General features: G+C 72.9%; 91 protein-coding genes and 9 pseudogenes (1 of these 100 only partly in view). 51 read left to right on the forward strand and 49 right to left on the reverse strand.

Going from position 1 to position 113,532, the window contains the following annotated elements:
- Window positions 1–286: 286 nt before the first annotated feature.
- The 3 genes from ACFY4A_RS16255 to glgX all read right to left on the reverse strand — a co-directional run bounded on the left by ACFY4A_RS16255 (window position 287) and on the right by glgX (window position 6,191).
- Complete coding sequence (locus ACFY4A_RS16255; RefSeq protein WP_390830085.1) at window positions 287–1,537, reverse strand: M14 family zinc carboxypeptidase; 1,251 nt, start codon at window positions 1,535–1,537, stop codon at window positions 287–289.
- A gap of 57 nt (window positions 1,538–1,594) precedes the next feature.
- On the reverse strand, window positions 1,595–3,949 hold the full coding sequence (treY, locus tag ACFY4A_RS16260) for a malto-oligosyltrehalose synthase (protein ID WP_390830086.1): 2,355 nt from the start codon (window positions 3,947–3,949) through the stop codon (window positions 1,595–1,597).
- 124 nt (window positions 3,950–4,073) lie between these two features.
- Window positions 4,074–6,191 carry a glycogen debranching protein GlgX gene (glgX, locus tag ACFY4A_RS16265; RefSeq protein WP_390830087.1) on the reverse strand — a complete coding sequence of 706 codons (2,118 nt, stop codon included), beginning with the start codon at window positions 6,189–6,191 and terminating at the stop codon, window positions 4,074–4,076.
- 452 nt (window positions 6,192–6,643) lie between these two features.
- Here glgX and ACFY4A_RS16270 point away from each other — a divergent pair, with 452 nt between their 5' ends.
- Window positions 6,644–7,882, forward strand: a complete 1,239-nt coding sequence (locus ACFY4A_RS16270) for an SAV2148 family HEPN domain-containing protein (protein WP_390830088.1) — start codon at window positions 6,644–6,646, stop codon at window positions 7,880–7,882.
- Between the two features lie 109 nt (window positions 7,883–7,991).
- Window positions 7,992–8,714, forward strand: coding sequence for a 3'-5' exonuclease (locus ACFY4A_RS16275; protein WP_390830089.1), 723 nt, complete (start codon window positions 7,992–7,994; stop codon window positions 8,712–8,714).
- A 193-nt stretch (window positions 8,715–8,907) separates the two neighbouring features.
- Here ACFY4A_RS16275 and ACFY4A_RS16280 read toward each other — a convergent pair whose 3' ends face one another.
- Window positions 8,908–9,771 carry a phosphotransferase enzyme family protein gene (locus tag ACFY4A_RS16280; protein WP_390830090.1) on the reverse strand — a complete coding sequence of 288 codons (864 nt, stop codon included), beginning with the start codon at window positions 9,769–9,771 and terminating at the stop codon, window positions 8,908–8,910.
- 142 nt (window positions 9,772–9,913) lie between these two features.
- On the opposite strand from ACFY4A_RS16280, the pseudogene mgt reads away from it, so the two are divergent.
- Window positions 9,914–11,153 (forward strand): annotated as a pseudogene (gene mgt / locus ACFY4A_RS16285) (macrolide-inactivating glycosyltransferase).
- Between the two features lie 21 nt (window positions 11,154–11,174).
- Here the strand turns inward: mgt and ACFY4A_RS16290 are convergent.
- Window positions 11,175–13,418, reverse strand: coding sequence for an MMPL family transporter (locus tag ACFY4A_RS16290; protein WP_390830091.1), 2,244 nt, complete (start codon window positions 13,416–13,418; stop codon window positions 11,175–11,177).
- A gap of 406 nt (window positions 13,419–13,824) precedes the next feature.
- Between ACFY4A_RS16290 and ACFY4A_RS16295 the strand changes: the two genes are divergently transcribed.
- On the forward strand, window positions 13,825–14,373 hold the full coding sequence (locus tag ACFY4A_RS16295; RefSeq protein WP_390830092.1) for a DUF1697 domain-containing protein: 549 nt from the start codon (window positions 13,825–13,827) through the stop codon (window positions 14,371–14,373).
- 45 nt (window positions 14,374–14,418) lie between these two features.
- Here ACFY4A_RS16295 and ACFY4A_RS16300 read toward each other — a convergent pair whose 3' ends face one another.
- Window positions 14,419–15,246, reverse strand: coding sequence for an aldo/keto reductase (locus ACFY4A_RS16300; protein ID WP_390830194.1), 828 nt, complete (start codon window positions 15,244–15,246; stop codon window positions 14,419–14,421).
- 218 nt (window positions 15,247–15,464) lie between these two features.
- Here ACFY4A_RS16300 and ACFY4A_RS16305 point away from each other — a divergent pair.
- Both ACFY4A_RS16305 and ACFY4A_RS16310 read left to right on the forward strand, forming a co-directional pair.
- A pseudogene (locus ACFY4A_RS16305) lies at window positions 15,465–15,899 on the forward strand (ketopantoate reductase C-terminal domain-containing protein); the annotation flags it as partial.
- 191 nt (window positions 15,900–16,090) lie between these two features.
- A complete protein-coding gene (locus tag ACFY4A_RS16310) occupies window positions 16,091–16,708 on the forward strand; it encodes a DsbA family protein (protein ID WP_390830093.1) in 618 nt (205 codons plus the stop codon).
- A 225-nt stretch (window positions 16,709–16,933) separates the two neighbouring features.
- Here the strand turns inward: ACFY4A_RS16310 and ACFY4A_RS16315 are convergent, their stop codons facing one another.
- The 14 genes from ACFY4A_RS16315 to ACFY4A_RS16380 all read right to left on the reverse strand — a co-directional run bounded on the left by ACFY4A_RS16315 (window position 16,934) and on the right by ACFY4A_RS16380 (window position 32,262).
- Window positions 16,934–17,680, reverse strand: coding sequence for a sirohydrochlorin chelatase (locus tag ACFY4A_RS16315; RefSeq protein WP_390830094.1), 747 nt, complete (start codon window positions 17,678–17,680; stop codon window positions 16,934–16,936).
- A gap of 6 nt (window positions 17,681–17,686) precedes the next feature.
- On the reverse strand, window positions 17,687–18,577 hold the full coding sequence (locus ACFY4A_RS16320) for an ABC transporter permease (protein ID WP_390830095.1): 891 nt from the start codon (window positions 18,575–18,577) through the stop codon (window positions 17,687–17,689).
- Window positions 18,564–19,343, reverse strand: a complete 780-nt coding sequence (locus ACFY4A_RS16325; RefSeq protein ID WP_390830096.1) for an ABC transporter ATP-binding protein — start codon at window positions 19,341–19,343, stop codon at window positions 18,564–18,566. The genes ACFY4A_RS16320 and ACFY4A_RS16325 overlap by 14 nt, the downstream gene beginning before the upstream one ends.
- A 36-nt stretch (window positions 19,344–19,379) precedes the next feature.
- Complete coding sequence (locus tag ACFY4A_RS16330; RefSeq protein ID WP_390830097.1) at window positions 19,380–20,528, reverse strand: aliphatic sulfonate ABC transporter substrate-binding protein; 1,149 nt, start codon at window positions 20,526–20,528, stop codon at window positions 19,380–19,382.
- A gap of 225 nt (window positions 20,529–20,753) precedes the next feature.
- Window positions 20,754–22,082: a sulfate adenylyltransferase subunit 1 gene (locus ACFY4A_RS16335; protein ID WP_390830098.1), complete on the reverse strand. Its 1,329-nt coding sequence runs from the start codon at window positions 22,080–22,082 to the stop codon at window positions 20,754–20,756.
- A gap of 169 nt (window positions 22,083–22,251) precedes the next feature.
- Window positions 22,252–23,196, reverse strand: a complete 945-nt coding sequence (gene cysD / locus ACFY4A_RS16340; RefSeq protein WP_390830099.1) for a sulfate adenylyltransferase subunit CysD — start codon at window positions 23,194–23,196, stop codon at window positions 22,252–22,254.
- The gene (gene cysC / locus ACFY4A_RS16345; RefSeq protein WP_390830100.1) at window positions 23,193–23,774 is read right to left on the reverse strand and encodes an adenylyl-sulfate kinase; all 582 of its coding nucleotides are present in this window, start codon (window positions 23,772–23,774) and stop codon (window positions 23,193–23,195) included. The genes cysD and cysC overlap by 4 nt, the downstream gene beginning before the upstream one ends.
- A gap of 2 nt (window positions 23,775–23,776) precedes the next feature.
- Window positions 23,777–24,487, reverse strand: a complete 711-nt coding sequence (locus ACFY4A_RS16350; protein ID WP_390830101.1) for a phosphoadenylyl-sulfate reductase — start codon at window positions 24,485–24,487, stop codon at window positions 23,777–23,779.
- Complete coding sequence (locus tag ACFY4A_RS16355) at window positions 24,484–24,705, reverse strand: hypothetical protein (RefSeq protein WP_390830102.1); 222 nt, start codon at window positions 24,703–24,705, stop codon at window positions 24,484–24,486. The genes ACFY4A_RS16350 and ACFY4A_RS16355 overlap by 4 nt, the downstream gene beginning before the upstream one ends.
- The gene (locus ACFY4A_RS16360; RefSeq protein ID WP_390830103.1) at window positions 24,702–26,393 is read right to left on the reverse strand and encodes a nitrite/sulfite reductase; all 1,692 of its coding nucleotides are present in this window, start codon (window positions 26,391–26,393) and stop codon (window positions 24,702–24,704) included. Before ACFY4A_RS16360 ends, ACFY4A_RS16355 begins: the two co-directional genes overlap by 4 nt.
- A 379-nt stretch (window positions 26,394–26,772) precedes the next feature.
- Window positions 26,773–27,345 (reverse strand): GNAT family N-acetyltransferase, encoded by a 573-nt coding sequence (locus tag ACFY4A_RS16365; protein WP_390830104.1) that lies wholly within the window; start codon window positions 27,343–27,345, stop codon window positions 26,773–26,775.
- Between the two features lie 100 nt (window positions 27,346–27,445).
- Complete coding sequence (locus ACFY4A_RS16370) at window positions 27,446–28,783, reverse strand: hypothetical protein (RefSeq protein WP_390830105.1); 1,338 nt, start codon at window positions 28,781–28,783, stop codon at window positions 27,446–27,448.
- A 215-nt stretch (window positions 28,784–28,998) separates the two neighbouring features.
- The gene (locus ACFY4A_RS16375; RefSeq protein WP_390830106.1) at window positions 28,999–30,318 is read right to left on the reverse strand and encodes a GAF domain-containing protein; all 1,320 of its coding nucleotides are present in this window, start codon (window positions 30,316–30,318) and stop codon (window positions 28,999–29,001) included.
- A 279-nt stretch (window positions 30,319–30,597) separates the two neighbouring features.
- Window positions 30,598–32,262 (reverse strand): acyl-CoA dehydrogenase family protein, encoded by a 1,665-nt coding sequence (locus ACFY4A_RS16380; protein ID WP_390830107.1) that lies wholly within the window; start codon window positions 32,260–32,262, stop codon window positions 30,598–30,600.
- Between the two features lie 142 nt (window positions 32,263–32,404).
- Here ACFY4A_RS16380 and ACFY4A_RS16385 point away from each other — a divergent pair, with 142 nt between their 5' ends.
- From ACFY4A_RS16385 to ACFY4A_RS16395, 3 genes and pseudogenes are all read left to right on the forward strand, one after another.
- The gene (locus tag ACFY4A_RS16385) at window positions 32,405–33,574 is read left to right on the forward strand and encodes a YihY/virulence factor BrkB family protein (protein WP_390830108.1); all 1,170 of its coding nucleotides are present in this window, start codon (window positions 32,405–32,407) and stop codon (window positions 33,572–33,574) included.
- Window positions 33,575–33,666: 92 nt separating this feature from the next.
- Window positions 33,667–34,058 (forward strand): annotated as a pseudogene (locus ACFY4A_RS16390) (ThuA domain-containing protein); the annotation flags it as partial.
- A 268-nt stretch (window positions 34,059–34,326) separates the two neighbouring features.
- Window positions 34,327–35,889 (forward strand): carboxylesterase/lipase family protein, encoded by a 1,563-nt coding sequence (locus ACFY4A_RS16395; protein ID WP_390830109.1) that lies wholly within the window; start codon window positions 34,327–34,329, stop codon window positions 35,887–35,889.
- 369 nt (window positions 35,890–36,258) lie between these two features.
- Here the strand turns inward: ACFY4A_RS16395 and mmuM are convergent, their stop codons facing one another.
- Complete coding sequence (gene mmuM, locus ACFY4A_RS16400) at window positions 36,259–37,197, reverse strand: homocysteine S-methyltransferase (protein WP_390830110.1); 939 nt, start codon at window positions 37,195–37,197, stop codon at window positions 36,259–36,261.
- A 72-nt stretch (window positions 37,198–37,269) separates the two neighbouring features.
- Between mmuM and ACFY4A_RS16405 the strand changes: the two genes are divergently transcribed.
- The 3 genes and pseudogenes from ACFY4A_RS16405 to ACFY4A_RS16415 all read left to right on the forward strand — a co-directional run.
- On the forward strand, window positions 37,270–37,638 hold the full coding sequence (locus ACFY4A_RS16405; protein WP_390830111.1) for a VOC family protein: 369 nt from the start codon (window positions 37,270–37,272) through the stop codon (window positions 37,636–37,638).
- Between the two features lie 50 nt (window positions 37,639–37,688).
- Window positions 37,689–38,147: a hypothetical protein gene (locus ACFY4A_RS16410; protein WP_390830112.1), complete on the forward strand. Its 459-nt coding sequence runs from the start codon at window positions 37,689–37,691 to the stop codon at window positions 38,145–38,147.
- Window positions 38,144–38,752: pseudogene (locus tag ACFY4A_RS16415) on the forward strand (isocitrate lyase/phosphoenolpyruvate mutase family protein); the annotation flags it as partial. The gene ACFY4A_RS16410 and the pseudogene ACFY4A_RS16415, both read left to right, overlap by 4 nt.
- A 147-nt stretch (window positions 38,753–38,899) precedes the next feature.
- On the opposite strand, the gene ACFY4A_RS16420 reads toward ACFY4A_RS16415, so the two are convergent.
- Window positions 38,900–40,147 (reverse strand): FAD-binding protein, encoded by a 1,248-nt coding sequence (locus ACFY4A_RS16420; protein WP_390830113.1) that lies wholly within the window; start codon window positions 40,145–40,147, stop codon window positions 38,900–38,902.
- Between the two features lie 169 nt (window positions 40,148–40,316).
- On the opposite strand from ACFY4A_RS16420, the gene ACFY4A_RS16425 reads away from it, so the two are divergent.
- The 4 genes from ACFY4A_RS16425 (at window position 40,317) to ACFY4A_RS16440 (ending at window position 46,824) form a co-directional block, all read left to right on the forward strand.
- A complete protein-coding gene (locus ACFY4A_RS16425; RefSeq protein WP_390830114.1) occupies window positions 40,317–41,669 on the forward strand; it encodes a radical SAM protein in 1,353 nt (450 codons plus the stop codon).
- Window positions 41,670–41,887: 218 nt separating this feature from the next.
- Window positions 41,888–43,426, forward strand: a complete 1,539-nt coding sequence (locus ACFY4A_RS16430; protein WP_390830115.1) for a cellulose binding domain-containing protein — start codon at window positions 41,888–41,890, stop codon at window positions 43,424–43,426.
- A 181-nt stretch (window positions 43,427–43,607) separates the two neighbouring features.
- On the forward strand, window positions 43,608–45,992 hold the full coding sequence (locus tag ACFY4A_RS16435; protein WP_390830116.1) for a phosphoketolase: 2,385 nt from the start codon (window positions 43,608–43,610) through the stop codon (window positions 45,990–45,992).
- Window positions 45,993–46,131: 139 nt separating this feature from the next.
- Window positions 46,132–46,824 (forward strand): response regulator, encoded by a 693-nt coding sequence (locus ACFY4A_RS16440; protein WP_390830117.1) that lies wholly within the window; start codon window positions 46,132–46,134, stop codon window positions 46,822–46,824.
- 479 nt (window positions 46,825–47,303) lie between these two features.
- On the opposite strand, the pseudogene ACFY4A_RS16445 reads toward ACFY4A_RS16440, so the two are convergent.
- Window positions 47,304–47,900, reverse strand: a pseudogene (locus ACFY4A_RS16445) (CBS domain-containing protein); the annotation flags it as partial.
- Between ACFY4A_RS16445 and ACFY4A_RS16450 the strand changes: the two are divergent.
- Window positions 47,899–48,786, forward strand: a complete 888-nt coding sequence (locus ACFY4A_RS16450) for a pyridoxamine 5'-phosphate oxidase family protein (protein ID WP_390830118.1) — start codon at window positions 47,899–47,901, stop codon at window positions 48,784–48,786. The pseudogene ACFY4A_RS16445 and the gene ACFY4A_RS16450 sit on opposite strands and share 2 nt — an antisense overlap.
- Window positions 48,787–49,180: 394 nt before the next feature.
- Window positions 49,181–50,182, forward strand: a complete 1,002-nt coding sequence (locus ACFY4A_RS16455; RefSeq protein WP_390830119.1) for an Acg family FMN-binding oxidoreductase — start codon at window positions 49,181–49,183, stop codon at window positions 50,180–50,182.
- Window positions 50,183–50,283: 101 nt separating this feature from the next.
- Here the strand turns inward: ACFY4A_RS16455 and ACFY4A_RS16460 are convergent, their stop codons facing one another.
- Complete coding sequence (locus ACFY4A_RS16460) at window positions 50,284–50,706, reverse strand: pyridoxamine 5'-phosphate oxidase family protein (RefSeq protein WP_390830120.1); 423 nt, start codon at window positions 50,704–50,706, stop codon at window positions 50,284–50,286.
- Window positions 50,707–50,945: 239 nt separating this feature from the next.
- On the opposite strand from ACFY4A_RS16460, the pseudogene ACFY4A_RS16465 reads away from it, so the two are divergent.
- From ACFY4A_RS16465 to ACFY4A_RS16485, 5 genes and pseudogenes are all read left to right on the forward strand, one after another.
- A pseudogene (locus tag ACFY4A_RS16465) lies at window positions 50,946–51,239 on the forward strand (hypothetical protein); the annotation flags it as partial.
- Window positions 51,239–51,580 carry a respiratory nitrate reductase subunit gamma gene (locus ACFY4A_RS16470; RefSeq protein ID WP_390830121.1) on the forward strand — a complete coding sequence of 114 codons (342 nt, stop codon included), beginning with the start codon at window positions 51,239–51,241 and terminating at the stop codon, window positions 51,578–51,580. The pseudogene ACFY4A_RS16465 and the gene ACFY4A_RS16470, both read left to right, overlap by 1 nt.
- A gap of 122 nt (window positions 51,581–51,702) precedes the next feature.
- On the forward strand, window positions 51,703–52,815 hold the full coding sequence (gene rsgA, locus ACFY4A_RS16475; RefSeq protein WP_390830122.1) for a ribosome small subunit-dependent GTPase A: 1,113 nt from the start codon (window positions 51,703–51,705) through the stop codon (window positions 52,813–52,815).
- Between the two features lie 87 nt (window positions 52,816–52,902).
- Window positions 52,903–54,303, forward strand: coding sequence for a DNA-3-methyladenine glycosylase 2 family protein (locus ACFY4A_RS16480; protein ID WP_390830195.1), 1,401 nt, complete (start codon window positions 52,903–52,905; stop codon window positions 54,301–54,303).
- Entirely contained in the window at window positions 54,300–54,857 is a 558-nt protein-coding gene (locus ACFY4A_RS16485) for a methylated-DNA--[protein]-cysteine S-methyltransferase (RefSeq protein WP_390830123.1), read from the forward strand. The genes ACFY4A_RS16480 and ACFY4A_RS16485 overlap by 4 nt, the downstream gene beginning before the upstream one ends.
- On the opposite strand, the gene ACFY4A_RS16490 is transcribed toward ACFY4A_RS16485, so the two are convergent.
- Window positions 54,818–55,807, reverse strand: coding sequence for a helix-turn-helix transcriptional regulator (locus tag ACFY4A_RS16490; protein ID WP_390830124.1), 990 nt, complete (start codon window positions 55,805–55,807; stop codon window positions 54,818–54,820). The genes ACFY4A_RS16485 and ACFY4A_RS16490 overlap by 40 nt on opposite strands.
- Before the next feature lie 1,118 nt (window positions 55,808–56,925).
- Here ACFY4A_RS16490 and ACFY4A_RS16495 point away from each other — a divergent pair.
- The 4 genes from ACFY4A_RS16495 to ACFY4A_RS16510 all read left to right on the forward strand — a co-directional run bounded on the left by ACFY4A_RS16495 (window position 56,926) and on the right by ACFY4A_RS16510 (window position 60,724).
- The gene (locus ACFY4A_RS16495) at window positions 56,926–57,180 is read left to right on the forward strand and encodes a hypothetical protein (protein ID WP_390830125.1); all 255 of its coding nucleotides are present in this window, start codon (window positions 56,926–56,928) and stop codon (window positions 57,178–57,180) included.
- Window positions 57,181–57,217: 37 nt separating this feature from the next.
- Entirely contained in the window at window positions 57,218–58,276 is a 1,059-nt protein-coding gene (locus tag ACFY4A_RS16500) for a protein phosphatase 2C domain-containing protein (protein WP_390830126.1), read from the forward strand.
- Window positions 58,277–58,340: 64 nt separating this feature from the next.
- On the forward strand, window positions 58,341–60,083 hold the full coding sequence (locus ACFY4A_RS16505) for a pyruvate dehydrogenase (RefSeq protein WP_390830127.1): 1,743 nt from the start codon (window positions 58,341–58,343) through the stop codon (window positions 60,081–60,083).
- A 134-nt stretch (window positions 60,084–60,217) separates the two neighbouring features.
- Window positions 60,218–60,724: an ATP-binding protein gene (locus ACFY4A_RS16510; RefSeq protein ID WP_390830128.1), complete on the forward strand. Its 507-nt coding sequence runs from the start codon at window positions 60,218–60,220 to the stop codon at window positions 60,722–60,724.
- Window positions 60,725–60,789: 65 nt separating this feature from the next.
- On the opposite strand, the gene ACFY4A_RS16515 is transcribed toward ACFY4A_RS16510, so the two are convergent.
- A complete protein-coding gene (locus ACFY4A_RS16515; RefSeq protein WP_390830129.1) occupies window positions 60,790–61,827 on the reverse strand; it encodes a DUF2637 domain-containing protein in 1,038 nt (345 codons plus the stop codon).
- A gap of 327 nt (window positions 61,828–62,154) precedes the next feature.
- On the reverse strand, window positions 62,155–62,988 hold the full coding sequence (locus tag ACFY4A_RS16520) for a (2Fe-2S)-binding protein (RefSeq protein WP_390830130.1): 834 nt from the start codon (window positions 62,986–62,988) through the stop codon (window positions 62,155–62,157).
- A 164-nt stretch (window positions 62,989–63,152) separates the two neighbouring features.
- Between ACFY4A_RS16520 and ACFY4A_RS16525 the strand changes: the two genes are divergently transcribed.
- Window positions 63,153–64,001, forward strand: a complete 849-nt coding sequence (locus tag ACFY4A_RS16525) for a GntR family transcriptional regulator (RefSeq protein ID WP_390830131.1) — start codon at window positions 63,153–63,155, stop codon at window positions 63,999–64,001.
- Window positions 64,002–64,071: 70 nt separating this feature from the next.
- On the opposite strand, the gene ACFY4A_RS16530 is transcribed toward ACFY4A_RS16525, so the two are convergent.
- The 3 genes from ACFY4A_RS16530 to ACFY4A_RS16540 all read right to left on the reverse strand — a co-directional run bounded on the left by ACFY4A_RS16530 (window position 64,072) and on the right by ACFY4A_RS16540 (window position 67,315).
- On the reverse strand, window positions 64,072–64,572 hold the full coding sequence (locus ACFY4A_RS16530; RefSeq protein ID WP_390830132.1) for a DUF2231 domain-containing protein: 501 nt from the start codon (window positions 64,570–64,572) through the stop codon (window positions 64,072–64,074).
- 128 nt (window positions 64,573–64,700) lie between these two features.
- A complete protein-coding gene (locus ACFY4A_RS16535; RefSeq protein ID WP_390830133.1) occupies window positions 64,701–65,474 on the reverse strand; it encodes a hypothetical protein in 774 nt (257 codons plus the stop codon).
- 167 nt (window positions 65,475–65,641) lie between these two features.
- Complete coding sequence (locus ACFY4A_RS16540; RefSeq protein WP_390830134.1) at window positions 65,642–67,315, reverse strand: PucR family transcriptional regulator; 1,674 nt, start codon at window positions 67,313–67,315, stop codon at window positions 65,642–65,644.
- A 345-nt stretch (window positions 67,316–67,660) separates the two neighbouring features.
- On the opposite strand from ACFY4A_RS16540, the gene ACFY4A_RS16545 reads away from it, so the two are divergent.
- The 5 genes from ACFY4A_RS16545 to ACFY4A_RS16565 all read left to right on the forward strand — a co-directional run bounded on the left by ACFY4A_RS16545 (window position 67,661) and on the right by ACFY4A_RS16565 (window position 74,368).
- Complete coding sequence (locus tag ACFY4A_RS16545) at window positions 67,661–68,551, forward strand: FAD binding domain-containing protein (RefSeq protein ID WP_390830135.1); 891 nt, start codon at window positions 67,661–67,663, stop codon at window positions 68,549–68,551.
- A complete protein-coding gene (locus tag ACFY4A_RS16550) occupies window positions 68,551–69,123 on the forward strand; it encodes a (2Fe-2S)-binding protein (RefSeq protein ID WP_390830136.1) in 573 nt (190 codons plus the stop codon). Before ACFY4A_RS16545 ends, ACFY4A_RS16550 begins: the two co-directional genes overlap by 1 nt.
- A 2-nt stretch (window positions 69,124–69,125) precedes the next feature.
- Window positions 69,126–71,546 (forward strand): xanthine dehydrogenase family protein molybdopterin-binding subunit, encoded by a 2,421-nt coding sequence (locus tag ACFY4A_RS16555; RefSeq protein WP_390830137.1) that lies wholly within the window; start codon window positions 69,126–69,128, stop codon window positions 71,544–71,546.
- Window positions 71,547–71,698: 152 nt separating this feature from the next.
- Window positions 71,699–73,156 carry an NCS2 family permease gene (locus ACFY4A_RS16560; RefSeq protein WP_390830138.1) on the forward strand — a complete coding sequence of 486 codons (1,458 nt, stop codon included), beginning with the start codon at window positions 71,699–71,701 and terminating at the stop codon, window positions 73,154–73,156.
- A 60-nt stretch (window positions 73,157–73,216) separates the two neighbouring features.
- Entirely contained in the window at window positions 73,217–74,368 is a 1,152-nt protein-coding gene (locus ACFY4A_RS16565) for an XdhC family protein (RefSeq protein ID WP_390830139.1), read from the forward strand.
- Window positions 74,369–74,384: 16 nt separating this feature from the next.
- Here the strand turns inward: ACFY4A_RS16565 and ACFY4A_RS16570 are convergent, their stop codons facing one another.
- Complete coding sequence (locus ACFY4A_RS16570) at window positions 74,385–74,825, reverse strand: SRPBCC family protein (protein ID WP_390830140.1); 441 nt, start codon at window positions 74,823–74,825, stop codon at window positions 74,385–74,387.
- A 97-nt stretch (window positions 74,826–74,922) separates the two neighbouring features.
- Here ACFY4A_RS16570 and ACFY4A_RS16575 point away from each other — a divergent pair, with 97 nt between their 5' ends.
- Window positions 74,923–75,423 carry a GNAT family N-acetyltransferase gene (locus ACFY4A_RS16575; RefSeq protein ID WP_390830141.1) on the forward strand — a complete coding sequence of 167 codons (501 nt, stop codon included), beginning with the start codon at window positions 74,923–74,925 and terminating at the stop codon, window positions 75,421–75,423.
- A gap of 9 nt (window positions 75,424–75,432) precedes the next feature.
- Here ACFY4A_RS16575 and ACFY4A_RS16580 read toward each other — a convergent pair.
- Window positions 75,433–75,534, reverse strand: a pseudogene (locus ACFY4A_RS16580) (polysaccharide deacetylase family protein); the annotation flags it as partial.
- Window positions 75,535–75,820: 286 nt separating this feature from the next.
- Window positions 75,821–76,123 carry a DUF3040 domain-containing protein gene (locus ACFY4A_RS16585; protein ID WP_390830142.1) on the reverse strand — a complete coding sequence of 101 codons (303 nt, stop codon included), beginning with the start codon at window positions 76,121–76,123 and terminating at the stop codon, window positions 75,821–75,823.
- Window positions 76,124–76,274: 151 nt separating this feature from the next.
- Between ACFY4A_RS16585 and ACFY4A_RS16590 the strand changes: the two genes are divergently transcribed.
- Both ACFY4A_RS16590 and ACFY4A_RS16595 read left to right on the forward strand, forming a co-directional pair.
- On the forward strand, window positions 76,275–76,916 hold the full coding sequence (locus ACFY4A_RS16590; RefSeq protein ID WP_390830143.1) for a phosphoribosyltransferase: 642 nt from the start codon (window positions 76,275–76,277) through the stop codon (window positions 76,914–76,916).
- A 14-nt stretch (window positions 76,917–76,930) separates the two neighbouring features.
- Window positions 76,931–77,431 carry a TIGR03668 family PPOX class F420-dependent oxidoreductase gene (locus ACFY4A_RS16595; protein ID WP_390830144.1) on the forward strand — a complete coding sequence of 167 codons (501 nt, stop codon included), beginning with the start codon at window positions 76,931–76,933 and terminating at the stop codon, window positions 77,429–77,431.
- Between the two features lie 130 nt (window positions 77,432–77,561).
- Here the strand turns inward: ACFY4A_RS16595 and ACFY4A_RS16600 are convergent, their stop codons facing one another.
- The 3 genes from ACFY4A_RS16600 to ACFY4A_RS16610 form a co-directional block, all read right to left on the reverse strand.
- The gene (locus ACFY4A_RS16600; RefSeq protein ID WP_390830145.1) at window positions 77,562–78,347 is read right to left on the reverse strand and encodes a S1 family peptidase; all 786 of its coding nucleotides are present in this window, start codon (window positions 78,345–78,347) and stop codon (window positions 77,562–77,564) included.
- Between the two features lie 284 nt (window positions 78,348–78,631).
- Window positions 78,632–81,469: an AAA family ATPase gene (locus ACFY4A_RS16605; protein ID WP_390830146.1), complete on the reverse strand. Its 2,838-nt coding sequence runs from the start codon at window positions 81,467–81,469 to the stop codon at window positions 78,632–78,634.
- Between the two features lie 776 nt (window positions 81,470–82,245).
- The gene (locus ACFY4A_RS16610; RefSeq protein ID WP_390830147.1) at window positions 82,246–83,085 is read right to left on the reverse strand and encodes a response regulator transcription factor; all 840 of its coding nucleotides are present in this window, start codon (window positions 83,083–83,085) and stop codon (window positions 82,246–82,248) included.
- A gap of 132 nt (window positions 83,086–83,217) precedes the next feature.
- Between ACFY4A_RS16610 and ACFY4A_RS16615 the strand changes: the two genes are divergently transcribed.
- From ACFY4A_RS16615 to gcl, 3 genes are all read left to right on the forward strand, one after another.
- Window positions 83,218–84,891 (forward strand): AMP-binding protein, encoded by a 1,674-nt coding sequence (locus ACFY4A_RS16615; RefSeq protein ID WP_390830148.1) that lies wholly within the window; start codon window positions 83,218–83,220, stop codon window positions 84,889–84,891.
- Entirely contained in the window at window positions 84,888–86,510 is a 1,623-nt protein-coding gene (locus tag ACFY4A_RS16620; protein WP_390830149.1) for an AMP-binding protein, read from the forward strand. Before ACFY4A_RS16615 ends, ACFY4A_RS16620 begins: the two co-directional genes overlap by 4 nt.
- A gap of 886 nt (window positions 86,511–87,396) precedes the next feature.
- Window positions 87,397–89,181, forward strand: coding sequence for a glyoxylate carboligase (gcl, locus tag ACFY4A_RS16625; RefSeq protein WP_390830150.1), 1,785 nt, complete (start codon window positions 87,397–87,399; stop codon window positions 89,179–89,181).
- An 85-nt stretch (window positions 89,182–89,266) separates the two neighbouring features.
- Here the strand turns inward: gcl and ACFY4A_RS16630 are convergent, their stop codons facing one another.
- From ACFY4A_RS16630 to ACFY4A_RS16650, 5 genes are all read right to left on the reverse strand, one after another.
- Window positions 89,267–89,851, reverse strand: coding sequence for a TIGR04222 domain-containing membrane protein (locus tag ACFY4A_RS16630; protein WP_390830151.1), 585 nt, complete (start codon window positions 89,849–89,851; stop codon window positions 89,267–89,269).
- 252 nt (window positions 89,852–90,103) lie between these two features.
- Entirely contained in the window at window positions 90,104–90,340 is a 237-nt protein-coding gene (locus tag ACFY4A_RS16635; protein ID WP_390830152.1) for a hypothetical protein, read from the reverse strand.
- Between the two features lie 456 nt (window positions 90,341–90,796).
- A complete protein-coding gene (locus ACFY4A_RS16640) occupies window positions 90,797–92,260 on the reverse strand; it encodes a catalase (protein ID WP_390830153.1) in 1,464 nt (487 codons plus the stop codon).
- A gap of 195 nt (window positions 92,261–92,455) precedes the next feature.
- Window positions 92,456–93,349, reverse strand: coding sequence for a 2-hydroxy-3-oxopropionate reductase (locus ACFY4A_RS16645; protein ID WP_390830154.1), 894 nt, complete (start codon window positions 93,347–93,349; stop codon window positions 92,456–92,458).
- A gap of 69 nt (window positions 93,350–93,418) precedes the next feature.
- Window positions 93,419–94,258 (reverse strand): TIM barrel protein, encoded by an 840-nt coding sequence (locus ACFY4A_RS16650; RefSeq protein WP_390830155.1) that lies wholly within the window; start codon window positions 94,256–94,258, stop codon window positions 93,419–93,421.
- Between the two features lie 171 nt (window positions 94,259–94,429).
- Here ACFY4A_RS16650 and ACFY4A_RS16655 point away from each other — a divergent pair, with 171 nt between their 5' ends.
- The 8 genes from ACFY4A_RS16655 (at window position 94,430) to ACFY4A_RS16690 (ending at window position 101,618) form a co-directional block, all read left to right on the forward strand.
- On the forward strand, window positions 94,430–94,681 hold the full coding sequence (locus ACFY4A_RS16655; RefSeq protein WP_390830156.1) for a hypothetical protein: 252 nt from the start codon (window positions 94,430–94,432) through the stop codon (window positions 94,679–94,681).
- Window positions 94,678–95,040, forward strand: coding sequence for a helix-turn-helix domain-containing protein (locus ACFY4A_RS16660; protein WP_390830157.1), 363 nt, complete (start codon window positions 94,678–94,680; stop codon window positions 95,038–95,040). Before ACFY4A_RS16655 ends, ACFY4A_RS16660 begins: the two co-directional genes overlap by 4 nt.
- Window positions 95,041–95,160: 120 nt before the next feature.
- Complete coding sequence (gene uraD, locus ACFY4A_RS16665; RefSeq protein ID WP_390830158.1) at window positions 95,161–95,670, forward strand: 2-oxo-4-hydroxy-4-carboxy-5-ureidoimidazoline decarboxylase; 510 nt, start codon at window positions 95,161–95,163, stop codon at window positions 95,668–95,670.
- A 22-nt stretch (window positions 95,671–95,692) separates the two neighbouring features.
- Window positions 95,693–96,094, forward strand: a complete 402-nt coding sequence (uraH, locus tag ACFY4A_RS16670) for a hydroxyisourate hydrolase (RefSeq protein WP_390830159.1) — start codon at window positions 95,693–95,695, stop codon at window positions 96,092–96,094.
- Window positions 96,095–96,102: 8 nt separating this feature from the next.
- A complete protein-coding gene (gene pucL / locus ACFY4A_RS16675) occupies window positions 96,103–97,038 on the forward strand; it encodes a factor-independent urate hydroxylase (RefSeq protein ID WP_390830160.1) in 936 nt (311 codons plus the stop codon).
- Between the two features lie 62 nt (window positions 97,039–97,100).
- Entirely contained in the window at window positions 97,101–98,510 is a 1,410-nt protein-coding gene (locus tag ACFY4A_RS16680; RefSeq protein WP_390830161.1) for a nucleobase:cation symporter-2 family protein, read from the forward strand.
- A 67-nt stretch (window positions 98,511–98,577) separates the two neighbouring features.
- Window positions 98,578–99,963 carry an 8-oxoguanine deaminase gene (locus ACFY4A_RS16685; RefSeq protein ID WP_390830162.1) on the forward strand — a complete coding sequence of 462 codons (1,386 nt, stop codon included), beginning with the start codon at window positions 98,578–98,580 and terminating at the stop codon, window positions 99,961–99,963.
- 323 nt (window positions 99,964–100,286) lie between these two features.
- Window positions 100,287–101,618 (forward strand): nucleobase:cation symporter-2 family protein, encoded by a 1,332-nt coding sequence (locus ACFY4A_RS16690; RefSeq protein ID WP_390830196.1) that lies wholly within the window; start codon window positions 100,287–100,289, stop codon window positions 101,616–101,618.
- A 107-nt stretch (window positions 101,619–101,725) separates the two neighbouring features.
- Here the strand turns inward: ACFY4A_RS16690 and ACFY4A_RS16695 are convergent.
- Window positions 101,726–102,095, reverse strand: a pseudogene (locus ACFY4A_RS16695) (acyl-CoA thioesterase).
- Between the two features lie 11 nt (window positions 102,096–102,106).
- Here ACFY4A_RS16695 and ACFY4A_RS16700 point away from each other — a divergent pair.
- Window positions 102,107–102,259 (forward strand): annotated as a pseudogene (locus ACFY4A_RS16700) (RNA-guided endonuclease TnpB family protein); the annotation flags it as partial.
- A 35-nt stretch (window positions 102,260–102,294) separates the two neighbouring features.
- Here ACFY4A_RS16700 and ACFY4A_RS16705 read toward each other — a convergent pair.
- The 3 genes from ACFY4A_RS16705 to ACFY4A_RS16715 form a co-directional block, all read right to left on the reverse strand.
- Window positions 102,295–102,921: a hypothetical protein gene (locus tag ACFY4A_RS16705; RefSeq protein WP_390830163.1), complete on the reverse strand. Its 627-nt coding sequence runs from the start codon at window positions 102,919–102,921 to the stop codon at window positions 102,295–102,297.
- Window positions 102,922–103,006: 85 nt separating this feature from the next.
- Entirely contained in the window at window positions 103,007–103,612 is a 606-nt protein-coding gene (locus tag ACFY4A_RS16710) for a histidine phosphatase family protein (RefSeq protein WP_390830164.1), read from the reverse strand.
- A gap of 378 nt (window positions 103,613–103,990) precedes the next feature.
- Window positions 103,991–105,199, reverse strand: coding sequence for a pyridoxal phosphate-dependent aminotransferase (locus ACFY4A_RS16715; RefSeq protein ID WP_390830165.1), 1,209 nt, complete (start codon window positions 105,197–105,199; stop codon window positions 103,991–103,993).
- A gap of 87 nt (window positions 105,200–105,286) precedes the next feature.
- Between ACFY4A_RS16715 and ACFY4A_RS16720 the strand changes: the two genes are divergently transcribed.
- On the forward strand, window positions 105,287–105,949 hold the full coding sequence (locus ACFY4A_RS16720) for a winged helix-turn-helix transcriptional regulator (protein ID WP_390830166.1): 663 nt from the start codon (window positions 105,287–105,289) through the stop codon (window positions 105,947–105,949).
- A gap of 59 nt (window positions 105,950–106,008) precedes the next feature.
- On the opposite strand, the gene ACFY4A_RS16725 is transcribed toward ACFY4A_RS16720, so the two are convergent.
- From ACFY4A_RS16725 to ACFY4A_RS16735, 3 genes are read right to left on the reverse strand one after another with little or no spacing between them, the layout of a single operon-like run.
- Window positions 106,009–106,830, reverse strand: a complete 822-nt coding sequence (locus tag ACFY4A_RS16725; protein WP_390830167.1) for a hypothetical protein — start codon at window positions 106,828–106,830, stop codon at window positions 106,009–106,011.
- Window positions 106,830–108,095, reverse strand: coding sequence for a VWA domain-containing protein (locus tag ACFY4A_RS16730; protein ID WP_390830168.1), 1,266 nt, complete (start codon window positions 108,093–108,095; stop codon window positions 106,830–106,832). The genes ACFY4A_RS16725 and ACFY4A_RS16730 overlap by 1 nt, the downstream gene beginning before the upstream one ends.
- A 9-nt stretch (window positions 108,096–108,104) precedes the next feature.
- Window positions 108,105–109,637 carry an IucA/IucC family protein gene (locus tag ACFY4A_RS16735; RefSeq protein ID WP_390830169.1) on the reverse strand — a complete coding sequence of 511 codons (1,533 nt, stop codon included), beginning with the start codon at window positions 109,635–109,637 and terminating at the stop codon, window positions 108,105–108,107.
- A gap of 111 nt (window positions 109,638–109,748) precedes the next feature.
- Between ACFY4A_RS16735 and ACFY4A_RS16740 the strand changes: the two genes are divergently transcribed.
- Window positions 109,749–111,242, forward strand: coding sequence for an IucA/IucC family protein (locus ACFY4A_RS16740; RefSeq protein WP_390830170.1), 1,494 nt, complete (start codon window positions 109,749–109,751; stop codon window positions 111,240–111,242).
- A 42-nt stretch (window positions 111,243–111,284) separates the two neighbouring features.
- Window positions 111,285–112,199: a HipA family kinase gene (locus ACFY4A_RS16745; RefSeq protein ID WP_390830171.1), complete on the forward strand. Its 915-nt coding sequence runs from the start codon at window positions 111,285–111,287 to the stop codon at window positions 112,197–112,199.
- A 61-nt stretch (window positions 112,200–112,260) separates the two neighbouring features.
- On the opposite strand, the gene aceB is transcribed toward ACFY4A_RS16745, so the two are convergent.
- On the reverse strand, window positions 112,261–113,532 hold the 3' portion of the coding sequence (gene aceB / locus ACFY4A_RS16750) for a malate synthase A (protein ID WP_390830172.1). The gene runs 354 nt beyond the window's last position; only the last 1,272 of its 1,626 coding nucleotides appear in the window; its start codon lies beyond the right edge, outside the window — the gene reads right to left on this strand; it ends in the stop codon at window positions 112,261–112,263.

The raw sequence follows: 113,532 nt of genomic DNA on the forward strand, positions 1-113,532 counted from the left end.
ACAGGGGCCGGCCGCTGTCGAGCGTGAGGCGCGGTGGCGGGCGTGCCCGCTGGGACGCGCGGACGGGCCGATGCCTTCGCCGTGGGCGGCTGCGGGCCCGCGGGTGGGGACACGGCCGCGGTGGCGGCCGGAACGTCCGGACGGGCGGACGTCCTGGCCGTGAGCGGCGGAGCGCCCAGCGGGCGGGGACACGGCGTGCGGCGGGGCTGGGGTACCCGGCGTGCGTCCGGCACGCGCGCGTGGCCGTCGCGTGGCGGCATCGCACCGCGCGGGCCGCGCCCGCCGTTCAGGCGGGGAGGGTGCGGGCCTGGCGGGCCGTGGCCACCACCGTGCTGCTCTGGTGCTCGATCTGGTGTTCCAGGGGGACCCAGCGGGCGTGGAAGCGGTGTGCGAAGGCCTCGCTCCAGGCGCTCACGAGGTGTTCCAGGCCCGGGGCGGCGCGGTCGTCGGTCTCGCGCAGCGTCCGCAGGAGCATCGCCGCGGCCCGCAGCGGCAGTCGGCGGCCGAACGCGTCCACGCTGCCGACATACGCCATCGTCGTGTCGGCGGGCGGGGTGTGCATCCAGTCCGCGGCCAGTCCCGGCACCAGGCTCAGCCCCCACTTCGCCGCCCGCAGCAGCGGCCCGTCGGCCCCGTGCAGGCGCGGCAGCGCGTCGGTGAGCACCAGCTCCACCTCCCGCGCGTCCCGCAGCAGCCGGTGCGCCAGGCACCGTATCGCCGCCGCCGGGGCGGGATGCGGCGCGGGGTCGTCCACCAGGTCGCTCGCCCACATCGGCACCTCCACGACCGCGGTCATGCCGCCGTACCGGTGCGGGTGGTACCAGGTGCTGTGCCGGGCGTCGTCCGGCATGCTCGGATACGCGGGGCCCGTGCCGGGCCCCGGCATCACCCGCACCCCGGGCCCGGAGACCGGCCAGCCCGCCGCGTCCGAGGCGCCGGTCTCCACCGGGATGTGCAGCCGTGCCGCCGACTTGGCGAACGGTTCGGCGAGCCCGGGCACGTCCCGGGTCAACTGGACCCAGCTGCCGCCCAGTTCGGTGCCGTGCAGCGTCACCTGGAGGTAGGGCCGCAGCTCGTCGATGACCCCGGTCAGCGCACGCGTCTCCGGCGGCAGCCGGTCGGGCGGCAGCACGGAGGGCGACCACTCCGGCTGCTCGGGTCCGGCGGGGCGGAAGAAGCCGAGGTGGTAGTCGAGCAGGCTGCGCGGGGCCGGGGTGACGTGCAGACTCGCCCCGTCCGGGTCCGCGCACAGCAGGAAGTGCCAGGAGGTGTCCGCCCGCAACCGCTCCTCGCGCAGCACGCGGTGCGCGACGGCGAGGAGGGTGGGGCCGCCGGTGGGCTCGTTGGCGTGGGCGCCGGCGACCACCAGCACCGCCCGCCGGGCCTGCCCGACGGACAGCAGGTGCAGCGGTCTTCCCGCGCGCGAGTGGCCGACCTGCCTCAGCACGCACCGATCCGGCCGGTACTCGGCCAACGCCCGGGCGGAGGCGACCAGTTCGGGAACACTGGGGTAGCGCAGCTCCGGCAGGAGACTCACCCCCGACCTGTCCGCCCGGCTTCGCATTCCGCAGTACCCCACGGACGCCGGGTCCTGTCAAGCGCGCTCCAGCAGTGCCACCGGCAGCCGCTCGAAGAGCTCCGTCACGAGCACCTGCCCCTCGAACTCCCGCCCGGGGGTCAGCGTGTCGGACCACCGGCCCGGCGGCAGGGGCAGCCGGGTGTCCCGCCAGCCCCCCGCCTCCGCCAGGCGCAGCGACAGCCGGGTCACGGCCGTGACCACCTCCCCCGAGCGCTCGAACGCCGCACAGTGGGCCGCCGCCGGCCCCTCGGCGGGCAGTGGGGCGTACATCGCCGCCGGGCCGAAGGCCTCCGGCCGACGGGCGCGCAGCCGCAGCGCCGCCACCGTCACCGCGCCCTTGTCGCCGGCGTCGGCGGGCGGGAACCGCGCCGGGAGCCGGTTGTCCGGATCGACCAGAGCCCGGTACTCGGCCTCCGTGCCCTGGTACACGTCGGGCACGCCCGGCATCGTCAGGTGCACCAGGGCCGTGCCCAGGACGTTCGCCCGGATGTGCGGTTCGAGCGCGGTGCGCAGGGCCGCCACCGGCCCGGCCGGCGCCCCGCACGGCCCCTCGGCGACGAAACGCGCCACCGCCTCCTCGTAGGCGGGATCCTGCTCGGTCCAGCTGGTGTGGAGGCCCGCCTCGCGCACATGCTTCAGCAGGGCCTGCCGCACCCGTTCCCCGTCCGCCGGGCCGAGGCCGAACACCGTCTGCCAGGCCGCCCACGCCAGTTGCGCGTCCGGCACGCCCTCCCCGCCGCCGGTCACCACGTCCAGCAGGTCAGCCCAGACCCGCGGGCACTCGGTGAGCACGGCCAGCGCCGCCCGTACGTCGGCGCTGCGCTTGGTGTCGTGCGTGGAGACCACGGTCCCGGTGACCGGCCAGTCGCGCTGCACCCGGGCACAGTACGCGTGGAAGTCCTCCGGGGACACCGCCGGGTGACCGGGGTCGCCGCCCACCTCGTTGGCCGACAGCAGCGGCACGTACCGGTAGTAGGCGGTGTCCTCCACGGACTTGGCGCGCAGCGCGGAGGCGGCCTGCGCGAACCGGGTGCGGAACTCCACGGCGCCGGGTCCGGATCCGGCCCGCCCGACGACCAGGTCGCGTACCACGTCGACGGCCTCGCCCTCCTCCGGCACCGTGAAGGCGAGCCGGGCCTCCTCGGCGGCCTCCTCGGTGACCACGGACGCCGGGTCCACGGAGGCGTAGGGCCGGTAGACCCGGAGGCGGACCAGCAGCTCCCGCAGCGCGGTGCGCAGGGCCCAGGGAGCGCGGTCGCGCAGCGCCGGGTCCGGCGAGGTGGCGCACAGCCGGCTCGCCACCCGGGTCAGCCGCTCCGTCTCGGCGGCCAGCTCGTGCGTGATCACCGTGTACGCCGCCCGCCGTACCGTCGCCTCCCAGTCCCCGCCGCCGTCGTCGCGCGGGGCGGCGAACCGCCGGTACCGGTCGACCAGCTCGCCCGCTCCGGCCGGGTCGGTGAACAGGCCGTCGACGTGCCGCAGGGCGTCGTAGCCGGTGGTGCCCGCGACCGGCCAGGAGGCCGGCAGGTGCTCTCCGTCGGAGAGGATCTTCTCGACGACCGTCCAGCGCCCGCCGGTCGCCTCGTGCAGCCGCCGGAGGTAGGCGTCGGGGTCGGCGAGCCCGTCCGGGTGGTCGACGCGCAGCCCGTCGACCACCCCCTCCTCCAGCAGCTGGAGGATCTTGGCGTGGGTCGCCCGGAACACCTCCGGGTCCTCCACCCGCACCCCGATCAGCTCCGAGATGCTGAAGAAGCGCCGGTAGTTCAGCTCCGTACGGGCCAGCCGCCACCACACCGGCCGGTACCACTGCGCGTCCAGCAGTTCGGGCAGCGGCAGCCTCCCGGTGCCCTCGCGCAGTGGGAAGGCGTGGTCGTGGTAGCGCAGGACGTCGCCGTCCGCCTTCAGCTCGCCGGTCTCCCGGCCGACCGGGTGGCCGAGCACGGGCAGCAGCACCTTGCCGCCCTCGGCCTCCCAGTCGATGTCGAACCAGCGCGCGTACGGCGAGTCGGGGCCCTCCCGCAGCACCTCCCACAGGGCGTGGTTGTACCGCGGGGCCATGGCCATGTGGTTCGGCACGATGTCCACGACCAGGCCCAGCCCGTGCTCCCGCGCGGTGCGCGCCAGCGCCCGCAGGCCCTCCTCGCCGCCGAGCTCGTCGCGCACCCGCGTGGGGTCCACGACGTCGTAGCCGTGCGCGGAGCCCGGCACGGCCTGGAGGACGGGCGACAGGTGCAGGTGCGAGACGCCGAGCGAGGCCAGGTACGGCACGGCCCGCGCCGCGGCCGCGAACGGGAACTCGGGCTGGAGCTGGAGCCGGTAGGTGGCCGTGGGCACGACGGGTTCGCGGCGCTCGGATGTCTCGGACGTCATGGAGAGCTACGTACCCGCCCGGCCGCCTTTGGTGTCACCCGGCCGCCATGTGCCCGGGGCCCCACCCGGGCGGGTGCCCGTCCTCGCCCGGGTGGGCGCCCGTCCTCGCCCGGGTGGCTGAGCGCTACGCCGGCCGCCGCAGCACGGTCAGGCTGCGGTCCCTCAGGGTGATCCGTTCCCCGGCCCGCACCTTGGGGCCGGTGCCCGGCGGGACCGGGTCCGTGCGGGCGGTGTCCACCACCACCTGCCACTGGCGTCCGTGATCGATCGGCACGGCGAAGTCGAGCGGCTTCGGCGCGGCGTTGAACATCAGCAGGAAGGAGTCGTCGGTGATCCGCTCCCCGCGCGTGCCGGGCTCCGAGATCGCGTTGCCGTTGAGGAACACGGTCAGCGCGGAGGCCCGCGCCGAGTCCCAGTCCTGCTGGGTCATCTCCCGGCCCTCGGGGGTGAACCAGGCGATGTCGGACAGATCGTCGTGCGTGCCTTCCACAGGCCGTCCGTGGAAGAAGCGGCGCCGCCGGAAGACCGGGTGGTCCCTGCGCAGCCCCGCCATCGCCCGGACGAACTCCAGCAGCTCGCCGTCGTGCTCGCCGGGCTCCGGCCAGCGCACCCAGGACAGCTCGTTGTCCTGGCAGTAGGCGTTGTTGTTGCCCCGCTGGGTGCGCGCGAACTCGTCACCGTGGCTGATCATGGGCACGCCCTGGGACAGCATCAGCGTCGCGACGAAGTTCCGCATCTGCCGCGCCCGCAGCTCGAGCACATCGGGGTCGTCGCTCGCACCCTCAGTGCCGCAGTTCCAGGACCGGTTGTGGCTCTCGCCGTCCCGGTTGTCCTCTCCGTTGGCCTCGTTGTGTTTGTCGTTGTACGACACCAGGTCGCGCAGGGTGAAGCCGTCGTGGCAGGTGACGAAGTTGATCGAGGCCAGCGGGCGGCGGCCGTCGTCCTGGTAGAGGTCGGAGGAGCCGGTCAGCCGGGAGGCGAACTCGGCGAGCGCCCGCGGTTCGCCGCGCCACAGGTCCCGCACGGTGTCGCGGTACTTGCCGTTCCACTCGGTCCACAGCGGCGGGAAGTTCCCCACCTGGTAGCCGCCCTCGCCGACGTCCCAGGGCTCGGCGATCAGCTTCACCTGGGAGACCACCGGGTCCTGCTGCACCAGGTCGAAGAACGACGACAGCCGGTCCACCTCGTGGAACTGCCGCGCCAGGGTCGCCGCCAGGTCGAAGCGGAAGCCGTCGACGTGCATCTCGGTGACCCAGTAGCGCAGCGAGTCCATGATCAGCTGGAGCACGTGCGGCGACCGCATGAGCAGGGAGTTCCCGGTGCCCGTGGTGTCCATGTAGTAGCGCGGGTCGTCGGTGAGCCGGTAGTAGCGCGGGTTGTCGATGCCCTTGAAGGACAGCGTGGGACCCAGGTGGTTGCCCTCGGCGGTGTGGTTGTAGACCACGTCGAGGATGACCTCGATCCCGGCCTCGTGCAGCGCCCGGACCGCCGACTTGAACTCCAGGACCTGCTGGCCGCGGTCGCCCCAGGAGGCATATGCGTTGTGCGGGGCGAAGAAGCCGATCGTGTTGTAGCCCCAGTAGTTGTTGAGGCCCAGATCGACCAGGCGGTGATCGTTCACGAACTGGTGCACGGGCATCAGTTCCAGTGCGGTGACGCCGAGTTCGGTCAGATGGTCGATGACCGCCGGGTGGGCGAGCCCCGCGTAGGTGCCGCGCAACTCCTCGGGCAGCCCCGGGTGCCGCATGGTGAGGCCCTTGACATGGGCCTCGTAGATCACCGTCTCGTGGTAGCCGCGGCGCGGCAGCCGGTCGTCGCCCCAGTCGAAGTACGGGTTGACCACGACGGACGTCATGGTGTGCGGCGCCGAGTCCAGGTCGTTGCGCCGGCCGGGGTCGTCGAAGTGGTAGCCGTAGACCTCCTCCCTCCACCGGATCGAGCCGCTGATCGCACGCGCGTACGGGTCGAGCAGCAGCTTCGCCGAGTTGCAGAGCAGTCCGCGCTCCGGGACGTACGGGCCGTGCACCCGGAACCCGTACCGCTGTCCCGGCATGACGCCGGGCACGTACGCGTGCCGGACGAACGCGTCGCTCTCCCGCAGTTCCACCGCCGTCTCCGAGCCGTCGTCGTGCAGCAGACACAGCTCTACTCGGTCCGCGGCCTCCGTGAAGACCGCGAAGTTGGTGCCGGCGCCGTCGTACGTGGCGCCGAGTGGGTACGCCTCTCCAGGCCAGACCTGCATGGACAAGACTCTTTCAGGTGCGCGGCGCCGCGGGTGGCGCCTTGGCTCCGAGTCTCCACGAAAGTCGGGGAAGCACCTATGACACACGTCCGTGTGCCGAACCGGTGGGGTCAACGGTGCCTGCGTGACGAGGAGGACCCAGGTGTGCGGGTGAGTCGATTGGGCCATGGGGCCGGGTGTGCCCGCACGTCAACGGGCGGGGCCGGCACTCACCCGGTGGGGTGGCGGACACGGGGTTCCACGGCGGCGCCCGGGACCCGGACGGCGGCCGGTGCCGGTCACCGGCTATGAATCAGCTCACTCGGCCGGCCCCGGCCCGCCGGAACGGGCAAGTGGCGTGCGGAAGTTGAGAAAGGAGCTGTGCATCCGGCTGCGTCGCGCGCCGCTCCCGGAGTACCCTTCCTTGATCGTTGGGACGGGGAGTGCCCGGGGGAGCGGAAGGCGGTGCACGGGTGGGCTCGGGAGGCCTGGAGCTGCCCCCTGGTGACGAGGGTCACGAGGGGAACTCCGCAGACGTCCCGTCCGGCGCGGTGTCCCTGGCCCGGCCGATGGACGCCGGTGCCATCGGGCCGGAGCTGGACTGGGACGCCGGCGCCTGGCGCGAGGTGCGCACGCGCGCCCAGCGGGCCGGCCGCGCCTACATCTGGCTGAACCTCGTCGAACAGCGGCTGCGCGCCGTCGTGGCCGCCGTGCTGCGCCCCGTCTACGAGCCCGTCCACGGCGACGACTGGGTGGTGGCCGCCGCCGGGCCGGCCGGCCAGGAGTGGGTGCAGCGGGCCGTCGCGGTACGCGAAGTCAGCCGCCGAAAGGGCTACTTGCTCGACCCGGCCGACGACAACGTGATCAGCTTCCTCACCCTGCCGCAGTTGCGCGAGCTGGTGGTGCAGCACTGGCCGTGCTTCGCGCCGTACATAGACGAGCGCCGGGACGTCGAACTCGCCCTGGACGAGCTGGAGGTGGCCCGCAACGTCGTCTCGCGCAACCGGGCCCTTTCCGAGGCGGTGCTGAGCCAGGCCGAGCGGGCCTCCGCGCGGCTGCTCGACATCCTCGGCACCGGTGGCGACGTGCCCTCCGCCCGGCGGCTGCCGGTCGACGCGGTCGAGGACCTGGTCGGCGACCGGTACGCGGACGTGGTCGCGGTGCACCCCGACCGGGTGCGGCTGCTGCGCCAGTTCCCGGCCGAGGACATCTTCGGCGGCGCCCGCCGTCTGGACGCCATCGGCATCGGCCTGAACCTGCTCGTGCAGAACTTCTCCGGCCGCCGCCTGGTGCGGCTCGCCGAGTCCGGCTGCCGGGTGCGGCTGCTGTTCCTGAACCCGGCCTCCAGCGCGGTGAAGCGGCGCGAGCGTGAACTGGGGCTCAAGCGGGGAGAGTTGAGCCGCTCGGTGGAGATGGGCATCCTGCACATGCGCCGGGTGCGCGGCCGGCTGCGCGACCCGGGCGCCTTCGAGATCCAGGTCTACGACGAGACCCCTCGTGTCACTGCCTACCTGGTCGACGGCGACGGCTCGGACGGCATCGCGGTCGTGCAGTCCCATCTGCGGCGCAGCCGGGGCATGGAGGCCCCCGTCTTCGTCCTGCGGAACGGGAACAAGGTGGTCAAACCCGGCGAGATCGACGAAGGTGGGCTCTTCTCCGCCTATCGCGAGGAGTTCGAGATGATGTGGGCGGATTCGCGACCGGTGTCCTGAAACGCCCTCAGTCCCCGGGCCAAAAGCGGAACGTGGTCCTCGGATTGTCAGTGGCGCGTGCGATCGTGGAGGCCACTGGGGGAAAGCACCACGGAGAAGGGGGGCCGCCATGGGCTGGCACCGGGAGCTGCTGATCGGCTTCGACCTGGAGACGACCGGGACGGATCCGCGCGAGGCGCGCATCGTCACCGGCGCCGTGATCGAGGTCAGGGGAGGGGAGCCGGGAGGACGCCGGGAGTGGCTGGCGGACCCCGGCGTGGAGATCCCGGCCGACGCGGTGGCAGTGCACGGGATCAGCAACGAACGCGCGGCCGCCGAGGGCGAACCGGCCGACCGGGTCGCGGACGCCATCGCGGACGTCCTGACCGGCTACTGGAAGACGGGCGTGCCGGTCGTGGCGTACAACGCGGCCTTCGACCTGACCCTGCTCTCCGCCGAACTGCACCGGTACGGACTGCCGGCCCTGAGCGACCGCCTGGGCGGAGCGGAGCCGGGCCCGGTCGTCGACCCGTACACCATCGACCGCTGGGCCGACCGTTACCGTCGGGGCAAGCGCACCCTGGAGGCGGTCTGCGCGGAGTACGGCGTCGTCCTGGACGCCGCCCACGACGCCTCGGCCGACGCCCTCGCGGCCGCCCGGCTGGCCACCGCGATAGCCGGCCGCCACTCCAAGGTCGCGGCCCTCGGCCCGGCGGAGCTGCACCGCCGCCAGATCGAGTGGCACGCGGCCTGGGCGGCGGACTTCCAGGACTTCCTGCGCCGCAAGGGCGACCCGGACGCGGTGGTCGACGGCGCGTGGCCGCTGCGGCAGCCGGCGGGCGAGACGGTCTGAGCCCCGGGCACCGGGCACGCGGTCCGGGCGGCCGGCTCGCCGGTCCGGTCACGCTCGTCGTACCCTCGGACCGGCTCCCGCTCGCCGTGCCCTCGGACCGGCTCCCGCTCGTCCCGTGTCGGCGGTTGCTGCCGCTTCGGCGACCGGTCCCGGGCCGGGAACGGCCGGAGCGGGAAGCGCCGGAACGGAAGGGTCAGAACGGATACCAGCGCACGGTGGTGTCCCCGTCCCGCAGGGACGCCACCCGGCGCTCGAACTCGGCCAGCGCCCTGGGGTTGCTGGAGGCGTGCTGGGCGACCCAGGCGCAGCTTGCCGTCTCGCGGGCGCCGCGCAGCACCGGGCAGCCCTCCCACTCCCGTACGTCCCAGCCGTACGTCCTGGTGAAGGAGTCGTACGCCTCGGCGGGCAGGCCGTAGCGGTCCCGGGACAGGGCCAAGACCACCAGGTCGTGCTCGCGCAGGTCGAAGGAGAAGGTCTCCAGGTCGACCAGGACCGGCCCGTCCGGGCCGACGTGCACATTGCGCGGCAGCGCGTCGCCGTGGATCGGGCCCGGCGGCAGCTGCGGGGTGAGCGCGGCGGCGGCCGCCGCGAAGCCGTCGCGGCGCTCCCGCAGGTATGCCGCGTCGGCCGGGTCGATCGTGTCGCCCGCGAGACGCAGCCAGCGTTCCACGCCGCCGAGCAGCTCGCGGGGCGGCAGCTCGAAGCCGGGGGCGGGCAGGACGTGGACCAGGCGCAGCAGTTCGGCCAGGTCGGCCGGCTCGGCGGGCCGCACCGGATCGGGCATCCGGTGCCACACGGTCACCGGATGCCCCTCGACGAGGATCGCCTCCGCGGCGGCGGCCCGCACCGCGGGGACACCGGCCTCGGCCAGCCACAGCGCGATCCGCAGCTCGCGCCGCGCCCGGTCCCACAGCTCCGCGTCCCGGCCCACCTTGACGACGAGGTCCCCGGCGGTGAACACCGCGTTCTCGCCCAGGGCGAGCAGCCGCGCGTCGCGCGCCGGACCGGACAGCACCCCCGTCCCGTCCAGTACCTCCCGAGCCCGCGCCTCGTCCATCGTCCGCCTCCGTGTCCTTGTCCGGGCCCGGCAACCGCGCCGAAGCCCCGCCCTTTCGCCGGGTCAGTGTCGCATCCGCACAGGTCGGGGCTGGTGTCCGGTGTCCGGCCGAGGTGATCCGTCCGTCGGCACCGAAACCGCGTTGCACGAGACGTATCGTCTCGCCTAGGGTCCGGGGCATGCCCACTCGCGCCCACATCGCCATGTTCTCCATCGCCGCCCACGGACACGTGAACCCCAGCCTCGAGGTGATCCGGGAGCTCGTCGCACGCGGACACCGGGTGACGTACGCCATCCCGCCCGTGTTCGCGGACAAGATCGCCGAGACCGGCGCGGAGGTGAGGCCCTGGCACTCCACACTGCCCTCGCCCGACGACGACCCTTCCGCCTGGGGAGCCACGCTGCTCGACAACGTCGAGCCGTTCCTGAACGACGCGATCCAGGCCCTGCCGCAGCTGATCGAGGCCTACCGGGACGACGAGCCGGACCTCGTCCTGCACGACATCGCCTCCTACCCGGCCCGCGTCCTCGGCCACCGCTGGGGCGTGCCGGCGATCTCCCTCTCACCGAACCTCGTGGCCTGGGAGGGCTACGAGGAGGAGGTCGCCGAACCGATGTGGGCCGAGCCCCGGAAGACGGAGCGGGGCCGGGCCTACTACGCCCGGTTCGAGGCATGGCTCGCGGAGAACGGGATCACCCTGCACCCGGACCCGTTCGCCGGCCGCCCCGACCGCTCGATCGTCCTGATCCCCCGCGCGCTGCAACCGCACGCCGACCGGGTCGACGAGAGGGTCTACAGCTTCGTCGGCGCCTGCCAGGGCGACCGCTCGGCGCAGGGCGACTGGGAGCGGCCTGCCGGGGCCGAGAAGGTGGTGCTCGTCTCGCTCGGCTCCTCCTTCACCAAACAGCCCGCCTTCTACCGGCAGTGCGTCAAGGCCTTCGGTGAACTGCCGGGCTGGCACACGGTGCTCCAGGTCGGCAAGCACGTGCGCCCGGACGAACTCGGTGACGTCCCCGCGAACGTCGAAGTACGCTCCTGGGTGCCGCAGTTGGCGATCCTGCGCAAGGCCGACCTGTTCGTCACGCACGCCGGGGCCGGGGGCAGCCAGGAGGGCCTGGCCACCGGGACGCCGATGATCGCCGTACCGCAGGCCGTCGACCAGTTCGGCAACGCGGACATGCTCCAGGGCCTCGGCGTGGCCCGCCGCCTCCCCACGGAGGAGGCGACCGCCGAGACCCTGCGTGCCACCGCCCTCGCCCTCGTCGACGACCCCGAGGTCGCCCGGCGCCTGAAGGACGTCCAGGCCGCCATGGCCCAGGAAGGCGGCACCCGGCGGGCGGCCGACCTCATCGAGGCCGAACTGCCCGCCGGGCGAAGGTGAGAAGCGCTGCTCGCTGAGGGCTCACACCCCCAGTGGCTGGCCCTTGCTCGCAGCGGGCGGGGCCGCCACCGCCTCCGGGGTCTCGTCGTGGGTGAGGTCCGGCAGGCGGTGCAGCCACTTGGGCAGGTACCAGTTGCGTTCGCCCAGCAGGGACATCACCGAGGGCAGCAGCACACCGCGGATGACCGTGGCGTCGATGAGCACCGCGGCCGCCAGGCCCACGCCCATCTGCTTCATCGACTGCATGGACAGCGTCCCGAAGATCGCGAACACGGCGACCATGATGACCGCGGCGCTGGTGACGACCCCCGCCGTGGTGACCACGCCGTGCTGGACGGCGTCCTTCGTGCCGCGGCCGCGCAGCCGCGCCTCGCGGATCCGGGAGACCACGAAGACGTGGTAGTCCATCGACAGGCCGAACAGGATCACGAACAGGAACAGCGGCAGCCAGGTGACGATCGCGCCGACGCCGTGGGCTCCCACCAGGGACGCGCCCCAGCCGTGCTGGAAGACCGCGACGAGGATGCCGTAGGCGGCGCCCACGGACAGCAGGTTCAGCACGATCGAGGTGAGCGCGACGGTCAGCGAGCGGAACGACAGCAGCATCAGCAGGAAGGCGAAGACCACGACGAAGACGAAGACGGGCACGACGGAGCCGACGAGTTGGGCGTTGAAGTCGTGCGAGCCGGCGACCTGGCCGGTGATCGGCGCCTGGAGGCCGTCGACCTTGCCCAGCGTGGCGGGCCGCACCTCGTCGCGCAGCTTCTCCAGGCTCTTGCCGGCCTTGTCGAGGTCAGAGCCGCCGACCAGCGGGACGGAGACGAGGGCGACGTTCCGGTCCTCGTGCAGCCGGATGTCGACCGGGCCGCGCGAGGCGCCCGAGGCGATGGCCCGCTCCTTGAACGCGGCCAGCGCCTGCCGCACGTCCGGGGCGTTGATGTCGCCGGCCCTCACGACCACCTGGGCCGGTTGGGAACCCCCGGGGAAGGCCTCGTTGAGCCGCTTGTACGTCTGCACGATGGGCAGCGAGTCGCCGAACTCCTGGTCCAGCGTGAGCTGTGAGGTCTTCATGCCCAGTGCCGGGGCCGCGACGGCGAGCAGCGCGCCCACGGCCACCACGGCCGACACCACGGGCCGGGCCAGCACACGCCGCAGCACGGCCGTCCAGAACCTGCTCTCCCCGTTGCCGCGGCGGCTCCGCCGCAGGAACGGGACGCGGCCCTTCTCTACCCGATCGCCCAGCAGCGACAGCAGCGCCGGCAGCACGGTCACGGAGCCCACCATGGCGACGGCCACCACCATCAGCGAGGCCAGGCCCATCGCCTCGAACTCGGCGACCCCGGTGAACAGCATGCCCGCCATCGCCACGCACACCGTGACGCCGGAGACGATGATCGCGCGCCCGCTGGTCGCGGCGGCGATGCGCAGCGCGGTCCCCGCGTCCCGCCCGGCCGCCCGCTCCTCACGCTCGCGGCGCAGGTAGAACAGGCAGTAGTCGACGCCGACCGCCATGCCGACCAGCAGCATCACGGAGTTGGCGGTGTCGCTCATCGGCTGCAGGTGGCTGACGATGCCCATCAGGCCCATCGTCGCCATGATCGCGGTGATCGCCAGCGCCACCGGCAGCAGCGCGGCCACCAGCGCGCCGAAGGCGATCAGCAGAATGCCGAGGGCCACCGGCACGGCGGAGAACTCGGCCTGCTGGAAGTCGTCCCCGAAGGCGTCGGAGTACTGCTTCTGCATGCTGGCGCCGCCGATCTCCTCGATCCGCAGCGAGGAGTGGTCCTTCTGCACGTCGGCCACGGCTTTCAGCACGGGCTCCACCCGCTCGCCCGCGGTGTCCGCCTCCCCGCGCAGCGAGAACTGCACCAGCGCGCTGCGCCCGTCCCCGGAGATGGTCTTCGTGTCGTACGGCGAGGTCACGTCCGTGACCAGGCCGGTCCCCTCGACGGCCGTGATGACGTCGCCGACGGCCGCCCGGAAGCCGGCGTCCGTGGCCTTGCCGGAGCCGTCCTTCGCCTGGATCAGGACGGTCTCGCTCGCCGGTTCCTTGATCCCCGCGTCCTCGATGATCTTCGCCGCGCTGTGTGTCTCGCCCTTGAGCTGGTCGCTCTCCTTGACGTCCAGCCGGCCGGCCGCCGAACCGAGCCCCAGCGCCAGGACGACGAACAGCACCCAGACACCGACGGCAGCCCATCGATGCCGGGCACTCCAGCCGCCGGCCCGCGCGGCGAGGCCCCGCACCCGTGTCTCTCCGTTCACCATGACGGGCTTGCCCCTCCTTGAAAGGCCCTGCGGACCTCGTGCGCGGCGACGGCCCCCTGCCGTCGCCTTCCGCATCGAAGGTAGGGGCGGGGTGCTGCCCGTCTCGTCGTGCTGACCGGTGAAGTGCCCCCGCCGGGGCTCCTCCTGCCGGACCCCGTTTCCTCCGCACCGGGGAGTACGCCGACCCCTTACACCTATCCGGGCTTCTCGGGGGCGCGGATCAGGGTGTCCGGTCCGCCGGAAGGGGTCGGCTTTGTGATGACGAAGCCTTGTTGAACAAGTCACAGCTGCGTGCAGCGGTTGATCCGCACGCAGCGATCCGCCATTGTTTCGTCCGACCCCACCCACGGCCGGCGGCCGTCGTGCCCGCCCCCACGGGGCACGACGGCCGCTCTATCGTGAGCGGATGACGACGTACGCCGCGCTGCTGCGCGGAATCAATGTTGGCGGCAAGAAGGTCCCGATGGCCGAGCTGCGCACCCTGGTGGCGGAGCTCGGCCACACCCGTGTGCGCACGCATCTGCAGAGCGGCCAGGCGGTGTTCGCCGCCGGTCACGGCGACGAGGAGTCGCTGGCCGCGGAGTTCACGGCGGCGCTGGAGAAACGGTTCGGCTTCCCGGTGGACGTGATCGTGCGCGACCACGCCTATCTGCGGGCGGTCGCCGAGGCCTGCCCGTTCCCGGCCGCCGAGCTGGAGGGCCGGCAGCTGCACGTGACCTACTTCTCCGTCCCCGTCGCAGTGGAGCGCTACGCGGAGATCGACCGGGACGCCTACCTGCCCGAGGAGTTCCGCCTCGGCGACCGGGCCCTGTACTTGTACACGCCGGACGGGCTCGGCCGCTCCAAGCTCGCCGAGCACCTGTCCAGAAAGCGGCTGAACAAGGACCTGATCGCCACCAGCCGGAACTGGAACACGGTGCTCAAACTCGTCGAGCTGACGGCCCCGGACGCCTGACCCGGGCGGACGCGACCCGGGGGACCGCGACCCGGGCGGCCGCTCTCACCAGAGAGCGGCCAGCCGGGACAGCTCGGCGGCGGGGAGGGACACACCGGCCGCGTCCAGGTTCTCCTCCAGGTGGGCGAGCGTGCCCGTGCCCGGCGTCGGGCAGAGGACGGGGGAGCGGTGCAGCAGCCACGCCAGGGCCACCTGCCCCGGTGTGGCGCGGTGGGCGGCGGCGATCCGGGCGCACTCCGGATGCCCGGTCAACGCGCCGTTGCCCAGCGGGAACCACGGCAGGAACGCGATCCCGCGCTCCTCGCACAGCTCCAGCAGCCGCTCGGACGCGCGGTCGAGGAGGTTGTAGCGGTTCTGGACGGAGGCGATGGAAGTCAACTCCAGTGCCGCGGCGAGCTGTTCGGCGGAGACGGTGTCCAGGCCGATGTGGCGGATCTTGCCCTCCTTCCGCAACTCGTCGAGCACGCCGAGCTGTTCGGCCATCGGCACGGCGGGGTCGAGCCGGTGCAGCTGGTACAGGTCGATCCTCTCCAGCCGCAGCCGGCGCAGGCTCGCCTCGCACATCGCCCGCAGCGCTTCCGGCCGCCCGTCGATGTGCCAGGCGCTGTCGCTGGTGCGGAGCACCCCGCCCTTGGTGGCGATCACCAGGTCCTCGGGGTAAGGGTGCAGGGCCTCGGCCACCAGTTCCTCGGCGAGGGACGGCCCGTAGTTGTCCGCTGTGTCGATCAGGGTCACCCCGCGCTCGACCGCCCGCCGCAGCACGGCCACCGCGTCCCGGGCGTCGCCGCGCGGACCCCAGTAGCCGGGGCCGGTGAGCTGCGCGGTGCCGTAGCCGAGGCGCCGTACGGGCAGGTCGCCGCCGAGCGTGAACATCTCCGGGGTCACACGGTCTCCTCGATCGTCCGGTGGAGCGTAAGCATCGCTGCGGGAGGCTCGTCCCGCGTTACATCATCGGGGCAGGGACGGTCGGCGGTGCCATCGGGGGCGGCTGGCGCAGAGCGGGCGCGAGGTCGTGCTGGTCGCGCGCGGAGCGCACCTCGCGGAGCTGCGGGAGGACGGGCTGCGGCTGACGGTGCCGGAGGGCGATGGCGGCGCGGGCGCCGTACGCCAGGGTGCGCGCCGAGGGCGAGGCGGTGCTCTCCGCCGCCGGCATCCCCTGGGCGGGCGCCGAGGAGCAGAAGGAGGCCCGCGGCGACAAGATCAACCTGGTGCCGCTGCCCGGCGCCCCGCGCGGCGGCGGCTTCTCCTGGCAGTCCCTTGCCCGCGGCACCGGCTCCATCGAGGCCGACCACCGCAACGGGGAGATCGTGCTCCTGGGCCGGCTGCACGGCGTACCGGCACCACTGAACGAACTGCTCCAGCACCTGGCCGACACCTTCGCGCGAGAGCGCCGGACGGCCGGCTCGCTGCCGGTGTCGGAACTGGTGCGGCCGGCGGACGCGGTGGCATCGGTCGATCAGGTGCCAGGTGCCAGGTGGCAGGTGGCAGGTGGCAGGTGGCAGGTGGCAGGTGGCCCAGTGGCCTAAGTGGCTAAAGTGGCGCAGGCGGCGCAGGCGGCGCAGGCGGCGCAGGCGGCCGAGGCGGCCAAAGTGGCCAAAGGCTCAAGAAGGGCTAGCGGCTCAAGCGGCCCAGGTGGCCCAGGTGGCCCAGGTGGCCCAGGAAAAGACCTCCTGATTGGACCGCGGTCCTGTGCCAATCGGCCGCTAGCGTCGACGGCATGACCCATGACTCGCCGACCCGCGTCGACTTCTTCTTCGACCCCGCCTGCCCCTTCGCCTGGATCACCTCCCGCTGGCTGCTGGAGGTGGAACGCGAGCGTCCGCTCGACCTCGGGTTCCACGTCATGAGCCTGTACCTGCACAACACCGGCAACGAACTGCCCGACTGGTACCGGGAACTGGTCGACAAGTCGATCGGCCCGGTGCGCGTCGCGGTGGCCGCCGCCGAGCGGCACGGCGAGAAGGTGCTGCGGGACCTGTACACCGCGTTCGGCGTCCGCATCCACGAACGCGGGGTGGAGGACTTCGACGCGGTGGTCGCCGGGTCCCTGGCCGAGCTCGGACTCGACCAGGACCTCGCGGCGGCCGCGCACGATCCCTCGTACGACGAGGCGGTACGGCGCAGTCACGAGGCCGGCGCCGAAGCGGACACGGGTGCGTATGTGGGTACGCCCACCATCCACGTCGACGGAACGGTGTGGTTCGGGCCGGTGCTGCGGGCCGTCCCGCGCGGGGCCGAGGCGGCCGAGCTGTTCGACGCCTTCCGGGTCCTGGCGACCCGGCCGGACTTCTTCGAACTCAAGCGGACCCGCACCGGATCACTCCGTTTCGACTGAGCCCCGACCGACCGGACCGTACCCAGGCCGCGCGTCCCTCGACGTACGGCATGAGCCGGATGATCCACATTCGGGGGCCCGCCCGCCTCACGGCAGTGACAGTTGCGCACGGCCGCACGCTGAGCTGAACCGCGCCACCGCCAACCGATCAACGGCGGGCGGTGATCGGACCGTCCGCGGACCGGCACCACGGGGGAGTGCCGGGCCGCGGCCCGCGCCCGCCCGTCAGGCCCCCAGGGCCGCGGACAGCGGCAGCCGGGCGGCGTCGTAGCGCTCCAGCAGGACCCGGGCCACCTCCGGTGCCGGGCCGAGCACCCCGGCCAGCACGTCGGCCCCGGCCTCGGCCGCGCCCCGTGTGATGCGGTCCGGCAGGAAACCCGGTGCCAGCACGTACGGTGCGACCGCGACCTTGGCGCAGCCCAGTTCCCGCAGTTCCCGCACCGCGTCCTCGGTGCGCGGCGGCAACGCGGAGGCGAACGCAGGCCGCACGGCGCACCAGCCGGTGTGCCGCCACTCCCGCGCGATTTCTGCGATCACTGCGATCGCCTCCGGGTCGGAGGACCCCGCCGCGGCCAGCACGACCCCGGTCGAGGACTTGTCGGCGGGGTCAAGTCCCGCCTCGTACAGACGGCGTTCCAGGGCGTCCGTCAGCAGTGGTGAGGGGCCGAGGACCTCCGCCTGCCGGATCCGCAGCCGCGACGGCGCCAGGCGCAGCACCGAGGGGATGTCCGCCTTGGCGTGGAAGGCGCGGGTCAGCAGCAGCGGCAGCGCCACGACGTCCCGCACTCCGTCGGCGGCCAGGGACTCCAGCACGCCCGGCACGGACGGCACGTTGAAGTCGAGGAAGCCGGTCTCCACCCGCAGCCCGGGGCGCAGCGCCCGGACCCGGCGGACCAGGGCGTGCACGGTCGCGGCATGGCGCGGATCGCGGCTGCCGTGGGCGACGACGAGGAGAACCGGCTGGTGGATCATGGGCGTTCAGCTCTTCACGAGAAGACCGCGGCTGCGCAGCACCCACCGCTCCAGGGGACTGAAGATCAGCAGGTCGATGGCGATGCCGACGAACAGGATCAGGATGATGGCCTCGAACACCATGGCCATGGAGCTCGCGTTGCGGCCGTTCTCCAGCAGCGCGCCCAGGCCGATGCCGAGGTCGGGCGAGGAGGCGATGATCTCCGCCGCCATCAGCGAGCGCCAGGAGAACGCCCAGCCCTGCTTCAGACCGGCCAGATAGCCGGGCAGCGCGGCAGGCAGGACGATGTGCCGGGCGCCCCGCACACCCGTCGCGCCCATCGTGCGGCCCGCCCGCAGGAACAGCGGCGGCACCTGGTCGATGCCGGACACCAGGCCGTTGGCGATGGACGGGACCGCGCCGAGCAGGATCACGGCGTACATCATCGAGTTGTTCAGGCCCAGCCAGATCACCGCCGGCGGCACCCACGCCACCGACGGCAGTGACTGGAGACCGGACAGGACCGGGCCGATGGCCGCGCGCACGAACTTCACCCGGGCCACCAGCAGGCCCAGCGGGGTGCCGACGGCCAGCGCGAACAGGAAGCCCAGCAGGCCGCGCGAGACGGACGTCCAGATGAAGCCCAGCAGCTTGCCCTGCAACCAGGCGTCCTTGAACTCGCCGCCCACGTCGGCGGGCGAGGGCAGTCTGCTCGGGTCGTCGACCACCTTCAGGGAGATCAGCGCCTGCCAGACCAACAGGACCACCGCGATCGCCACGACCGGTGGCAGGACCTTGTTGACCAGGGTCTGGCGCAGCGGCGCTCGGCCGGCCGTCGTGGCCTCCAGGGCGTCCAGACCGGCCTCCACGTCGGCCAGTTCGGCGCCCCGCGCCGTCTTCGTCTCAGTGCTGGCCATGTCGGCGGATCTCCCCACGCAGGACTTCGGTGATCTCCAGGGACAGTTCCGCCACGGGTGCGTCCTCGATGCGGCGCGGCTGCGGAATGTCCACCGTCCACTCACGGGCCACCCGGCCCGGGCGTGAGGACAGCAGCACCACGCGCTGAGCCAGCCGCACCGCCTCGCGCACGTTGTGAGTGACGAACAGCACCGACACCCCGGTCTGCTGCCAGATCCGGGTCAGCTCGTCGTGCAGGACGTCGCGGGTGATGGCGTCCAGCGCCGCGAACGGCTCGTCCATCAGCAGCAGGTTGCTCTCCTGGGCCAGCGCGCGGGCCATCGCCACGCGCTGGCGCATCCCGCCGGACAGCTCGTGGACGCGCTTGCTGTACGCGCCCTTCAGCCGGACGAGTTCGAGCAGCTCCTCGGCCCGGCCGCGCCGCTCCGGCTTGGCCACCCCCCGCAGCCGGAGGGCGAGCTCGATGTTCTTGCCCGCGGTCAGCCAGGGGAAGAGGGCGTGCTCCTGGAACATCAGGGCGGGGCGGCCGTCCGTCGTGATGGACCCGGCCGTCGGCTGGTCCAGCCCTGCCACCAGGTTCAGCAGGGTGGACTTGCCGCAGCCCGAGGCCCCCAGGAGGGTGACGAACTCGCCCGGAGCGACATCGAGGCTGATGCCGTCCAGTACGAGCTGCCGCCCGCCCGGTGCCGCGAAGGACTTCGAGACGTTCTCGAGGCGGGCCGCGTGCTCTACGGTCTCGGCGGCCCTGGCGAGGGTCGTGGCCATGGTCGTCACCTCCTGGGAACTCTTCGGGTACGGGCTCTACTCGGCGCCGAGACCGGCGTCGCTGACGGTCGGCTCACCCACGGCCTTCAGGACCTTGTTCAGCGGGGCGAGGTCGTAGATGCCGGCCAGCTTCGGGCTCTGCAGCAGGCCCGCCTTGACCGCGTGCCGCGCCTCGGCGTCGAGGGTCGAGGCCAGCGGGTCGTCGGTGATCTGGATGGACTTCCACGCCGGGTCCAGGACGTTCGCCGGCAGCTCCTTGCCGGAGTCGATCCCCAGCTGCTTGTTCGCCGCGGCCTTCGCCTCGTCCGGGTGGGCGTTGATCCACTTGTTGGTCTCCACGGAGGCCTTCAGCACCGCCTCGACGGCCTTCGGGTGCTCCTTGAGGAACTTCTGCGACACGATGATGTTCGTGATCACGAACTTCTTGTCGGGCCACAGAGACGCCTCGTCCAGCAGCACCTTGGCACCCTCGGCGACCAGCTTCGACGCGGTCGGCTCCGGCACCCAGGCGCCGTCGACGGAGCCGGACTTGTAGGCGTCCGGGGTGATCTTGTTGTCGGTGCGGACGACCGAGACGTCGCCCTTGCCGCTGAGCGCGTCGACCTTCCAGCCCTGCTCCGCGATCCAGTTGAGGAACGCCACGTCCTGCGTGTTGCCCAGCTGCGGGGTCGCGATCCTCTTGCCCTTGACGTCCTTGAGGGACTTGATCTTCGCCGGGTCGACGACGAGCTTGACCCCGCCGGAGGCCGAACCGCCGATGATGCGCAGGCTCTTGCCGTCCGACTTGGTGTAGCCGTTGATCGCCGGGGACGGGCCGATCCAGCCGATGTCGACGGAGCCGGAGTTGAGGGCCTCGATCTCGGACGGCCCGGCGTTGAAGACCGACGGCTTGACGACCGTGGCGCCCAGTTCCTTCTGGAAGAAGCCCTTCTGCACCCCGACCAGCGCGGTCGCGTGCGTCAGATTGCCGAAGTAGCCGATCCTGACCGAGTCGAGACCGTCGGTCTTCTCGGCCCCGGCGGCCACCTTCTGCCGGGCGCCGGCGTCGTCGGCCTGGGAGCCGTAGCCGCAGGCGGCGAGCGCGAGCAGGGGCAGGGCGGCGACCACGGCGAGGCCGCGGCGGAGTACGGGCGCGGGGGTTCCCCCGGTCGGGCGGATGCGGAACGGGGGAAGGTTGGCAGGCACGGGAGGCTGTCCTCTCGCAGGCCCGGCGGTCACGTCCGTCAGGTCGTGGCCGGGAGGTCGGCAGGTCTTCGTCTACGCGGGGGGTGGGAGGTGAGGGCGCGCGGGCAGTGCGCGTACGTCAGCGAGCACATCGGGCCACTCCGCCCTGTCCGCTGCCGAGGGCGCCGCTGCCGACCCGGCCGCCCTCCTTGGCGAACGTCGAGTAGAAGTCCGGGGAGTTCATGGTCAGAAGTCCCAGCCGTCCTCGTCCGCCGCGTCCTTGACCGGTGCCGGCGAGGCGAACGACTCGCCGACCATCCCCGCGGTGAGCGTGGTGCCGTCGCCGGGGTCGATCAGGATGAACGAGCCGGTGCGGCGGGAGTCGGCGTAGGAGTCGACCGGCAGCGGCTCGGCGGTGCGGATCTTCACCCGGCCGATGTCGTTGGCGACGAGCCGCCCGGGGTGCGGGTGCAGGGACAGGTCGTCCAGGGTGAGCCGGGACGGGATGTCCTTGACGATCGCCTTGACCGTGCGGGTGCCGTGCTTGAGCAGCACCCGGTGGCCGACCGTCAGCGGCTGGTCGGCGACATGGCAGACGGTCGCCTCCACGTCCTGGGTGGTGGCGGGCGCGTCCTTGCTGGGCACGATCAGGTCGCCGCGCGAGACGTCGATGTCGTCCTGGAGCAGGACCGTCACCGACTGCGTCGTCCAGGCCACGTCGACCGGCTCACCGAGCAGGTCGATGCCGGAGATCCGGGTGGTGCGGCCGGACGGCAGTACCGTGACCTCGTCGCCGGCCCGGAAGCTGCCGGCGGCGATCTGGCCGGCGTAGCCGCGGTAGTCCGGGTGCTCGGCGGTCTGCGGCCGGATCACGTACTGCACGGGCAGCCGCGCGTGGCAGTGCGCCAGGTCGTGGCTGACCGGGACCGTCTCCAGGTGTTCCAGGACGGTCGGGCCGCCGTACCAGTCCATGGTCGCCGACGGCTCCACCACGTTGTCGCCGGCCAGCGCCGAGATCGGGACGGCGGTGACCTCCGGGACGCCCAGTTCGGTGGCGTACGCCGTGAACTCCTCGGCGATCGCGGCGAACACGGACTCCCGGTAGTCGACCAGGTCCATCTTGTTCACGGCCAGGACCACGTGCGGCACCCGCAGCAGCGCGGCGATCGCCGCGTGCCGGCGGGTCTGCTCCACCACGCCGTTGCGGGCGTCCACCAGGATCACCGTCAGTTCGGCGGTGGACGCGCCGGTGACCATGTTCCGCGTGTACTGCACATGGCCCGGCGTGTCCGCGAGGATGAACCGGCGGCGCGGGGTGGCGAAGTAGCGGTAGGCCACGTCGATGGTGATGCCCTGCTCGCGCTCGGCGCGCAGCCCGTCCGTCAGCAGCGCGAGGTCCGGGGCCTGCTGGCCGCGGCTCGCGGAGGCGCGTTCCACGGCCTCCAGCTGGTCGGCGAGCACCGACTTGGAGTCGTGCAGCAGCCGGCCCACCAGGGTGGACTTTCCGTCGTCGACGGAGCCGGCGGTGGCGAACCGCAGCAGGGTCGTGGCCGAGAGCTGCTCGGCTGGCATCATGCGTAATCCCTTTGCTACTTCCGTGGCGGCCGCCGGGTCGGCGGTTTCGGCCTGTGGAGCTGGTGTAAGACCTCGGCTCGGGTTCGTCCCGGGGGCTGTCGGCTGTTAGCAGGAAGCCCGGTGAGTGATCGCCGGATTTCGTGGTCTTCGGACGACGAAAGAGACCGATCTAGAAGTACCCCTCTCTCTTGCGGTCTTCCATGGCCGCCTCGGAGAGCTTGTCGTCGGCTCGCGTCGCACCTCTCTCGGTGAGGCGCGAGGCGGCGATCTCGGTGATCACCTTCTCGATGGTGTCGGCGTCGGATTCGACGGCGCCGGTGCACGACATGTCGCCGACGGTGCGGTAGCGCACGAGCCGCTTCTCCACGGTCTCGCCGTCCTTGGGGCCGCCCCAGTCGCCGGCGGTCAGCCACATGCCGCTGCGCCGGAAGACCTCGCGTGTGTGGGCGTAGTAGATCCCGGGCAGTTCGATGCCCTCGCGGGCGATGTACTGCCACACGTCCAGCTCGGTCCAGTTGGACAGCGGGAACACCCGGACGTGCTCGCCGGGCGCGTGCCGGCCGTTGTAGAGGTTCCACAGCTCGGGCCGCTGACGGCGCGGGTCCCACTGGGAGAACTCGTCCCGCAGCGAGAACACCCGCTCCTTGGCGCGGGCCTTCTCCTCGTCGCGGCGGCCGCCGCCGAAGACCGCGTCGAACCGCTCGGACTGGATCTTCTCGGTCAGCGGGAGGGTCTGGAGCGGGTTGCGGGTTCCGTCCGGGCGTTCCTTGAGGACGCCCCGGTCGATGTAGTCCTGCACGGAGGCGACGTGCAGCCGCAGGCCGTGCCCGGCCACCGTGCGGTCGCGGTAGTCGAGGACCTCGGGGAAGTTGTGCCCGGTGTCCACGTGCAGCAGCGAGAAGGGGACCGCGGCGGGCCTGAACGCCTTCAGCGCCAGGTGCAGCATGACGATGGAGTCCTTGCCCCCGGAGAACAGGATCACCGGGTTCTCGAACTCGCCCGCCACCTCGCGGAAGATGTGCACCGCCTCGGACTCGAGCGCGTCCAGGTGGGAGAGGGCGTACGGGCTGCCGGTGCCCTCGTCGCCCGACCTGGCCCTGGCGACGGTCGTCATGCCAGTCCCCTTTCAGTGAGCAGCGCGTGCACAAAAGCCGCCGACTCCCGGACCGTCTGGTGCTGCGACTCGATGCGCAGGTCCGGCGACCGGGGCTCCTCGTAGGGGTCGTCGACGCCGGTCAGTCCCGTCAGTTCGCCCGCGGCCTGCTTGGCGTACAGACCCTTCACATCGCGTACGGAGCACACCTCGACCGGGGTGGCGACGTGCACCTCCAGGTACGCCGTGCCGTTCTTCGCGTGCCACTCGCGCACCGCGTCACGGCTGTCGGCGTACGGCGCGATCACCGGGACCAGCGCCTTGACGCCGTTGCGGGCGAGCAGTTCGGCGACGAAGCCGATGCGCCGCACGTTGGTGTGCCGGTCCGTGCGGCTGAAGCCGAGGCCCGCGGAGAGGAACTCGCGGATCTCGTCGCCGTCGAGCACCTCGACGCGATGGCCCTCCGCACTCAGCCGTCCGGCCAGTTCGTGCGCGATGGTGGTCTTGCCGGCGCTCGGCAGACCCGTGAGCCAGACGGTGGCTCCGGTCGTCACGTGTGTCTCCCTGTGTGTGGAAGCGGTCGTGGAAAGCACGGTCATGGTCAGCCGTGCAGTCCGCACTCGGTCTTGGCGCTGCCCGCCCAGCGGCCGGCGCGCGCGTCCTCGCCCTCCAGCAGGCGCCGGGTGCAGGGCGCGCAGCCCACGGAGCCGTAGCCGTCCATCAGCAACGGGTTGGACAGGACGCCGTGTTCGGCGATGTAGGCGTCCACGTCGTCCTGCGTCCAGCGGGCGATCGGGGAGATCTTGACCTTCCGCCGCTTCTCGTCCCAGCCGACGACCGGGGTGTTCGCCCGGGTCGGGGACTCGTCGCGGCGCAGCCCGGTGGCCCACGCCGTGTAGCCCTTCAGGCCCTCCTCCAGCGGGCGCACCTTTCGCAGCCGGCAGCACAGGTCCGGATCGCGGTCGTGCAGCTTCGGGCCGTACTCGGCGTCCTGCTCGGCGACCGTCTGCTCCGGGGTGAGGGTGATGACGTGGACGTCCATCACGGCCTCGACCGCGTCGCGGGTGCCGATGGTCTCCGGGAAGTGGTAGCCGGTGTCGAGGAACACCACGTCCACGCCCGGCATCGCGCGGGAGGCGAGGTGTGCGACCACCGCGTCCTCCATGGACGAGGTGACGCAGAACCCGCGGCCGAAGGTGTCGGCCGCCCACTGGAGGATCTCCAGCGCGGAGGCGTCCTCCAGGTCGCGGCCCGCCTGTTCGGCCAGCGCCTTCAACTCGCCCTGGCTTTCTCCTTCCTGAGTGGGCGTCATGTGAGATCGTCCCCTTCGTGGCCGGCTCGCCGAACGCCCCGGGCGAGCAGCCCGAGGAACTTCAGCCGGAAGGCCCGGTTGCATCCCGCGCACTCCCAGGCGCCTCCCCCGACCTCTCGGCTTCGCTCGTGCAGGGGGGACCCCCATCCCTCCTCGCTGGGACGGAGGTCCTCCTCGCCGCAGTACGGGCAGTAGAAGGGGGCGGCCCGCTCGCTCATGACAGCTCCTCCTCGGACGCCCGGGCGGTCCAGGCGGCGAACCGCTCGCCGTCCTCGCGCTGCTCCTGGTAGCGGGTCAGGACCCGCTCGATGTAGTCGGGCAGCTCCCGCGCCGTCACCTTCAGTCCGCGCACCTTGCGGCCGAAGCCGGGCTCCAGGCCGAGCGCGCCGCCCAGGTGCACCTGGTAGCCCTCGACCTGCTCGCCCCGGTCGTCGACCACCAACTGGCCCTTGAGACCGATGTCCGCCACCTGGATGCGGGCGCAGGCGTTGGGGCAGCCGTTGAGGTTGATGGTGATCGGCTCGTCGAAGTCCGGCAGGCGGCGCTCGAGTTCGTCGATCAGCTGGGCGCCGCGCGCCTTGGTCTCGACGATGGCGAGCTTGCAGAACTCGATGCCGGTGCAGGCCATGGTGCCGCGCCGGAACGAGGACGGCCGGGCGGTGAGGTCCAGGGCCTCCAGACCGGCGACCAGCGAGTCGACCTGGCCCTCCTCGACGTCCAGGATGATCATCTTCTGCTCGACGGTGGTGCGGACCCGTCCCGAGCCGTGCGCCTCGGCCAGTTCGGCGATCTTCGTCAGGGTGGCGCCGTCGACGCGGCCGACCCGCGGGGCGAAACCGACGTAGTGACGGCCGTCCCGCTGCCGGTGCACCCCGACGTGGTCGCGCCACTGCTGGACGGGCTGCTCGGGGGCGGGCCCGTCGACGAGTTCGCGCTTCAGGTACTCGTCCTCCAGCACCTGGCGGAACTTCTCCGCGCCCCAGTCGGCGACCAGGAACTTCAGCCGGGCCCGGTTGCGCAGCCGCCGGTAGCCGTAGTCACGGAAGATCGACAGGACGCCCTCGTAGACGTCCGGGACCTCCTCCAGCGGCACCCAGGCGCCCAGCCGCACGCCCAGCTTGGGGTTGGTGGACAGGCCGCCCCCGACCCACAGGTCGAAGCCGGGCCCGTGCTCGGGATGGCGCACGCCCACGAACGCGACGTCGTTGATCTCGTGGACCACGTCAAGGAGCGGGGAGCCGGAGATGGCCGTCTTGAACTTCCGGGGGAGGTTCGAGTACGCCTTGTTGCCCAGGACGCGGCGCTGCATCTCCTCCAGCGCGGGGGTGGCGTCGATGATCTCGTCCTCGGCGATGCCGGCGACGGGGGAGCCGATCATCACGCGCGGGGTGTCGCCGCAGGCGGTGACCGTGGACAGGCCGACGGCCTCCAGGCGGTTCCAGATCTCCGGCACGTCCTCGATCCGGATCCAGTGGTACTGGATGTTCTGCCGGTCGGTGATGTCGGCGGTGCCGCGCGCGAACTCCTGCGAGACCTCACCGATGACCCTCAGCTGACGGGTGGTCAGCCGGCCGCCGTCGATGCGCACGCGCATCATGAAGTAGCGGTCGTCCAGCTCCTCCGGCTCCAGGATCGCGGTCTTGCCGCCGTCGATGCCGGGCTTGCGCTGGGTGTACAGCCCCCACCAGCGCATCCGGCCGCGCAGGTCGCTGGGGTCGATCGAGTCGAAACCGCGCTTGGAGTAGATCGTCTCAATGCGTGTCCGCACATTGAGACCGTCGTCGTCCTTCTTGAACTGTTCGTTGCCGTTGAGCGGGGTCAGGTGCCCCACGGCCCACTGCCCCTCGCCGCGGTGACGGCTCACCTTGCGGCGGGGCGCGGTGGGGTTCTGCGGGGAGGCGGCCATGGTCGATACGTCCTTCGGGACAGCGGGAATGCGGCTCTGACCTGCGCGGTTGCAGGCGCATGGGCAGACGCGCAGGCGTGCGCGTCCGTGCGCAGGGCGGGGTAAAGCAGGAGAAGCGGGAAAACCGGTGGTGCCGGACCGGTGGCCGTCAGGCCACAGCGGGCGGGGTCAGCTCGCCGGACAGATGGCGCTGGACATGCGGCCGTGGTCGACGTGTCGTCGGCTCACCAAGGCGATTCCAGTTCCAGACATGGCGAAAGCCTGGCACGGCGATCTGGACAGCGTCCAGCTTCGTCCGGCATGCGGACACCCCTGTCCCGGGATTCAGGACAGGGGTGTCGTCCGGCGCATCGGCCGCGATCGTGCGCGCACCCGCAGGTCAGTCCGGGTACGCCCCCGGCCAGGGGCCCGGAGCGGCCACCGCCGGTTCCTCCTCGACCTTGGTGTCGAAGAGTTCGAAGCCACGGCGCTGGTAGTTGTCCATCGCGTATTCGCCGTCCTTGCTGCACGTGTGCAGCCACACCCGCTTCGTCGGCGTCCGCCCGGGCCAGCGGTCGGCCAGGTCCCAGGCGCGGGCGGTGCCGCAGGACAGCAGGTGGCCGCCGATCCGCCGGCCGCGGAAGGCCTCGATCAGCCCGAAGTAGACGATCTCCACGACGCCCTCGTCCTGCGCCTCCAGCTCGACGTAACCGGCCGGCGTGCCGCGGTCGTACGCCACCCACGTCTCGACACCCGGACGCTCCAGGTACTCCCGCCACCGCGCGTACGTCCAGCCCAGCCGGTCCGTCCAGCGGATGTCGCCACCGACGGAGGCGTACAGGAACCGGCTGAACTCGGGGGAGGGAACCTCGGACCGGACGACCCGTACGTCCCCCTCGGGCACGGCGGCCGGCAGGAGATCGGTCGGCGAGGTCTGCTCCAGGGACCAGGTGGTCACGGCGATGCTCGTCATGCCGGTCAGGGAATCATCCGCGCCGGGCCCGTGTCGATCGGGAGTGCGGGGTCTCACTCGGGACGTGCCCGCCGGCCCGGCGCGGCTCCCGACCGACGGCCTACCGCAGCCCCCGTTCGACCGCGGACAGCGGCAGCGCGAACAGCATCCGGCCCGACAGGGACCAGACCTCGCCGGTCTCCTGCCAGTAGGACAGGGACCCGGTGCCGTCGCCCCAGCAGCGGTGGGTGTCCTCGGAGCCGCACTCGGCGGCCTTCGCGCCGCGCTGGTCCTGTCGCCACAGCGTGCCGTGGGTGCCCTCGTCCGCTGGGCGGCCCAGGTACCAGTCCGGCGGCGCGGACGGGCCCGGGCGGTGTGACAGGACGCCCCGGACGTCGTCCGCCTTCGTCCCGTAGGCCTCGTCCGAGGTCACGCTGCCGCCGGAGTCGGTGGCCAGCAGACCGGAGCGACCGGGGGCTCCGCTGAAGGAGTAGCGCCACAGGCGCGTGCGGCGGCCGCCGTCCGTGGGCGCGGCCTGGCTCGCGACGAGGCTGGCCGGCCCGGAGCTGCGGTCCAGGGAGAGGCCGTCCGGGCAGGGCAGCGCGGAGAGGTCCGCGCCGGCCGCCCGGACGCAGTTGCCGTCGGCCGGGCGGTAGGAGGCGACCGCGGGCAGCACCCACCGGTAGCCGTGCGCCGACCAGCCGCCCGCCACCCGGCCCACCGCTTCGCCGTCGACCGTGGCGCGGTGGATGCGGCGCAGGTCGTAGACGTAGAGCGCGTCGCGCTCGCCGCCGGAGGTGGTGACCAGCAGCTTGTCCCGGTACCAGACCATTCCCGACACGCTCGAGACGAGCCCGCGGAAGTCGCGTCCGCCGTCGACCGGGACGGCGAGCAGCGCCCAGGTGTAGGTGAGGTGGCCGGGGTCGTCGGCGTTGACGAAGGCCACCCGGGCCAGACCGCGGCCGTCGCCGCCGTCGTGCGTCCAGCCGGAGAGGATCACCCGGTGGGCGCCCCACCGGCCGCCGTCCTCGGCGTCCCCGGAGGTGGTCACCGACTCAGGCCGCCACAGGCGGGTGGCGGAATCCGCGGGGTCCCAGCAGTACGCGCGCGTCGCCGCCGGCTCGACGGGCAGCGCCTTCTTCTCCTCGGCGCTGCACTCGGCCGCGCCGCGCAGCGAACGGTCGGCGCCGCTGAGCACCGTGCCGACTCCGACCGGCCGGCCCATCGCCGCGGCGAGCCGGTCGAGGGTCCGCTGCGGCACCGGCTGCTCGGTCAGCCGCAGACGGCCGAGCTCGGCGGACGAGGTGAGCGGCTTCAGGGCCCCGGGGTCGTCGGCGACCGTGGCCTGCGAGGTGCTGATCATGGTGGCGGCCGCGGTCAGCGCGAGGCCGGCCCCGGCCAGGACGGCGCGCAGCGCCCTGCCCCGTCTGCGCCTGCGGTGTCTGCCGCGCTGCTTCATACAGCCCCCTTTTCAGGGCTCGGTCCGCCTACGGGGCGCCGGTTCCGCGCACACGGGCCAACTGCTTCGGGAGGTCCGAGCGTTGACCGAGGAGCGGCTGGGGCGACCCTCGGGCGATGCTACGGCAGTCCGGCCCGCGACAAGTCGAAGACCCTGCAAATATGCGGAAGATGCCACCCGGGGACCGAAACGTTGACCTGACGGGACCACACAGGTCACCCACCCGCGTCACTCACGGCACGGTGATGACGCGCTCCCCGGGTACCGCCGGTGCCGCTCGTACCGCCGGCCGCCGAGTGGGGGAGGAGGTCGGCCGGGTCGTCCGGGAGGAGCAGTTCGACGTCGGTGTTCTCGCGGAAGCGGTAGGGGCGGTGCTCCAGGAAAGGGCCCAGATAACGCCGTACCCGCGACATCTCGGCGCGGACGGTCACCTTGCGGGCCGGATCGCCGAACACGGCCTCGGCCAGCTGCGAGGCGCTGCGGCCGGAGCGGTGCACCGCGAGCAGGTAGAGCAATTCGGCGTGGCGCGGACTCAGTTCGTGGGTCCAGGAGCCACCGCCGCCCAGGACGGTCACCGACCAGCGGCGCGGCCGGGTCAGGTCCAGCACGATCCGGGCGCCGTCGTGCGGGGCAGGTTCCTCACCGGCCCGTACCAACCAGCCGTCCGCCAGCGGCTCCAGGAAGCACGGACCGATCACCGGCAGCCACCCGGGGCCCGGTGAGCGGGACTTGGGCAGCGGGATCCGCGCCGTGTACGGCATTCCGGTCACCGCCGCCGTCCAGCCGTCCGCGTCCACCACCACCGCCCGGCCGTCCAGCCGGGCCAGCACCGGCGCCGCGACCGCCCGCAGCCGCTCCAGCGAGGCCAGATGCAGCTCCCGCAGCCTCGCCTCGGCCAGTTTCGCCACCGAGCCGACCCAGGCCAGCGTGGCCGGATGCATGGTCTCCAGCGGTCCGCTGACGTTCACCACGCCGAGGAGCCGGCCGTCACGAGGATCGGTGACGGGCGCGCCGGCAGAGGTCCACGAGGTGTGCGCGCGCACGAAGTGCTCGGAGGCGAAGACCTGTACGGGCCGGCGCAGCACCACCGCCGTGCCCACCCCGTTGGTGCCGACGGCGTCCTCCCGCCAGTCGGCACCGACTTCCAGACCGATCCCGTCGGCCCGGCACAGCACCTGCGCACTGCCCTCCCGCCACAGCACCCGGCCCTCCGCGTCGGCGACCACGACGATGTGGGGGGCGACGTCCGAGGCCGGCAGCAGCCCCTCCCACAGCACCGGCAGCACATGCCGCAGCGGGGACGCCTCCCGGCGCCGCCGCACCTCGTCGCGGGGCAACAGCCCCGAACCGGCGTCCTGCTCGGGGTCCAGACCGCTGCGCAGCAGCCGCTCCCAGGACTGCCCGATCAGCGGGCGCGGTGCCACCCGGGCACGCTGCCCGGCGAGCGTCGCCGAGCGTGTCTCGCTGAGCACCCGTGCCGCCTGCGCCGGATCGACGGCGACGAGCTGCGCCACGTCCACCGGCGCCTTGGCCACTGAGTCCTCCCGTGAAAGGGGTCCGGGCAACCGGATTCCCCGGGGCGCCCGGGCCATGCCGCCGCTCCCCTTCCGGCTGCCCCGTTCACCCTGCCGCCCGTCCGCGCCGGAGACCCGCCCTCCGCTCACACGGGCGCGCGAGTTGCAACCCCTTGCAACCCTGGTGAACAACCCTGAGTTCATTGAAACTTGTTCAACGTCGCCGTGTGCGGCGTATACGGCCTGGAACGGGCCAGAGGAGCGGGGGTGGTGCCGTGTCGGCGCAGCACCACCCCCGCGTCAGTGCGCGGGGCGCGCCCGTTCCACCACCGCCGCCAGGTTCAGGGTGTGCGGCAGCGCCCCGAAGGCCGCTCCCCACTCGCCGCCCAGCCGCGAGGCGCAGAACGCGTCGGCGACGTCCGGCGGGGCGTACCGTACGAGCAGGGCCCCCTGGAGCACCAGCGCCAGCCGTTCGGTCAGCCGCCGGGCTCGGGCCTCGACGCCCTCCAGATCGGCGAGTTCGGTGAGCAGCTGCTTGATCGCCGCGTCCAGGCGGTGGTCGGCGCCGCGCGCCAGGCCCACCTCCCGCAGATAGGCGTCGAGCGCCTGCGGCTCCCGCGTCAGCGCCCGCAGCACGTCCAGCGCCTGTACGTTCCCGGCGCCCTCCCAGATCGAGTTGAGCGGCGACTCGCGCACCAGACGGGGCATCCCGGACTCCTCCACGTACCCGTTGCCGCCCAGGCACTCGGAGGCCTCCACGGTCAGCGGCGCGCACCGCTTGGTGACCCAGTACTTGGCGGCCGGCACCGCGATCCGCAGCAGGGCCCTCTCCTGCTCGCCCCCGTCGTCGTAGGCGGCCGCCAGGCGCAGCGCGAGCGTTGTCGCCGCCTCCGACTCCAGCGCGAGGTCGGCCAGCACGTTGCGCATCAGCGGCTTGTCGAGGAGCCTGCCGCCGAACGCCTCCCGGTGCGCGCAGTGGTGCACCGCCTGCGCCACCGCCTGCCGCATCAGCCCCGCCGACCCGAGCACGCAGTCCAGCCGGGTCGCCGCGACCATCTCGATGATGGTGCGCACCCCCCGCCCCTCCTCGCCGACCCGGCGCGCCCAGGTCCCGTCGAACTCGACCTCGGCGGAGGCGTTCGACCGGTTGCCCAGCTTGTCCTTCAGGCGCTGGATCAGGAACTCGTTGCGCGTGCCGTCCGGCAGCACCCGCGGCACCAGGAAGCAGGTCAGCCCTCCCCCGTCGCCTTCGGCACGGGAGGTACCTCCAGGGGCCTGGGCGAGCACCAGGAACCCGTCCGACATCGGCGCCGAGCAGAACCACTTGTGCCCGGTCAGCTCGTAGGCGCCGTCCTCGGCGAGCGGCCTGGCCGCGGTGGTGGCCGCCCGTACGTCGCTGCCGCCCTGCTTCTCGGTCATGCCCATCCCGAACAGCGCCCCGGCCTTCAGGTGCGCGGGCCGCAGTTCGCGCTCGTAGATCACGGACGTCAGCCGCGGCTCCCACTCGGCGGCGAGCTCGGGGTCGGTGCGCAGCGCGGGCACGGCCGCGTGGGTCATCGACAGCGGGCAGCAGGTGCCGGCCTCGACCTGTGTCCACACCAGGAACGCGGCCGCCCGCCGCACATGCCCGGCCGGACGGTTCCAGGCCGCCGTCAGCCCGGCCGAGACGCCCTTGCCGAGGAGCCGGTGCCAGGCCGGGTGGAACTCGACCTCGTCGACGCGGTGGCCGTAGCGGTCGTGGGTGCGCAGCCTCGGCGGGTTCTCGTTGGCCTGGGCCCCCCACTCCTGCACCTGGGCCGAGCCCGCGGCCTGCCCGAGCGTCGTCAGCTCCGCGCGCACCTCGTCGAGCAGCCCCGCCTCCACGTGCCGTCCGACCGCCTCGGCCAGGGCGCGATCGGCGGCGAAGACGTCGTAGCCGACCAGCGGCGGCGGCTGGTTGGTCACGCTGTGCGTGCTGGGTGCCATAAGACGGAACCTACCCCGCGGTACGGCGCCGGGCATCACGCGGCCGCCCGGCATCGTGCCTGCCGGGCCGGCGGGGGTGTCCTGCCTGGTGGTCGCCCCCGGCGGGTGAAGGGAGCGGGGCCGACGGAGATACCTTTGGGTCGTGCAGCAGTCAGCCAGCGAATCCCCCGAAAGGCCGTCCGGCCGCCTCCACCGGGCACGAGCCCTCTACCGGAACGTATCCAAACGCAGGACCGCCTGGCTGCTGCTGAAGGACACCGTCGACTCGTGCATGGAGTACCGGATCCTGGGGCTGGCGGCCGAGGCGGCGTTCTTCTCCCTGCTGTCCGTGCCGCCCCTGCTGCTGAGCCTGATCGGACTGCTCTTCTACGTCGACACCTGGACCGGCGCGCACACCATCGCCAGCCTGGAGCGCAACATCCTGGACGCCTCCCGCACGGTCCTGTCCGACCAGGGAGTCAAAGAGATCACCCAGCCGATCCTGCGGGACGTCATGAAGGGCGGCCGGCCCGACGTGATCTCCATCGGGTTCGTGTTCGCCCTGTGGTCGGGCTCGCGCGCGGTGAACGTCTTCATCGACACCATCACCGTCATGTACGGCCTCGACGGCGTGCGCGGCATCGTCAAGACCCGGCTGCTGGCCTTCGGGCTGTTCGTCGTGGCCCTGCTGATCGGTTCGATCGCGCTGCCGTTGATGGTGGCCGGGCCGGACGCGGTGGTGCGGATCGTGCCGTGGTCGACGACGGTCGTCCAGGTCCTGTACTGGCCGGTCGTGATCGTGCTGTCCGTGATGTTCCTGACCACGCTGTACCACGTGTCCGTGCCGGTGCGCTCCGCGTGGATCGAGGACGTGCCCGGCGCCCTGGTCGCCCTCGCGATGTGGGTGGTGTGCAGCTTCCTGCTGCGCATCTACCTCACCAGCACCGTGGAGGGCCCGACCATCTACGGCTCACTGGCCGCGCCGGTCGCCGTGCTGCTGTGGATCGGTGTGTCCGCGTTCGCCGTGCTCGTCGGGGCGGCGGTCAACGCCGCCATCGACCGGGTCTGGCCGGCCGCCGCCACGGCCTCCGCCCGTGCCGCCAACGAGCGGGTGCGCGAGGCGCAGATCGTCGAGTACGTCGCCCGCGCCGCCGCGACCCGCGAGCACGAGCCCGACGACCCGGAGGATCCCGACATGCCCGCGGAGTTCCCCGAGCGGTGGTCGCGCTTCCTGCCCCCGGAGGACGTGACGGCACGGCTGCGCGCCCATGTGAAGACCACTCACGCGCGCAGCCCGCACAAGGACGACCAGAACGGCTCGTCGAAAGAGTGACCGGACACCGGTCCGCGCCGCCCGGTGCGGCCTGGCGGCCCGGGGCCTTCCGCGACCTCCCGCGCGAGCCCGGCGGCGTAGGGTCGTCCGCCATGGACCGCCGACTCCTCGTCCACACCCGCACCGCCGACCACCGCCACGACTCCATCCCGGACGCGGTCGCCGCGCTGCGCGCCCTCGACGGCTTCGAGGTCGAGCACACCGAGGACCCCGAGCCCCTCGCCAGGCCCCTGGAGCGGTACGCCGCCGTCGTCTTCCTCTCCAGCGGCGGCGAGGTGCTCACCCCGGCCGGCCGCGAGCGCCTCGCGGCCTGCGTCGAGCGGGGCGGCGGGTTCGTCGGTGTGCAGGCGGCGGCCTGTACGGAGACTTGCCGTACTACGGCGAACTGCTCGGCGCCCGGTTCGCCCGGCACCCGGAGTACCAGCCGGGCGGGGTCCTGGTCGAGGACCGCGACAACCTTCCCCGCTCATCCCCCACCCCGTGGATCGCGCTCGTGCCGCTGGAGCACACCTGGCTGGTGGGCTCGAAACGTCCGACCTCCGAATCCGGCTCCGCCGGAACGATCCGGCGACGCTCCGCGCCGCCACCGCCGGATTCGCTTCGCCACCGGCGTGAACACCGGTGCACTGCGAACGAATCCCGGTAGCGCTCCACCGGACGGCGGTGTCGGCGGCCCGCGCGCCGGAATACCGGGAGACGATGGGGCGCTTTGGTGATACCGGTGCGGAACGCGGCGAAGGACTGGTGGGCGCATGACGGCCGACAGATCGGACCCCGTGGTCACCACCCCCTACGGGGCGGTGCGAGGCAGACGTGAGCACGGGGTGGCCGTGTTCCGCGGCGTCCCGTACGCCGCACCCCCCTTCGGCCCCCGGCGGTTCCGGCCGCCGGTGCCGCCCGAGCGCTGGGACGGTGTGCGCGACGCCGCCCTCTTCGGCCCGACCGCGCCGAAGCCTCCGTACTCCGAGGCCTTCGCCCGGTACCTGTCCGACCCGGTCGTCCCCGGCGACGACTGCCTCAACCTCAACGTGTGGACGCCCGACCCGTACCCGGGCGCCCGGCTCCCCGTCATGGTCTGGCTGCACGGCGGCGCGCTGACCCGCGGCTCCTCCGCCGTCCCCGTGTACGACGGGCGTGCCTTCGCTCGTGACGGCGTCGTCCTGGTGTCCGTGAACTACCGGCTCGGCGTGGAGGGCTACGGACTCTTCCCGGACGCCCCCGCCAACCCCGGCCTGCGCGACCAGCTCGCCGCCCTGCGCTGGGTCCACGAGTCGATCGGGGCCTTCGGCGGCGACCCGGACCGGATCACCCTGTGCGGCCAGTCGGCCGGAGCCATCAGCATCGGCGCCCTGATCGCCGCCCCGCAGGCCCAGGGCCTGTTCCGGCGCGCGGTCCTCCAGAGCGGGCCGCCGGAGGCCGCCGACCGCGGCAACGTGCGGCGGATGGTGCGCCGCATGGCGACCCGGCTGAAGGTGCCCGCCACCGCCGAGGCGTTCGCCGCCGTCGACCGGGACCTGCTGCTGCGCACGCAGGCCGAGATCGGCCGGCTCAGCAGCCCGGTCCTCGGCGGGCCCGCCTTCGGCATCGTCGTCGACGGCGACCTCGTCCCGCGCGACCCCCTTCAGGCCCTGGTGGAGGGCGACGCGGCGCGGGCAGCCGACCTCCTCATGGGCTGGACCCGCGACGAGTACCGGCTGTGGCTGGTCCCGGGCGGGCTGCTGGAACGCGTCGACCGGCTCGGAGCGGTCGCGCTGGCCGGCGCCATGGCCCGCTGCCACTGCGGGCACGAGGTGGTCCGCGGCTACCGGGCGCTGCGCCCCGGGGCCGGCACCGCCGAGATCGTCGGCCAGCTGGTCACCGACCACCTGCTGCGCCGCCCGCTGCACCGCCTGGCCGACGCCCGCCCGGGCTCGTCGTACGTCTACGAGTTCGCCTGGCCCTCGCTGCTGCCCGACCTCCGCGCCTGTCACGCCCTGGAACTCGGATTCGTCTTCGACACCGGCGACGTCCCGGACTCCCGCAGGCTCGCCGGGGAGGGCGCCCCGCAGGAGCTGGCCGACGCCATGCACGCGGCCTGGGTCCGCTTCGCCGCCGACGGCGACCCCGGCTGGCAGCCCTGGGACGCCACCCACCCGGTCCGCGTCTTCGGCGACGGCCCCCCGCACACGGTCCACGGCCCACGCGACGCAGAACTGGCCCTCTGGACGGCCACCCCCGAGCCGCCCCCCGCCCCCGACGGCACCCGAGCCCGCGCCACCGAACTCCGCGCGGTGGTACGACGCCTGCGCCGCCCCGGCGGGGTGGACGGCCACTGACGGCCCTCGCCGGGAGGAAGGAGCCACGGCCCGGGCGGGGCCCGGGACGACCGGCCGAGGCCGACAGCAACCGGGCGATTCGTGTTCGCCCGGGGCCACGCCCGTTCGCCTGGGGCCGCGCCCGCCAGGAGCCGCCGACCGCCCGGCCGGGTGCCCGACAGGGGCGCGGGTGTTCTGTCTGGCGCGTCGGCGGGCGGTAGCTCGCCCGCCAGGGTGCGGTGGGACGGCTACGGGCTCGACAGCGTGCGGGCGATCTTCCTGATGGCCCGGTTGCGTTCGGCAGGAGTCCTCGACCGGCCGGGTGCCGGAAGAGGGGCGGGGTTCTGCCTGCGGCGCCGACTGGTGGATTGCCCCAGGGTGCGGTGGCCGCTACCGGGGCGACAGCACGCGGGCGATCTCCGAGATCGCCCCCGGCCCCACTCGGCAGCAGCCGCCGATCAGGCGGGCGCCGGAGGCGCGCCAGCGGTTTACCTGGTCCGGGGTGAAAGCGGAGCGGCCGGTCCAGGTGCGGGACTCGGCGTTCCAGGACTCGCCGCTGTTGGGGTAGACCACGACCGGCTTGCCGGTGACCCCGGCTGCCGTCCGCGCCGCGGCCGCCGCGTCGCCGGGCGCGCAGCAGTTCACGCCGACCGCGATCACCTCGTCCGCGTCGGCGGCCAGGGCGAACGCCTCCTCCAGGGGCTGCCCGGCGCGCGTGCGGTCACCGGCGACGGTGTACGAGAGCCAGGCCGGCACCCCCAGCCCGCGCACCGCCCGCAGCAGCGCCCGCGCCTCCTCCGTGTCGGGCACCGTCTCCAGCGCCAGCACGTCGGGCCGGGCGGCGGCCAGCACCTCCAGGCGGGGCCGGTGGAAGCGCTCCAGCTCGTCGACGGTGAGCCCGTACCGGCCCCGGTACTCGGAGCCGTCGGCGAGCATCGCCCCGTACGGCCCCGCCGACGCGGCCACCCACAACGGCCGTACCACCCCGAGCGCACGCGCCCGCCGCGCCGCCTCCCGCGCCGACTCCACACTCAGCCGCATGATCCCGGCAGCCCGCTCCCGTCCGATCCCCCGCTTCGCGAACCCCTCGAAGGTGGCCTGGTAGCTCGCGGTGATCGCCACGCTCGCCCCCGCCTCGAAGTACGCAAGGTGCGCCTGAGTGATCGCCTCCGGCCGCTCGGCCAGCAGCCGCGCCGACCACAGCTCGTCGCCCAGGTCGTACCCGGCCGACTCCAGCTGGTTGGACATACCGCCGTCGAGCACGACCGTCCCGGCGGCGAGCGCGTCGGCGAGGGCGGCGGAGGTGACGCTGGGGATGACGCTGTTCATGGCACGACGCTAGCCGATGGGGCGCCGCATGATCCCCCTTCACGGCCCCGGTCGGCCTGACATCATCCCCGTATGACTTCCGCCGTACGCCACGTCACGATCGACTGCGCCGACGCCCACGCCCTGGGCACCTTCTGGTCCAAGGTCCTGGACCTGCCGGTGCACGAGGACGACGAGCCGGGTGACGACGAGGCGTTGATCGAGGGCGCCGGCCTGCTCTTCGTCACGGTGCCGGACGCCAAGACGGTCAAGAATCGCGTGCACCTCGACCTCCAGCCGCAGGACCGCACCCGCGACGAGGAGGTGGAGCGGCTGCTGGGCCTCGGCGCGACGCTGGTCGCCGACCGCCGCAACCCGGACGGCACGGGCTGGGCGGTGCTCGCCGACCCGGAGGGGAACGAGTTCTGCGTGGAGCGCGGTGCGGGGGAGCGGGCGGGCTGAGCGGAACGGTTCGGCCGCGGCCGAAACAACCCGGCCCTAGCGTGGGCCGCATGAGCGAGACCGTCCACGAGACACCCGCCGCAGCCGTCACCTCCATGGTCGACCACGTGCTCGAACTGGCCGCCACCTGGACAGCCTGGGACGGCACGCCCGCCCGCGTCGACGACCGTGTGTACACCCCGCACAAGGCGATCCGCCGCGTCGCCGACCACATGATCGACCACTTGGCCGAACTGGAGGCGCGGCTGGCCGGAGAAATGCCCCAGCCCGACCACTGGCACGCCTCCGCGATCACGACCGAGTCCGACCGCGCCCCCTTTACCCCCGAGGATCTCGACGAGGCGCACAGCCGTCTGACCCGACTGGCCCGGATCTGGGCCGACCGCCTGGACGCGCTCACCGACGAGCAGCTCGACCACTCGCCGGGCGAGGGCTGGAGCTTCCGCGAACTCGCCCGCCACCTCGCCGGATCCACGTACTACGCCGACGCCGTCGGTGACCTGTCGTGACCGCGTTCGCCGACCTCCACCGGGCCGACGCGCCGCTGCTGCTGCCGAACGCGTGGGACCGGGCCTCCGCCCAGTTGCTCGCCGCTCGCGGATTCCCGGCCATCGGCACCACCAGCCTCGGCGTCGCCGCCTCCGCCGGACTGCCCGACGGCGCCGCCGCGACCCGTGAGCTCACCCTCCGCCTCGCACGCGTCCTCGGCTCACAGCCCTTCCTGCTCTCCGTCGACGCGGAGGGCGGTTTCAGCGAAGAACCGGACGATGCGCCGGAGTTCGCCCGGCGACTGTGGGCGGCGGGGGCCTGCGGCATCAACCTGCAGGACGGGCTCGGGCCGCCCGAACGGCACGCCGCGAAGACCACCGCGGTGAAGTCCGCCGCACCCGGGCTATGGGTCAACGCGCGCACGGACACGTACTGGCTGGGCGACGGAGGCGTCACGCGGACACTGCGCCGGCTCGACCTCTACCAACAGGCTGGCGCCGACGCCGTGTTCGTCCCCGCACTGACCGAACCCGGGGCGATCGCCGCCCTCGTGAAGCACCTCCCCGCGCGCCGGCATCCCGCCGGCGCGCCCTCTCGGGGTCGGGTTCGGCGAGCCGGAGTCCGGATGCCGGTCACCTCTCCGTGGCCGCCGTCGAAGACGATTGGCGAGGGTGGGCGGCGGGCTCGTGCTGGTGGCGGCCGTGTCCGAGCGGTGGGGAGTGGAGCCGCGGGCGCGCCGTTCCTGCAAGGCGGTTGTGGGCGCAGGCGCGGGTCACGGAGCCAGGAGGTCGGCGAGGAAGGCGTTCGTGAACTTTCCGGCCGGGTCCAACTCGCGGGCCAGGGTGCGGAAGTCGTCCAGGCGCGGGAACCGGTCGCGCAGTACGGCCGACGGTATGGCGAACAACTTGCCCCAGTGCGGGCGGGGGTCGAGGTCCGCCAGCGCCTCCTCCAGCCGGCGCACCACCGGCAGCACGGCCGCCGTGTCCTCGATCCAGGTGAAGTGCGCGGCGACGGTGTCCCGGCCGTAGGAGGGGCTCAGCCACTGCTCGTCGGCGGCGACCGTGCGCACCTCGCACGTCCGGAGCACCGGGGCGACCGTCTCCCGGATCCCGTCGATCGCGTGCAGGACGTCGAGGGCGTACCGGCGCGGCAGCAGGTACTCCGACTGCAACTCGGCGCCGCTGCTCGGGGTGAACTCCGCCCGGAAGTGCGGCAAGCGCTCGTGCCAGGGCCCGGGCACGCCGAACTGCTGCGTGCAGTTCTGCGCCGGCATTCCCGGCACCGGGTGCAGCGCTACCTTGGCGGGCGCCGCCCATGGAAAGGCGGGCAGCGGCTGGTCGGTGCGCCGCTTGAGCCACACCTGGCGGAAGCCCGGGTCGCGCCAGTCGGTGAACAGGCTGACGCTGTACGCGGCGGCCGCCACCGTCTCGAAGTCCAGCCCTTCCAGGGGAAGTTCGGTGAACAGGTGCTGCTCGACCTCGTAGGCGGGCTCCAGGTCCAGGGTGAGCGCGGTGACCACGCCGAGCGCGCCGAGGGAGGTGACGGCCCCGCCGAACCGCGGGTCGCCCCGGCCGATGACGGCCGTCGAGCCGTCCGCGGTGACGATCTCCACCTCCCGCACGGCGGCGGCCAGCGGACCGTTGCCCACCCCGGAGCCGTGGGTGCCGGTCGCCACCGACCCCGCCACCGAGATGTGCGGCAGGGAGGCCATGTTGGGCAGGGCGAGGCCGTGCGCGTGCACCCGGCGGGCCAGCTCCGCGTACCGGAGACCGCCGCCCACCCGGACCGTGCGGGCCGCCGTGTCGACGTCCGCCTCGGCGGGCAGCGCGTCCAGGGAGAGCAGTGTGCCCCCCGCGCCCGGGTCGGCGATCTCGTTGAAGGAGTGCCCGCTGCCCAGCACACGCACCCGCGCCCTGCGGGCGACCAGCTCCCCCACCGCGTCGAGCGAGCCCGGCCGGTCCACCTCCCCGGCGGTGTAGGCGATGTTCCCCGCCCAGTTGGTCACGGCCGTCCCGGTCATCCCGCTCTTCCTCCCCGTCACGCCACGGCCCACAGGGTCAACGGGGAACCTACCCGACGGCCGCCGGGCAGTGGTTCACGGCGTCCGTGCGGGGGACCCGCCACGACCCGCGCGCGAGCGTGGGCATAACGTGAGGAGTCGTACACGCGAGTCGGGAGGAGTCAACGGGATGGGCAGCCGTACCGAGCTGGTCGAGGATCTGATGGAGCGCTTCCCGCACGTGCCGCGGGAGGCCGTCTTCAAGGAGGACCTGCTCCGGGGCGGTGTGGCCTTCGACCCGTCCGCGCTGAGTGACAACGAGAGCGGTGAGGTCAAGCCGAAGTCGTACTTCATCTTCTCCTTCGACCACGGCACCCTGCCCGAGCTGGGAGAGGCCGCGCTACGGCGCCCGCCGGAGGAGATCATCCTCACCGGCGGACCGTACGACCTGCGGCGCACCGTCGTCTCCGTACGGGTGAACCCCGCCTCGCCCTACCGCGTGGCCGCCGACGACGAGGGGCTGCTCGGCCTCTACCTCGACGGGAAGCGCGTCGCCGACGTCGGCGTGCCGCCGATGCCCGAGTACTACCGGCACACCCTCTCCAACGGGAAGTCCGTGATGGAGGTGGCCCCCACCATCCAGTGGGGCTACCTGATCTACCTCACCGTCTTCCGGGTCTGCCAGTACTTCGGCGCCAAGGAGGAGTGCCAGTACTGCGACATCAACCACAACTGGCGCCAGCACAAGGCGGCCGGCCGGCCCTACACCGGCGTCAAGGACGTCGAGGAGGTCCTGGAGGCGCTGGAGATCATCGACCGGTACGACACCCAGAAGGCGTCCACCGCCTACACCCTCACCGGCGGCGCCGTCACCTCCAAGGTGGCGGGCCGCGACGAGGCCGACTTCTACGGCCACTACGCCAAGGCCATCGAGGAACGCTTCCCGGGCCGCTGGATCGGCAAGGTCGTCGCGCAGGCGCTGCCGAAGCCGGACGTGCAGCGCTTCAAGGACTACGGCGTGCAGATCTACCACCCCAACTTCGAGGTGTGGGACCGCCGCCTGTTCGAGCTGTACTGCCCGGGCAAGGAGCGCTACGTGGGCCGCGACGAGTGGCATCGCCGCATCCTGGACTCCGCCGAGGTGTTCGGCGCGCGCAACGTGATCCCGAACTTCGTGGCGGGCGTGGAGATGGCCGAGCCCTTCGGCTTCACCACCGTCGACGAGGCCATCGCGTCCACCACCGAGGGCCTGCGCTTCTTCATGTCGCACGGCATCACGCCCCGCTTCACCACCTGGTGCCCGGAGCCCACCACCCCGCTGGGCAAGGCCAACCCGCAGGGCGCGCCGCTGGAGTACCACATCCGGCTGCTTGAGGCCTACCGCGCCACGATGGACGACTTCGGCCTCTGCTCGCCCCCCGGCTACGGCCCGGCCGGCCCCGGCCACGCGGTGTTCTCGGTCAGCTCCTTCATGGACAGCCTGCCGGCGGAGCGGACGCCGCGGGAGACCGCGGAGCAGGGGGCCGACGGGGCGGCACGGTAGGCCCTCCGCGGCGCGTTTTCGGGTCCCGTGAGTCGAATGGGGGCTTTCGGTCCTACTACGGAGCGGAGTTGAGGACCACGGGATCCGTCACGACAATTGCATATGCGGCTTGTCAGTTGTGTCAAAGCCGTGAAAAGCTCATGCCCTGCCGCGAGGTTCTCCCCCCAACTCCTCCCTGAGTACAGGGAGTTGACCTCGCCCGTGGATGCAGGAGACCCATGCCCGACCTGCCGAGCCCCAAGGACGCGACCGAGGCCGCGCTGTTCTCCGAGTGCTGGGACGCCGTGCTCTCCTACGCCGATCTGTGCACGGCCGGCTCCGGCGCGGCCGGGCAATTGGCCACGGAGGCGTTCGCGGCGGGACTGCGCGAGGTCAGGGCCGCCGAGGCCGGTGCGTCCAGGGGGCGCCGTACGCCCCGGCTGCCCGCGATTCCGTTGACGCTGACCGCCGTGCGCGCCACCGCCGCGTCCTGGGAGGCCGACGGACTCGGCGACCGGCTCGACCCGGACCTGCGCCTGTGGCTCAACTCCGAGAAGGCCGCCCGCTGGACCGGCCCGCCGCCGCACCGCCCGCTCGCCCTGCGCACCCTGCGGGACCTCCAGGAACCGGACGCCGCGCTGCTGTGGCTGGCCGAGGTGGAGGCGCTGCCGTCGACCGTGGTGGCCCGACGGCTGGGCCTCGACCCCGCGCTCGTGTCCGAGGAACTCGACCAGGTGCGGGCCCTGTTCCGGGACCGCTGCCGCCGCAACCACCTCGACACCCCGATGGACGCGGAGTGCCGTGGCTACGCCGGGCTGCTGGACGCGGTCACCCGTCCCGCGTCCGCCGCGGAGACCCCCGAGGACCTCTCCCGGCACCTCGCCACCTGTGAGGGGTGCGCCCAGGCCGCCGCCTGCCTGCGGCCGCACGGCGGCGGGCTGCCCGCGGCGCTGGCCGGCGGCGTCATCGGCTGGGGCGGCCTGGCCTACCTGGAGCGCCGCCGCCGGGCCGCCGAGGTGCGCCTCGGCGCCCGCCCCTCCGCGGCGGCGGACACCGGCGGGGAGCCGCAGGAGGGCGCCGCTCGGGCGCGGGTCGTGCGCGGCGGCCTGCTCGCCGCGGCGGTCGCCCTGTCCGGGCTGGCGCTGGCCGTGTCGATGATGCCGTTCGGCGGCTCCGCGAACGACGCCGCGCGCGGCGACGCCGGCCGCCGGCCGGTCGCCGACGGCCGCCCGGCCGGCGACCCCGACGCCCCGCCGGCCGTAGAGTCCCTGCCCTCCGCCTCCGTCGCGGCCTCGGTGTCCGCGGCCCACGAGTCGTCCGCGAGCGGCGCGGCGACCCGGTCCGGCCGCGCGAACCCCGACCCGGAACCGCAGGGCACCGCCTCGGCCACCGCCGACGGGGGCGACTCGCCCGACCCGGGGAGCGACGGACCGGAGACGGGAGACCCGGGGAGCGGCGGGACGGGAGTCTGCCGCGTCCACTACGACCTGACGAACCAGTGGACCGACGGTTTCCAGGCCAAGGTCACCGTCACCACCGCCCGCTCCCTGGACACCTGGCGCCTCGCCTGGTCCTTCGCCGACGGGCAGCGGGTCGGCCAGATGTGGGACGCGACCGTCGCCCAGAACGGCTCCCGCGTCACCGCCACCGCCGCCGACTACAACAAGTCCGTCCCCGCGAACGGCGCCCTGTCCTTCGGCTTCCTCGGCACCTGGCACGGCCGCAACTCCACGCCGTACGACTTCACGCTCAACGGCCACAGCTGCGCGACGGCCTGATCCCGGGGGCGCTGGCCGCCTGGTCCCAGGCCGCGGACGGACCGCCCGAGGAGTGACCCGAACGGCCCTGTCGGGTACCCGGGCGGCACATGGAGGGTGGGAGGGTGTGCCACCGGCACGCGGTACCCCCGACCCGCACGCGGTACCCCCCGACCGCTGTCCCGACCCGGAAGGAATCCCGATGTCCGTCGAGACGCAGCAGGCAGCCGCCGGGCTCACGGACGAGGAGCTCGCCACGCTGGACGCCCACTGGCGCGCCGCGAACTACCTCTCCGTCGGCCAGATCTACCTCATGGGCAACCCGCTGCTGGCCGAACCGCTGCGCCCGGAGCACATCAAGCCGCGCCTGCTCGGCCACTGGGGCACCTCGCCCGGCCTCAACCTGGTCCACACCCACCTCAACCGCGTCATCAAGGCCCGCGATCTGAACGCCCTGTGCATCTGGGGCCCCGGCCACGGCGGGCCCGCCGTGCTGGCCAACTCCTGGCTGGAGGGCTCGTACACCGAGACCTATCCGGACATCACACGGGACACGTCCGGCATGGCGCGGCTGTTCAAGCAGTTCTCCTTCCCCGGCGGGGTGCCCAGCCACGTCGCCCCCGAGACGCCGGGCTCCATCCACGAGGGCGGCGAGCTCGGCTACTCCCTCTCCCACGCCTACGGCGCCGCGCTCGACAACCCGGACCTGGTCGTCGCCTGCGTGATCGGCGACGGCGAGGCGGAGACCGGCCCGCTGGCCGCGTCCTGGCACTCCAACAAGTTCCTCGACCCGGTCGACGACGGAGCGGTCCTGCCGATCCTGCACCTCAACGGCTACAAGATCGCCAACCCCACCGTCCTGGCCCGCCTCCCCGAGGCGGAACTCGACGAACTGCTCAGGGGCTACGGTCACGACCCGATCCACGTCACCGGCGACGACCCGGCCGTCGTGCACCGCGCCATGGCCGCGGCCATGGACACCGCGCTCGACCGCATCGCCGCCCTCCAGCGCGCCGCCCGCACCGACGGCGCCACCGGGCGGCCCCGCTGGCCCGTGATCGTGCTGCGCACGCCCAAGGGCTGGACCGGCCCCGCCGAGGTCGACGGGCTGCCCGTGGAGGGCACCTGGCGCTCCCACCAGGTCCCCCTGGCCGGTGTCCGGGACAACCCCGAGCACCTGCGGCAGCTGGAGGAGTGGCTGCGCTCGTACCGCCCCGAGGAGCTGTTCGACGAGCACGGCGCCCCTCGCCCCGACGTGCTGGCCTGCGTCCCGCACGGCACCCGCCGGCTCGGCGCCACCCCGCACGCCAACGGCGGGCTCCTGCTGCGCGAACTGCCCCTGCCCCCGCTGGAGAAGTACGCCGTCGAGGTCGACAAGCCCGGCGCGACCCTGCACGAGCCCACCCGCGTCCTCGGCGACATGCTCGAGGACGTCATGGCCGCCACCACCGACCGGCGCGACTTCCGGCTCGTCGGCCCCGACGAGACCGCCTCCAACCGCCTCCAGGCCGTCTACGGTGCCAGCGGCAAGGCCTGGCAGGCCCTGACCCTGCCGGTGGACGAGCACCTCGACCCGCACGGCCGGGTGATGGAGATCCTCTCCGAACACACCTGTCAGGGCTGGCTGGAGGGCTACCTCCTCACCGGCCGGCACGGACTGTTCTCCTGCTACGAGGCCTTCGTGCACATCGTCGACTCGATGGTCAACCAGCACATCAAATGGCTGCGCACCACCCGCCGGCTGCCCTGGCGGGCCCCCATCGCCTCGTTCAACTACCTGCTGACCTCGCACGTGTGGCGCCAGGACCACAACGGCTTCTCCCACCAGGACCCCGGCTTCGTCGACCACATCCTGAACAAGAGCCCCGAAGCGGTCCGGGTCTACTTCCCGCCGGACGCCAACACCCTGCTCTCCGTGACCGACCACGCGTTGCGCAGCCGCGACTACGTCAACGTGATCGTCGCCGGCAAGCAGCCCTGCTTCGACTGGCTCTCCATGGAGCAGGCCACGGTGCACTGCGCGCGCGGCGCCGGCATCTGGGACTGGGCCGGTACCGAGGACGGCATCCGCGAACCGGACGTGGTGCTGGCCTGCGCGGGCGACGTGCCCACCCAGGAGGTGCTGGCCGCCGCCCAGCTGCTGCGCCGGCATCTGCCCGACCTGGCCGTGCGCGTGGTCAACGTCGTGGACATCGCCCGGCTGCTGCCCAGCGAGGAGCACCCGCACGGGATGACCGGCTTCGAGTACGACGGGCTGTTCACCCGGGACAAGCCGGTGATCTTCGCCTACCACGGCTACCCGTGGCTGATCCACCGCCTGGCCTACCGGCGGGCCGGCCACCCCCACCTGCATGTGCGCGGCTACAAGGAGATCGGCACCACGACCACACCGTTCGACATGGTGGTGAGCAACGACCTGGACCGCTACCGCCTGGTCATGGACGTCATCGACCGCGTCCCCGGCCTCGCGGTGCGCGCCGCGGCCGTCCGCCAGCGCATGGAGGACACCCGGCTGCGCCACCACGCCTGGATCCGGGAGCACGGCGTGGACCTGCCCGAGGTGGCGGACTGGTCCTGGGACGGCTGACCGGCGTGCCCCGGCGTGCCGGGCGGCGGGCAGGGTTCCACACCGGGCGGGCGCGGACCAGGGCCGACCGGCCCTGGTCCGCGCCCCCGCTTCGGGGAAGGATTCTTGAGGAAAGCCGACACATCACAAGGAGCGACCGATGGCGGACCGCGAGCAGGCCGGACCCGACACCCCGATCCGGGTCTTCCTCCTCGACGACCACGAGGTGGTACGGCGTGGGGTGCACGACCTGTTGAACGACGAACCGGACATCGCGGTGGTGGGCGAGGCCGCCACCGCCGACCAGGCCCTGGTGCGCGTCCCCGCCCTGCGCCCGGACGTGGCGGTGCTCGACGTCCGGCTGCCGGACGGCGACGGCGTGACCGTCTGCCGCGAGCTGCGCTCCCGCCTGCCGGAACTGGCCTGCCTGATGCTGACCTCCTTCGACGACGAGGAGGCGCTGCTGGACTCGATCATGGCGGGCGCCTCCGGCTATGTGCTGAAGCAGATCCGGGGCTCGGACCTGGTCTCGGCGGTGCGTACCGTGGCGAGCGGCCAGTCGCTGCTCGACCCCAGCGCCACCACGAAGCTGATGGCCCGGCTGCGCGGCGGACAGCAGCCGGAGGAGGAGCCGGACACGCTGCCCGGCCTGACCGACCGGGAACGGGAGATCCTGGCCCTGATCGGGGAGGGCCTGACCAACCGCCAGATCGGCCAGCGCCTCTACCTGGCCGAGAAGACGGTGAAGAACCACATCTCCCGCCTGCTCGCCAAGCTCGGCGTGGAGCGGCGCATCCAGGCCGCCGTCATCGCCACCCAGGCCAAGGACCGGCTGCGCGGGCAGAGCTCCTGACCTGCGTCCGGTGGTGCGGGTGCCTCAGGCGCGGCCCGTGTCCTGTGGTGTCGTCGCACCGGTGGATGACGTCGGTGCTCACCGACACCATGCCGTCGGCCCCGCCGCACAGGTGCTCGATCACCGGAATGAGGCTCCTGGCCTGCTGCGGGTGCCGGCGTGAGTGATGGTCACCGTGCACGGTTCCTGACGCAGCAAGGCACGCCTGGTTACGCTGCGGCCGTCGTGGAGCCACGCCCATGCTTCGTCCGAGGCGTCGGGGTCAAGCGCCGGTGAGATCGTGCGGAGCGCGATGCGGTCCCCTTCAGCGAGACCCGCCCGTCGGACACCGTGACCGTCATGTCCGCCGGGGTCAGCTCCAGGGTCCGCGCGAGCACGTCGTGGGTGATCGCGTCGAAGACGGCCTCGTCCCGGCGGAGGAAGACACGCAGCAGGTCGCCGCGGCTGACGATGCCCACCAGGGTGCCACCCTCGTCGACCACGGGTAGCCGCTTGACCCGGCGCGCGTCCATCAGGCGCGCGGCCTCCACGACGGTCCACTCGGGGCGCGCACACACCGCCGGTGCCGTCATCAGGTCCTCGGCGGTGCCGGTGTCGGACCCGCCGCGCTCCGCGCCCTCCGCCCGTGTCCCGGGCAGCGGACCGGCCGGGTCCGGGTGCCCGGCCACCGTGCGCGGCAGGTCCGCCTCGGAGACCACCCCGACGGGACGGCCCAGCTCGTCGACCACGGGCACGGCCGTCACCTCGTTGTCGGCCGGCACCTTGGCGACCTGCTTGAACGGCTGTCCCGGCGGACCCGGACGACTCCGCGGGTCATGAGGTCCTCCACCGTACGGTGTCGCATGACGTCTCTCCCTTCGGTCCGCTCGACCGGTTCGGGTGCGCCGGTCCACGGTTCGCGCGCGGGCCCGCACTCTGCGCGGTGGCGGCGGAGCACCCGCGCGGGCTTGGGCCCATCGCGCACGAGGACGGCGCCGTCCGTCCCTTCCGCAAGGGACGTCGGGCCCGTTGGTGCGAGCGGCGGGGACGGGCGATCCTGGAGGGCGGACCCCCTTGCCCGAGGGAGGCGTGGCCATGCACGCTCAGCTGGGCGACCGACTGGTCGTCGAAAGCCCGGTCACCGGCGCCGTCCGGCGCGACGGCGAGATCGTCGGCCTGCATCACGAGGACGGCTCCCCGCCCTACGACGTTCGCTGGTCCGACACCGGCGAGGTCACGCTGGTGTTCCCCGGGCCGGACGCACACGTCCAGCACCCGGGGCACGAGGAGACCGCGGCCTGCGGACAGGCCGCCGCGGAACCCTCCGGCGCCGGGGCGGCCCGGCCGGGGGACTTCGGCAGGCGACTGGCGGCCGCCCGCAGGAAGCGGGGACTGAGCCTGGAGGAGACGGCGGCCCGGGCCCGGATGTCCCCGCAGTACCTCGCCTATCTCGAGCAGCGCCCGTCGGCGCCGGGGACGGGCACCGTCGTGCGGCTGGCCGACGCGCTGGGCACCACACTGATCTCGCTGAGCGGCGGCGACCAGGACCTGCCACCCGGGCAGGGGCAGGCGCTGCTCCACCCCCGGCTGACCGATCTCGGCCCGAACGAGTGCCGGGCGCTGCTGTCCACCCACGGAGTGGGACGCGTCGCGCTGACCGCCCCGGACGGGCCCGCCGTCTTCCCCGTCAACTACGACGTGGTGGACGATGCCGTCGTCTTCCGTACCGCGCCCGATGCGGCTCCCGCCGCGGCCGTCGGCCACGAGGTGGCCTTCGAGGTGGACCACGTCGACGAGACGATGAGCCGGGGCTGGAGCGTGCTGGCGGTCGGCCGCGCCGAAGCGGTCACGGACGCCGAAGCGGTGCGCCGGCTGGAGGAGCGGGTCCACTCCGACCCCTGGGCGGGCGGGCCGCGGACACTGTGGGTGCGCATCCGCCCCGCCCGTCTCACGGGACGCCGCATCATCCCCGGGGGCCGGTGAGCGGGGCGGTCCGCCGAGCGCGACCGAAGCCTTCACGCACGGACGGGTCCCGTTCAGGCCTGGCTGGCCGGGATCGGGACACGAACGGACGGGAAGGACAATCCGCTTCTCGCGGATCCTGATTGCGCGGTGCGCGGCTCGCGCCGCTTCTCCGCGTCTTCCGGTCCTTCCCGTCACCTTCATGACACCACAAGGGCCGCCGCGGCACCAGGGCCGTCCGGCCCCGCCCGGGGTACTGGAGTGGCCCTTCGCCACGGCGCCGCCCCGGTCGGGCGGCCGCCGCCCCGGTCGGGACCTGCGGCCCTGCCGAGGGCCCGCTGAGCCCTTCCGCCCCGGCCGGGCGGCGAAGGAGGGTGGACGGGGAAGCGACAAGGGAGCCCATGGAGGAGTCGTCATGCGGACACCGGTAGTCGACGCGACCACCCTGGAGAGCCTGCTGTACTCGGCCGTGGCGGCTCCGTCGATCCACAACACCCAGCCCTGGCGGTTCGGCATGGACGCCGACACCCGGTCCATCCACGTCCGCGCGAACTCACGGTCGCTGCCGCTGACCGATCCGGGGCAGCGCGCCCAGCACCTCTCCGTGGGCGCGGCCGTCTTCAACCTCCGGGTCGCCGCGGCCCACCTCGGCTGGGACCCCGTCGTGACGCTCCTGCCCGACCCGGCCGACTCCGGCCTGCTGGCCACCGTCCGGCTGTTCGTGGCGGCACCGGACGCGGAGCCGTCGTACCGCTGCCTGTACGAGGCGGTCGCGCGTCGGCACACCAGCCGGATGCCCTTCACCGGGCGCCCGGTGCCGGAGCACATCGTGCTGGAGATGGTCAAGGCGGCGCGGATCGAGGGGGCGCACCTGGACGTCCCCGACTTCGCCGGCACCCGGCGCCTGCTGAGCCTGACCGCGCAGGCCGAGGCGCGCAACGCCGCCGATCCGGCCCGCACCGCCGAGACCAGGGCCTGGGTCAACGCGCCGGACGCGCGCCTCCCGCACGGCATTCCGCTCACCTCGCTGGGACCGCGGGACACGACCGGGCGGATGCCGATGCGGGACTTCACCGGTCCGCTGCCCGGGCTGCGTCCGCCCGCCCTGCGTTTCGAACGGCACGCGCAGGTGGCCCTGTTGTGGACGCCGCGCGACCGGCGGGAGGACTGGCTGCGCGCGGGGCAGGCGATGGAGCGGGCCCTGCTGGTGGCCACCCGGTACGGGGTGCGCACCTCGATGCTGCACCAGGCGATGGAGTGGCCCGACCTGCGGGTGACGATGGCCGCCCCGAGGCTCCGCTGCCGCCCCCACCTGCTGATCCGCTTCGGCTACGGCCCGGACGGCGGCCGCACCCCGCGCGCGGCCACCCGCGTGACCCCTGCCGACGGGACAGCCGGAGGTGGGACAACGGGCTGAACGCACACGACGAGCGGGCCGGGCGACGCAGCGAACGCGCGCCCCGGCCCGTCCACGTCCTCAACCAACACGTCCTCAACCAACCAGTGACGAGCGACCACTCAATTGGCGACGCGCAGATCCGTGAGCTCCCGTCCGGTGACCATCGTGGCCTCGATGCGGATGAAGACGTCCTCATCGATCGGCATCCAGGAGCGCGGTCCGGTCCGCAGGAGACGCTCGTGCTCGACCGGATCGGTCACCACGGTGGCCCGGCCGGTGACGACCACGCTCCAGCCCGACCGGCTCTCCGCGTCGAACGCGTCCGCCTCGAAGGCGACCACGACGCCGTCGACGGCGCGCACGAGGTCCGATCCGGCGGAGGTGCGCAGCAGCACGGACGCGTCCGCCGCCAGGGCGAAGTTGACGGGAAGCACCGCGGGCAGCGCATGCCGCGTGTAGACGACACGGCCCACCGGTACCTCGGCCATCAGGCGCAGGCACTCCTGCCGGTCCATCGAGCGAAAGCCATCATTGTCGGACACCCTTCCATGGTCGCCGCGCACCCGGCCTGCCGTTAGGGCCTGTTGGCCCACATCTTCGGCAGGATGCCGCCCGCCGCTTCGCGGGACGCGCCGGGCCGGTCGGTGGAATCCTTTGTGTTCGCGGGTGCCGACCGTGCCGTTCGCGCCGTGCGGACATGCTGGACGGCCCCCCAACCAGCCAGGTGTGATCCACCTGCGGGCACCAGGACGGGCCCAAATCCCCGCATGTTCGGAAATGGACCTGCAGCGCCTGCGGCACGGTCCACGACCGGGACCACAACGCCGCCATCGACATCAAGGCCGCCGGACTGGCGGTGACAGCCTGTGGAGCGAAGGCAGGACCGGAACGTGTTCCGGCACAGCGCGGTGAAGCAGGAAGCCACGGAATCCGAACCGGAGTCCGCGTAGCGGCACAGCACCGGACCGGAAGGCCGGAATCCTCGGGCTCCAGCCCGAGGAGCAAGTCAAAACCACCGGCAGACCATCCCCCCTGGTTCCGGTCCATCTTCGCCCTCCACCGCGCCCGGACCTGATGAGCGGCGCGCCGCTGCTCTTCCAACTGCACGCCCTCAGCGCCCTGTTGCTCTTCGCGGCCTGGCCCTTCACCCGGCCGGCCCACATGCTCACCGCGCCGGCGGACTGTCTCACCCGCCCCTACGTCGTCCACCGCAGCCGCGAGCCCCGCCTCGGCGCGAGGCGCCCCGGCGCGGCTGGGAGCGCATCGGATGACGGCGGGCGGCACACCGTAATTCGGTGGCGCCGCTTTCCCGCGCTCCCCTACGGTGAGGCTCGCATCACGCGGAGGCCGTCGGCCGCCGCCGGTTCGCTGAGTGCGCTGAGAAAGAGGAGGTGTGACCCATGGCTGTCTCGGTGATGGGCGCTGCCCGCAACCACAGGACCATCCACTCCACCTCCGCGGCCACCGGCTGACACCTCCTGCCACGCCCGCGCGAACCGGCGCGGGCCGTCGGGGCCGCCCTCGTGAAGGGTTCCCCCTTGCGTTCCTCCGCTTCTTCCGTTCCGTCCTCCGCCTCGCCGCACCCTCTCGCCCCCTACGGCTGGGACGAGGGCTGGGAGACGGTCTTCACCCCGTACACCGCCGAAGGCCTGCTGCCGGGCCGGGTGATCCGTGTCGACCGGGGGCAGTGCGACGTCGTCACGGCCGGTGGCGTGCTGCGCGCCGACACCGCGTTCGTCACCCCGCACGACCCGATGCGGGTGGTGTGCACCGGAGACTGGATCGCCGTCGAACCCGGCGGCAACCCGCGCTACGTCCGCACGACACTGCCGCGCCGCACCGCCTTCCTCCGCTCCACCTCCTCCAAGCGGTCCGAGGGCCAGATCCTCGCCGCCAACGTCGACCACGCGATCATCGCGGTGTCCCTCGCGGTCGAACTCGACCTCGGCCGCATCGAGCGCTACCTGGCGCTGGCCTGGGAGTCGGGCGCGCAGCCGCTGATCGTGCTGACCAAGGCCGACCTGGTGCCGGACGCGACAGGGCTGGGGTATCTCGTCCAGGACGTGGAGACGAGCGCGCCCGGGGTGCCGGTGCTGCCGGTCAGCGCCGTGGCCGGGGACGGGCTCGACGTCCTCCTCGCCGTCGTCTCCTCGGGGACGTCCGTGCTGCTCGGCTCGTCCGGTGCGGGCAAGTCCACGCTCGCGAACGTGCTGCTCGGCGACGACGTCATGGCCGTACAGGCCGCGCGGGAGGTCGACGGCAAGGGCCGGCACACGACCACCACCCGCAACCTGCTCGCGCTGCCGGGCGGGGGTGTGCTGATCGACACCCCGGGGCTGCGCGGAGTGGGCCTGTGGGACGCCGAGAGCGGGGTCGGACAGGTGTTCTCGGAGATCGAGGAACTGGCCGGGCGGTGCCGGTTCCACGACTGCGCCCACCACAGCGAGCCCGGGTGCGCGGTGCTGGCCGCCGTCGACGCCGGTGAGCTGCCCCAGCGGCGGCTGGAGAGCTACCGCAAGCTCCTGCGCGAGAACCAGCGCATCGTCGCCAAGACCGACGCGCGGCTGCGCGCGGAGATCCGACGGGACTGGAAGCGCAAGGGCGCCGAGGGCCGGGTGGCGATGGAGGCCAAGCGGGGGCGGTGGCGCTAGCGCCGTCGGGCCTGTGCGTCACGCCGGGCGCAGTGTCCGATTTCCGCCAGCGTCAGCCCCGCGCGGAGGCGGACACTGGACGGCGTGATGGACGAGGACACCAGGTACGAGGCCGTACGCAGCCGGGACGGCCGGTTCGACGGCGAGTTCTTCTTCGCCGTCGAGACGACCGGGATCTACTGCCGTCCCAGCTGCCCGGCCGTGACCCCCAAGCGGCACCACGTGCGGTTCTACGCCACGGCCGCCGCCGCGCAGGGCGCGGGCTTCCGCGCCTGCCGGCGCTGCCGCCCGGACGCCGTGCCCGGCTCCGCCGACTGGAACGTACGGGCGGACGCCGTCGGGCGGGCCATGAGGCTGATCGGCGACGGCGTGATCGACCGGGAGGGCGTCGCCGGGCTCGCCACGCGGCTCGGCTACAGCGAGCGGCAGGTGCGCCGGCAGCTCACCGCCGAGTTGGGCGCAGGGCCCGTCGCGCTCGCCCGCGCCCAGCGGGCGCACAGCGCGCGCGTCCTGCTCCAGACCACGGACCTGCCGGTCACGCGGATCGCGTTCGCGGCCGGGTTCGCCAGTGTGCGGCAGTTCAACGACACGATGCGCTCCGTCTACGCGGCGACCCCCAGCGAACTGCGCGCCACCGCCCGCAGGGCAAGGGGCCGCCGCCCCGCGGCACCCATCGCCGGGATCCCGCTGCGGCTCGCCCACCGGGGCCCCTACCAGGCCGGCCCCGTCTTCGACCTGCTGGAGCGCGAGGCCGTGCCCGGCGTCGAGGAGATCGGCGGCGTGCCCGGCCGGCGGACCTACCGGCGCACCCTGCGACTGCCGTACGGCACCGGGACCGTCGCCGTCGACGAGCGCTCCCGCGCGCCGCGGGCCGGGTCCGGCGCGCACCCCGGCGGCTGGCTGGAGGCCCGGCTCCACCTGACCGACCCACGCGACCTGACCACGGCCGTGCAGCGGCTGCGCCGGCTGTTCGACCTGGACGCCGACCCGTACGCCGTCGACGAGCGGCTCGGCGCCGACCCGCGGCTGGCCCCGCTGGTCGCCGCCCGGCCCGGCCTGCGCTCGCCGGGCTCGGCGGACCCGCCGGAGACGGCGGTCCGGGCGCTGGTGGGACCGGCGGCCGCCGCGGAGCTGGTACGGCGCTACGGCAAGGCGCTGGACGCTCCCAGCGGCACGCTGACCCACCTCTTCCCCGAGCCGGCCGTCCTCGCCGAGGCCGAGCCGGACGGACCCCTGGGCGCCCTGGCCGCCGCCCTCGCCGACGGCACGGTGCGGCTGGACCCGGGCGCCGACCGCGACGACACGCACCGGGCGCTGCTCGCCCTGCCCGGCCTGGATCCGGACACGGCCGCCGCGATCCGTACCCGGGCCCTCGGCGACCCCGACGTGGCCCCGCCCGGTGCGGAGGCCCCCGGAAGCTGGCGCCCCTGGCGCTCGTACGCCCTGCGGCACCTGAGTGCCGCCGAAAAGCTGGAGACCACCCCATGACCACGCACACGCACGGGACGTCCACTGGTAGGACGTACTGGACCACCCTCGACAGCCCGCTGTGCCCCCTGCTGTTGACCGCCGACTCCTCCGGCGCGCTGACCTCGCTGTCCGTGCCCGGCCAGAAGGGCGGTCGCGAGGTCCAGGCCGCCTGGCGGCACGACGCCGGGCCCTTCCGCGAGGCGGAGGAGCAGCTCCGGGCCTACTTCGCCGGTGAACTCAAGGAGTTCCGGCTGCCGTTGCGCACCTTCGGCACCGCGTTCCGGGAACGGGTGTGGGCCGCCCTCGACGACGTTCCGTACGGCTCGACCACCACGTACGGCGAGATCGCCGCCCGTATCGGCGCTCCCCGCGCCGCCGTTCGGGCCGTCGGCGGAGCCATCGGCGCCAACCCGCTCCTGGTGCTGCGCCCCTGCCACCGCGTGATCGGCGCGGACGGTTCCCTGACCGGCTACGCGGGCGGCCTGGAGCGGAAGGTGCGGCTGCTCACGCTGGAGGGCGCGCTGCAGGCGCGTCAGCCGTGCCGCTCCCGGGCCACCCAGCCCCGTTCGTAGGCGTGCCAGCCCAGTTGCAGCCGGGTGCTCACCCCGGTCAGCTCCATCAGCCGCTTCACCCGGCGCTGCACGGTCCGCAGGCCCAGGTCGAGCTGCTTGGCGACGCTGGCGTCGGTCAGGCCGGCCAGCAGCAGCGACAGCACCTCCAGGTCGACGGCGTCGGGGCCGTCCCGGCCCTCCTCGGTGAGGCCGGACGCCCCGAGCCGAAGCGGCAGCGCCTCCCGCCACACCGACTCGAACAGCCCGTACAGCAGCTCCAGCAGGCCGCTGGCGTGCACGACCAGCGCGGTGGGCTCGGGGGCGTGCGAGATGAGCGGCACCATGGCGAGCGTCCGGTCGGCGACGACCAGTTTGGTCGGTACGGTCTCGACGACCCGCACCTGTTCGTCGCGGCTGAGTGCGGCGGTCAGCTCGGTGACGCCGTTCGGCTGGTTCAGCACGGCGTGTTCGAGTACCACCCGGTAGCGGACCCCGCGGGCGGCCGCCTGCTCCTCGGCGTGGTTCTCCATCGAGGAGACGGCGACCGGGTTGCCCGTGACCAGCGCGCACACCTCCTCGCTGGCCCCGAGCTGGAGCTGGAGGAAGCGCTGCGCGACCGCGGGTGCCCCGGTCACCACCTCGACCAGGTCGTGCACCGCCGGCTCGGAGGCCGCCGCCCGGTACTCCTCGGCGAGCAGCGTGGCGGCCAGTTCCGCCCTCTCCAGCTCGTACCGCTGCTGGGTGAGCAGGGCGCCCAGCGCCACCCCGGGCGGCGCGGCCACCCAGCGGCCGGGCCGGGCCGAGGACTGGGCCGCGAGTCCGTACCGCTCCAGGCGGCGCAGGGCGTGCTCGGTGTCCCGCTCGCCCAGCATCAGCCGCCGTGCGAGATCGGGCACTTCGGCGGCGCCCACGGACACCAGGGCCCGGTACGCCGCCTCGTGTGTCTCGTCCAGGCCTATCGCTGCCAGCATCAGCTGCTGTCCCCTCCCTTTTTCGGATCCCCCGGCATCACGTTCACGCGGCGCGTCGGCGGTGGCGGGAAACAGCCACGGCGCAAACCCGCCGCGGCACATCATCGCTGTACCACCGGTCACTCTGACAAGGTGGCGCCACCGAAGCGCCGACGGGTACCGCGGTGCCCGGCCGCGGGCGTGGCCTGCACGGATACGCACCCCGTGCGGTGGCCGGGGCATCTGGCGGCTCGGCCCGCAGCGCCCGGGCCGGGCACCGCGGGCCGCGTCGGGGTGCCGCGGACGGCGGTGTTTCGGCCGTCCAGACCGTGATCCGGACCAGGGTCACCCGGGCGTCGCCGGGCGGTTCTCCCGTGGGGGGTGGGGCCGCCCGGCGACTTCGTCCCGCCGCGGGGCCGTTCGGCGCCCCCGATTTGCCGATGCCCCGTTCTCACAGGGCCCGTGCGGTGGACAATTGGCGGCATGAGCCAGCAGGGGGGAAGGCCCACCGGTCAAGAGGACGACTGGTGGGGGCAGTTGTACGACGACTCCGCCGGGGACACCGGCCCCACGGCCGGAGCGGATTCCCTGGACGACCGCTTCGCCTCCGCGTCCGGGACGGTCGGCGGCCCCCCGCCCACGCCGGGTCCGACGGTACCCGCCCCACGCCCACCCGACCCCACCCCGGACCCGGAACCGGCCTGGTGGCAACACATCCCCGAGGACGCCCCACCCCCAGCAACCTCCTCGCCCGAGGGACCGGCACCGGGGGCTGCCGGGCCGGGGAAGCCTGAGCGGCCACCGCAGCCGCCCGCCCCGGCCGAGGGGCCGGCTCTGGGGGTTGCCCGGGACTCCCGGCTGGTGGAGCCGGGGCGTTCGTCGCAGTCGCCCGCGCCGGCCGAGGGGCCGGCTCCGGGGGCTACCCGGGGTTCCGGGCCCAGGGCGCCGGAGCGGCCGGCTCAGCCGCCCGCTTCCGCCGAAGGGACGGTCGAGGGCCGGTCGTCGGACTCCGCCGAGTCGACGCCCTGGAGCGTCACCGACTCCGGCTCGGGCGGCCCCTCGCCCAGGGACGCCGCCGACCAGGCCGGCTCCGCCGCGAGGCGGCCTCCGTCCGCGCCCCCGCCTCCGTCCGCGCCCCCGTGGCCTTCTTCGCCTCCGTCCGTGCCCTCGTCCTCGTCTCCGCCTCCGTCCGCGCGCTCGGCTCCTTCTGCACCTCCGTCCTCACCTCCGCCTCCGTCCGCGCCCCCGCACGCTTCTCGGCCCCCGTCTGCTCCCTCACCCCCTTCCGCACCTCCGTCCGCTTCTCCGTCTTCCTCCGTGCCCCCGCAGCCCTCCGCACCTCCCTCGCCGCCGGAGCACCCGGCCGTCGGGGCCGTGGGCGGCTCCGGGCGTGAGGGGGGCCGGGGGGAGGCGCACGCCGCACCGGCCGCCGTGGAAGCGCAAGCCGTACCGGGCGGCGGGGAGGCGGAAGCCGTACCCGGCGTCATGGGGGCGCAAGCCGTACGGGGGGTCCGGGGTGCCGAAGTCGCCGTCGGCTACGTCGGGTCCGGGCCGCCCACCTACGCGGCCGAGCCCAGCGCGTTGCCGGTGGCTGATCCGGACGGGCCGGACGTCGCGGTGCCGGACACCGTGCTGGACGGGGCCGCCTACGGGTCCTGCACGCTGCGGGCGGTGTCGATCCGGGGGGATTCGGCACGGTACCGGGGCGAGTCGCGGCGCGACGCGCTGCTCACCGCGCGCTTCGGCGCAGGGGACCAGGCGCTGGTGCTGGTCGCGACGGCCACCGGCGCCCGCGCCACCCCGGGGGCGCACCGCGCCGCCGCCGAGGTGTGCCAGTGGATCGCACAGGCCGTGGGCCGCAGCCACGCACGCCTGGCCGAGGACATCCGCGCCGCCCGGCGCGGCGACCTGAAGTCGGGGCTGCACCGCCTCACCGACCGCAGCCTCGGCAGACTCCGCGCGGGCGCCGCCGAACAGGGCGTCGCCCCGGAGCGGTACACGGCCACCCTGCGCTGCCTGCTCCTGCCCGCCGACCCCGAATGCCGCGTCCGGGTCTTCTTCGGCGTCGGCGCGGGCGGCCTGTTCCGGCTGCGTGAGGGCGAGTGGCAGGACATCGAGCCCGGCGTCGCCGAGACGCCCGGCCACCCCGTGGTCGGCTTCGGCTCGCGGCCGCCCGAGACCCCGGACGGCGACCGGCTCACCATGGACCTCGGCATCACCACCCCGCCGAACCCGTCCGACCCGGCCCCGGAACCACCCCGCGAACCCTTCCGCTTCCGCGCCTCCGTGGCCCAACCGGGTGACACGCTCCTGATGTGCACCGCCGGTCTGGCCGACCCGCTCCGCGGCGAGCCCGAGCTGTGCGCCCACCTCGCCCGACGGTGGTCCGAGCCCGCCCCGCCGGGCCTCGCCGCGTTCCTGGCGGACGCCCAGGTGCGGGTCAAGGGATACGCGGACGACCGTACGGCCGCGGCCGTGTGGGAGGCGTGAACGCCGGGGCTGTGCCTTCATGGATGCGGAGGATCCGCGGCAGACCGAAGGGGTGCCGAGAGCCATGGCCAAGCAGAGCGTCGCAGAGCAGTTCGTCGACATCCTCGTCCGCGCCGGAGTCAAACGCCTGTACGGCGTGGTCGGAGACAGCCTCAATCCGGTCGTCGACGCGGTCCGCCGCAACGCCGCCATCGACTGGATCCACGTCCGCCACGAGGAGACCGCCGCCTTCGCGGCCGGCGCCGAGGCCCAGATCACGGGCCGTCTGACGGCCTGCGCCGGTTCCTGCGGGCCCGGCAACCTGCACCTCGTCAACGGCCTGTACGACGCCCACCGCTCCATGGCCCCGGTACTCGCCCTCGCCTCGCACATCCCCTCCGGCGAGATCGGCCTCGGGTACTTCCAGGAGACCCACCCCGACCGGCTGTTCGCCGAGTGCAGCCACTACAGCGAGCTGATCTCCAACCCGAAGCAGATGCCCCGGCTGCTCCAGACGGCCATCCAGAACGCGGTGGGCCGCAGCGGCGTCAGCGTGGTGTCGCTGCCCGGCGACATCGCCGCCCAGCCCGCGCCCGAGAAGGCCGCCGAGACCGCCATCGTCACCTCACGGCCCACCGTCAGGCCCGGCGACGCCGAGATCGACCGCCTCGTCGAGATGATCGACAAGGCCGAGAAGGTCACCCTGTTCTGCGGCAGCGGCACGGCCGGCGCGCACGCCGAGGTGATGGAGTTCGCCGAGCGGATCAAGTCCCCGGTCGGGCACGCGCTGCGCGGCAAGGAGTTCATCCAGTACGACAACCGGTACGACGTCGGCATGAGCGGGCTGCTCGGCTACGGCGCCGCCTACGAGGCCACGCACGAGTGCGACCTGCTGATCCTGCTCGGCACCGACTTCCCGTACAACGCCTTCCTGCCCACCGATGTGAAGATCGCCCAGATCGACGTCCGGCCCGAGAACCTCGGCCGCCGCTCCCGGCTCGACCTCGCGGTGTGGGGCGATGTGAAGGAGACCCTGCGCTGTCTCGTTCCGCGGGTGCGGGTCAAGACCGACCGGCGCTTCCTGGACCGGATGCTCAAGAAGCACGCGGACGCCCTGGAGGGGGTCGTCAAGGCGTACACGAGGAAGGTGGACAAGCACGTCCCGATCCATCCCGAGTACGTGGCCGCCGTCCTGGACGAAGTGGCCGACGACGACGCCGTGTTCACCATCGACACGGGCATGTGCAACGTCTGGGGCGCCCGTTACCTCTCGCCCAACGGGCGCCGCCGCATCATCGGTTCCTTCTCGCACGGCTCGATGGCCAACGCGCTGCCGATGGCGATCGGCGCGCAGTTCACCGACCGCGGCCGCCAGGTGGTGTCCATGTCGGGGGACGGAGGCTTCGCCATGTTGATGGGCGACTTCCTGACCCTGGTGCAGTACGACCTGCCGGTGAAGGTCGTCCTGTTCAACAACTCCTCACTGGGCATGGTGGAGTTGGAGATGATGGTGGCGGGCCTGCCCTCCTACGGGACGGCCATGAAGAACCCCGACTTCGCCGCCGTCGCCCGCGCCTGCGGCGCCCACGGCATCCGGGTGGAGAAGCCCAGGCACCTCGCCGGCGCCCTGAAGGAGGCCTTCAGCCACAAGGGCCCTGCCCTCGTGGACGTCGTCACCGACCCCAACGCCCTGTCGATCCCACCGAAGATCAGGGCCGAGATGGTGACCGGGTTCGCGCTGTCGGCCTCGAAGATGGTGCTGGACGGAGGCGTCGGCCGGATGGTGCAGATGGCGCGCTCCAACCTGCGCAACGTGCCCCGGCCGTAAGCCCGTCGGGACACGGGAGCGCCACAACTGGTCGTGGCCCATTCCACATGACTGGCCCGCGCTCGACGGGGCATGGATCTCCGTGAACGTGTTCGAACTGGAGGGGAACCGACATCGGCACGCGGACGGGGGACATGAAGAGGCAGGCACGAGGGGGCGGTCCCGCGACGGTCGGGGCCTCCTCGACTCGGACGGCGGAGGAACACACGGAGAGACCGGCGGGCGGACAGGCGGACGGCCTACCGGGACGGCCTGTCCCGCCGCAACTCAGACGCAGGCTGGGGCGGGCCGATCTCAAGGCGGTCGCCGAGGCGCGACGCGCGCTGCGCGCACTGCTGCGCCACTGGGGCGGGCCGGACACGTCTCAGGTCGCGGAACTGCTCACCAGCGAACTGGTCACCAACGCGCTCGTCCACACCGACGACGACGCGATCCTGACAGCCACCGTGTCACCGCACGGACTGCGCGTGGAGGTACGGGACTTCGTGGCCCGCCGGCCCAGGCCACGGACACCGGGGACGGGCGAGGGCACCGGCGGCCGGGGCCTGGTCCTGGTGCAGTCCCTCGCGGACACCTGGGGCGTGTGCATGCACGGGGTCGGAAAGTCCGTCTGGTTCGAACTGGGCGCGGACGCCGCGTGAACGGGTGGGGGGCGCGGCCCGCACGGCCGCGCCCCCCACCCGTCACCGATCCGGTCGACCCGGTCCTAGCCGAACTGCTGCTCCAGGTCCTTGAGCTTGCGCTCCAAGGAGTCGAGGCGCGGCAGGGCCATTGTGTCGTCCTCCGCGGTGAGGTCGACGGTGGCGCTCTCGGATCCCTTGCGGACGGGCTGAAGGGACGGACGCGCACGCACGGGAAGCTCCGCCGCCGCTATGGCAGGCTCCGCGGTGACCTGGGTGGAGCCGCGCTCCAGGGCCTGCTGCTCGACCTGCCGGCCGCCGCGCCCGATGAAGCCGCGGTGGCCCCGGCTGAGCGCCTTCAGCTGCGCCCTCTCCATGCGCTCCTGCTCGCGCCGCAGCCGCCGGCTCTCCGTCTTCCGGCGCTGGTCCTCGCGCACCTCGTCGACCGCCTCGTCCAGGCTCCGCACGCCCTCCAGGAGCATCAGCGACCAGGCCTTGTAGGTCTCGCGTGGCGCCCGCAGCCAGCGCACTATGCGGATCTGCGGCAGTGGGCGCGGCACCAGGCCCTGCTCGCGCAGGGCGGCCCGGCGGGTCTGCTTCAGCGCGCGGTCGAACAGGACCGCGGCGGACAGCGACATGCCCGCGAAGAAGTGCGGCGCCCCCGCGTGGTCGATGCCCCTGGGCGCGTGCACCCAGTTGAACCAGGCCGCGGCGGCGGCGAACATCCACACGAGTATCCGGGAGCCGAGCGCCGCGTCTCCGTGGCTGGCCTCGCGCACCGCGAGCACGGAACAGAACATCGCCGCGCCGTCCAGGCCGAACGGCACCAGGTACTGCCAGCCGTCGGTCAGGCCGAGGTTCTGCTCGCCGAAGCCGACCAGGCCGTGGAAGGAGAGCGCCGCGGCCACCGCCGCACAGCAGAACAGCAGAACGTAGGAGGCCGTGCCGTAGATGGCCTCCTTGCGCCTGCGGCGCTCCTCGCTGCGCTCCCACGAGTCGTCCGTGCTCGCTTTCTCCCCGGAGGAGCGCTTGCCGCGCGCGAGCACCGCAACCGCCGCCAGCACGCCCAGGAGCAGCACGGCGCCCGGAAGCAGCCAGTTCAGCGATATGTCGGTCAGTCTCATCTGGGGTCCCTTGCATTGGGATAGGGCGTAACGCCCGCCATGGTGGCCCAATCCCGTCGGCCCTCAGGGGTTTTCGGGGCAAGAGGCCGCCAAGGAGGTGCAAGGGGATGCCCGGGGCGGCGTTCTGCTCGAACTGCCGCTTGAGGGGCGGGAGTTGAGTTCGAATAAGACTACCCGTACCGGTGGTTCCGCGGAAAGTTCCCGCGGCAGGTGAGGAATTTGTGAATCACCTGTGACCTTGTGGGTGTCCCAGTCGTAGGTGATCTTACGGGATCGCGGGGGGTGCGCCGGACCGCCCGGGCGGGTTCGGTCCGGTGTGACGGTGACTCACCCCGCCGCCGTGGCCGTCAGTTTGGCGATCCGGTCCGCGTCGCGGGTGCGCGGGCAGGTGACGCAGGGGTCCTCGGGGCGCACGGTGTAGAACATGCAGCAGCTGGCGCGGTCGCGGGTGGGCAGGGACTCGCCGTCCGGCCCGGTCAGTTCCCGGAAGGCGGCGGAGCCGACGTACGGCCGGGTCGCACCCGGCAGCAGCAACTCCAGCTCGCGCACCGCCCGCTGCTGTTCGCCGAGCAGATGGGCGACGTACCAGAGGCCCTCGACGATCTCGTCGGTCGCCATGCCCCACAGGGCGCGCCCACGTCGCCGCATGCGTGGGCCGAAACCGGCCAGTACCGGCTCCAGGTGCTCGGCGACGGCCGAGCGCAGTTCGGCCCGCAGCGCCTCCTCGTCGCGCACGACGCGCGCGCCGGGCAGCGTGGCCGCCGGGTCGCCCGGCAGGCAGGCGAAGGCGGCGGGGCGTACGGCCATACGGCCGGCGGTCCGGTCGTAGGAGACCCGGGTCACGGGGAGGCGGGGCACCCGGCGGTGCAGGAACCACGGCGCGGTGAACAGCAGGCAGGCGGGCCAGGCGTAGCGGTGCAGCCCGAAGCTCGCCACGACGTCCGGGCGGGCGCGCGTGCCGTAGTCCCGCAGCACCTGGGCGTCGTCCCAGGCCAGGAACGCGTCCAGGCCGCTCCCGCCCGCCGCGAGGGAGGCGGCCGAGGTCCAGCCGTCGCCGTCGGGGATCGGCTCGCCGGGGCTGGGCTCCGTCACGGTGAGTCCGGGGAGGACCTCGGTGAGGCGGGCGTAGGCGTCCGCTACGGCCGAAGAGGGCACAGGCATGCCGGACCACCGTTTTCGCGTTCGATTGCAGGTAAGGCTTACCTTACTTCGCTCGATCGGAATGTGAGGCCTTGGCCTACAGTGCCTAAGGTGCTTGACGGCTGGACGACAACCGGCCGTAATGACCACAAGCACCTCAAGCACCCCAAGCCCGGAGGAGAACCGTGAAGCAGGGCGCGCAGGACTCCACCGGCATCCGGACCACCGGGGCCGGCGGGGACGCCGTGCCCCGCGTGCCGCGCCAGCCGCAGGCCGCGGACCTGCGGCGGGAACAGGCAGCCGCGGATCCGCGGCCGGAGCAGGAGACCCCCGCCGCCGCGGACCTGCCGGAGGCGGGCGTCCGCGGCGAGCACACGCACGGCGAACGGCCCGTCCCGCGCCCCCGGCCCCTCGTACGGCGCTCCTCCGTGCGCGGCCAGATCCTGCAAGCCCTGCGCACCGCCCTGGTGGCGGGGGAGCTGAAACCCGGCGAGGTCTACTCGGCGCCCGCGCTCGGCGAGCGGTTCGGGGTCTCCGCGACCCCCGTGCGCGAGGCGATGCAGCAGCTCACGCTGGAGGGCGCCGTGGAGGTCGTGCCCAACCGCGGCTTCCGGGTGATCGAGCGCGGCGACCGCGAGCTCGCCGAACTGGCCGAGGTGCGGGCCCTGCTCGAGGTGCCGGTGATGCTGCGGCTGGCCCGCCGGGTGCCCGGGGAGCGCTGGGCCGAGCTGCGGCCGCTCGCCGAGGCCACCGTGCGGGCCGCGTCCTCCGGGTGCCGGGCGACCTACGCCGAGGCCGACCGCGCCTTCCACTGCGCGGTGCTGTCCCTCTCCGGGAACGAGCAGCTCGTCCGGATCGCCGAGGACCTGCACCGCCGCGCGCAGTGGCCGCTCGTCGGCGGCTCCGCGCGCCCGGCCCATGCCGACCTCGTCGCCGACGCGGCCGAACACACGGCTCTTCTGGACGCACTCGTCGCACGGGACGTGGACGTGGTGCGCTCCCTGGTCGCCGAGCACTTCGCGGGCGCGGACTGAGCGGGCGGTCATGCGGTGCGGGCCGGGTCGGGCCGGCGCGCGGTGACACGTGGTGGCGGCATTCCGCCCGTCAGCCGTCGCCGCCCGGCTGCGTGGCCGTCTTCGAGTAGGCGTCGTGCCAGGCCGCCTTCGCGCCCGAGTCGCCGATCCGGTACACGTCGACGACCGCACCCGCGGCCACCACCACGGACAGGACGATCGCGGCGACCCGGAGCACCGAGCCCGCGCGCGCCCCCGCGTCCGGTGCGGGCGTCCGGCGGGATATCCACCAGACGCCGGCCGCCAGCACGAACAGGCCGAGAGCCCACGGGAGCAGTCCGTCACCCAGCTCCGCGTGCCGGCGCACCAGCGCGTCGCCGCTCACATGGCGTTCCAGCCACTCCCCGGCCTGAGTGGTCAGCGGCACGCTCACCAGCGTGACCAGGGCGAGCAGTGGCAGCACGAGACCGAGGCGCCGGGCGGCCTGCGGCCACAGGGCGCAGAGCACGAGCGTCAGGGCGCTGAGAGGAACCAGGACGACGACTGCGTGGACCAGCAGCACATGCGCGGGAAGTCCGTTGACCAGGCTCATCGGGCGATCCTCCAGAGCGACCGTGGGGGGTGCGCGCGGACACCGTCGGCCGTCCGCGCGTCGGGGCTGGTCAGCCTGGCACAGCAACCTCTCAGGTTCCTCTGAGGGCCGGTCGCCTCGTAGGTCTCTCAGACCGTCGCCGTCCCCGCCGCGGGCGGCGCCGGTGCCAACTGCCGTGCCAGCCACGTCGGCACACCGCCCAGCAGCCGGAACAGCCGCCGTGCCTCCTCGCGCAGGCGGGTCGACTCCGGCTCGGTCTCCGTGTCGGCCAGGGAGACCAGGGCCGGGGCGGTGCCGACGAGGTAGCCCAGTTCCTCGCGGATCCGCAGCGACTCGGCGAAGCCGTGCCGGGCCTCGGCCAACTCGCCGTCCCGCATCGCCAGTCCGGCCAGGTGGCGCCAGGTGAAGGAGAGCAGCAGCGGATCGGCGTGGGCGATCGCGCCCGCGTGCGCGCGTCGGTACGCGGCGTGCGCGGCCTGCGGGGAGCGGGTGAGGTTCTCGGCGATCAGGCCGCGCCGGAAGTCCAGCAGGGCCCGCCCCGGCACCCCGGGCGGGACCAGGGCCGCGGCCCGGCCGAGCGCCGACCGTGCCTCGTCCGCCCGGTCCCGTACGCCGTGCAGCGTGGCCGCGTAGGCAAGGTACCCGCGTTCACAAGCGGCGGCTCCCCGCTCCTCGTCGGTGTCGGCCAGCGCCTCGGCGGTGCGCAGCGCGTCCTCGGCCTCCTCCCAGCCCGCCTCGGTGTAGAGGCAGCGTTCGACCAGCAGCGCGGTTCTCTGCAGCGCCGCGGCCGCGGTGGCCGACTGGAGCAGCGCCGCCGCGTCGGCCCAGCACGCGCGTGAGCGCAGCCGCCATACCGCGGTCTGGAGTGGATCGTCACCTGGGGTCGTTCCGTTACCAGACATGGCGGTATGCGCCACGTTGCCCTCCCCGAGCACGCCATCGAGCCTTGAGTGGTGGCGGCATCTCAGCACGAAATCCGTGGCCCGGCCAAGAGGATGGGTGAAAAATTTCACAAAGTCGTGGGACGGAGGAGGCCGCAGGTGGCGCGCCCCCCTCGTCCGCCGCGGCCTCAACTCATGCGCAGCGCCAGGAAGAAGTCCAGCTTGTCCTCGAGGTGGGACAGGTCACGGCCCGTCAACTGCTCGATCCGCCCGACCCGGTAGCGCAGCGTGTTGACGTGCAGGTGGAGCCGGGTGGCGCAGCGGGTCCAGGAGCCGTCGCAGTCGAGGAAGGCCTCCAGGGTGGGGATCAGCTCGGCGCGGTGCCGGCGGTCGTAGTCCCGCAGCGGGTCCAGCAGCCGCGCGGTGAAGGCGCGGCGCACGTCGTCCGGGACGAAGGGCAGCAGCAGGACGTGGGAGGCCAGCTCCTGGTGCCCGGCCGCGCAGACGCGTCCCGGGCGCGCCGCCGCGACCCGCCGGGCGTGCCGGGCCTCCTCCAGCGCCCCGCGCAGCCCCTCGGCCGAGTGCACGGCCGCGCTGACGCCCAGGGTGAGCCGCCCGTCGTCGTCGAGGCCCGCCGACAGCGGGCCGCGTACGGCCTCCAGCAGCGCGTCGGCGAGGATCCCGGTCTCGGAGCCGTCGTGCTCGGCCGAGACGGCCGGGAGCGGGACGAGCGCGACCGCCTCGTCGCCCGTGTGGGCGACGGCTATCCGGTCGGAGGGCTCGGGACCGGTGCTGAGGGGGTCGACGAGGATCTCCTCCAGCAGCGACTGGGCGATCCGCCCGCCCTCGCTCCGCCCGTCGTCCCACTCCACGCGGGCCACGACCACCTGCCAGTGCGGGGCCGCCCCGAGGCCGGGCAGCAGTACCGGCGCGGCCACCCTCAGCCGCGCGGCGATCTCCGCGGGCGGCGCGCCGGTCTGCACCAGCTCCAGCACCTCCTGGGCCAGCCGTCTGCGCACCGTGCGGGTCGCGTCCCGGCGGTCCCGTTCGACCGCGATCAGCTGGGTGACGCCCTGGAGCAGGTCCAGCCGCTCCTCGGGCCACTCGCCCGCGTCCGCCCGCACGGCCAGCAGCCAGTCCGACAGCACCGTCTCGCGCACGTCCCGAGCGGTCTGCGGGGAGCGGCCGCCGCTGCGGATGGGGAACAGGGAGTACGTCGTCGGGCCCAGCGCCACCCGGTGCGGGCCGCGCCGGCCGCTGCGGGCGGCCGCCAGGTGCTCGGCGGCGAGCCGTGCGCACACGTCGGCGGCCGGCGCCGGACCCGCCACCCTGGGCCCGGCGATCAGCCGGCCGGTGGGGGAGAGCAGCCAGGCCCGCAGGTCCAGGTCGGAGCCCAGCAGGTCCAGCACCACGTCCGGGCCGCCGCCCGCCGGGCCGGACGTCATCATCCGGCGGTGCCGCTCCACCACGGCCGCCAGGTCACCGGCGCGCTCGCCGGACACCTGCCGCACGACGTGCTCGGTGATCGTCGCGAACGCCACCGACTCGTTCACCGCGAACAGCGGCAGCCGGTGCCGGGCACAGGCCACCACGAGGTCGTCGGGCACCGGACCGAGCTCGGCCTCACCGGCCGCCAGGGCGGCCACCCCGGCCCGCACCAGGATCTGTACGAACGGCTCGGAGTCGGCGGCGTCCCGGCGCCAGGCGAGCCCGGACAGCACCAGCTCACCGCCGGAGAGGTAGCGGCTGGGGTCGCGCAGGTCGGTGGTCATGACACCCCGGACGGTGCGGTCCAGCTCCTCCTCCCCGCCGAGCAGCTTCAGGCCCAGCGCATCGGTGTCCAGCAGTGCGCGCAGCCGCATTCTCGTCGCCGCCGTTCTGTGTCTCGAAAACTACGATGGATCATGTGGCGAGGGCCCGGCCGCGCGGCCGGGCAGCAGCTCCGCCAGGAGGTGAGTCCGCGTCTCCTCGGCCGCCTCTGTTTCCAGGGAGAACCGAAGAGGTTTCTGAAGACCTCGGTTCATACGAATCTACAAGATGCCCGCGCTGGCCAGCCAAACCCTTCATGGTTTCGGTGACTGACCGAGCCGGAGCGGTGAACGGTGTACTGACCCCACTCCGCGTAAAAGGGACATGAACGAGCCGGGCCCGCCGCACACGGATTGGCTCAATCTGTACGACTCACGAGACGAAGAAGAGAGCCGGTCATGGACTTCCTTCGCCCCGCCAGCTGGCAGGAGGCGCTCGCCGCGAAGGCCGAGCACCCCGCCGCTGTGCCGATTGCGGGTGGCACCGACGTGATGGTAGAGATCAACTTCGACCACCGTCGGCCCGAGTACCTTCTGGACCTGAACCGCGTCTCAGACCTCTACGAGTGGGAGGTCGGCGAGGACGGCGTGCGGCTCGGCGCCTCCGTTCCGTACTCGAGGATCATGGAGAACCTGCGGGCCGAGCTGCCGGGCCTGGCCCTCGCCTCGCACACGGTGGCCTCCCCGCAGATCCGCAACCGCGGCGGCGTCGGCGGCAACCTCGGTACCGCCTCCCCGGCCGGCGACGCCCACCCCGCCCTGCTGGCGGCCGGCGCCGAGGTCGAGGTGGAGTCGGTCCGCGGCTCCCGCCGCATCCCGATCGACGCGTTCTACACCGGCGTCAAGCGCAACGCCCTGGAGCCCGACGAGCTGATCCGCGCCGTGCACGTCAGGAAGGCCGACGGCCCGCAGCAGTTCTCCAAGGTCGGCACCCGCAACGCCATGGTCATCGCCGTGTGCGCCTTCGGCCTCGCCCTGCACCCGGAGACCCGGACGGTGCGCACCGGCATCGGCTCGGCCGCGCCCACGCCCATCCGGGCCAGGGCCGCCGAGGAGTTCCTGAACGCGGCGCTCGACGAGGGCGGCTTCTGGGACAACGGAAAGATCATCACCCCGTCGGCCGCCAAGCAGTTCGCGCAGCTGTGTTCCGCCGCCTGCAACCCGATCGACGACGTCCGGGGCACCGCGAGCTACCGCCGCCACGCGGTGGGCGTCATGGCCCGCCGGACGCTCACCTGGACCTGGGAGTCGTACCGCGGCGCCCGCCGCACGAACGAGGGAGCCGCGTGATGCGCGTCAACTTGACCGTCAACGGACGACCGCAGCAGGCCGACGACGTGTGGGAGGGCGAGTCCCTGCTGTACGTCCTGCGCGAGCGACTGGGGCTGCCCGGCTCGAAGAACGCCTGCGAGCAGGGCGAGTGCGGCTCCTGCACGGTGCGCCTGGACGGCGTGCCGGTGTGCTCCTGCCTGGTCGCCGCAGGTCAGGTCGAGGGCCGCGAGGTCGTGACCGTCGAGGGCCTGGCGGACTTCGCCAAGCAGCGGTCCCGCGGTACGGACGCCCGCGGTACGACGTTGGAGGACGCCCAGCGGTGGCAGGCGCAGGGCACCGGCGCGCAGACCGGCGTGAGCGGTGAACTCTCGCCGATCCAGCAGGCGTTCATCGACGCGGGCGCCGTCCAGTGCGGATTCTGCACCCCGGGCCTGCTGGTCGCCGCCGACGAGATGCTGGAGCGCAACCCCGACCCGACCGACGCGGACATCCGCGAGGCCCTGTCGGGCAACCTGTGCCGCTGCACTGGCTACGAGAAGATCATGGACGCGGTCCGCCTGGCGGCCGCCCGGCAGTCCGAGGGGGTCTGAGCATGGCCTCCTCCAAGACCTCCACCACGTCCGGCCGGGGCGGTGGCCCCAACGGCGTCCCCACCAAGGTCACCCAGGGCTCCCGGACCAGGGGCGGCATCGGCGAGTCCACGCTCCGCCCGGACGGCATCCTCAAGGTCACCGGCGAGTTCGCGTACTCCTCCGACATGTGGCACGAGGACATGCTCTGGGGCCAGATCCTGCGCTCCACGGTCGCGCACGCCGAGATCGTCTCGATCGACACCGCCGAGGCCCTCGCCCTGCCGGGCGTGTACGCCGTGATGACGTACGACGACCTGCCGACCGAGGTGAGGAACTACGGCCTGGAGATCCAGGACACCCCGGTCCTGGCCCACGGCAAGGTCCGCCACCACGGCGAGCCCGTCGCCGTCGTCGCCGCCGACCACCCCGAGACCGCCCGCCGCGCCGCCGCCAGGATCAAGGTGGAGTACCGGGAACTGCCGGTGATCACCGACGAGGCCTCATCGACCGCGCCGGACGCCGTCCTCGTCCACGAGAACCGCACCGACCACCACGCGGGTCACGTCCCGCACCCCAACATCGTCCACCGCCAGCCGATCGTCCGCGGCGACGCCGAAGAGGCCGCCAGGAGAGCCGACTTCATCGTCAAGGGCGAGTACCACTTCGGCATGCAGGACCAGGCCTTCCTCGGCCCCGAGTCCGGGCTCGCCGTGCCCGAGGAGGACGGCGGCGTCCATCTCTACATCGCCACCCAGTGGCTGCACAGCGACCTGCGCCAGATCGCCCCGGTGCTCGGCCTGCCGCCGGAGAAGGTGCGCATGACGCTGGCCGGCGTCGGCGGCGCCTTCGGCGGACGCGAGGACCTGTCGATGCAGATCCACGCCTGCCTGCTGGCGCTGCGCACCGGCAAGCCCGTCAAGATCGTCTACAACCGGTTCGAGTCCTTCTTCGGGCACGTCCACCGCCACCCGGCCAAGCTGTACTACGAGCACGGGGCCACCAAGGACGGCAGGCTCACCCACGTCAAGTGCCGGATCGTGCTGGACGGCGGCGCGTACGCCTCCGCCTCCCCGGCGGTCGTCGGCAACGCCTCCTCGCTCGGCATCGGCCCCTACGAGGTCGACGACGTCGACATCGAGGCCATCGCGCTCTACACCAACAACCCGCCCTGCGGCGCCATGCGCGGCTTCGGCGCGGTCCAGGCGTGCTTCGCCTACGAGGCGCAGATGGACAAGCTCGCCGACGCCGTCGGCATGGACCGGGTGGAGTTCCGGCAGCTGAACGCCATGTCCCAGGGCACGATCATGCCGACCGGGCAGCCGGTCGACTCCCCGGCCCCGGTCGCCGAACTCCTCCGCCGCGTCAAGGCGATGCCGATGCCGCCGGAGCACCAGTGGGAGAGCTCCGAGGGCGCCGACGTCCGGCAGCTGCCCGGCGGCCTGTCCAACACCACGCACGGCGAAGGCGTCGTGCGCGGGGTGGGCTACGCGGTCGGCATCAAGAACGTCGGCTTCTCCGAGGGCTTCGACGACTACTCCACCGCCAAGGTCCGCATGGAGGTCGTCGCCGGCGAGCCGGTCGCCACCGTGCACACCGCGATGGCGGAGGTCGGCCAGGGCGGCGTGACCGTCCACGCGCAGATCGCCCGCACCGAGCTCGGCGTCACCCAGGTGACCATCCACCCGGCCGACACCCAGGTGGGCAGCGCCGGTTCGACGTCCGCCTCCCGGCAGACGTACGTCACCGGCGGCGCCGTGAAGGACGCCTGCGAGCTCGTGCGCGAGAAGGTCCTGGAGATCGGGCGCCGCAAGTTCGGCTCCTTCCACCCCGCCTGGTCCACCGCCGAACTCCTCCTGGAGGGCGGCAAGGTCGTCACCGACGGGGGCGAGGCGCTCGCCGACCTGGTGGACGTCCTCGAGGACGAGGCCGTCGAGGTGGAGGAGGAGTGGCGGCACCGGCCGACCGAACCCTTCGACCTGCGCACCGGTCAGGGCAACGGCCATGTGCAGTACTCCTTCGCCGCGCACCGCGCCGTCGTCGAGGTGGACACCGATCTCGGCCTGGTGAAGGTGATCGAGCTGGCCTGCGCCCAGGACGTCGGCAAGGCGCTCAACCCGCTGTCCGTAGTCGGCCAGATCCAGGGCGGCACCACCCAGGGCCTGGGCGTGGCGGTCATGGAGGAGATCGTCGTCGACCCGAAGACGGCGAAGGTGCGCAACCCGTCCTTCACGGACTACCTCATCCCCACCATCCTCGACACGCCGACCATCCCCGTCGACGTGCTCGAACTCGCCGACGACCACGCGCCGTACGGGCTGCGCGGCATCGGCGAGGCGCCCACCCTGTCGTCCACACCCGCCGTCCTGGCGGCGATCCGCAACGCGACGGGGCTGGAGCTGAACCGCACGCCGGTCCGGCCGGAACACCTCACCGGCATGTGAGGCCACGGCGTCCGAACCGATCGACCCCGGGGGGATTTCGCCCTCGGGGACCCCAACTGTTCGTCTCGGGCCGTCCCCCGGGTCGTCCATTCCCAGAACCCGTATGCCGTCGACGGCATCGGGTGTCCCTGTGAACCTTGGGAGATGGCCCCATGACCCAGCAGTCAGTGGAGCCGAGGACCACCGCCGAGGACGCGGGCGCGGGCAGCCGCGTCCCGGCGGGGCGGTCCTGGCTCGACCGTTACTTCCACATATCCCGGCGGGGATCCACCGTCGCGCGTGAAGTGCGCGGCGGCGTCACCACCTTCATGGCGATGGCGTACATCCTGCTCCTCAACCCCCTGATCCTGTCCGGCAAGGACGCCGCCGGTGACACCCTCGGCCAGCAGGCCCTGATCACCGCGACCGCGTTCGCCGCGGCCCTCACCACCCTGCTGATGGGCCTCGTCGGCAAGGTGCCGCTCGCCCTCGCCGCCGGCCTGTCCGTCTCCGGCGTCCTGTCCTCGCAGGTCGCGCCGCAGATGACCTGGCCGCAGGCGATGGGCATGTGCGTGGTCTACGGCGTGGTCATCATGCTGCTGGTGGTCACCGGCCTGCGTGAGATGGTCATGAACGCCATCCCGCAGGCGCTCAAGCACGGGATCACCATCGGCATCGGCCTGTTCATCGCGCTCATCGGCTTCTACAAGTCCGGCTTCGTGCACCAGGGCAGGACCACCCCGGTCACCCTCGGCCCGGCCGGCGAACTCGCCGGCTGGCCGGTGCTGCTGTTCGCCTGCACCCTGCTGCTGATCTTCATGCTCCAGGCCCGCAACGTACCCGGCGCCATCCTCATCGGCATCGTCGGCGGCACCGTGGCGGCGGCCGTTCTGAACGGCGCGGGCGTCGTCAAGGCCGACGCCTGGGCGGGCGGCCCGCCCGTACTGCACGGCAGCGCGGTGTCGATGCCCGACTTCTCGCTCTTCGGGCACGTCGAGTTCGGCGGCTGGGGCCAGGTCGGCGCGATGACGGTCGGCATGATCGTCTTCACTCTGGTCCTGGCCGGCTTCTTCGACGCGATGGCCACCATCATCGGCGTCGGCACCGAGGCGAAGCTGGCCGACGACCGGGGCCGGATGCCCGGCCTGTCCAAGGCGCTGTTCATCGACGGCGCGGGCGGCGCGATCGGCGGTGTGGCCGGCGGGTCCGGGCAGACCGTGTTCATCGAGTCGGCGACCGGCGTGGGCGAGGGCGCCCGTACGGGCCTCGCCTCGGTCGTCACCGGCCTGTTCTTCGCGGCCTGCCTGTTCTTCACCCCGCTCACCGCGATCGTCCCGCAGGAGGTCGCCGCCGCCGCGCTCGTGGTCATCGGGGCCATGATGCTGATGAACGCCCGGCACGTGGACTGGGCCGACCGGTCCACCGCGATCCCCGTCTTCCTCACCGTGGTCCTGATGCCGTTCACGTACACCATCACCACGGGTGTCGCGGCCGGCGTCATCTCGTACACCGCCATCAAGGCCGCCCAGGGCAGGGCCCGGGGGATCGGCGCCTTCATGTGGGGCCTGACGGCGGTCTTCCTCGTGTACTTCGCACTCAACCCCATCGAGAGCTGGCTGGGCGTGCGCTAGCCGCGCCCATCACCCGCCGACGACGCGCCCTTCCCACGACCGTCGCAAGGAGACCGACAGATGCTGGACATCGCCGAGGAACTGGACCGGTGGGTCGCGCAGGGACGCGACTTCGCCGTGGCCACCGTGGTGGCCGTCGGTGGCAGCGCACCGCGCAGGCCGGGCGCCGCCCTCGCGGTGGACGCCGACGGCACGGCCATCGGCTCCGTCTCCGGCGGCTGTGTGGAGGGCGCCGTGTACGAGCTGTGCCGACAGGCGATGACGGACGGCGAAACCGTCCTGGAACGCTTCGGCTACAGCGACGAGGACGCCTTCGCCGTCGGCCTGACCTGCGGCGGCGTCATCGACATCCTCGTCACACCGGTACGGGCCGCCGATCCGGTCCGTGCGGTGGTCGCGTCCGCGCTGGCCGCCGCGGCGCGGGGGGAGGCGGCGGCCCTGGCACGGGTCGTGTCCGGTCCGGCCCGACTGCTGGGCAGGACACTGCTGGTCCGCCCGGACGGCTCCTGGGAGGGCGGCTTCGGCGGGCCCCGGGAACTGGACCGCACGGTCGTCGGCGAGGCGTCCGCCTTCCTGGACGGCGGGCGCACCGGCACCCTGGAGATCGGCGAGCAGGGCTCGCGCTGCGGCGCCCCGCTCACGGTCCTCGTCGAGTCCACGGTGCCGCCGCCCCGGATGATCGTCTTCGGGGCGATCGACTTCGCCTCGGCGCTGGTGCGCATCGGCAAGTTCCTCGGCTTCCACGTCACCGTGTGCGACGCACGCCCCGTCTTCGCCACCCGGGCGCGCTTCCCGGAGGCCGACGAGATCGTCGTCGAGTGGCCGCACGAATATCTCGCCCGCACGGGGGTCGACGCCCGCACGGTGCTGTGCGTCCTGACCCACGACGCCAAGTTCGACGTCCCCCTGCTCAAGCTGGCGCTAAGTCTTCCGGTGGCCTACGTCGGCGCCATGGGCTCGCGCCGCACCCACCTCGACCGCAACCGCCGGCTGCGTGAAGTCGGCGTGAGCGAACTGGAGTTGGCGCGGCTGCGGTCCCCGATCGGCCTCGACCTCGGCGCCCGTACGCCCGAGGAGACGGCTCTGTCGATCGCCTCCGAGATCGTCGCCGACCGGCGCGGCGGCAGCGGTGTGTCCCTCACCGGCGCCCACACCCCGATCCACCACGACGGCGTACCCGTCGGCACCGAGCGGATCGGCTCGGTCGCCTGACGGTGCGCCAGTTCCCTCAGGGCTGTCTGAGCAGCCGGTTCAGTGCCCGCCCGAACACCGACCGGGCCGCGCCGCGCAGGGGCTCGTCGAACAGGCCCGGCAGGAAGCGGACCCGCAGTTCCTCCCGCCACACCACCCGCGTACGGCCCCCGGGGCCGGGCCGCACCTCGAACTCGGCCCAGCCGAGCACCACTCGGCCCCGCTTCTCCACCCGGCACAGCCCCGGCCCGCCGTCGGCCGGCGGACGCCAGACGGTGACCTCCATCGGATCGTCGAAGCCGAGCGGACCGATCCCCGAACGGGCCACGAACACCGTGCCCTCACGGGTCGGCGCGGACGTGACCACGTTGATACGGGTCAGCGGCACCGCGTCGGCGTGCCGCGACCACCGCGTGATCCGCCGCCACGCCTCGTCGAGGGGGAGCGGCGCGGTGCGTTCGAGCGAGAAGTTCACCACGCCACGATCGTAGGCAATCGGGGGCCTCCCACCGCGCGTTCACCCCCCGCTCACACGGTTGGCCCAGCGCCCGGTCCTCCCGCGTATGCTCCCGGTCATGGTGACACTGGAGCGGCTGCGCCCCGACCACGCGGAGGCGCTGCTGGCCTTCGAGCAGGAGAACCGTCGCTACTTCGCCCGCTCCGTGCCGGACCGGGGGGACGCGTACTTCACCGGATTCGCCGCCCGCCACCGCGCCCTCCTCGCCGAACAGGACGCCGGTGCCTGCCACTTCCACGTCGTCGTGGACGGACAGAGCGACCTGGTGGGCCGCGTCAACCTCGTCGACGTCGCCGACGGGTGCGCCGAACTCGGGTACCGGATCGGCGAGCGCGCCGCGGGCCGGGGCGTGGCGACGGCCGCCGTACGGGAGGTGAGCCGGCTCGCCGTCGTGACGTGCCGGCTCACCGAGCTCACCGCGGTCACCACCCTCGACAACCCGGCCTCCAGGGCGGTGCTCGCACGGACCGGGTTCACGGCGGTGGGTGAGGAGAGCGTCGGCGGGCGGCCGGGGACCCGCTACCGGCTCCGCCTCGCGGGCCGTCCCACGGCGGGGTGAGAGGCCGTCCTACGGCCGGTGCACCTTGCCCGGCTCCGCCCTGCCCGGCGCCGGCGACCGCGGCACGGTGACGAACACGTACCCCCGCTCCTTCAGCGCGTCGGTGATCCCCGCTCGGTCCCGCGTCGAAGGTCGGCGCGATGCACTTGGCGTGACGGCGGTCCACCGCGCCGAACCCGGCCGGCGCGCCCGCCGCGGCGTGTGCCCGAGCCGCGCTCGGCGCCGTGCTGTCGCGTGCGCAGCCGGTGAGTGTGAGACAACGCGGCTGGGGGTACCCCCCTGCTCGAAGAGCTTGGGGAGCGGTGCCAGACCCCGCGAGCCCGGCGTGATCCAGACGAAAGACCCTGGGCCGGTCGAAGGGGCACCACGCCGGGGACCAGGCCCGTCGGGCAGCGCGTCAGGGCTCCGCCCGGCGGCACAGCAGCCGCAGGACGGAGAACAGCGTCACCGGCCACACCGCCGCGAACGCCCAGATCACGCCCGGCTCCGAGGTGACGGCACCGGCCGTCAGAAGGGCGGCGGAGACCGCCACCAGCAGTACCACGGTCCACGCCCGAGGCGCGTAGGACGCCACCCGGGAGAGGGCCGGTGGTCTGCGCCCGGACCGCAGCCGCCGGACCAGACGGCGGTCACGGCTGAGGGCGCGTTCTATCTCGTTCAGGATCCGCTGTTCGCGATCGGGGAGTCGGCCTGTCGACACTGTTGCTCCTACGGGGAACCGGTCTGCCGTGAGTCCTCTCCGACTGCCCCTCACACCTCGGACTAACCGGCCCGGCCGGACGGCGCGAGCGGGATGTGGTCGGCAGGGCCCCGCGGGGTACCCGGCCCACAGGGCGGAAGGAGGGACGCCCATGAGGTTTCGTGACCGCGCACAGGCCGGCCGGCAGCTTGCCGAACGGCTCCGCCCCCGGTACGAGGCGGGCGAGCTGCCCGACCCCGTCGTGCTGGCGCTGCCCCGCGGCGGCGTCGCGGTGGCACGGGAGGTCGCGCGGGTGCTGGAAGCCCCGCTGGACGTGGTCGTGGTCCGCAAGATCGGCGCCCCGTTGCAGGAGGAGTACGGCCTCGGCGCGATCGCCGGGGACGACCCGCCGCTCTTCGACAAGACGGCCCTGGACCTGCTCGGCCTCACCGAGGAGGACCTCGCCCCGGTGGTGGAGCGCGAACGCGAGGAACTGAACCGCCGCGCCCGACGCTACCGCCACGGACGCCCCGCCCCGGACCTGCGCGGACGCACCGCGATCGTCGTCGACGACGGCCTGGCCACCGGCTCCACCGCCCGCGCCGCGCTGCGGCACGTGCGGCGCCGCGCGCCCGCGCTCACCGTCCTCGCCGTCCCCGTCGGCGCGCCCGACGCCGTCCGGGCGCTGAGCGGCGAGGCCGACGAGCTGGTCTGCCTCCACCAGCCGCCCTCCTTCACCGCCGTGGGCGTCTGGTACGACGACTTCGAGCAGCTGACGGACGAGGAGGTACTGCGAGCCCTGACGGACGGCTGAGAGGAGGCACGCCCGTGCCCCGCATGGACCCAGGCGAGGCGCGCCGCCGGTTCCTCGCCGCCAGGGTGGCCCGGCTGGCCACGGTGGACGCGGCCGGCCGCCCGCACCTGGTGCCCACGGTGTTCGCCGCCCTCGGCGACGACGGCATCGTGACGGCCGTCGACCGCAAGCCGAAGACCACGACCCGGCTCAGACGCCTGCGCAACATCGAGGCCACCGGGTTCGTGTCCCTGCTGGCGGACGACTACGACGAGGACTGGAACCGCCTGTGGTGGGCCCGCGCCGACGGCGACGCGCGGATCGTGCCGCCCGACGCGGAGGACGAACGGACCATGGTGGAGTACGGGACCGCGCTCGCCCGGCTGCTGCGCAAGTACCCGCAGTATTGCGAGATCCCGCCGCACGGACCCGTGATCGCGATCACCGTCCGCCGCTGGATCGGCTGGCAGGCGACCGAACCACCCGCCGCCGAACGCGGCGGCCGGGACCCCGGTGACGGATGGCCAGGGCCCTGATGAAAGGCCGTGAGACCCCGGCGGCCGGGACGCGGACCCCGGCGGTGGCGGTGCCGGGAATATGGAAAGGGGGCGTTGCGGGCCGCTCGTGGTGGCTCGCAACGCCCCCTGGCTTTCACCGGGGCGCGGCTCAGTTCAGGACCTGCTCGGTCACGAGGCCGGAGAAGGAGGCCAGCCGGGTGTAGACACCCGGCTGCCCCGCCTCGGCACAGCCGTTCCCCCAGGAAGTGATCCCTGCCAGGACGCCCCCGATGAGCAGGGGACCGCCGCTGTCGCCCTGGCAGGTGTCGGCGCCACCGGACGGGTATCCGGCGCAGACCATGTCGCTCTCGACGAAGTCGGAGCCGTAGGAGTCGCGGCAGACGGTGTCGGACACGACGGGCACCATCGCCGTGCGCAACTGGTTGGACGAGCCGCCGTTCTTGCCGGTGGTGCCCCAGCCCAGGACGCGGGCCGTCATGCCGGGCGCGTACACGCCGGTGTCGGTGGGGGAGACGTACGCCGCCGTGGCGTACGGCATCGGTGTCTTCAGGGTGAGCACGGCCACGTCCCCGCCGCTGACGGCGTCCGTGTAGCCCGGGTCGAACCAGATCCCGCCGACCTCGCCGACCGTGCCGTCGGTGCCGTCGAGGCGGGTGCGTCCGCCCACCACCCGCACGTTGTCCGCGGGCTCGCCGACCACGCAGTGCGCGGCGGTGACCACCTTCGTGGGCGCGACCAGGGTGCCGCCGCAGAACTGACTGCCTTTCGCGTCCGTGATCTGCATGACGAACGGGTACTCCGCCGTCGTGGTCGGCATGCCGCCGACGACGGGCCGGGGGGCGGCGACCGCGGAGGGGGCGGTGAACGGCGCGGCCGCGGCAGCGCCGACAGCGACCGCGGCGGCGGTCCGTCTGGCGCGGGTGAGGCCGAACATGCGTCTCCTCGGGGCAGGCCGGTGGGGGATCGCGCGGGCGGGGGAGCACGGGAGCCGTGGGATCCGTCCTCGGGTCCCCTGTGCCCGGGCGAGCGGCACGCCCCTTACGCTAGGACCGGGCCCACCCTCCACCAATGAGGGAACCCCCTAGGGGAGTCGGGCAGGGAAAACCCTCGATCCCACCCGGTGGCCGCCGGTGGTCCCCGGCGGTCTCCGCTCGTCCCGCGGCGCCGTCCGGTGCCGCCCTCACTGGCGTCCACGCGGTCAGTCAACCCGCGCCGCGCTCACTTCGCGCGCCGGCCTGCCGCCAATCGGACGATGTCGACGCGCGAACGGATCCCCAGCTTGCGGTAGACCCGGGTCAGGGTCGCCTCCACCGTCTTGACGCTGACGAACAGCCGCGCGGCGATCTCCCGGTTCGTCGCGCCCTCCATGACCAGCGCCGCCACCTGACGCTCCATCGCGGCCAGTCCGTCCAGCGCCGCCGGGACCACCTCCGGCTGCGCCGGCCGGGCGGTGGCCGCATCCTCCACCCGGCGCAGCCACGGCAGCGCGCGGCAGCGCCGGAACAGCCGCGCCGCCTCGTCGTACGACGTCGGCCCCGGCACGGCGGCCGCCCCCGCCCGGGCGGACCCCAGGGCCGGGGCGAGGGTGCGCAGCCGGGCCAGCGCGAACGCGGCGCGGGCCTCCTCCAGACCGTTGCCGAGTTTCGCCAGCCGGTCCTGTGCGGACGTCAACTGGGCCACGGCGGCGTCCTGGTCGCCGCGGGCGGCCCGTACCTGCGCCTCGGACCGGTCGAGGACGGCCAGCACGCTCTCGCGGCCGAGCCGCAGCGCGTGCTCGCGGGCCACGTCGATGACGTGCTGGGCCTCGGCCCGTTCCCCGATCCGCACCAGCGCCTCCGCGAGGTCGCCGTGCCAGCGGCCGCGTGCCGGATCGGTGATGCCGAGCCCCAGCTCCAGCTCCCGCACCCGGCGCAGCGCCGTCACGGCGGCCCGGTCGTCCCCGGCCACCAACTGGGCGTGCCCCAGGGCGGTCAGGGCGCGCGAGAGATACATCTGGTCGCCGTCCTCCTCGGCGTGCCCCACCGCCTCCCGGGCCAGCGCCAGCGCCCGGTCGGTGCTGCCGCCGGACGCCTCGGCGAGGGAGGCCAGCGTGGCCGAGGCGCTCTCGCCGATGCCGGTGTCCCGGGCCAGCCGCAGACTCTCGCGGGCCAGGTCCAGGGCCCGGCCGCAGTGGCCGGAGCGCAGCTCGGTCTCGGCGAGCAGGCGCAGGAAGTGCACCTCGCTCTCGACCATGCCGCGCCGCCGCACCTCGCGCAGCAGCCCGGTCATCGTCGCCCGGGCCTCGACCAGCCGGTCGCTCATCAGCAGCCAGCGGTAGCGGGCCGAGCCGACGCCGTTGTGATGGCAGGCGACGTACGGGTCCTGAGGCTCCCTCAGCGCCCGCTTGATGGTGGCGGCGGCCTTCGGATGCCCCATCAGGGTCTCGGTGGAGGACTGGAAGGCGAGCGCCATCAGCTCGGTGCGCCGGTCCCGGCCGCGCGCCGCCAGTTCGGCGGCGTGCGCGGCCTCCTGGCGGGCCTCGGCGAAGTCGCCCTCCACGACCAGCCCGCGCCAGGCGAGCTGGTAGTGGACCAGGGCGAGCAGCCGCGGATCGTCGCCCGCGTCGGCCAGCGCCTGCGGGAAGACGGCGTCCACGTCCCCCAGGGCCTGGCCGGCCGACTCGATCACCACCATCCAGGCCCGTACCCGTTCGGCGGGCACGGTGGCCCGGGTCAGCACCTCGCGGGCGATGTCCCGGGCGAGGTCCACCTCGCCGGCCGTGATGGCGTCCTCGGCGGCCTGCAACCGCCGGTCGTCCGGACCCGGCCCGCTGCCGGCCGGGGTGTGCCGGGCGGCGAGCAGACCCAGCGAGGCGGCCACCGAGGGCGCCCCGCGGTCCCGGGCCAGCGCGGCGGCCTCGGCGAGCCGGGCGGCCACCTCCGGGTCGGTGCCGGTGGTGGCCAGCGCCAGGTGCCGGGCCCGCTCGATGGCGTCGGGGGCGGCGGTGGCCAGCGCGGCGTGGGCGGCACGCCGCTCCTGGGCGGGCGCCTCCGCGTACAGCGCGGCCGATATCAGCGGGTGCGCGAACCGTACGGCGGGGCCCTCCGGCTCGGTGGCCAGCAGTCCGAGTTCGGCGGCCTGCGCGCACTCGGCCTCGGCGTTGCCGCGGCCGGCCGCGTGCAGCAGGGCGGGGGTGGGGCGGGCGCCCGCACTGGCCACCAGCAGGGTGCGGCGGGCCTCGTCCGACAGCATCTCCAGCCGGCTCAGGACAAGGGCGCGCAGCGAGGTCGGCACCGGCAGCGGCTCACCCGGCCGGGGCGGGGTGGGGCTCTCGGCCAGGGCGCGGCCAAGCTCCAGCGCGAACAGGGGGTTGCCGCCGCTGGTGCGGTGGATGTCGCGGACCGTCGAGCGGGGCAGGCCGGCGTAGCCGCGGTGGCCGAGCAGGGCGGAGACCTGGGTGCGGGTCAGCGGGCCCAGCCGGACGGAGAGGGTGTCGGGCGGGCAGGCGCGCAGATGGCGGTCGTACTCCTCCTCCTCGGTCCGCACCGCGCACAGCATCTGCACGGGTGTTTCGCCCAGGCGCCGGGCGGCGAAGCCGAGCAGTTCGGCGCTGGCCGAGTCCAGCCACTGGAGGTCGTCGGCGACGATCAGGACCGGGCCCTTCGCGGCGAGCGCGCGCAGCGTGGAGAGCACGGCCAGGCGCAGGGCGAGGCCGTCGCGCTGGAGGGTGGACTCGCCGCGGCCGGTGAGCGCCGACTCCAGCGCGGTGTGCTGGGCGGCGGGCAGCTTGCCGGACACCTCGTCCAGGACCAGGCCGAAGAGGTCGGCCAGGGCGAGGAAGGGCAGATGGGATTCGGACTCGGTGGCGGAGCAGCGCAACACGGTGCGGGCGCTCGGGGCATATTCCGCGGCCAATGCCCGCAGCACCGTCGACTTTCCTATTCCGGCCGGCCCGTGCAGCAGCACACTCCCACCGCGCGCGAGCTGCTCCCGTGCCGCCGCGGACGGCTCCTCCTGGCCGATGACCAGGTCGGAACGGCAGCTCGCAGGGCCCTTGAAGTCCCGTCGCACGGTCACCGCTCCCCTCGAGTGTCGTGTTCGGGCCAAATTCTAGGCAACCTGCCCGTGAATTTCGGACAGCCGGGGTGGTGAGGGTAATAACAGCGCCCGGGGCATGGTCATATTCAAAGCGCCACTGAATGAATACGGCCCCCACGTGAAGACCCCTCCGACGGTACCCCCGCCACACGACCGCCGACACTCCCGCGCAAGCGCCTTCCGGCCACCGACCCTCGCTGTTGGTACCCCCGCGTGAGTGCGTGTCACCACCCGTGCCTGCCGGGTCCTGCGCCCGCTGGTGCGGGAGGTCTGTGTTCCGGGGGCGGTGCCCGGCGGCGGCACCGCTGAGGGAGTGCGTGTCTGCCGGTGGGGGAGGCCCGTCTTCCGGGCCGCGCCCGCCGCGCCCGGCCGCTGCGCCGGCGGCGGCACCGCTGTCGGTCCCCCACGGGAGTGCGCGTCGCGCTTGCCCCACCTGTCGCACTTGCCCCAGGTGCCCGCCTTGCCCCAGTGCTGCTTGTCCCATGGGCTGCGCCGCCCCACCGGGCCATCACCGCCACCGCGCTGCGGGTTGTGCCCGCCCTGTCGGGCTGTGCCCGCCCTGTCGGGCTGTGCCCGCCCTGTCGGGCTGTGCCCGCCCTGTCGGGCTGTGCCCGCCCTGTCGGGCTGTGCCCGCCCTGTCGGGTTGTGCCCGCCCTGTCGGGTTGTGCCCGCCCTGTCGGGCTGTGCCCGCCCTGTCGGGCTGTGCCCGCCACCCGTCTCCCCCGCCCCCCCGTCGCGGGCCAGGAGTTCCGCCCCTACGGCAGGAGCCCCGCTCGGCGGGCTGAGGCCACCGCCTCCCCCCTGGTGTGGGCGCCCAGTTTGCGCATGGCTGACCGGAGGTAGCCCTTGACGGTTTCCGGACTCAGGTCCAGGCGGGCCGCCGCGGCGGCGTTGGTCGCGCCCGCGGCCACGCAGGTCAGTACGTCGATCTCGCGGGGGGCCAGGTTCACGCCCGCCACCGGGGCGGCCGCCGTGGTCAGCAGGCCGCAGGCGTTCAGGAGTTCGGCGCGCAGGCCGGGGTCGGAGATCCGGGGGGCCAGGGCGCGCAGCGCCGCGTGGGCCTCGCGGACCTGCTCCCAGGCGGCCCCGTCCGCAGGGTCCCGGGGGGCGGGCGCGGCACGGGAGGCCGCCAGCAGGTCCCGCGCCTGCTCCTCCGCCACCAGCGCCTGCTCCACGTCCCGCGCCGCATCCACGGCCGCGCTCAGCGTCCGGTCGCCCAGCGGCTGGGCCGTGCGCAGCGCGCCGTACAGCACGCCGCGCACCCGGCGCCGTACGACCACCGGCACGGCCAGCACCGAGCGCAGCCCCTCCGCGGCGACCGGGACGTCGTACTCGTGGCTGATCCGAGGGGACAGCGAATAGTCCGTGACCGCGCACGGGCGGGCGAGCGCCACCGCCTTGCCGCCGAGCCCGTTGCCGGAGCTCACCGCGAGCGCCCTGAGCGCGAGCGTCGTCGTGCCGGTCAGCTCGCTGATCCGCACCCGCGGCCGGCCCGGCTCGACCAGGCCGCCGAAGGCGACCGGCAGGCCCGTCGCACGCCGCAGCCGTACCAGCGCACCACGGATCTCCGCCGTCCCGGACGCCTCCGCCCTCACCGCTCGCCCCTTCGCCGTGTGTCATGGACCTTCCAGCTCACCACACCCCCGTTCGGGGGTGGTGAGACGCACATCACGGATTACACGATGGCAGAGAGCCGCCCGGCAATGGTCCGGAACCAAGGAGGACAGATGACGACGGCGACGGAGCTCTTCCGCAGGGCGCGGGACTTCCTGCTGGAACACCGTGAGGACTACGCCACCGCCTACGCCGGCTTCGAGTGGCCCCGCCCCTCCCACTTCAACTGGGCGCTGGACTGGTTCGACGCCGTCGCCGAGGGGAACGACCGCACCGCCCTGCACATCGTCGAGGAGGACGGCACCGAGACCCGCCTCTCCTTCGCCGAGATGTCCGAGCGTTCCAGCCGCGCGGCGAACTGGCTGCGCGACCGCGGCGTCGCCGCCGAGGACCGCATCCTCGTCATGCTCGGCAACCAGGCCGAGTTGTGGGAGACCGCGCTCGCCGCGATGAAGCTGCGCGCGGTCGTCATCCCCGCCACCCCGCTGCTCGGCCCCGCCGACCTGACCGACCGCGTCGCACGCGGCCGGGTCAAGCACGTGATCGCGCGGGCCGCCGACACCGCGAAGTTCGCCGAGGTCCCCGGCGCCTACACGCGTATCTCGGTCGGAGGCCTGCCGGAGGAGGGCTGGGAGCCCTACGAGGACGCGTACGCCGCCCCCGCCGCGTTCGTCCCGGACGGGCCCACCCTCGCCGACGACCCCCTGATGCTGTACTTCACCTCCGGCACCACGGCCCGCCCCAAGCTGGTGGAGCACACTCACGTCTCGTACCCCGTCGGGCACCTGGCGACCATGTACTGGATCGGCCTGAAGCCGGGGGACGTGCACCTGAACATCTCCTCGCCCGGCTGGGCCAAGCACGCCTGGTCGAACCTGTTCGCCCCGTGGAACGCCGAGGCGACCGTCTTCATCCACAACTACACCCGCTTCGACGCCGCCCGCCTGATGGCCGAGATGGACCGCGCGGGCGTCACCACCTTCTGCGCGCCGCCGACCGTGTGGCGCATGCTGATCCAGGCCGACCTCACCCAGTTGCGCATCCCGCCCCGTGAGGCCGTGGCCGCGGGCGAGCCGCTGAACCCCGAGGTCATCGAGCAGGTCCGGCGAGCCTGGGGCGTGACCATCCGGGACGGTTTCGGGCAGACCGAGACTGCCGTGCAGGTCTCCAACAGCCCCGGCCAGCCGCTGAAGACGGGCTCCATGGGGCGCCCCAGCCCCGGCTACCGCGTCGAACTGCTCGACCCGGTGTCCGGCGCGCCCGGCGCGGCCGAGGGCGAGATCGCGCTCGACCTGTCCGCGCGCCCGGTCGGCCTGATGACCGGGTACCACGGCGATCCGGAGCGTACGGCGGAGGCGATGGCCGGCGGCTACTACCGGACGGGAGACGTCGCCTCCAGGGACGAGGACGGATACCTGACGTACATCGGACGGTCCGACGACGTCTTCAAGGCCTCCGACTACAAGATCAGCCCGTTCGAGCTGGAGAGCGCCCTGCTGGAGCACGAGGCGGTGGCCGAGGCGGCGGTCGTGCCCGCGCCGGACCCGCTGCGCCTGGCGGTGCCGAAGGCGTACGTCGTCCTGGCCGAGGGCTGGGAGCCGGGCACCGGCACCGCGAAGGTGCTCTTCGAGCACTCCCGGGAGGTGCTCGCCCCCTACAAGCGCATCCGCCGCCTGGAGTTCGGCGAGCTGCCCAAGACCGTCTCCGGCAAGATCCGCCGGATCGAGCTGCGCGAGGCCACGGCCGGGGGCTCGGCGAACGAGTACCGCGAGGAGGACTTCCGGTGAGTGAACTTCCGGTGAGCGAACCGTCCTACGCCCACGGAACCAGTGGCACGCCGCTGCTGGGCGACACCATCGGCGCCAACCTCGACCGGGCGGTCGCCGCCTTCGGCGACCGCGAGGCGCTCGTCGACGTGCCCTCCGGACGCCGCTGGACCTACGCCGAGTTCGGCGCCGCCGTCGACGAGGTGGCGCGCGGACTGCTCGCCAAGGGCGTGGTCAAGGGCGACCGGGTCGGGATCTGGGCGGTCAACTGCCCCGAGTGGGTGCTCGTCCAGTACGCCACCGCGCGCATCGGCGTGATCATGGTGAACATCAACCCGGCCTACCGGGCCCACGAGGTGGAGTACGTGCTCCGGCAGGCCGGCATCTCACTGCTGGTCGCCTCGCAGGCCCACCGGAGCACCGACTACCGGGCGCTGGTCGAGGAGGTCCGCGGCAAGTGCCCCGAACTGCGGGAGACCGTCTACATCGGCGACCCGTCGTGGGACGCGCTGACGAGCGCCGCGGACAATGTGACGGTAGACCAGCTGATCGCGATTCAGGCCGGGTTGAGCTGTGACGACCCGGTCAACATCCAGTACACCTCGGGCACCACGGGCTTCCCCAAGGGTGCCACCCTCTCCCACCACAACATCCTCAACAACGGCTACTGGGTGGGCCGTACGGTCGGCTACACCGAACAGGACCGGATCTGCATCCCCGTGCCCTACTACCACTGCTTCGGCATGGTCATGGGCAACCTGGCGGCGACCTCGCACGGCGCGTGCATGGTCATCCCGGCGCCGTCCTTCGAGGCGAAGGCCACCCTGGAGGCGGTCCAGCGGGAACGCTGCACCTCGCTGTACGGCGTGCCGACGATGTTCATCGCGGAACTGAACCTCCCCGACTTCGCGTCGTACGACCTGTCGTCCCTGCGCACCGGCATCATGGCGGGCTCCCCCTGCCCGGTGGAGGTGATGAAGCGGGTGGTCGCCGAGATGCACATGGAGGAGGTCTCCATCTGCTACGGCATGACCGAGACCTCGCCGGTCTCCCTGCAGACCCGGATGGACGACGACCTCGAACACCGCACCGGCACGGTCGGCCGCGTACTGCCGCACCTCGAGGTCAAGGTCGTCGACCCGGCCACCGGGGTCACCCAACCCCGCGGCACCGCAGGCGAGTTGTGCACCCGCGGCTACAGCGTGATGCTCGGCTACTGGAACGAGCCGGAGAGGACCGCGGAGGCGGTCGACGCGGGCCGCTGGATGCACACCGGCGATCTCGCGGTGATGCGCGAGGACGGGTACGTCGAGATCGTCGGCCGCATCAAGGACATGATCATCCGCGGGGGCGAGAACATCTACCCGCGCGAGGTCGAGGAGTTCCTCTACGGTCACCCGAAGATCCGCGACGTCCAGGTGGTCGGCGTGCCGCACGAGAAGTACGGCGAGGAGGTACTGGCCTGCGTCATCCCGCTGGACGCGGCCGACCCGCTGACCCTGGAGGACCTGCGGGCCTTCTGCGAGGGCCGGTTGGCCCACTACAAGATCCCGAGCCGGCTGCGGGTCCTGGATTCCTTCCCGATGACCGTCTCCGGGAAGGTGCGCAAGATCGAACTCCGCGAGAAGTACGCCCTGTGATCGGACCGGCCGGCGCCCCGGGCACCCGTGGTGCGCAGGGCGTCGGCCGCGCGGTTCACCGGGTACTGGCGCAAGGATCGCAAGCCGGCGCCCGGTTTCACCGAACAGTGCCGGCAGCTGACTGAAGCGCGCTGCGCGAGCGAGTGGCTTCGCCGGGTCGGTCAACGTCCAGCAGCAGGCACGCAGAGACTTCGCCCAGGCCGAGAACGCCCGGTTCACCTCAGGGTTCGGCGAGCCGACATGGCGTGAGAAGTTCCACCACGAGGGCTTCCGCATCACCGACACATGCCAGGTGAACAAGCTCGACCGGCGGTGGGCGCAGGTGCCGGTCTGAACGTGCGCCAGAAGGCGGGGCTGAACCGGGGGCGATCCTCGCCCAGGGGTGGGGGCTGCTGCGGCAGCGCACCGAACACAAGGCCCAAAAGACCAACCGCGCGGCGGGATCCACCTGGGCCACGAGCCCTCGCGCGGCCGACCTGCTCCCGGACGTCGGTCGCTGAATCGGCCCGCCGGACGCTCTCGTGACCGAGTCACCGCAAGTGCGCCACCAGCGGTAACCGCATCCCGCGCACTACAAATGCTGATGTCAGAACACCTCCCCGCCTCCGTCCCTGCTCCACACGAGGGAGGAACCCAGCACCGGCGCCAGGGCCCGCTGCGGCGTCGTGTCGGCGATCGGTTGCGGTCTCATGCCGGACCCCCGGCCTGTCCGGAGATTCCGCCCCCGGATGCCGCCCCTTGCCCACTCTTGACGCCCTTCGCGGGGCCCACTTACATTGCTTCCAGATAGTAGAAAGTCGTTTCCGCTATACGGAAGAGTCACAACCGCTGGGCGCGACGGGCGTGCGAATCCGACAGCCGAAGACAGCCGAAGCAGGAGAACTCGATGGCTCGTATGACCGCTGCCCGTGCGGCAGTTGAGATCCTCAAGCGCGAGGGCGTCACCGCCGCTTTCGGTGTGCCGGGCGCCGCGATCAACCCTTTCTACGCGGCGCTCAAGGCGTCCGGCGGCATCAACCACACCCTCGCCCGCCACGTGGAGGGCGCCTCGCACATGGCCGAGGGCTACACGAGGACCCACGCGGGCAACATCGGCGTCTGCATCGGCACTTCCGGCCCCGCCGGTACCGACATGATCACCGGCCTGTACTCGGCCACCGGTGACTCCGTCCCGATCCTGTGCATCACGGGCCAGGCCCCCACCGCCGTGATCCACAAGGAGGACTTCCAGGCCGTCGACATCGCCTCCATCGCCAAGCCGGTGACCAAGATGGCCGTCACCGTCCTGGAGGCGGCGCAGGTCCCCGGCGTCTTCCAACAGGCCTTCCACCTGATGCGCTCCGGCCGTCCCGGCCCGGTCCTGATCGACCTGCCGATCGACGTCCAGCTCACCGAGATCGAGTTCGACCCGGAGACGTACGAGCCGCTGCCCGTCTACAAGCCGGCCGCGACCCGCGCCCAGATCGAGAAGGCGATCGCGCTGCTCAACGAGTCCGAGCGGCCGCTGATCGTCGCGGGCGGCGGTGTCATCAACGCCGACGCCTCCGAACTCCTCGTGGAGTTCACCGAACTGACGGGCACTCCGGTCGTCCCCACCCTGATGGGCTGGGGCGTCCTGCCCGACGACCACGAGCTGAACGCCGGGATGGTCGGCCTGCAGACCTCGCACCGCTACGGCAACGCGACCTTCCTGGAGTCCGACTTCGTCCTCGGCATCGGCAACCGCTGGGCCAACCGCCACACCGGCAAGCTGGACGTCTACACGGCCGGCCGGAAGTTCGTCCACGTCGACATCGAGCCCACCCAGATCGGCAAGATCTTCGCCCCGGACTACGGCATCGCCTCCGACGCCAAGGCCGCGCTGGAGCTGTTCGTCGAGGTGGCACGGGAGCTGAAGGAGGCCGGCCGGCTGCCCGACCGCTCCGCCTGGGCCGCCGCCGCGCAGGAGAAGCGGGCGAAGCTCCAGCGCCGTACGCACTTCGACAACATCCCGATCAAGCCGCAGCGCGTCTACGAGGAGATGAACAAGGCCTTCGGGCCGGAGACCCGGTACGTCTCCACCATCGGCCTCTCGCAGATCGCCGGCGCCCAGATGCTGCACGTCTTCAAGCCGCGGCACTGGATCAACTGCGGCCAGGCCGGCCCGCTCGGCTGGACCGTCCCGGCCGCGCTCGGTGTCGCCAAGGCCGACCCGGAGGCGTCCGTCGTCGCCCTCTCCGGCGACTACGACTTCCAGTTCATGATCGAGGAACTGGCGGTCGGCGCGCAGCACAAGATCCCCTACGTCCACGTCCTGGTCAACAACTCCTACCTGGGCCTGATCCGCCAGGCGCAGCGCGCCTTCGACATCGACTTCCAGGTCAACCTGGAGTTCGAGAACATCAACTCGCCCGAGCTGGGCGTCTACGGCGTCGACCACGTCAAGGTCGCCGAGGGTCTGGGCTGCAAGGCGATCCGGGTGACCGACCCCAATGAACTCGGAGCCGCCTTCGAGCAGGCCAAGAAGCTCGCCGCCGAGCACCGCGTGCCGGTCGTCGTCGAGGCGATCCTGGAGCGCGTCACCAACATCTCGATGTCGGGCACCAACGACATCAGCAACGTCGTCGAGTTCGAGGAAGTGGCCACGGAGCCCGGCCACGCGCCGACCTCCATCAGGACGCTGAAGGTCTGACGCGCCGATCGAAGGGGGCGGCCCGCCCGTGGGGGGCCGTCCCCTTCATGCTGTTCCCCTGCTGTTCCGGCGTACCTCGGCGCCGTTACGGGGAAGCGCAGCTGAAGCCGCCAGAGCCGCCACCGCCCCAGGACTGCCGCAGCTCCCGTTCGGTCGTCCCGCCCCGCCCGAGGAGTCCCGCCTCCTGCGCGAAGCGCGGCATGAGCCGGGTCAGTGCCCGGTCCCCGTACAGGGCCACGGCCAGCAGCCGGTCGTCGGACGACAGGCCTTTCCCGGTCGTGGGCAGCGGGTGCCGGTCCCGCAGGTCCCGCAGTGCCCGCCTGCCGGCCCGGGTGCGCCCGGGCGGGAAGAGTCGCAGCAGCCCGGCGATCGTGAGTTCGTACCGCAGGTCGACCAGCGCGAGGGCGACCGGCTCCCGGTCCAGCAACTGCCGCAGGCCCGCGGGACGGTAGAGAGCGGCGTGCACGGTCTTCGTCAGGTGGGGGAGGGCGGGCAGGTCCGCCCCCGGGCCGTGGGCCGGCCCCGTGGTGCGCATCGTGCCGCCTCGTCCGGGTCCGACGGCGCCCCGCACCCGCAGGGCGAGCACGGCGACGGTGACGGCGGCGCGGCGGCCGCCCCGCAGAAACGCGATCTCGTGCAGCGCGAGCTGATTCGTGGCGTGACTGTCCATGGAACCCCCAGCGGTCGGGACACGGGGCCCGCTGCCCCCGTACCGGCGGGCCCCGTCAAGGGAAATGTGCCCGCGCCCGGGGGTGCCCGATACCTGCCGGCCCTGCTTCAGAGCATGATTTGAGCATGCCGTAGCCGCCGTACGCCCACTGCGGTAGGCGCCCCGGCCGCGCCACGCCACGCCGTCCCCGGCCGCTGCGTGCGCCTGTCCGTCCGGCGGCCCGGCCGCCCCGTGCCCCGGCCGCCCAGCCGCTCAGATGTCGTCGTGTTCCGGTAGGCCCGGCCAGTCCTCCGGGCCGCCGCCCTGCCACTCGATGAGGTCGCTCTCCTCCACCTCGACGCGGTCCAGGTCTGCCAGTCGGAGGATCTCGACCACGTCGTCCAGGTGGGACGCGAGCCCGAGGGTCACGTCGCCCTCGGTCACCCGCCGGGAACCGTCCAGGGCCGGCGCGTGCACCACGATGTGCGGATCCTTCGTGGGGTTGTCCATGTCCTCAGCCTCCTGGTCCTCAGCCTCCTGCGCCGGCCTCCGGTCCGCACCCGGGGGCCGCCGGGCGAACGCCGAGGAGCGCCGGACCCGGGTTACGACCCCGGTCCGGCGCTCCTCCTGCGGTCCGCTAAGTTGCCGTCCGACGGCGCGAGACTGGGCGCGACAGGACATTCGCGCCGCCGGACGGGATCAGGGGCCTCGCGACAGGACCACTGTGCGCGAGGCGGATGGCCGGGACCGCGGCGGGTGCGACGGCTCCGGGACGCCCTCCCTCCGGTCGAGAGAACGCTCCGTCGCCTTCACCACCGCACTGGCTAGCACGCCGCCGCGGTCCCGCGCCCGCACGGCCGTCGGGCGGCCACCCCTCATCCGGGTCGCCCGACGGCCCGGGCGGGCCGTACGCGTACGGGGTCCGGGGCATGACCTCCCGGCGGACCCCGTACGCGGCTCGTGGTGTCAGTCCTCGCGCAGGGCGCGCACCGCCTCCTCCACGCGCTTGCCGTAGTCCGGGTCGGCGGCGTGGAAGTGCGCGAGGTTCTTCTTGATCACGTCCTCGCGGGAGACCTGCGCGAGGCCGCCGGCGATGTTCGCGACCAGACGCCGCTTCTCCTCCTCGGACATCAGCCGGTACAGCTCACCGGCCTGGAAGAAGTCGTCGTCCTTGGTGTGCGCGGGCGCCGCGTGGGTGCCCGTGTGGCCGGTCACCGCCAGCGGGGCCGACAGCGGACGGCCGGTCTCGACGGGGCCGTCGTAGGAGTTCGGCTCGTAGTTCTTGGCGTACCGGCCCTGGGAGTTGGACGCCATGAAGCCGTCACGGCCGTAGTTGTACGCACCGCCGGGCACGGCCTTCGGGGCGTTCACCGCGAGCTGGGTGTGGTTCACGCCCAGGCGGTAGCGGTGGGCGTCGGCGTAGGCGAACAGCCGGCCCTGGAGCATCTTGTCCGGCGACGGGCCGATCCCCGGCACGAAGTTGTTCGGGGAGAACGCGGCCTGCTCGACCTCGGCGAACACGTTGTCCGGGTTGCGGTCCAGGACCAGCCGGCCCACCCGCCGCAGCGGGTGGTCCCGGTGCGGCCAGACCTTGGTCAGGTCGAAGGGGTTGAAGCGGTAGTCCGCCGCCTCGGCCGCCGGCATGATCTGGACGTACAGCGTCCAGGAGGGGTGCACCCCGCGCTCGATCGCCTGGAGCAGGTCCGTCTGGTGGGAGGCCGGGTCCGTGCCCGCGATCTCCTGGGCCTGCTCGGTGGACAGGCAGCGGATGCCCTGGTTCGTCTTGAAGTGGTACTTGACGAAGAAGGCCTCGCCGTCGGCGTTCGTCCACTGATAGGTGTGCGAGCCGTAGCCGTTCATGTGGCGGTACGACGCCGGAATGCCGCGGTCGCCCATCAGCCAGGTCACCTGGTGCGTGGCCTCGGGGGAGTGCGCCCAGAAGTCCCAGACGTTGTCCGGCTCCTGACGGCCCGTGAACGGGTCGCGCTTTTGCGAGTGGATGAAGTCCGGGAACTTGACCGGGTCCTTGACGAAGAACACCGGCGTGTTGTTGCCGACGAGGTCGTAGTTGCCCCGCTCGGTGTAGAACTTCACCGCGAAGCCGCGCGGGTCCCGCACCGCGTCCGCGCCGCCGAGGGAGTCCGCGACGGTGGAGAAGCGCGCGAACACCTCGGTGCGCTTGCCGACCGCGCTCAGGAAGTCGGCGTGGGTGTAGCCGGTGACGTCGTCGGTCACCTCGAAGTGGCCGTGGGCGCCGGAGCCGCGGGCGTGCACCACGCGCTCCGGGATGCGCTCGCGGTTGAAGCGCGCCAGCTTCTCCAGCAGGTGCTGGTCCTGGAGGAGGAGGGGGCCACCGATACCGGCGGAGGCGGAGTTCTGGTTGTCGGCGACCGGGGCGCCGGACTCGGTCGTGAGCACGCGCTTCGACATCAGGGACCTTCCGTGCAGGGTGCTGCGGAAATGTGTTTCCGCTTCGTGGAGTTTCTGCTGGCGTGGAGCCTAGGAGTGGTGTTGCCGGCGCGTCAACATTTTGTTGAATAAGGGGTGGTGGATCCGGACGGCGCCGCCGCCTGGGCGCGACATGACAGGTGTCGGCGGCGGTGCCGTCCGGAAGTCCGGGATCCGTCAGACCTGGGCGCCGGAGAGGCGCTCCACGGCCCGCAGCAGGGCCGAGTGGTCCAGGCCGCCGTCGCCCTGCGCACGCAGGGAGGCCACCAGTTGGGCGACCACGGCGCCGACGGGCAGGGCGGCACCCACGGTGCGGGCCGCGTCCGTCACGATGCCCATGTCCTTGTGGTGCAGGTCGATGCGGAAGCCCGGCTTGAAGTCGCGCTGGAGGAAGTTGTCCTTCTTCCGCGTCAGCACGGTCGAGCCCGCCAGACCGCCGTTGAGGACGTCCAGCGCCGCCTTCAGGTCCACGCCCGACTTCTCCAGGAAGACCACGGCCTCGGCGCACGCCTGGATGTTCACGGCGACGATCAGCTGGTTGGCGGCCTTCACGGTCTGGCCGGAGCCGTGCGGGCCGCACAGCACGATGGTCTTGCCCAGCGCCTCGAAGAGCGGCTTGGCCGCGTCGAAGTCGGCCTGCTCGCCGCCGACCATGATCGACAGCACCGCCTCGACGGCGCCCGCCTCACCGCCGGAGACGGGGGCGTCCAGGACCCGGATGCCCTTGTCCTTGGCGGCGGCGGCCAGGTCGATCGAGGTCTGCGGGGTGATCGAGGACATGTCGATCAGCAGCGCACCGGAGCGCGCGTTCTCCAGGATGCCGTCCGGGCCGTACGCGATGGCCTCGACCTGCGGCGACGCGGGCACCATCGTGATGATCACGTCGGCGTCCCGGACCGCCTCGGCGATCGAGCCCGCCGCGGTGCCGCCCGCGGCGGCCAGCCGGTCCAGCTTCGCCCGCTCCAGCGTGTAGCCGGTGACGTCGTAGCCCGCCTTGATCAGGTTCTCGGACATGGGGGAGCCCATGATGCCGAGGCCGATCCAGGCAACCTTGGGAAGGGTGGTGGTCATGTGCGGGTGCCTCTCTAACTTCTGTGCTGCGTCTGGGAGTCGGGGCCCGTGGAAAGGCGCCCGGGCGGGTCAGCGGGCGGCTCGGGCCTCGGTCGGCAGCCACGCGAAGGCCTCGGCGCTCGGCCTGTCGCCCGGCTTGTACTCCAGGCCGACCCAGCCGTCGTAACCGGCCTTCCCCAGCTGGTCGAGGAGGTCCTCCAGCGGGAGCGAGCCCGTGCCGGGCGCGCCGCGGCCGGGGTTGTCGGCGATCTGGACGTGGCCGGTCCGTGCGGCGTACCGCTCGATCACCGACGGCAGGTCCTCGCCGTTCATGGACAGGTGGTAGAGGTCCATCAGGAACCTGGCGTTGCCGAGGCCCGACGCCGCGTTCACCTTGTCCACCACCTCGACGGCGGCGGGCGCGCTCACCAGCGGGTACAGCGGCGACTCCGGCTTGTTCAGCGCCTCGATCAGCAGGATCGCGCCGATCCGGTCGGCGGCCCGGGCCGCGAGGACCAGGTTGTCCAGCGCGAGTGCGTCCTGCTCGGCCGGGTCCACGCCCTCGACCCGGTTGCCGTACAGGGCGTTGAGGGCCGTGCAGCCGAGGGACTGGGCGAGGTCCGCAGCCACGTCGATGTTGGCGCGGAACCGCTCCGCCTCCTCACCGGGGACGGACAGTGCGCCGCGGTCGGGGCCCGGGAGCTTGCCGGCGTAGAAGTTCAGGCCGGTGAGCTGCACGCCCGCGTCCTCGATCGCCTTCTTCAGGGCATCGGTCTCGGAACGCTCCGGGGTGGGGGAGTCGATCCACGGCCACCACAGCTCGACCGCGGTGAAGCCGGCCGCGGCGGCGGCCGCCGGCCGCTCCAGGAGCGGGAGTTCCGTGAAGAGGATCGACAGGTTGACGTTGAAGCGCTGGTCTGCGAATCCCATCAGGGCCGCGCTCCCTTCCATTGTCGCCGTATTCCGTATTGCGGAAGTTGATTTCTGCGTAATGGAAGACTGCCGGGGCGTGTCGTGGCTTGTCAAGAGGGTGTGGGCTCCTGTGTGGATCCCCGGTCGCCGGGACTGCCCGGAAACCGGCCCGCACGTTAGGTTGAGCGCGTGCGATTGAGAGTGGAGTTCACGACCGAACCCTTCGACCTGGACGAGGCCCCCGCGCACGCGCTGGTGGCGCGGGAGGTCGTCGAGGCCGTCGAACTGGACGCCGTGGACGTCGGCCCGTTCGGCAACACGGCAGAGGGGGGTGCGGACGTCGTCCTGGACGCCGTGGACACCCTGCTGCGCAGGACCCTCCAGGCCGGCGCCACCCGGATCTCCCTTCAGGTCACCGTGATCGGGGAGGGCGTGAGGTGATCGGGGAGGAGCCCTTCATCGCGGCCCTGAAGCCGCTGGTCGACGCGATCGGCGGCCGGATGCTCCCGCCCGACGAGGCCGGCCCCGACGACGTCGTGCTCTCCTGGGAGGGCGCCGTCGCCGTCGCCGTACGCCTGCCTCAGCTCGCCGACTCGCTGGACCACATCCTGGCCGCCATGGAGCGCAGGCAGGGCATGCCGCTCGCGGAACTGGACCGCAAGGCCAAGCAGGAGGTCGTGCGGGTGCTCGAGGCGCGCGGCGCCTTCTCCGTCCGGCACGGGGTGGAGACCGTGGCGAGCGCGCTGGGCGTCAGCCGCTTCACCGTCTACAACTACCTCAACCGCGACAAGCAGGGCTGAGCCGCCACCGGGCCCGGCGTCCCGGAATTTTCAACAAACTGTTGACGCGGTGTTCGTCAGGGCGTTAGCTATCCGCAGCCCGTTCCACGCGAAGGCCGTCAACAGCCCACGGAGGCTCCCGTGACTTCGACCTCAACGCCACCGGGCCTCGCCCGATTCAACGCCCTCCCGGAAGACGCGGCCCGAGCCGCCCTTCTGGAGGCGTGCGCCAGCACGGCGTGGGCCGAGCGGCTGCTGGCGGCCCGCCCCTGCGACACCCCCGACGACCTCGAAGCCGCAAGCGACGCCGCCATGGCGGAACTGACCCCCGCGGACCTCGAGGAGGCGATGGCCGGCCACCCGCCGATAGGCCGTCCCAAGCCCGGCGACCCGGCCTCGGCCCGCGAACAGCGCGGAATGGCCGGAGCCTCCGAGGAACTCAAGGCCGAGATGCTCGACCTCAACCTGGCCTACCAGGAGAGGTTCGGCCACGTCTTCCTCATCTGCGCCACCGGCCGGACCGGCGAGCAGATGCGCGACGCGCTCAAGGAGCGGATCGGCAACGCACCGGAGCAGGAACGTGAGATCGTCCGCAGCGAACTGGGGAAGATCAACCGCATCCGGCTCGCCCGACTGCTCGAAGACGCCTGAGAAGACGCCCGAAGAGGAAACCATGAGCACCGAGACCACCGCCTCCGTGTCCACGCACATCCTGGACACCTCCGCCGGCCGCCCCGCCGAGGGCGTCGCCGTCCAGCTCTCCGCCCGCTCGGGCCGGGGCGCGGACTGGCAGGCGCTCGGCGGCTCGGCGACCGACGCGGACGGGCGGTGCAAGGACCTCCCGGCCCTGCCGGAGGGGACCACCCACGTACGGCTCGAGTTCGACACCGAGACGTACTTCGCCAGCAAACAAGCCGCGGCCCAGCAGGACGCCCCCGCGCTCCGGGACAGCGAGAACGGCCGGCCGGTGTTCTTCCCCGAGGTCACCATCGCCTTCGCGGTGGTGCCCGGTGAGCACTACCACGTTCCGCTGCTGCTCAACCCGTTCGGCTACTCCGTTTACCGAGGGAGCTGACCGACACCATGACCCGTTTCGTCCTGGGACAGAACCAGTACGGCAAGGCCGAGAACCGAGTTGTCAAGATCACGCGTGACGGCGACACGCACCACATCAAGGACCTGAACGTCTCCGTCGCCCTCTCCGGCGACATGGAGGAGGTCCACCGCAGCGGTTCCAACGCGAACGTCCTGCCGACCGACACCACCAAGAACACGGTGTTCGCCTTCGCCAAGGAGCACGGGATCCGGAGCGCCGAGGACTTCGGCGTCAAGCTCGCCCGCCACTTCGTGGACAACACCGAGCCCATCCACCGGGCCCGCATCCGCGTCGAAGAGTACGCCTGGGAGCGGATCGAGACCTCGCAGTCCGGCGCGCGCTTCGTCGGCTCGGACGAGATCGCCCACTCCTTCGTCCGCAAGGGCCAGGAGACCCGCGTCGCGCAGATCACCTACGACGGCCACGGAATCCAGGTGCTCTCCGGGTTCAAGGACCTGACCGTCCTGAACTCGACCAACTCCGAGTTCTTCGGTTTCCTGAAGGACAAGTACACCTCCCTTCAGGAGGACCACGACCGCATCCTCGCCACCACCGTGTCCACCTGGTGGCGGCACAACTGGGACGGCATCGACTCGCACGCCCCTGACTGGGAGCGCTCGTACAACGGGGTGCGCAAGCACGCGCTGCAGGCGTTCGCCGAGACCTACTCGTACTCGCTCCAGCAGACCCTCTTCGAGATGGGTGTGCGGGTGCTGAACTCCCGCGACGAGGTCGACGAGATCCGCTTCTCGATGCCCAACAAGCACCACTTCCGCTCGGACCTGTCGCCCTTCGGGATCGACAACGAGGCCAAGGACGGCGCCGTCTACTACGCCGCCGACCGCCCCTACGGCCTGATCGAGGCCACCATCCTGCGGGACGGCGCTGAACAGCTCATCCCGGTCGACATGACCAACCTCTGACGCGGGACGCGCGCCACCGGACCCGCCCCGGACCGGTGGCGCGCCACACCGGAGGGAACGAAATGGCACTGCCTGCTCAAGGGCCAGTCGAAGGCCCGTGTTCCACCCCGCCGGTGCACACCGAGGACGCCGTCACGCCCGTGCACCCGGTGGACGAGAAGCTCCACCCGTCGCGGCTCGTCCCCGCCGCACTCCAGCACATCGCCGCCATGTACGCGGGCGTTGTCACCCCTCCGCTCATCATCGGCCAGGCCTGCGGGCTCGACATCGCGGGCCGCACCCGGCTCATCGCCGCCAGCCTGCTGATCGCCGGCGTCGCGACGATCCTCCAGACCATCGGCGTCAAGGGACTCGTGGGCAACCGCCTGCCGTTCGTCAACGCCGCCTCCTCGGCCGGCATCGCCCCGATCCTCGCCATCGCCGAGAACAACGCCAAGGGCCACCAACTCCCCGCCATCTACGGCGCGGTGATGATCGCCGGCGCCTTCTGCCTGGCCGTCGGCCCGTTCTTCGGACGGCTGCTGAAGTTCTTCCCACCGCTGGTCACCGGCGTGGTGATCACCCTCATCGGGGTCACGCTGATGCCCGTGCCCGTCGGCTGGGCGCAGGGCGGCGACAGGACCGCCGCCGGCTTCGGGTCCATGAAGAACCTCGCCCTCGCCGCGTTCACCCTCGTCGTCATCCTGCTGATCCAGCGCTTCGGAAAGGGCTTCGTCAAGCAGGTCGCCCTGCTCTTCGGACTGCTCATCGGCACCCTGGCCGCCATTCCGTTCGGCATGGCCGACTTCCGCGGCATCGCGTCCGCCCCGGTCGCCGCGCTGCCCACCCCCTTCGCCTTCGGCGCCCCCGTCTTCCAGCCCGCGGCCATCCTGTCACTGTGCATCGTGATGCTGGTGCTGATGACCGAGTCCAGCGCCGGAATGCTCGCCCTCGGCGAGATCTGCGACCGCCGCGCGGACGCCCGGACCATCACCCGCGGCCTGCGCACCGACGGCATCGCCACCCTGCTCGGCCCCGTCTTCGGCGGCTTCCCCACCTCCGCCTTCGCCCAGAACGTCGGCGTCGTCTCGCTGACCCGGGTGCGCAGCCGCTACGTCGTCGCCGTCGCCGGCTCCGCCCTGCTGGTCCTCGGCGCCTTCCCGGTCCTCGGCGCGGTCGTCTCCCTGGTGCCCATGCCGGTCCTCGGAGGCGCGGGCATCGTGCTGTTCGGCTCGATCGCCGTCAGCGGCATCCGCACCCTGTCCGAGGCCGGACTGGACGACAGCTCCAACATCATCCTGGTCGCCGTGGCCCTCGGCGCCGGCATCATCCCGCTGGCCGCCCCCACCTTCTACACACAGTTCCCGGCCTGGGCGCAGACCGTCCTCGGCTCCGGAATCAGCGCCGGCGCCATCGTCGCGGTCCTGCTCAACCTGTTCTTCCACCACCTCGGCACCCGGAGCAGCACGGCTCCGGCACTCAAATCCTCCTAGGGTCCTGCCGTGCCCTCCCCGTGGACGCCCCACGTCCACGGGCCGCCACCAAAGACAAGGAAGCGCAATGGCACCATCGGCAGCCCAGCGCATCGTCATCGAGAACTGCGCGATCGCGACCGTGGACGCGGACGACACCGAGTACGCCTCCGGACACCTCGTCCTCGCCGGCAACCGGATCGAGTCGGTCGGCGCGGGCAAGGCCCCCGAGGGGCTGAAGGACGTGGTGCGCCGGATCGACGCGAGCGGTCATCTGGCCACGCCCGGTCTGGTCAACACCCACCACCACTTCTACCAGTGGATCACGCGGGGCCTGGCCACCGACCACAACCTGTTCGACTGGCTCGTCGCGCTCTACCCGACGTGGGCGCGCATCGACGAGGAGATGGTGTACGCGGCGGCCCAGGGCTCGCTGGCGATGATGGCCCGCGGCGGCGTCACCACCGCCATGGACCACCACTACGTCTTCCCGCACGGCTGCGGAGACCTGTCCGGCGCGATCATCCGGGCGGCCCGCGAGACGGGCGTACGGTTCACCCTGGCCCGCGGTTCGATGGACCGCGGCGAGAAGGACGGCGGACTGCCGCCGGACTTCGCCGTGGAGACGCTCCAGGGCGCTCTCGCCGCGACAGAGGAGACCGTAGGGCGGCACCACGACGCCTCCTTCGACGCCATGACGCAGGTCGCCGTCGCCCCCTGTTCCCCCTTCTCCGTCTCCACCGAGCTGCTCCAGCAGGCCGCGGAGCTGGCCCGCCGGCTCGGCGTACGGCTGCACACCCACGGCTCGGAGACGGTCGAGGAGGAGAAGTTCTGCCACGAACTGTTCGGCATGGGCCCCACCGACTACTTCGAGTCCACGGGCTGGCTGGGCGAGGACGTGTGGATGGCGCACTGCGTCCACATGAACGACTCCGACATCGCCGCCTTCGCCCGCACGAAGACGGGCGTGGCGCACTGCCCCTCCTCCAACGCCCGCCTCGCGGCCGGAATCGCGCGGGTCCCCGACATGCTGGCGGCCGGTGTCCCGGTCGGCCTCGGTGTCGACGGCACCGCCTCCAACGAGTCCGGCGAACTCCACACCGAACTGCGCAACGCCCTGCTGATCAACCGCCTCGGCCGGCACCGCGAGGCGGCCCTGAACGCCCGCCAGGCGCTGCGCCTCGGCACCTACGGCGGCGCCCAGGTGCTCGGGCGGGCCGGCCAGATCGGCTCACTGGAGCCCGGCAAGCTGGCCGACCTGGTGCTGTGGAAGCTGGACACGCTGGCCCACGCCTCGATCGCCGACCCGGTGACCGCCCTGGTCCTGGGCGCGGCGGCACCGGTCACCGCCTCCTTCGTGGACGGGCGGCAGATCGTCGAGGACGGCCGGTTGCTGACCGCCGACGAGGACGCCATCGCCCGCGCCACACGGGCCGAAGCACAGCGGCTGGCGCGGATCACCGCGCGGAGCTGACCGACTGAGGAACTCCGGCCGGGAGGGACGGCTCCCGACCGGTAGCCGTGGACCCGAGCGGGGTCCGCGGCGGGCCGGCTCCGGGGCGCGCTTGGACACGCGCCCCGGAACGGTCTCCGTTCGCTCTCCGCGGGCCCCACCGAGGGCCCGTCCCCGGTCCCGCACGACCACACGCACCACCTCCTTGACACCCAACGTCGAAGACGACGTGTTCACCGACCGGAGGAGCCGCCGTGGCCGCTCACCCCACATCCAGTGACGAGGCACGACAGCCAGCCGAGTCCACCATCCACCCCGTGGACGAGAAACTCCCCATCCTGAAGATGGCGACCAGCGGCCTGCAGCATGTGGCCGCCATGTACGCGGGTGTGGTCGCCCCGCCCCTGATCGTCGGCGCGGCCGTCGGCCTGTCCGGCACCGAGCTGACCTTCCTCACCGGGGCCTGCCTGTTCACGGCCGGTCTCGCCACCTTCCTGCAGACCCTCGGCATCTGGAAGATCGGCGCCCGGCTCCCCTTCGTCAACGGGGTCACCTTCGCCGGTGTCGCCCCGATGACGGCGATCGTCGCCTCCACCAAGGACAAGTCCGACGCCCTGCCGATCATCTTCGGCGCGGTGATCGTGGCAGGCGTCCTCGGCTTCGTGGGCGCGCCGATCTTCTGCAAGGCGATCCGCTTCTTCCCGCCGGTGGTCACCGGCACCGTGATCACCCTGATCGGTGTCTCCCTGCTGCCCGTCTCCTTCGGCTGGGCCCAAGGGCCCAACCCGGCCGCGCACGACTACGGTTCGGCGACGAACCTCACCCTGGCCGGGATCACCCTGGTCGTCGTGCTGCTGCTGCGCCGCTTCACCCGAGGCTTTGTCAAGCAGATCGCGGTCCTGCTCGGGCTGATCGCCGGCACGGTCATAGCGATCCCGTTCGGGGTCACGGACTTCGGCCCGGTGACGGACGCGCAGGTGGTCGGCTTCCCGACCCCCTTCCACTTCGGCGCGCCGCAGTTCCAGGTCGCCGCGATCCTGTCGATGTGCGTGGTGATGGTGGTCTCGATGACCGAGTCCACCGCGGACATGCTGGCCCTCGGGGAGATCGTCGAACGCCCGGCGGACGAGAAGACGATCGCCGCCGGCCTGCGCGCCGACACCCTCGGCTCCGCCCTCAGCCCCCTGTTCAACGGCTTCATGTGCAGCGCCTTCGCGCAGAACATCGGCCTGGTGGCCATGACCCGGATCCGCAGCCGCTTCGTGGTGGCCTTCGGCGGCGGCTTCCTGGTCCTGATGGGCCTGTGCCCGATGGCCGCCTCGCTCATCGCCGTCGTACCGCGCCCGGTGCTCGGCGGCGCGGGCGTGGTCCTGTTCGGCTCGGTCGCCGCCAGCGGCATCCAGACCCTGGCCCGGGCCGGTCTCGACAAGGACAACAACGTCCTGATCGTCGCCGTCTCGATCGCCGTCGGCATCATCCCGATCACGGCGCCGAACTTCTACCACGCCTTCCCCGAGACCGCCCGGATCGTCCTCGACTCCGGCATCTCCACCGGGTGCGTCGCGGCCGTCCTGCTCAACTTCGTCTTCAACCACCTGGGCAAGCCCCGGTCGGTGGGCGCCCAGGACGTCACTCATCCGATGGAGGCGGGGGAGGAGATCGCGGTGGTGCGCTGATCCCCGGGAGGGGTGGGGCCGGCGCGCGGACCTTGGGACGGGTCCGGCCGCCGCGCGGACTCCTGGCGGGGGTACGGCCGCCGTGCCGTGCCTCTCCGCCGCCTGCGTCACTGCCCGAACAGGCCGGGCGCCCTCGCCAGTTGCTTGAAGCGGTCACGCGGGGCGGGCACCGGCTTCCTCGCCTCGAGGTCCAGGAGGCCGCCGACCGCGTCGATCTCGGCCGCCACCGTGCCGTCGGCCCCGCGGATCGTCTGCAGGTTCCGGAAGGTCTTGCCCTCGCCCCATGCGAAGGCGCAGGTCACGTCGACCTCGTCGCCGGCCGGCGGCTCCCGCAGACAGCGGATCGTCGTCTCCAGGACCACCGGTCCCACGCCGCCGGACACGAGGCCCGCCTGGATGGTCCCGGCCGCCTGGAGCAACGACCAGCGGGGCGTGCTCCGCGTAGTTGAGGTACACGGCCTGGTTGAGGTGTCCCAAGCGCCAAGTGTGTGTCGGAACGCACCTACACCTGCACCGCGTGCGGAGCCGCCTGTCCCGGGGACAAGGACTCCGCCCGCGTGATGCTCGTCCGGGCAGGTCTGGACCCGGCTGGTGTCGAGGGCGCAAGACCTCCCGGAGCGCTGCTCCAGGAGGCGGCCTGAGCCAGGAGTCCCCTTTCCTTCAGGGAGGGGAGCAGTCAAACCCTGCGCGGTGACGCCAGCAGGTAGCGGACCCTCGTGCGGGGCTCGGTGTACTCCCCGACCTGCCAGCCCGCCCGCTCCAGCGAGGCCGCGTACGCCCGCAGCGCCGCACCGTCCGGCCCGTACACCGCGACCGCCTCCGGCTGCGGGGTCGCCCGCACCCGGTAGCCGTCCGCGTCCGGCCCCGCGGGCCGCTGCCCCGCCGCCTCCAGGGCGAGCGCGGCGGCCCGCACCAGATGCGCGCGCTCCCAGGCGCAGGGCCGTTCGACGGCACCGTCCGGATTGGTCATCCTGCGCATCTCCAGCAGCCCCTGCCAGGCGCTGTGCACCTCGCGCACCCGCCCGGGACCGTCGTACGCGTCCTCCTCACCGCCGACGCGGGCGGAGAACACACCGGTACCGGAGGGCGCCTCCTCGACGGTGGGCGCCTTCTCCGCCTCCTCCTCCCGAATCCGATGTCCGGCCGGGGTGAGGAAGTGGTCGTGCGGCGGGCGCGGGTGCCGGAAGGCGAGCCCCCGCTTCACCAGCACCGCGAGCTGCGCCTCCGTGCCCCTGAGCCGACCGGTCACGGGGTCGGCGGCGTCGATGACGCGGCGCTGCGCGGCGGTCGGCGGTCGTGTCACGGCGCGGCCTCCCCGAATCGTCGAACAGTCGTCGATCAGCCCATTCGAAGACTACGACCCGGGTCCGACAACGAGCCGCCGCCGGTTACGCCGAAGGGGCCGACCGGATGTTCCAGCCCGCGACCACCGGCCGCCCGTGCTCCGTGCCCAGCCGGCACACCGTGCCCGTGGCCAGTTGGAACAGCGCGCCCGCCGACGGCGGCAGCCCGAGCCGCCGGGCGGTGAGCACCCGCAGGAAGTGCCCGTGCGCCACCAGCACGACGGCCCCCTCGGTGTTGGCGAGCGCGGCGTCCACCTTGCCCAGCATCCGGTCGGCCCGCTCCCCGACCTGCTCCACGCTCTCCCCGGGATGTTCCGGCGGCCCCGGGGCGACCCCGTCCGTGAACAGGAACCAGCCGGGACGCGTCCGCTGGATCTCGACGGTCGTGATGCCCTCGTAGCCGCCGTAGTCCCACTCCCGCAGATCCGCGTCGACCCGCGCGTCGTGGACCCCGATCAACTCGGCCGTCTCCCGCGCCCGCTGCGACGGGCTGACGAACGCCGCCCCGATCCGGTGCGAGCGGATCAACGGCACCAGCCGCCGCGCCTCCTCCCGCCCGTGCTCGGTGAGCGGCACGTCCGTCCACCCGGTGTGCCGCCCGGACCGCGACCACTCGGTCTCCCCGTGCCGTACGAGAAAGAGATCACCCATGCGTCACAGGCTACGAGCCCGCCCCCGCTCCGGCGGACGCACGCACCCGCGGCCGTGCATCGCGGCCCGGGCACTCTCGGAGCACGGGTCGGCATCGCGACGTCCCAACCCGTTCACTTGCGGGCCCCTGCCGGAGCCGGCCGGCACTCCCTTGCCGGGGCCGGCCGGGGAATGGGGGCACGAGCTGCGAATCATTGCTTCATAGGCAGGTTCCGGAAGTCGCACCGAAGTCCCGCGGCGGCACCGGGACCGTAACACAGCGCAGGTCGCGGGCTCGAAGGACTTTCCCCGCGCCGATCGCGGGCACGGGCCGATCGCGGGCACGGGCCGACCGCGGTCCCGGGCCGACCGCGGTCCCGGGCCGCGCGGCGCCGGGCCCTACTGCCGGTACCCGCCGAGGAACCGCCCGATCCTGCTGATCGCCGTGTCCAGGACGTCCGCGTGGGGGAGTGTGAGGATGCGGAAGTGGTCGGGGGCCGGCCAGTTGAAGCCGGTGCCCTGAACCACCTGGATCTTCTCGCGCAGGAGGAGGTCCAGGACGAACTTCTCGTCGTCGTGGATCCGGTGGACCTTGGGGTCCAGCCGGGCGAACGCGTACAGCGCGCCCCTGGGCTTCACGCACGTCACGCCCGGGATCTCGTTGAGCTTCTGCCAGGCCACATTCCGCTGTTCGTGCAGGCGACCGCCCGGCGCGGTCAGGTCGCGGATGGACTGGCGGCCGCCGAGGGCGGCCTGGATCGCGTACTGCGCGGGGGCGTTGGCGCACAGGCGCATGGAGGCCAGCATGGTCAGGCCCTCCAGGTAGTCCTTCGCGTGCTGCTTGGGGCCGGTGACCACCAGCCAGCCGGAGCGGAAGCCTGCCACGCGGTAGGTCTTGGACAGGCCGCAGAAGGTGAGGACGACCAGGTCGGGGGCGAGCGCGGCGGTGGAGTGGTGGACGGCGTCGTCGTAGAGGATCTGGTCGTAGATCTCGTCGGCGAAGACCATCAGGCCGTGGCGTCGGGCGAGGTCGCAGACGCCCTCCAGGACCTCCTTGGGGTAGACCGCTCCGGTGGGGTTGTTGGGGTTGATGACGACCACGGCCTTCGTACGGTCGGTGATCTTCGATGCCATGTCGTCCAGGTCCGGGTACCAGTCGGCCTGTTCGTCGCACAGGTAGTGGACCGCCTTGCCGCCGGCCAGGGTCGTCACGGCTGTCCAGAGCGGGAAGTCCGGTGCGGGCACGAGGATTTCGTCGCCGTCCTCGACCAGTGCCTGCACGGCCATCGAGACCAGTTCCGAGACGCCGTTGCCGAGGAAGACGTCGTCGACGTCCACCTCCAGGCCGAGGGTCTGGTAGCGCTGGGCGACGGCCCTGCGGGCGGAGAGGACGCCGCGCGAGTCGGTGTAGCCGTGCGCCCGCGGAAGCATCCGGATCATGTCCTGGAGGATCTCCTCCGGCGCCTCGAAGCCGAAGAGCGCGGGGTTGCCGGTGTTCAGTCGCAGCACGCTGTGGCCGGCCTCCTCCAGCGCGTCGGCGTGCTCGATCACCGGGCCGCGGATCTCGTAACAGACCTCGCTGAGCTTGCTCGACTGCCGGAACTCCATGTGCCGCTTCCCCTCCGGTAACTGGTCTTGCTTGGTTTTACCAAGCAAGAGCTTGGAAAGTCCAACAACACGTCTACACTGCGTCGCATGTCACCTCGCCGTAGCTACGACCAGTTCTGCTCCGCCGCCCGCGCGCTCGATGCCGTCGGCGACCGCTGGACCCTGCTGATCGTCCGGGAGCTGCTGGCCGGCCCGCGCCGGTACACCGATCTGCACGCCGACCTGCCGGGCGTGAGCACGGACATGCTCGCCTCACGGCTGAAGGACATGGAACGGGACGGGCTGGCGACCCGGCGCAGGCTGCCGCCGCCAGGAGCCGCTCATGTCTACGAACTCACCTACCGCGGACGTGAGTTGCTGCCTGTTCTGCGGGCGCTCGGGGAGTGGGGGCAGGCGGAGCTGGGGGAGCGGCGGCCCACCGACGCGCTGCGGGCGCACTGGTTCGCGCTGCCCCTGCTGCGCGCCCTGGAGGAGGCGGGGATCGGCGCGGGCGTCGTCGAAGTCCGGCTGGAGGAGGGCGACTTCCATGTGCACGTGGGCGCCGCGGACGGTCCGCTCTACGGGTACGGACCCGCGCCGGGGGAACCGGACGCCCGGCTGGCTCTCGACTCCGCCACGTGTACGGCCGTCAGCCGTGGGGAGTTGGGCCTTGCGGACGCGGTGCGGGGCGGGCGCGTCGAGGTGAGCGGGGACGGCGCGGTGGCCAAGGCGCTGCGCGAGGCCGAGGCGTTGCGCTGGGCCGGGGCATGAGTGAAGGCCCGCCCCCCGAGGGGACAGGCCTTCACGGACGGTGTCGGGCGCAGGTTCGGTCAGACGCCCGGCGGCACCCGCGACGGGCGTCCCGAGCCACGCGTCAGCGCGTACCCGCCGATGCCCGCGAGCGCGGCCAGCACGCCGCCGATCCCGGTCCACACCCACCGGTCGGACCACCAGTTGGAGGACCAGCCGCCGTCGGGCTCGATGCTCGACAGCACGGCCGGCTTCTTCGAACCCTGGTCGTCCTGAGCGTCACTGCCGTCCTGCTCGGACTTGACGGCGATGCCCGGGGTCAGCGGCTGCGCGAGCGAGCCGTCGACCGCCGCGGCGCCGCCGATGTCCTGGGAGTCGGCCCTCACCTCGGCGCTCACCGGCAGACCCAGGTCGGAGGCGGGCAGGCCGACCACCGTGAGCCGGATGTAGTACGTGCCCGGCAGCGGGTCGTTGGCCCACGGCTCCGCCCACGCCCGCACCGTGCGCAGCACGCAGGCGAGCTCGACCGAGGCCGTGCCCTGGGCGGCGGTGCGGGTCTGGGCGCCGTACTGGCAGGACTGGCGGCGCCGCAGGCCGTCGTAGACGTCGATCTGCCAGGTCTGCGAGGCGTGCGACTCGGGCAGTTTCACCGTCGCCTTGACGGTGGGGCGCTGTCCGGCGTCAGCGGCGAACGACCAGTAGAGGTAGTCGCCCGTGGAGCCGTTGGCGGTGGCCTGCTGCCCCTGCTCCATCTCCGTCGCGGTACGGAACGAGGTGCCGGCCTGACTGGGCGCCACGCCGCCGTCGGACGGGTCCGCCGAAGGTGACGAGTCGGCCGCCGCGGGGCCCGCGGCCAGCCCGAGCGCCAGCAGGGCGGCGCCCAACACACGGGTGATACGCATCAGTTCGTCCTCCAGATCGCGACCCGCCAACGCGACACCCAGCCCCACAGCAGGCCCGCGACGAAGCCGGTCAGCACCAGCGCGCCGAGCAGCCACCAGCCGCGGCCGAGGCCGAAGGAGGCCACGTCGCTCGACTTGCCCGGACCGTCCACCACGTCGACGGTCAGCTCCAGAGGCAGACCCGGCGTGGTCTTCACCCCGGAGGCCGCCGAGAAGGCGTTGGTGATCTGCAGGCACACGGTCTCGGCCGGGGCGCTGTCGTCGTCGCTCCCGGGCTTCGGGTAGCGCAGGCCCGCGGAGATCACGTCCGTACGGCCGTTGCCCGCGGCCTCGCCGCGCACGATCTCCCGGCCGTGCTCCGTCACGGCCCGTACCAGCACGCCGTAGTCCGGGTCGACGGCCCGGTCCGCGGCGACGCTCACCGAGGCCCGCAGCTCCTGCCCGGGGTTGACGTCCACCCGGTACCAGCGCTGCTGCCCGAACTCCTCACGGTCGGTGTACAGGCCGGACTTGAGTGTCGGTGCCTTCGCGCACTCGGTGGCGCCCTCCGTGGCCACCGGCGTCACCACGGGGTCGGCCGCCCGGTCGACCAACTGGCCGACACGATCGCTGAGTTCCTCCTTGTGCTGTACGGAGGTGTAGGTGCCGCCGGTCGCCTCCGCGATACAGATGAGCTGGTCGCGGGTCTTGGTGTCCGGCACCAGGCCGAGGGTGTCGATGGTCAGACCGATGCCCTTGGCCGCGATCTCGCGGGCCACCTCGCACGGGTCCAGCGGCTGGCAGGTGTCCTCGCCGTCGGTGATCAGGACGATCCGGCGCATGCCGTTGCCGCCGTCGAGGTCCGTGGCCGCCTTCTGCAGCGCCGGTCCGATCGGGGTCCAGCCGGTCGGCACCAGCGTCGCCACCGCCGTCTTGGCCTCGGTGCGGTTCAGCGGACCGACCGGGTAGAGCTGGGCGGTGTCCTTGCAGCCCGTCTGCCTGTCGTCGCCGGGATAGTCGGCACCCAGGGTGCGGATGCCGAGCTGGACTTCCTCGGGGGTCGCGTCGAGCACCTCGTTGAACGCCTGCTTGGCCGCGGCCATCCGCGACCCGCCGTCCATGTCCCGGGTCCGCATGGATCCGCTGACGTCCAGGACGAGTTCGACCTTCGGGGCGTCCCGGCCCTCCATCTCGTCGGCTACCGCGCCGGCGGGAAAGGCCATCCCGCCCGCCAGGGCGGCGAGCAGAGCACAGACTCCCGCCGCCAGCCGTTGTCTTGTGATCATCGGCGGATCTTATTGATCGGACGTGCCGGGGACCAAAACGAGCGGGTTGGGCAGCTCGGTCCACTGGTCGCCGGGTGTGCCGGGCGAAAGCCGCATCAGCGTCAAAGCCTTCGCGGGAAGCGGCTGTTCGCACAGCGCCAGGAGGTCCGGGGTGCGTGGCAGGTCCCGTACGGCCGGCTCCAGCGCCGTCCGCAGGGCGGCCCCCGATCCGGCCGTTCCCGCCAGCGCGCCCGCCACCAGCGAGCCGAACAGCTTGCGGCGCAGGGCGGTCGGGTCGTCGGTGAGGTTCCGGGCGGGCAACTCCGGTACGGCGATGCCGTGCCGGGTCAGCCGGGCCGGGCTGATCCGGATGTCGGCGAGGTCGCGGTAGACCAGCCGCAGTGGGGAGCCGGACCCGGAGAGCACGACGAGCAGGTTCTGGCCGTGCGCCTCCAGGGCCACCCCCAGCTCCAGCAGACACAGTCCGACGGCCAGCGCCAGGCGCGTGAACTCACCAGTCCATACGGGCGAGTCGGGCAGGCCCGTGGTGGGCAGCGCCGCCACCGGCACGACGTGCTCCCCGGGCGCGGCGTACGTCCGGGGCGGCTCGCGCCACAGGGCCGCCAGATCGGGCGAGCCCGCGGTGGCCGCGCCCAGGGTTCGGGTGATGTGCAGCAGGCCGTCCGTGCGGGCCGCCAGGTCCACGGCGAAGGCCGACAGGGCGGCGGAGGCGGTCACCGAGCCGACCGAGATGTCCCGTACCGACGACGTCAGCCGGGCGCTGAGCGAGGTCTTGACGTGCGGCCCGCCGGGCACGGCCAGGGTGCGCAGCGACATCAGCGGATGGGCCGCGAGGGCGCGCTCCCCGCGCGGCTGCTTGAGCACGTGCGCCGCCTGCCAGGGGTGCACGGGGATCAGCAGCCGCCCGCCGTCCCGCAGGTCCTTCGGCCACGCCCCGCTCACCAGGCACTCCCGCTCCGGCACCGGCAGCAGGCCCAGCTCGACCGACGGCCGGTGCTCGGGCCCGTACGCGAGCTGCTCGGCGACCGAGAAGCCCGGCCGGGAACGGCAGTTGGGGTGGAAGGGGTGACCGTCGACCACCCGCTGCTCCCACTGCCAGTCCGTCACCGGCCACTCCTTCCGGTGCGCCTCGTCATCGGGCGGCTGATCGGCCCGCGACAGCGCCAGCGAGGCGACGCTGTGCCCCAGTTCGGCGGCGAAGGCGTCGTCGTGCGGCACGGCGAGGTCCCTCATCAACCGCGCCGGATCCTCGTGGGCCGCCCCGGCCAGACGTACCGCCGTGACGTACGCGGAGGTGGCGTACGGGTCGGACGGCGGCCCCTCCAGCCGGCGGCCGTCGCTCAGCCGCAGGACGAGCGCGTCCCGCGTGCGCTCCCGGCCGGTGATCCACGGCAGCGGCTCGTGGGCGAGCGCGCGCCACAGCCGGGTCAGTACGGCGGCCCGCGCGCCCTGCAGCAGCGCCGCGTACCGTGAGACGAGGCCGGGCCGCACGGCGGCCAGCTCCTCGGCGACCTCGGTCTCGGTGGCTGGGGGACGGTGCACGGTCGGGCTCCTCCGATGGCGGGCGGGCGTCACGTCGGCGCGTGCCGGGCAGACATACTGATCACCTTCGCACCGTGTGGACTTATGGACCGAACGGACCGAGTAAAACGCATGGAGCTCACGCCCCCCACCGACGGCATCGCGGAGCGCGCGGACGCGTACGCGGCCGCGCCCCTGCTGAACTGCCTGATCCGCGAGGTCGCGCGGCCGTACCCGGGCCCGGGCGGGCGGCGGACGTACCGGCTGCCGGGCGGGGACCGGCTGCTGCGGGTGCGTGACGGGCGGCGGCCCACCGCACCGGAGGTGTACGCGGCAGGCGGCTGGCAGCGGATCGGGCACCCGGAACTGGTCAAACTCGTGGCTGAGGAACTGCGCAGGCACACGGGCCTGTCCAACGACGAACTGCCCGCCGAGATGATCGACAGCCGGGAGGCGGTGGCGGCGCTGCTCTCCGCCCGCGACCGCGCGCCGGCGCCGGAGGACCCGTACATCCGGTCCGAGCAGGCGCTCGTCACCGGCCACCCGTACCACCCGGCGCCCAAGGCGCGCGGCGGCGGCCCGGTCGCCTCCTGGCTGCCGTACGCGCCCGAGGCGCACGCCCGCTTCCCCCTGGTGCTGCTCGGGGTGCGCGAGGACGCGGTCGCCGAGGACGGCGACACCTCGGCGCTCGACCTGCTGGGCCAGGCCCCGCCCGGCTACCGGCTGCTGCCCGCCCATCCCTGGCAGCTCGAACTGGTGGGCCGCGACCTCGCCGGGGCCTTCGCCGACGGGCGGCTGCTGCGGCTGGGTACGACGGCCCGCGCGGTGTGGCCGACGGCGGCGGTCCGCACCGTCCACGTCCCCGGCGCGGACCTCTTCCTGAAGTTCAGCCTGGACGTGCGGATCACCAACGACGTACGGCGGCTGTGGCGGCACGACCTGCGCAAACTGCGCCGCACCGACACGGCCGTCGCGACCGCCTTCGCCCACCTGCCGGGCCCGGCGGCCTGGCTGTCCGACCGCGGCTACCGCACCGCCGCCTTCGCCTTCGAGGAACTGGCCGTCGTCGTCCGCGACGGACTGGGCGAACACCTGGTGCCCGGCGCGACCCCGCTGCTCGCCGCGGCCCTGGCCGAGGGCTTCGACGGCAACCCGCTGGACGGGCCGGTGGACCCGGCGCTGTGGTGGGAGGCGTATCTGCGCCAGGTCGTACCCCCCGCCCTCGGGGTCTTCGCGCGGCACGGCGTCGTCCTGGAGGCCCACCTGCAGAACTCGCTGGTCGCCGTGGACGCCGCCGGCATGCCCGTGCAGGCACTCTTCCGGGACGCGGAGGGCGTCAAGCTGCTGCCGGACGTCTCCCGGGCCACCGGATGGGAGCGGCTGGTGTACTGCCTGGTCGTCAACCACCTCAGTGAGGTCGCCGCCGCCCTCGCCGAACGCCACCCGGGTCTCGACCCCTGGCCCGCCGCCCGCCGCGAACTCGCGCGCCACGACCTGCCCGAGGCCGCCGCCCTGCTCACCTCGCCCACCGTGCCCGGCAAGACGAACCTGCTGCTGCGCTGGACGGGCGCCGACGGTGCCGCCGCCCGCTACCGGCCGGTGCCGAACCCGCTGGTGGGGACCTGATCGCGGGACGGGGCGCCGGACGCCTGCCGTACCCTGGCCGGTGTGCTGCGCGACGTGACTGCCGTTCGATACGTGACCCCGCTGCGGTCCGGTGGCTCCGTGCCCGGAGTCGTCGAGGCCGACGACCTCGGCACGTACGTGGTGAAGTTCACCGGCTCCGCGCAGGGCCGCAAGGCGCTGGTCGCCGAGGTGATCGTGGGCGAGCTGGCGCGCGCCCTCGGACTGCGGTTCCCCGAACTGGTCCTCGTGCACTTCGACCCCGCGCTCGCCGCGCACGAACCCCACCAGGAGGTGCGCGACCTGCTCGACGCGAGCCCGGGTGTGAACCTCGGCATGGACTACCTCCCGGGCGCCGCGGACTTCACCCCCGAGGTCGCCGAGCACTTCCCGGTGGACCCCGTGGAGGCGGGCCGCGTCGTCTGGCTGGACGCGCTGACCGTGAACGTGGACCGCACCGTCCACAGCTCGAACCTGATGGTGTGGCCGACCTTCGGGACCGTGCCGCCGCGCCTGTGGCTCATCGACCACGGCGCGGCCCTGGTCTTCCACCACCGCTGGGACGCCTCGGGACCGGGGAAGGCCTACGACTTCCGCCACCACGCCCTGGGCCGGTACGCGCCGGACGTGCGGGCCGCCGACGCCGAACTGGCCCCCAGGGTGACCCGCGAGCTGCTGCGGTCCGTCCTCGCCGAGGTGCCGGACGCCTGGCTCGCCGACGAGCCCGGCTTCGCCTCCCCGGACGAGGCCCGGCAAGCCTACGTGGACTACCTCGCCGCCCGCGTCGAGGCGTCCCCGGCCTGGCTGCCCACCGACTTCCCCACCCACGAGGAGCTGGCGGCCGAGGAGTCCCGGCGGGCAGCGCGGACCCGGGCGGGCCGGCCGGACTGGCTCAAGCGCGTCCCCGACCTGCACGGCAGACCGGCCGCGGCGCAGGACTGGTCCGTGCACCTGGGGTGAGCCGGGTCACGACGCGAAGTGGCCCCGGAGAGTTCTGGGGCCACTTGACGCGGTGCGGCTGTCAGCCCTTGAGCTGCTGGTACGCCGGCAGGGTCAGGAAGTCGGCGTAGTCCTCGTCGAGGGAGACCTGGAGCAGCAGGTCGTGGGCCTGCTGCCAGTGACCGGCGTAGAAGGCCTCGTCGCCGATCTCCTCGCGGATGTTCTCCAGTTCCTCGGCGGCGACCTTGCGGGCCAGCTCCGGCGTGACCTTCTCGCCGTTGTCGAACTCCACGCCTGCGTTGATCCACTGCCAGATCTGCGAGCGGGAGATCTCCGCGGTGGCCGCGTCCTCCATCAGGTTGAAGATCGCGACCGCGCCGAGCCCGCGCAGCCAGGCCTCGATGTAACGGATGCCCACCTGGACGGCGTTGACCAGGCCCGCGTACGTCGGCCTGGCGTCGAGGGAGTCGATCGCGATCAGATCGGCCGCCTCGACGTGGACGTCCTCGCGCAGCCGGTCCTTCTGGTTCGGCTTGTCGCCGAGGACCTTGTCGAAGGACTCCGTGCAGATCGGCACCAGGTCGGGGTGGGCCACCCAGGAGCCGTCGAAGCCGTCGCCGGCCTCGCGGTCCTTGTCGGCGCGGACCTTCTCGAAGGCCACCTTGTTGACCTCGGCGTCCCGGCGGGACGGGATGAAGGCCGCCATGCCGCCGATCGCGTGCGCGCCGCGCTTGTGGCAGGTGCGCACGAGGAGTTCGGTGTAGGCGCGCATGAACGGAGCCGTCATCGTGACCGCGTTGCGGTCCGGCAGCACGAACTTTGCCCCGCCGTCACGGAAGTTCTTGACGATGGAGAACAGGTAGTCCCAGCGGCCCGCGTTCAGCCCGGAGGCGTGGTCGCGCAGTTCGTAGAGGATCTCCTCCATCTCGTACGCGGCCGTGATCGTCTCGATCAGGACGGTGGCGCGGACGGTGCCCTGCGGGATGCCGACGTAGTCCTGGGCAAAGACGAACACGTCGTTCCACAGCCGCGCCTCCAGGTGCGACTCCGTCTTCGGCAGGTAGAAGTACGGGCCCTTGCCGAGGTCGAGCAGACGCTGGGCGTTGTGGAAGAAGTACAGTCCGAAGTCGACGAAGGCGCCGGGCACCTGGGTGCCGTCCGCGTCGACGAGGTGGCGCTCGTTCAGGTGCCAGCCGCGCGGGCGCATGACGACCGTGGCGAGCTCCTCGTTCGGGCGCAGCGCGTAGGACTTGCCGGAGCCGGGGTCCGTGAAGTCGATGTTCCGGGTGTATGCGTCGATCAGGTTGAGCTGGCCGAGGACGACGTTCTCCCAGGTGGGCGCTGAGGCGTCCTC

Origin of the sequence: Streptomyces sp. NPDC001292, assembly GCF_042896465.1 — a bacterium.
In the GTDB taxonomy this organism is placed as follows: domain Bacteria; phylum Actinomycetota; class Actinomycetes; order Streptomycetales; family Streptomycetaceae; genus Streptomyces.

Bases quoted from the DNA above. Each gene is read 5' to 3' on its own strand.
- treY (WP_390830086.1), bottom strand. From the start codon at position 3,949: ATGACGTCCGAGACATCCGAGCGCCGCGAACCCGTCGTGCCCACGGCC.
- glgX (WP_390830087.1), bottom strand. From the start codon at position 6,191: ATGCAGGTCTGGCCTGGAGAGGCGTACCCACTCGGCGCCACGTACGAC.
- ACFY4A_RS16275 (WP_390830089.1), top strand. From the start codon at position 7,992: ATGGGCTGGCACCGGGAGCTGCTGATCGGCTTCGACCTGGAGACGACC.
- ACFY4A_RS16280 (WP_390830090.1), bottom strand. From the start codon at position 9,771: ATGGACGAGGCGCGGGCTCGGGAGGTACTGGACGGGACGGGGGTGCTG.
- ACFY4A_RS16290 (WP_390830091.1), bottom strand. From the start codon at position 13,418: ATGGTGAACGGAGAGACACGGGTGCGGGGCCTCGCCGCGCGGGCCGGC.
- ACFY4A_RS16295 (WP_390830092.1), top strand. From the start codon at position 13,825: ATGACGACGTACGCCGCGCTGCTGCGCGGAATCAATGTTGGCGGCAAG.
- ACFY4A_RS16300 (WP_390830194.1), bottom strand. From the start codon at position 15,246: ATGTTCACGCTCGGCGGCGACCTGCCCGTACGGCGCCTCGGCTACGGC.
- ACFY4A_RS16310 (WP_390830093.1), top strand. From the start codon at position 16,091: ATGACCCATGACTCGCCGACCCGCGTCGACTTCTTCTTCGACCCCGCC.
- ACFY4A_RS16315 (WP_390830094.1), bottom strand. From the start codon at position 17,680: ATGATCCACCAGCCGGTTCTCCTCGTCGTCGCCCACGGCAGCCGCGAT.
- ACFY4A_RS16320 (WP_390830095.1), bottom strand. From the start codon at position 18,577: ATGGCCAGCACTGAGACGAAGACGGCGCGGGGCGCCGAACTGGCCGAC.
- ACFY4A_RS16325 (WP_390830096.1), bottom strand. From the start codon at position 19,343: ATGGCCACGACCCTCGCCAGGGCCGCCGAGACCGTAGAGCACGCGGCC.
- ACFY4A_RS16335 (WP_390830098.1), bottom strand. From the start codon at position 22,082: ATGATGCCAGCCGAGCAGCTCTCGGCCACGACCCTGCTGCGGTTCGCC.
- cysD (WP_390830099.1), bottom strand. From the start codon at position 23,196: ATGACGACCGTCGCCAGGGCCAGGTCGGGCGACGAGGGCACCGGCAGC.
- cysC (WP_390830100.1), bottom strand. From the start codon at position 23,774: ATGACCGTGCTTTCCACGACCGCTTCCACACACAGGGAGACACACGTG.
- ACFY4A_RS16350 (WP_390830101.1), bottom strand. From the start codon at position 24,487: ATGACGCCCACTCAGGAAGGAGAAAGCCAGGGCGAGTTGAAGGCGCTG.
- ACFY4A_RS16355 (WP_390830102.1), bottom strand. From the start codon at position 24,705: ATGAGCGAGCGGGCCGCCCCCTTCTACTGCCCGTACTGCGGCGAGGAG.
- ACFY4A_RS16360 (WP_390830103.1), bottom strand. From the start codon at position 26,393: ATGGCCGCCTCCCCGCAGAACCCCACCGCGCCCCGCCGCAAGGTGAGC.
- ACFY4A_RS16365 (WP_390830104.1), bottom strand. From the start codon at position 27,345: ATGACGAGCATCGCCGTGACCACCTGGTCCCTGGAGCAGACCTCGCCG.
- ACFY4A_RS16370 (WP_390830105.1), bottom strand. From the start codon at position 28,783: ATGAAGCAGCGCGGCAGACACCGCAGGCGCAGACGGGGCAGGGCGCTG.
- ACFY4A_RS16380 (WP_390830107.1), bottom strand. From the start codon at position 32,262: ATGGCACCCAGCACGCACAGCGTGACCAACCAGCCGCCGCCGCTGGTC.
- ACFY4A_RS16395 (WP_390830109.1), top strand. From the start codon at position 34,327: ATGACGGCCGACAGATCGGACCCCGTGGTCACCACCCCCTACGGGGCG.
- mmuM (WP_390830110.1), bottom strand. From the start codon at position 37,197: ATGAACAGCGTCATCCCCAGCGTCACCTCCGCCGCCCTCGCCGACGCG.
- ACFY4A_RS16405 (WP_390830111.1), top strand. From the start codon at position 37,270: ATGACTTCCGCCGTACGCCACGTCACGATCGACTGCGCCGACGCCCAC.
- ACFY4A_RS16410 (WP_390830112.1), top strand. From the start codon at position 37,689: ATGAGCGAGACCGTCCACGAGACACCCGCCGCAGCCGTCACCTCCATG.
- ACFY4A_RS16420 (WP_390830113.1), bottom strand. From the start codon at position 40,147: ATGACCGGGACGGCCGTGACCAACTGGGCGGGGAACATCGCCTACACC.
- ACFY4A_RS16425 (WP_390830114.1), top strand. From the start codon at position 40,317: ATGGGCAGCCGTACCGAGCTGGTCGAGGATCTGATGGAGCGCTTCCCG.
- ACFY4A_RS16430 (WP_390830115.1), top strand. From the start codon at position 41,888: ATGCCCGACCTGCCGAGCCCCAAGGACGCGACCGAGGCCGCGCTGTTC.
- ACFY4A_RS16435 (WP_390830116.1), top strand. From the start codon at position 43,608: ATGTCCGTCGAGACGCAGCAGGCAGCCGCCGGGCTCACGGACGAGGAG.
- ACFY4A_RS16440 (WP_390830117.1), top strand. From the start codon at position 46,132: ATGGCGGACCGCGAGCAGGCCGGACCCGACACCCCGATCCGGGTCTTC.
- ACFY4A_RS16450 (WP_390830118.1), top strand. From the start codon at position 47,899: ATGCACGCTCAGCTGGGCGACCGACTGGTCGTCGAAAGCCCGGTCACC.
- ACFY4A_RS16455 (WP_390830119.1), top strand. From the start codon at position 49,181: ATGCGGACACCGGTAGTCGACGCGACCACCCTGGAGAGCCTGCTGTAC.
- ACFY4A_RS16470 (WP_390830121.1), top strand. From the start codon at position 51,239: ATGAGCGGCGCGCCGCTGCTCTTCCAACTGCACGCCCTCAGCGCCCTG.
- ACFY4A_RS16480 (WP_390830195.1), top strand. From the start codon at position 52,903: ATGGACGAGGACACCAGGTACGAGGCCGTACGCAGCCGGGACGGCCGG.
- ACFY4A_RS16485 (WP_390830123.1), top strand. From the start codon at position 54,300: ATGACCACGCACACGCACGGGACGTCCACTGGTAGGACGTACTGGACC.
- ACFY4A_RS16490 (WP_390830124.1), bottom strand. From the start codon at position 55,807: ATGCTGGCAGCGATAGGCCTGGACGAGACACACGAGGCGGCGTACCGG.
- ACFY4A_RS16505 (WP_390830127.1), top strand. From the start codon at position 58,341: ATGGCCAAGCAGAGCGTCGCAGAGCAGTTCGTCGACATCCTCGTCCGC.
- ACFY4A_RS16510 (WP_390830128.1), top strand. From the start codon at position 60,218: ATGAAGAGGCAGGCACGAGGGGGCGGTCCCGCGACGGTCGGGGCCTCC.
- ACFY4A_RS16515 (WP_390830129.1), bottom strand. From the start codon at position 61,827: ATGAGACTGACCGACATATCGCTGAACTGGCTGCTTCCGGGCGCCGTG.
- ACFY4A_RS16520 (WP_390830130.1), bottom strand. From the start codon at position 62,988: ATGCCTGTGCCCTCTTCGGCCGTAGCGGACGCCTACGCCCGCCTCACC.
- ACFY4A_RS16530 (WP_390830132.1), bottom strand. From the start codon at position 64,572: ATGAGCCTGGTCAACGGACTTCCCGCGCATGTGCTGCTGGTCCACGCA.
- ACFY4A_RS16535 (WP_390830133.1), bottom strand. From the start codon at position 65,474: ATGTCTGGTAACGGAACGACCCCAGGTGACGATCCACTCCAGACCGCG.
- ACFY4A_RS16540 (WP_390830134.1), bottom strand. From the start codon at position 67,315: ATGCGGCTGCGCGCACTGCTGGACACCGATGCGCTGGGCCTGAAGCTG.
- ACFY4A_RS16545 (WP_390830135.1), top strand. From the start codon at position 67,661: ATGGACTTCCTTCGCCCCGCCAGCTGGCAGGAGGCGCTCGCCGCGAAG.
- ACFY4A_RS16550 (WP_390830136.1), top strand. From the start codon at position 68,551: ATGCGCGTCAACTTGACCGTCAACGGACGACCGCAGCAGGCCGACGAC.
- ACFY4A_RS16555 (WP_390830137.1), top strand. From the start codon at position 69,126: ATGGCCTCCTCCAAGACCTCCACCACGTCCGGCCGGGGCGGTGGCCCC.
- ACFY4A_RS16560 (WP_390830138.1), top strand. From the start codon at position 71,699: ATGACCCAGCAGTCAGTGGAGCCGAGGACCACCGCCGAGGACGCGGGC.
- ACFY4A_RS16565 (WP_390830139.1), top strand. From the start codon at position 73,217: ATGCTGGACATCGCCGAGGAACTGGACCGGTGGGTCGCGCAGGGACGC.
- ACFY4A_RS16575 (WP_390830141.1), top strand. From the start codon at position 74,923: ATGGTGACACTGGAGCGGCTGCGCCCCGACCACGCGGAGGCGCTGCTG.
- ACFY4A_RS16590 (WP_390830143.1), top strand. From the start codon at position 76,275: ATGAGGTTTCGTGACCGCGCACAGGCCGGCCGGCAGCTTGCCGAACGG.
- ACFY4A_RS16600 (WP_390830145.1), bottom strand. From the start codon at position 78,347: ATGTTCGGCCTCACCCGCGCCAGACGGACCGCCGCCGCGGTCGCTGTC.
- ACFY4A_RS16615 (WP_390830148.1), top strand. From the start codon at position 83,218: ATGACGACGGCGACGGAGCTCTTCCGCAGGGCGCGGGACTTCCTGCTG.
- gcl (WP_390830150.1), top strand. From the start codon at position 87,397: ATGGCTCGTATGACCGCTGCCCGTGCGGCAGTTGAGATCCTCAAGCGC.
- ACFY4A_RS16630 (WP_390830151.1), bottom strand. From the start codon at position 89,851: ATGGACAGTCACGCCACGAATCAGCTCGCGCTGCACGAGATCGCGTTT.
- ACFY4A_RS16635 (WP_390830152.1), bottom strand. From the start codon at position 90,340: ATGGACAACCCCACGAAGGATCCGCACATCGTGGTGCACGCGCCGGCC.
- ACFY4A_RS16640 (WP_390830153.1), bottom strand. From the start codon at position 92,260: ATGTCGAAGCGCGTGCTCACGACCGAGTCCGGCGCCCCGGTCGCCGAC.
- ACFY4A_RS16645 (WP_390830154.1), bottom strand. From the start codon at position 93,349: ATGACCACCACCCTTCCCAAGGTTGCCTGGATCGGCCTCGGCATCATG.
- ACFY4A_RS16650 (WP_390830155.1), bottom strand. From the start codon at position 94,258: ATGGGATTCGCAGACCAGCGCTTCAACGTCAACCTGTCGATCCTCTTC.
- uraH (WP_390830159.1), top strand. From the start codon at position 95,693: ATGAGCACCGAGACCACCGCCTCCGTGTCCACGCACATCCTGGACACC.
- pucL (WP_390830160.1), top strand. From the start codon at position 96,103: ATGACCCGTTTCGTCCTGGGACAGAACCAGTACGGCAAGGCCGAGAAC.
- ACFY4A_RS16680 (WP_390830161.1), top strand. From the start codon at position 97,101: ATGGCACTGCCTGCTCAAGGGCCAGTCGAAGGCCCGTGTTCCACCCCG.
- ACFY4A_RS16685 (WP_390830162.1), top strand. From the start codon at position 98,578: ATGGCACCATCGGCAGCCCAGCGCATCGTCATCGAGAACTGCGCGATC.
- ACFY4A_RS16690 (WP_390830196.1), top strand. From the start codon at position 100,287: ATGGCGACCAGCGGCCTGCAGCATGTGGCCGCCATGTACGCGGGTGTG.
- ACFY4A_RS16710 (WP_390830164.1), bottom strand. From the start codon at position 103,612: ATGGGTGATCTCTTTCTCGTACGGCACGGGGAGACCGAGTGGTCGCGG.
- ACFY4A_RS16715 (WP_390830165.1), bottom strand. From the start codon at position 105,199: ATGGAGTTCCGGCAGTCGAGCAAGCTCAGCGAGGTCTGTTACGAGATC.
- ACFY4A_RS16720 (WP_390830166.1), top strand. From the start codon at position 105,287: ATGTCACCTCGCCGTAGCTACGACCAGTTCTGCTCCGCCGCCCGCGCG.
- ACFY4A_RS16725 (WP_390830167.1), bottom strand. From the start codon at position 106,830: ATGCGTATCACCCGTGTGTTGGGCGCCGCCCTGCTGGCGCTCGGGCTG.
- ACFY4A_RS16730 (WP_390830168.1), bottom strand. From the start codon at position 108,095: ATGATCACAAGACAACGGCTGGCGGCGGGAGTCTGTGCTCTGCTCGCC.
- ACFY4A_RS16740 (WP_390830170.1), top strand. From the start codon at position 109,749: ATGGAGCTCACGCCCCCCACCGACGGCATCGCGGAGCGCGCGGACGCG.